Source organism: Chitinivorax sp. B (assembly GCF_005503445.1).
Classification (GTDB): domain Bacteria; phylum Pseudomonadota; class Gammaproteobacteria; order Burkholderiales; family SCOH01; genus Chitinivorax.
The window spans coordinates 1-93,865 of record NZ_SCOH01000022.1; the positions used below are offsets into that span (position 1 = coordinate 1).

Here is a 93,865-nt window from a genome sequence, read left to right on the forward strand (position 1 = left end):
GCGTTCAATCTGAGCCAGGATCAAACTCTTTCGTTCAATCCTAATCTCACGCAAGATTTCAGAATTATCTGATTTCTAAACGTGAGCACTTTATTTCTTTGATTAACCAGACCTGAAGGCCTGGCAACCAACCCATAAGCGCCCACGCTTATCGACTGTATTTTTTTGTTAAAGATCATTGCTGCGCTCTTCGCTGCAGCAGAGAGGGTGAATAATAAACACCTCCCCCCTCCTCGTCAACCACTAATTAAAGAAAAGTTTAAGAAATCTGGGTGACCTTCATGCGCAGCCAAAGCAACGTTATGATTTATATATTCTTTAATTGAAACCAAGAAAATCGGGTCTTACAATGGGTCAGCGGAAAGCTTAAAGCAGCCTTAGGACATGGTTTCCAGACCAATATCGATGCAATTCCGCCGATACCACATCGTACCGCATTCTCCGTCCTCTTCCCCAAACCCCAACACCGTCGGATCGAGCTGAATTTTAGCGCTGGTCACGACGTGACTCAGATGGTGGCTTGTTGTTGCTGCAACGGGTCTAAGGCATTGCCATGGGCTATGAGGATCTCAATAACCACGACAGCTTATGTCACAATCCGATATGGCAGACTGCGCACGGACAAATCAAACTCGGGGCTCCAACCTGACCCCGTGTTGCTTCGAGAACCGCACTGCCGTTGTCGCACGCGCGCTGGTCGAGCAATTCATTGCCACCTTTTCCAGCCCACCCGAGTCCTTGATCCTCGACTTCGACACCACCGACGACCCAGCAGATCCGGACTTACTCGTATTGGCAGGTGTCGCGGGGCTTATGTCTATGGTGCAAACTTAAGCGCAAAGCCTTAGCACCAGAGCGTATATCCTAAAGATTCCCTATGTATCTTAAAGTGAAACTACGCATATTAGGAACGCCAAGTTGTAGTGTTCAAAAGACAACCACGACTCGACTGTTTTGCCACAAGTCAGGAGTTGCACTCCCACTGTCAGCGCATCATCAGCCAGCTCATTGTGCGTATACCCAGCCATGTCAGTGCGAGTGATCCGAGCAAATGCGTACTAGCCGCGACCATGCCCCATGCAAATTGCCCCTTCAGTAACAACGTTATCACTTCTCCGGAGAAAGTGGAAAAGGTGGTCAGTCCGCCGAGAAAGCCGGTGACTACAAATAGACGATATTCAGGTGGCCAAGCACCAAACTGTCCAAACCAAGCAATAGCGAGTCCAATCAGGTATCCACCTAGCAAATTCGCAACCAATGTTCCCATGGGAACAGTCGGAAAGACTGGATTCAGCCATGTACCCAATAACCAACGCAGCCATGCCCCCAGAGCGGCGCCGGTACCAATTGCAATCCACGCGGTCCACCCCACTTAGCAACCTCTGTGACTGTTAAATGTTGTCGAGTATAGGGGTAGGAAAATCGCTGGGCAAATCGCGCAGAACCCATGCTCAGAGCCCAATACACCCCATTAGATACAGATATGTAAATCATGTATTCTGTATTCACAGCACTCCAAACCATTACCAAGTGAGTATTTAGACAGCTGCTGCAACCAAACACCAGTGTCATACAACCTGCTCAATAGCGATCGATTTTTACAACAGTATCAGCCAATCATCAAAAAACTCATTGCACACTGACCAACATAGACTGGCTTGAGTGACCACATCATGAATGCACCAACGTTACTTCCCCGATACGCTCAACTTGCTGACGAACTGACTGCATGTATTCGTGGGGGTAGTTTGCGTCCAGGTGACAAACTTCCCTCCGTTAGAACATTGTGCTCGTTACATGGTGTCAGCCCGGCAACCGTGACCCATGCGCTGCACCTATTAGAAGATGCGGGGCTAATTGAAGCGCGCCCACGTGCCGGGTTTTACGTTAAACGACAAATTCAGGTGCGCCCACTGCCACAACAGTTGAGTGGCGATTACCACTCTCAGCCACGGCTGGTGGAACTCTCAAGCAAGCGCCAACGACTACTTGAGTTTGTCCATCCAACCCACTGTGATTGGTTGGGGTTGGCTAATTTATCACCTAGCCTGTTCCCAAATCAGCTGGTTCAGAAGTTCATGACATACCAAGCTCGGCGCGACCCAACCCTGCTCTCACGCTATGTCTTTGATGCTGGGGATGAACAATTACGCCAGCAAATTGCACGGCGTGGTGTAGAAGCGGGATGTGTCTGGCAACCTGACGACATCATTATTACAAATGGAGTAGTCGACGCACTGGGCCTAAGTTTGCGCTTACTGACCAAGCCTGGGGATATTGTTGCCATCGCGGCGCCATCTTCCCTGCCATTACAGGAACAACTGGAAACCCTATCCCGTCGGGCATTGGAAATCCCCGCTCACCCATGTGATGGTATTTCGCTAGATGCATTAGCCACTGCACTTGAGCAACAAACCATTGCAGCCTGTGTGGTCAGTGCCAATTTCGCCAGCCCAACGGGTAGCCTGATGAGTGACGACAGCAAGCGTAGGTTGGTAGAGCTGTTGGAAAGCCATGGCGTACCACTTATCGAAGATGACACATATGGCGAGTTCTATAGTGGGGAACAGCGTCCTAAACCTTGTAAAGCATTTGATCGTAGTGGAAACGTCATTCTATGTTCCGAGCTGTCCATCACCTTGGCACCAGGGCTAGGACTAGGCTATATCGTGGCTGGACGCTATCGCTTGGGCTTACAGGCATTAAAGCCCGCAACCATGGATGGCGTACCGCTCTTAACGCAACGTACCTATGCAGCCTTTATGGAAAGCGGCCATTACGAGCCGCACCTGCGTCGTTTGCGTCGGCAACTGGCCGAGCAGTTAAATGCCTTGCGAGCCGCAGTGTGTGAATACTTTCCGGCGGAAACAGGTGTGTCCTGTGCTGCTGGCGGGTATCTGTTATGGGTGGAGCTACCCAAGCAGATTGATGCAGCAGAACTTAACCAGCAAGCTGCCAGATTGGGTAGTAGTTGTGCACCAGGGGCATTGTTTACCCTCGGTGACGGATTACATAATTGTCTGAGACTCAATGCGGGTCACGTTTTTTCACCCAAGATTGAAGAAGCTGTACGTACGTTAGGGCAATTGGCACAACAAGTGTTAGACACACAACGCCCCAACGATGAATAGAACCAATACACCGGTTGACTATGTACCTTGCCTGACAGCGTCCAACCCTGGATTCACATCTTCTCCATAGGCCTGCTTCCAACGGTCATTCAACGCTTGATAATCCGCAGCACATTCCTCTGGTAGTCCATCAGGAACATGCCAAGCAGCAACGCGGGTTTCCACGGCAAAGTGGCTGACTGGCTTGATCTGGTTGGGCTGATCAAAACTGCCAACTGACAAATCCATCCGTTCCGAATCCACAAATGCAAAACTGAGCGGTGTGCCACAAGAAGAGCAGAAACCACGTTTGGCAATGCGCGAGCTTTGATAATACTGCGGTTCACCATTCAACCAACTGACTTCACTTTTCTGCACATTCAGCCATGACGCGAACACGTTGCCAAAAGCCAGCTGACACATGCGGCAATGGCAGTAATACCCTTCGCGGTTGTCTGTGGCAACGCAATATCGGATACGTCCGCACAAGCATCCGCCTTCCAGCACCTCAATATCGCTCATGGCATCCTCACTTGAGTAATAACGTGACACAGCTTTGCGGGGAAAGGGTTAAAACTTCGCAACAACTCGTCACACAATCAGGTTCATATCCGTTTCAATGCGTCCCACATCAAGCAGCCATATCACGACAGAAATGGCACGCCTATTTTCCGATCACACAAACAGATTACGTTCCTTATAGAAGCGAAAGTGCGTGTGCGGCTCGAAAGGTGTATAGATCGCAACACCTTTCGCTGGTGCCTCCACCCACATGCAGCCACCACCCATTTTTACCTCGTTCGCCGGCGCCAGTTGGTTACGCAGTGGCACACTGTTATATAAATGAGGGTAGGGAATGAAAATAAGCTCTTTAAGTGGTGCATCACCCAAATTCAGCACCACAAGGGCCACTTGGCCAGGAATATCGGTATAGCGTAAATAGATCAGGGCATTACCGTTCTGCTTTTCACCCAACATCAACAACTTGCCGGATTGCAATGCCGGATTGGCATCACGTACAACCACCAACGATCGAATGAATTCACGCATCGGTAATTCCCATTGTGTCTCGTCCCACACCATCGGACGACGGCAATCAGGATCATTTCCCCCTTCCATGCCATTTTCGTCACCATAGTACACCAGCGGAATACCCGGAAGGGTGAACTGCGCCGCCACAGCCAACTGTCGCAACCGAATATCCGGAATAGCTGTCCGCAAACGCATGGTGTCGTGACTACCCAGCATCAGCCAACTGTTCAGGCTACCCTCATGGCCATAACCTTCGTAGTACTCCTTCATCGCCAGATTGGCCTGTAAGTGACTGATATTACCCGCCAACCAGGCCAACATTGCTTCACGGAAGTAATAGTTCATCATCCCGGTGTAGCCTTGGCCATTGACCCAACCACCGGCATAGCTCATTAGCTCACCCAGCAGTTGCGCTTGCGGGTAGCGTTGCTTGACCGCCGCACGAATACGTTGCGCAGTTTTCATGCCCAAATCCTGTGCGGTGTCAAAACGCCAGCCGGTAATGCCCATTCCCAGATAGTGCGCAAGAAAACTGTTCTCCCCAGAGAACAAGATGGCTTGCAGCTCCGTGTTCTCCAAGTTCAACTCCGCAAGGTAGGGATGACCCCACCAGCATTGGTGGTTATCTTCGGCATCGAATGTGAAAAAACTGCGATAAGGTTGCTCACCCCGCTTAGCGGCCAAAAACCAAGGGTGCTGATAATTCACATGGTTCAGTACCGCATCCAGAATCAAGCCCATACCTCGGCGATCCAGTTCGATAATCAGGCGCTTTAAAGCCGCTTCATCACCAAACATTGGATCAATGCGAAAGAAGTCCATCGCATCATACTTATGGTTCGACGGCGCATCGAAAATAGGCGTGAAATAAAGGGTGTTGAAGCCGCTTTGCTGAATGTAGTCCAACCGATCAATGATGCCTTGCAGGTCCCCACCATAAAATACCTGCCCACACTGCTTCATTTCTGCTTCATTTTCAGCAGGGTGGGTATGCCAATCCGGCTTCAGGATATTGCCAGGGCACCGGTAGGCCGATTGGGTAAGCTTTTGCTCACCTGTCAGGCCATGCCCAATGGCAAAGCGTTCTGGGAAAATCTGATAGACGATCTGACGTGTTGAAGCAACGGACATGGTCAAAACCTGCGAGTGAGACAACGGAATGGTTTGAGCATAACGTCAGCCCACAAGGCCTGCCTGACAATTTGTGCGAAAGCAGCCGGCCATTGGCAAGCAATATGTCTGACAGAATAAGGACAGGTTCAACCACACTTGAACGGTTGAACCCATTTATGCCATTTAGGCACTATTCCCCATATCAGGCTATGAAAAACGAACCACAACCAATAGCAATTAAACGCTGAAACGGCGCACCCCTTGATGCAATGCCAGTGTCAGCTCCTGCATACGGCGCGTTAACTCTGCAGCCTGTCTTGACGCCACCACATTGGTATCAGCCGCCGCAGAAATACGGTCAACTTGTTGACCTACCAGATCTGTTGCCTGTGATTGCTCCTTCAACGCTACCGAAATTTCACCAACCAGTCCCACCACTTGCTGTGTACTACTTTCAATCTGCTGTACCGCATCCCGCCCTTGGTTGGCCAGGCCCACACCTTGTTCAACCCGACGTACCGCTTCCTCCATATTGGCTTTTGACTCGCTCGAACTATTCTGGATATCAGAAATCATTTGTGCGATTTCCTTGGTTGCAGCCGAGGTTCGTTCAGCCAACTTGCGAACCTCGTCGGCCACCACAGCGAAACCACGCCCATGGTCCCCTGCTCGTGCAGCCTCAATGGCTGCATTCAATGCAAGTAGGTTGGTTTGATCGGCGACTTCGCCAATGACATTCATGATGCTAGAGATGGTTTCTGTCTTCCCGGCCAAAGCTTCAATGGTGACGGATGTCTGATTGACTGCGTCACTGATGCGCACCATTTCATCAGTGGCACGTTTGATCACGTCGCTACCGCTCCGCAACAGATTGCCGGATTCTCGCGAAATATCGTTGGCTTTTGCTGCCCCATCAGATATTTGATGAATGTTAGCCGTCATTTGAGTAACCGCACCGGCCATCGCAGAAGCAGAAGTACTCTGACAGGATGAATCATTGGCGACCTGCCGGCTTTGATCTGCGACGCTTTTTGCCATCGAATCGATCTCGTCAGCATTGGCACGAATTTGTCGGATCAATTGCGCCAGCTCTGCTTGCATTTGTTTGACTTGGCCAAGCAAGCTTTGCGAATCGCTGGCCTGCAGGATGATTTCAGTATCCAATTTGCCGTTGGCGATTTGCTTGACAACATCAACGGTATAAGTTGGCTCACCACCCAGCTGTTTGACTAGGCCCCGAACCAATCGCATGCTCACAAAAAGCATGACTGCAACAATTACAGCGATCACCAGCAACAGGATACTGCTACTCCGCCAAAAAGCACGGTCGACATCATCAATGTAAATGCCACTACCGATAATCCAGGCCCAAGGTGCAAAACCCTTCACATAGGAAAGCTTGGCAACAGGTCTATCTGCGCCAGGTTTTGGCCATAGATAGTCAACATAGCCAGCCCCTTTGTCATTCACAGTCTTCACAAATTCACGAAACAGGTATTTGCCATCTGGGTCTTTAGCGTCGTTCATTGACTTACCATCCAGCTCCGGCTTGATGGGATGCATTAACATGACGGCGTTCATGTCATTGATCCAGAAATATTCTGTGCCCTCATAACGTAATTGTTTCAGTGCAGCCATCGCCATGGATTGCGCTTGCTCGCGCGGCAATTTCCCCGCTGCCTCCTGCTTCTGGTACATCACCACGACATCGTGTGCTACTTCAACGAGATTGCGTGTCTTTTGTTGACGATCCTGCAACATGGTATTGTTAAGACCAGTCAACGCCGTCAATGCCACAATCAGCAATCCAGCCAAAGCAATCAAAACCAACATCCAAAGTTTCATCCGCACTGACATCACAACCTCCATCACGCTTACAGTTTTGCCCCTTGATTCCTGCCATCTTTTATGTGGCATTTGCGTTCTTTATAGTTGCGACATTCAATATGTGAAATATGCTTTGTTGACCCGCATCAAGTTCGCCAAGAAAAGGGCGACTGACAGCCATGTAAAGCAAATTTGATGTCACATCGGCGGCGTCAAATCTGGCAAGACCAACTTGCCTTTCAGCATCCGGATTTCGTCCCGGTGCAATGCAGCCAGCTTCGTCACCTGCCGGCGTCCTTGCTCGGTCAAATGGATTTCCACCTGGCGGCGATCTCGTGTGCCGGTACGACGCTCGATCAGACCCAATTCTTCGCATCGGCCAGCCAGCGCAACCACGCCGTGGTGGTGTGCCTGCAATCGTTCGGCAAGTTCACCGATGGTGGCCCAATCCCTACCCGGGTAGCCCTGAACGTGCAATAGCATTTGATACTGCAATGGTGTCAGGCCATGCTCGCGGCACACACCTTCACTGAAACGCAGAAATAGGCGTAATTGATAGCGAAATTCCGACAATTTCTCGAAATCAGCCTTACTTAGTTCCGTCATTGTCATCGAGGAATTGCTCCTTGATTTTATATCATGTCATGATATATTTTAAATATAGCTTGTCGCGGTCAACGCAATTGAGCCGCTAACCAGACACCCTACTCGGAGATAGCTCATGAAACTATCTGCCTATTCGAGAATGATCACCTCATTTCATGTTGGCTGGGACGAACTGCATCGTGATCCGCCGTCCATTATCAGCATGATGATCAATCTGGTACTGCCGTTTTCATTACTGCCTGCAGCCATGATTTTGTATGCAGGCCATGTCAATGGCCAACTCTACGTCCCCAATGCCAGCATCGACCGATGGAATACAATCGCGCTGCTGTTTTTAGTAGCAGAACTGGCCACCGTGCCACTGATGGCGTGGGTATTGAGGTTAATTGCCGAATCAAAACAGTTACAGGCAACCTACCGTGATGGTTTTGTTGTGGCAGCAGCAGCGGCCATTCCACTCTGGTTGTCCAGCTTGGTGTTGCTGATTCCTAACCCAGCCATCAACCTGATCGGTGTACTATTGGGCTTATTGGCGTCGTTTGCCATGCTATATCACGGTCTACCAGAGATGTTTGGCACCGATGAAGGCATTGAATCACTGGACTTGGCTTACAGCTCCATTTCTGCGGGCGGCGCAGCCTGGACGCTGCTGATGGCAATGGTACTGCTATTGCTGTTTGGGAATACCTGACTGGCCTGATCATTATTAGCACAATCATGCTCACCGTACCGATGTCATATCAGTGAGACGATGCTTGTTACCGTTATTACCCAAACAAGAAGTTACTATGGTGTCATTTTCAAATAGCGCAATAAAATAATTCAATATCAAGACCGATTATCAACCCTGATCCGTCACCCCAAAATGTGTCCCATACCTGCATTGTGCAGGGATACTTTTTATATGGGACCCAACATGTCACACCCTCGATCTGCTATACCATCCCGCACCTTCCTGATCGCCACGGTTCTGTTTGTATTGTTGGCCACACCTTTGAAGAACAATTACCTGTTCCGCAACACATTGCCGTAGCTAGCAGCAAAGCGGAAGCACAACCTATTATTCGAGCCGCTTTACGCTATGCAGACTTTTGGCATACCAGTGATGAGCGTTATGCCCAACTGGCCTTAGCCCCTGATTTTACCGACCACACCTTGCCCCACGCCGCGTCTAATCTGTCCCGGTGTTATTGATATCGAATTATGGGGTGATGCCAGCACCCCACAACGCATGTCAGCCATGGCCCATGTGGGTGCCAATCTACCGACAGGACGAGTCGGACAGCCTGAGGAAGTTGCTCAGGTCTATTAATTGGCCATGCAGAACGAATTCATGACAGGTGCCGTACTGGATATTGACGGTGGTGGCCAGTTACAAGCCAATCCATCTATCAGAAGGTAGTGAGGACAAGTGCTATGAGCTTGTCTGAGTAAAAACAACACAGGTGATATCGATGACACAATCCAAATTATTCACCCCTACAGTACTTGGCGACATTCATGTCAACCATCGTGTAGTCATGGCGCCCATGACCCGTGCCCGGAGTACCCAACCCGGCGACATCCCGAATGAAATGAACGCCCGCTATTACGTTCAGCGGGCTTCTGCAGCCTTCATCGTGACCGAGGCCACGCAAATCTCGCCACAAGGCAAAGGCTATTCCTTTACACCTGGGATACACAGCGCGGAACAAATCGCAGGTTGGCAGCTGGTGACCCGCGCGGTTCATCAAGCAGGTGGGCGTATCTTTCTTCAGCTCTGGCATGTAGGCCGCATGTCACACCCAGATTTTCATGATGGAGCCTTGCCAGTGGCCCCGTCAGCAGTGCCGTTCGAAGGCCAGATCTGGAAAGTGAACCCCACCACGGGCCAAGGGGAAATGGTGCCATGCCCCACGCCCCGTGCCTTGAGCAAAGAAGAAATTCACGCAATCGTGGCTGACTTTCGCCAAGCAGCAAAAAATGCCATGGCCGCTGGCTTTGATGGGGTAGAGATCCACGGTGCAAATGGTTATCTGATTGATCAGTTCCTGCGTACAACCGGCAATACCCGCACTGACGAATACGGCAGTACTCGTGAAAACCGACTGCGCTTTCTGAAAGAAGTGGTGAGTGCTGTCGCAGATGAAATCGGCCCCAATCGCACCGCGATTCGCTTGGCCCCATTCCTGACCGCCCGGGGCATGGCCTGCCCAGACATTCTGCCAACCATCCTGGAAGCAGCGGCATTTTTGCAGCAACAAGGCATTGCCTACCTGCATCTGGTGGAAGCCGATTGGGATGATGCCCCGCAATTTACCGAAGCATTCCGCCAGGCTATACGCACCAGCTTTGAACGGCCTATAGTCGTTGCCGGCCAATATGACCAGGCAAAAGCAGACTGGGTGCTGAACAAAGGTTATGCAGACTTGGTGGCATTTGGACGCCCCTTCGTCGCCAACCCAGACTTACCACGCCGCCTGGCAGAGGGTTTACCGTTAGCCGATTTTGACAGTAGCACCCTGTTTGGTGGTGGGGAAGCCGGCTATACCGATTACCCAGCTTGGTCTGTTTGCGAAATGGCGTAACGGGATGAGCATACTGACAAGCCCCTGGGAACCGCAAAGCAAACCTAGTGGGCTTGCCAGCAATCATGGCAGCAAACCCTGCTGACGTAGCTCACTGACAACCGTTTCAAACCGGGCCTGCAAAAACTCGATCAACAAACGAACCCGAGGAGGCTGAAAACGCCCCTGTTGGTATAAAGCATTCAATGGCGTACTTTCGATGAAATAGTCATCCAACACAGTCTGTAAACGCCCTTCGCGTAAATCGTCTGCCACATCCAGCAACGATTTACGCGCATACCCCGCACCTTGAATCGCCCATTTACGGATGATCTCGCCATCATTACTCTCCTGATAGCGCGTTAATCTCACGGACTGCAACACCCCATCCTGAGCATAACCCCAATCATTCATCGGCCCCGCTGCCGTCACCAACACCAGGCAAGGCAACTGAGCCAACGCTTGTGGCGTAGCAGGCCTACCCAGTCGCTCCACGGCATCAGGTGCAACGATCACCACCCGTCGATTCGGTGCCAACGGCCGTGCCACCAAAGTGCTATCCCGCGGTTGGCCATAGCGAATGGCCAGATCAATATCATCGCCAACCAAATTCGCTTGGCTATCGCTTAACTGCAATGCAAACCGGACATTCGGGTAAAGCTGGTGGAATTCATCCAGAAACCGCATCAACAGATTACGCCCCAAATCCGATGGCGCCGAGATACGCACCATCCCTTGTACCAACTGCTGCCCTGCCTGTAACTGCTGTTCCGCCTCCGTCAGCAAATCCAAAGCCTGTTGGCAGTAATCCCGATAAAGCTGTCCCTCTTCAGTCAACCGCAACTGCCGTGTCGTCCGCTCAAACAAACGCGCACCCAATGCAGCCTCCATACGCTGAATGCAAGCACTGGCCGCGGCCGGAGAAACCCCATGCTTACGGCCCGCAGCGGAGAAGCTGCCCAGGTTGGTAGCGTCTAGGAATAGACGGATATCGGTAAGGTTATCCACACAATGCAATTCAAGGTCGAGTAAATTCGGAGCTTACCAGCTAAGCCCATTAACCAGCATCCAACCTGCTCGTTTTAACTTAGCTTTCCTACTGATACGCGATCGGGCTTCGAGTAGCTGGGTCGACATGTTCTGCCAACAGATCGTCAGCTATATCGTATATGAACTGGATTGGTTTGCTGACGGCAGTCTTGATCGCAAAATGTCCTTGAGCGTTGTAGAAGAAGCCGCTGAAGCTTTACCCGTTTTTCAGGGTGACGCAGGGGTGGCCGGCGTTACAAACCACCAAGGCGATACTGGAGAGCTTGATTTTAACGCACACTGCCGACCGTTTCGATCAGCTGGCTGGCGGCTAAAAAAGTAAGCCCGGCTAGGCCGGGCAAGGGGCATGACTTTATCTCCAGTCCGCTAACGGGGCTGAACCAGCCTGATCGGTTCACCCTGAAGGACCAGGTCTGAACCGACCGCGACCAGCCGCGCAAGGCGGCTGGCGACAAATCAATCACTCTGACCCCGTTGATTGTTTGGACAGTCTTACCAGACGGTTCTTTTGTGCTTGAAGTTCTCGCTCAGTCCAGTTGTTATCTGGGGTTGGGACGATAAGCGTTTGAGCTGCAGATGCAAATGGCGCCCAAAAACTCCATGGAACTAGATCCAATCCAAGCCCCACTTTCTTTTGTTCCATTATTGCTACCATATTTGCTTGGTGTGCATAGGCATCCAATATCTGACCAGCTTGTTCAGCCTGTAACGAGCGTAAACCCTCTAATCCATGATAGGAGCTAATTACGATAGCATCTCGTCTTTCTACTGCTAGTAATGCCAAAAAGCATGTAATGAGAGAACCAATTAAAACTCCAAAAATCAGGCATATAAAATATTTTTGCATAAAGGTCTTTTGTTTCATGATATGCAATACCTATTGTTTCAAGCGACCAGAACATAGAGCGAAATCGGTCAAGCATTGTTGTTGTCCATTTTGATCATCAGGATCTTTCTCTCCCATGCACTTGTCTTTTCTAACGGCACAGCATGCCGGCCTTGCCATCGTGTCTTCGCATACATAGCGAACACATGCTTTGCATAATGGTTTCATCCACTTTCCGTATTCCTTTTCTGCAGCATCACAAACCGGCTCCCAGTATTTGCGTCCTTTAGGGGGAGGCCCTGGTGGCAAGGGAAAATGTGCCCTTGGGTCAGTCGAATAAGGCCCTTCCGGTCCCTCCGCAGTTTCTAAGCCCATTGGATCAATTTTCAAAAGAGGACTGCTTAATGCATAAGCATAAGTATTCAACCCACCCTGCAACCCAATCGGATCACTCTGAACATACCGCCCCGTCTCCGGATTATAGGTCCGATACCAGTTATGACTCAGCTTGATGCCGTTATCCCAATACTGCCCCGGGAAACGCAGGTGGTACACGAACTGGCTGCCGTTCTTGTCCGCATCCTGATCCGGCAGGGTGTTGCCGAAGGCTTCGCTTTCCCAACGCCAGGTCAGGCGTTTGTTGAACGCGTCGTAGATCGCGCGTGGCGTGTTGAGGTGGTCGGCATAGACGTGATAGATCAGCGGTTTGCTGGGGTCGCTGCTGTTGGGGCGCACCACCGCAATCGGCGTGTCGCCCAGCCAGAGGTGATCCTGGCTCGGGCTTTGCGTGGCCGGGTCGGCATGTTCCGCCAGCAGGTGGCCGGCTTCGTCGTAGACGAACTGGATCGGTTTGCTGTTGGCGGTCTTGATCGCCAGTTGCCTTTGCCTGTTATAGATGAACTGTTGCCACAACACGCCTTCGATGCTTGGTTGTTGATAGTAGTGAACAGTAAGCAAGTAGCAAAAAGCCGGTACGGATTGCTCTGGTACCGGCTTTGGTGCGAACACAGTAAACGTTAGCCCGCAGGTTCACTCATCATAAGACATCTTGTTGAATTGCAAGACGAGCAGAGCGCTCTCAAACAACAAGCCAAAAAAAACGCACTGCGTCTTGTAAGTCAAATCATACTTGGAAACTAACTTAAAGACGCCAGTACAAGATCCTAGCTGATCGCAAATTATTTCCAGCATATCCATCACTCTAAATGACAGATACTGCTTGCGATCAAGCACTGCCTCATTCGAAGGACTGTCAACGGAACCAAGGACATTGACGACCATATAGTCACAAAGCTCCGCTTCAAGATCGGCTTCTCCTTCCTGGAGCTGGATAACACTTGTAAAATCCAGTTGCGTCTGGCGTGCATAATGTGCAATTAGCAAATCAGCTACACTCATGCTTTGATCATCGCGCGATACCAAATATGCAGCGCCAAGGTGTTCTCTGATCTTACCGCTTAGCTCAGTAATGCCATGGATATACCCATCCAACCGAGCCACTTCAACTTCTAGCAATTGATTCATACATTGACTCCATGTTGAATTAAGCTTGGGGATCTGCCGGGAAATTACTGACAGACATCACGGTAAAACCTTTCAAGCTCTGCAAGTTTAGGATTTAACACATCGTAAATCCGCTCCTTGTGGCTCAGATAAGATGCCGATTTTGGATTCAAGTCTGTTTTCCGCCAAGCAATTTGGGCTTTAAGAACTTTAATCGCATTAGCAATTTCACCGCAATGGTTTTTCTTACCATTTCCACCCCCAATACAAGCAAAAATATCCGGCTTGACGTTCATTGCCTCTCTTTCCCCTGTATGCCCATATGGAGACTTAGTGGTGGCATTGCCTCCCGGCATTTGACTAGTTGGCTCTGGATTGGGACCAATAGAAGGGTAACACTTTCCGTAGCTCCATCCCCCACTGCATGCACTGGCGGCCCGTGGATCAGCTGTCGATGGCGCCCAGGGATTTACTGTCGGAGACAAACCGCCTGGAGATGCTCCCGGCGGTGTAATTGTACTGGGGTAGTATTGAGCAACTCGCCCCATAAATAACCCTTGTTCATCAACACCAATTAAAGGGTTTCCCTCTACATATCCATACGTATTCAACCCGCCGCCAAGCCCAATCGGATCACTCTGAACATACCTGCCAGTGTCCGGATTATAGGTCCGATACCAGTTATGACTCAGCTTGATGCCATTATCCCAATACTGCCCCGGGAAGCGCAGGTTATACACGAACTGGCTGCCGTTCTTGTCGGCATCCTGATCCGGCAGGGTGTTGCCGAAGGCTTCGCTTTCCCAGCGCCAGGTCAGGCGTTTGTTGAACGCGTCGTAGATGGCGCGTGGCGTGTTGAGGTGGTCGGCGTAGACGTGGTAGATCAGCGGTTTGCTGGGGTCGCTGCTGTTGGGGCGGACCACCGCGATCGGGGTATCGCCCAGCCAGAGGTGATCCTGGCTCGGGCTTTGGGTGGCCGGGTCGGCGTGTTCCGCCAGCAGGTGGCCGGCCTCGTCGTAGACGAACTGGATCGGTTTGCTGTTGGCGGTCTTGAGTGCCAGTTGCCCTTGGGCGTTGTAGAAGAAGCTGCTGACGCTTTGCCCGTTCTTGGTGGCATTGCGGGGGCGGCCGGCGTTGTCGTAGCTGAGGGTGATGGCGCCGTCACCGGTCTGGTTGCCGCTGGCGTCCAGGGTATAAATCTTGGCGTTGCTGCCGGTCTGACTCTTCAGGCGGTTGCTGGCCGGGTCGATGCTGTAGCGGGTGGTGGCGGTGTTGACCTGACTCTGGGTGCGGTTGCCGTTGGCGTCGTATTGGTATTGCTCGGTGACGGTGCCACGGGTGGTTTTGTTCAGGCGGTCCAGTGCGTCGTAGTCGTAGCTTTGGTTGAGTTGGCTCGCTTGGTTGTCGGTCTGCGCGGTCAGCTGGTTGGCGGCGTTCCAGCTGTAGCTCTTGCTGTACAGGCTGCCGTGTTGCAGCAGGTCCAGTTGCCCGTCCTGCGTGTAGTGGCGGTTGTGGGTGTTGCCACCGGCCCAGCTCCAGCTTTTGATACCGCCGAATGGTTGATATTGGATGTTGCTGATCAGGACTTGGTCATTCAGCAGCACGCTGCTGACCCGGCCGTTGCGGTCGTAGTTGTAGCTGACCTTGAGGCCGCTCGGGTAGGTGAGTTGGCTCAGTTGGCCCTGGTCGTTCCAGCTGTAGCCGACGTCGCGCTGGCCGGCGTCGCCGCCGACCCCGCCGATGGCGGTGAAGCTGACGGTTTTGCCGGCCAGCCGGCCCTGCGTGTCGTAGCGGTAGCGGGTGGTGCCGGCCGGGTCGGTGAGGCTGGCCAACCGGCCTTTGCCATTGGTGGCGCTGTCCCAAGTGAAGGTATGGGTCTGGTCGCCGAAGGCCAGGCTGGTGACGCGGCCCAGCGCATCATAGCTGCGGGTTTCGGTCTGGCTGCGGGCGTCGGTCTTGGTTTTGAGCTGGCCGGCAGCGTCATAGGTATAGCTAGTGGTGCCGGTATCCGGGCTGACCAACTTCAGTAGTTCGCCCAGGCCGTTGTAGCTGTAGCGGGTGGTATGGCCGAGTGGGTCTTTGACGCTGACCAGGTTGTCCTGGGCGTCGTAGCTGAATTCGGTGACCAGTACGCCACTGGGCTTGGCCGGGTCGGGGGTTTCCTGCTTGATCAGGCGGTTGAGGGCGTCGTAATAGTACTTGGTGGTGCGGTTCAGCGCATCGGTGACACTGGTGCGGTTGCCGATGGCGTCGTAGGTGTAGCTGGCGACCACTTGCTGCTGGGCGTTCTTGACCTTGGTCAGGCGGCCCAGGATGTCGTATTCGTAGGATTCGTCGAGCATTATGCCGGCGTGGCTGAGGCTGCCGAAGGTGGCCGCCAGCAGCAGCGGCAGCGCACTCAAGCGAGCGCGCAAAGTAGACGGTTGGGATGTCATCATGTCGTGTTTTACAAAAAGTATTGTTATTCAGGGCGGGACGGGGATCGGCCCAGGGGGCCATCCCGTCACGGGTCGGGGGCGGGTTGACGTCGCCGTTACCGGCTGGCGGTGTCCGCAGTGAGCGGCGACGGCGGCTGCCGGCCTTGCTCGGCCTCGCGCATCAGGCCGACCAGGCTGCCTTGCGGGTCGCTGACGGTTTCCTGGAGCTTGTTGCCCATCGCATCCAGCACATAGTGGATACGGTTGCCCAGGCTGTCCTGGATGTCGGTCAGGCGATGCGCGGCATCGTAGCGGTAGCTGACGGTGCGCTGATCGGGGAAGGTGACCTTGGTCAATTGACCGACGCCATCGTAGTCGTACTGGGTCCGTTCCTTACCGACGGTACGAGATGCCAGCCAGCCACGCGGGGTGTAGCTCAAGGTGGTGACCACGCCATTGGGGTCTTTCATTTCCAACAGACGGCCGGCGGCGTCGTATTGGGTGAAGGCGGTGACCTGTTTCAACGGATTGGTCAGCGTCTTGAGGTTACCCTGGCTGTCATAGTCATAACGGGTGACTTGGCCGTTCGGGTCGGTGGCGGTCTGCACCAGCCCGAAGTTACCGTAGCTCCATGCCCAGGCGCGGCTCTTGCCGTCGGCGGTCACGGTTTTTTTCAGCAGATTGCCGTTGGTGTCATAGTCAAACTGCGTCAACCGGCCGGATTCGGTGATCTTCACTGGCAGGCGCCAAATGGGGTTCCACTCGGTTTGGATCACGCGTTGTTCGGGTTTCCCTACGGCTTCGGTGCGGCTGGTTTCGAGGTTGCGGGCCACATCAAAACGATATTGGGTCTGATTCCCAGCCCAATCTTTTCTAGATGCTAATGACCCATCCGCATTAAAGCTCTGCTCACCATAGTTACCACACCAAGATGCAGCCTGACTTCTTGAGATGTTTCTAAACCGGCCCGCGACGGGCTTAAACGTAAAATCGACCCGTACATTTAACGGATCATATATAAACGTTCTGGGCTCACTGCCCAATCCGTAGTCGAATGTATATTTACTAATACCATTAGCTAGTTCAGATAATTTAACTTTACCGTATCTATATGCCAAATCCGAGTAATATTCATACTTTGAATACGTGCTGCCATTTTCGTCAATAACGGCGGTTAAAGCATTTACAAATACGCTGTCTTTATACTCATACTTTCTTGTCTTGCCATCTTGAAATTTGACCGCATTCAGATTTCCATTATTATTGTATTCATATTGAATACTCTGCTTTTGAGTGTCTAAAATACTTCTAAGAAGTCCAGACTCGTAGTAGGAAAACGCTATACTTCGGCCAAAGCTATCCACCACTTTCACCAATAATCCAGGCTGTGGGGCTATATTTACAGGGGTATTCGCATCACTGTAAATGAGATTGTAAACCACTTTTCCGTTATCGATATTTATCAACTTGCCTGTTGCAGAGTAAGTCTCGACTTGCCTACCTGGCGAAGTATACTGCCATTGGCCACTTGCCAATTTTGTCAGTCTTGCCCTTGGTAAATTGCCCGAAGCTCTTTCCCACCCATCTTTATTGAAATAAAGAACATCACCATCTTCTCTTACCATTACAGCAAGAATAGAAGGTAGCGAGCTAAAATAAATATTACGATCAAAAGTAGAGCGCCAGAAATTGCCAAACTGACCGTAGCTAGAGGCTTCTGAATCAATTGACCTGTAATATCCAGCACTACTGTAATGGCGAGCAAAACCAATTGCTCCCATTAAATCATCTTGCCGCAAGACTTTGACGCCGGTTCCCGGAATAACAGGGTGTGCAACACAAGTTTTCTCAGTAACTGGCATGGCACATATGTCTTTTTTACGAATACTGGAATATTCATGTGAATATCCAGCAGGGCATGAAATATTCCTTTCTCTATAAATCGTCAATCCATCACAAGCTTCATGTGGTTTTGGTACATCCGTCTTCCATGAATAGCAAATTTTATATGGAATTGTATTTATCTGCTCTATGCCCCATTGCAATTCCGGGTAATCTTTCGAGGACCTACAAGCGCCTTTAGTAGGCGACTGGGTACTACCCCAATCTCGCCTTGGCTCAATCGATTGGAACTCGACAGTACTATCATCTTTTTTATAGTTCCAAATAGCACCTTTTACAGCAGCATCTCGCTCTGAAACACCATCGGTACGTTCTGCGCATCGCTCGCTATAATATTTCCACGGCGTCACCAGTGGCTCTGAGCAAATCTTCGTACCATCGGGACTATCTTCAATACAATCTTCAGGGCTTGCATTTGCAAATGGTGCTATAAATAAAGGCAAAACAATTAATTGGATATGTCTCATGAATATATAATATTTTGAAAGGTTGCAATAATAAATAAAGCATTATACTTATATGTCATAACAATGTAAAATTCCATTTTTGATGAAAAACCCTGACGAAAACATTCACAGATTGCCCTATCTTGTATTTCGTTCTTGCTAGGACGAAAATGCAGGTATTTACGTCCGATTCTGCATGCTCTACCTCTACCAATCCAACCGCCTAGAAACTCTGCTGGAGCTGCTTTCCGCGGTAGTCACGTCCAGTCCGTTAGCGTCGCCGTTTGTGCCGGAGGTGGTGGTGGTCCAGTCAAAAGGGATGGGGCGGTGGATTGGATTTGAGCTGGCGAAGCGGCATGGGGTGTGTGCAAATATGCAGTTCCCTTTGCCGGCATCATTCATGTGGCAGTTGCTGACTAATGCATTGGGGGATTTGCCGCGGCGGTCGGCGTTTTCTCCGGAGGTGCTGACATGGCGGGTATTGGCATGGTTGAGTGAGCAGGCGAACCTGGCTGTGGCGCCACGCTTGGCGTCGTTCATTGCTCGTGGAGATGCGTTGCGGCGTTACCAGTTGGCACATCGGATTGCGGACATTTTTGACCAATATCTGGTTTACCGGGCTGATTGGATTGCAGCCTGGGAACAGGGGAGAACACTGGGGCTGGGGGATGATGAAGGCTGGCAGTCGCAGTTATGGCGCGACATGGTGCAAGGGCATGAGGTCAGCCACCGCGCACGATTGATGGAACGCTTGCTGGCAGCCCTGACCACGCAAGAGGTCAAGCAACGCTTGCCACAGCGATTGACGCTATTTGGCATGACCAGCCTGCCACCGGTGTATTTACAGGTTTTTGAGCAGCTGGCAGAACAGATCGACGTTTGCTTTTTTGCCTTGAACCCTTGTGCCGAAAGCTGGGGTGACATTGGCGGCAGCGCCAGCGGGGAAGAAAGCCCCAGCGATTTATACCTGGATGTAGGCAATCCGTTATTGGCATCTCTGGGCCGCCAGGGACGGGATTTCTTCGATCAGCTGGCCTCCATGCCTACGCTGAACGATCTGTTCCAACCCAATACCGATGCCACCGATACGTTGTTGGGCCATTTGCAGCAGGATGTGCTGACGCTCAACCTGCGGGATGAAAGCAACAAGCTGCCGATTGCTGCTACAGACCGGTCTTTGCAGATTCACGTTTGCCACAGTGCCATGCGAGAAGTAGAGGTGTTGCACGACCAGTTGTTGTCGCTGCTGCGCGACGACCCAAGCTTGCAACCGGCAGACATTGCCGTGTTGACGCCAGATATTGAGCAATACACGCCTTATATCGATGCAACCTTTGCTGCACGGGATGGTGTGCCGTATCTGCCCTATGCCATTGCCGACCGTGGTGCCCGCAGCGAGTCCCCCTTGCTGGAGCTATGGCTGAACCTGCTGAACCTACCGCAGTCCCGTTTTTCATTGGATGAAGTACTGGCTTGGTTGGAAGTACCAGCAATCCAAGCACGTTTTGGGATTGCCGAAGATGAACTGCCGCTGTTGCAGGATTGGTTGCAAGCCACCCGGGTCCGCTGGGGCAGGGATGGCGAACACAAAGATGCGTTGGATTTGCCCGCTCAGGAGCACAATACTTGGCGTGCCGGGCTGGATCGGCTATTGCTGGGTGCCGCACTGCCGATGGCAGCAGCGGATGGCTCGCCACCGTTGTGGCTAAAGACTTTGCCTTATGACGATCTGGAAGGCAGCCGGGCGGATTTGGCGGCACGCTTGGCGCATCTGGTCGAAACCATGTTTGCGTGGGCGGCACGCTTACAACAACCCACCACATTGCCGGAATGGGCAGATCGGTTGGGTCAATTATTGGATGCACTGTTTATACCCAGCCAGGATGATGAGCCAGTCATCCTGAGTATTCGAGCAGCATTGCAGTTACTGCGTGAGCTTGCCGATGACGCGGGATTTGCCGATGTCGTGCCCATGCGGGTGATACAGAATTGGCTGATCACTCAGTTTGACGGGACATCAGGTTCGTCTGGCTTTTTGACGGGTTCCGTCACCTTTTGCACCATGGTGCCCATGCGCAGCCTGCCATTTAGGGTGATTGCCTTATTGGGCCTGAATGACGGCGCCTTTCCACGAAGCCAGCCAGCGTTAGGGTTCGACATGATTGCCCGCCACCCGCGCCGGGGAGATCGTTCACGGCGAGCAGACGACCGCTGGCTGTTTCTGGAGACCCTGGTCTCTGCCAGACAAGTCCTGTACCTGAGCTATGTTGGCCGGGATCAGCGCGACAACAGCGAATTACCACCCTCCGTGCTACTGGCCGATCTGTTGGATACCGTTGGGACTGGCTTCCACCTAACAGATGAATCGCTACTGCCTGCGGAAGACCAGGCTGCGCATATTCGGCACCATGTGGTCATCGAGCACCCGTTGCAGCCATTCAATGCTGATTACTTCCAGCCTGGTGCCCGACAGCGTTCTTTCAATCAGCGCTGGTGTGAGGCGGCCCAGCATGCGGGGCAGGGTGAACAACACACCCAGCCACTGTTCCAAACGCCATTGACACCTGCTGGGGATGAATGGCGGCAGATCGACTTGAATGATCTGAATGCGTTTTACGCCAACCCTGCCCGTTACCTGCTACGGCAACGCCTGAAGCTAAGCCTGACGGAGCCGGATGACCGAATTGAAACCAGCGAACCCTTTGCCTTGGATTGGCGCAGCAAGCAGGAAATCCGCAAACTGGAACTGGGCTGGCAACAACGCAACCATGTAGAGGCCGGCCGGCAACTGGCACTGGCCAGTGGTTTGCTACCTGCAGGCGAATACGGCCTGCACCTTCAGCAACAAGAAGCCATCGTAGTACACGGGTTGGTGCAAAAACTGGCTCCTTGGCAGGATCTCCCCCATCTCCCCCCACAATTGCTAAGACTGGAACACAACGGCATGGTGCTGACCGGCTGGCTGCATGGCTTGACTGCGGCTGGCATCGTGCAACACACAACCGATCTGATCAAACCACGCGATCGCTTCTTGCTGTGGCTGAACCATTTGGCACTGTGTACCTGTGCCCCGACAGGTATCAGGCTGGAAAGCCGTCTGATCGGGCTGGATGGCGAACTGGTGTTGCCTCCCACCGACCATGCGGCTGAACTGCTGAGTGTATTGCTGGATCACTATTGGCAAGGGCTGCACGCACCGTTGCCATTCTTCATCAAATCCAGCTATGCCTATGCAGAAGCAATTCACCGCAACCAGCCGGAGGAAAGAGCGCTGGCGAATGCCCGCAAGGAATGGGATGCCCCGGAGATGCGCTTCAACCTGCATTTCGGTGAATCGGAAAATATCTGGTACCAAGCCGCATGGCGCGCTGCTGATCCGCTGGATGACACATTCGGCAAGCTGGCCGTCACCTTGTATACCCCCTTGCTGGATGCCATGAGCGGAGCGCGCGATGCCTGATTGCAGCCTGCCATTGGACGTATTCACCGTACCGCTGGACCGCGTTTCGCTGATCGAAGCCAGTGCCGGCACAGGCAAGACCTGGACCATTACTGGCCTGTATACCCGGTTGATTCTGGAACAGGGCCTGACGATCGATCAGATCTTGGTAGTGACCTATACCAAGGCAGCCACTGCTGAGCTACGAGAACGGATTCGTGCACGCTTGGTTGCAGTACTCAGGGCGTTCGAACACGGCGACAGCGATGACAGCTTTTGCCGCACCCTGGTCAACCATTACAACGGTGAGCTGAATACCGCCATACGCCGCCTGACCCGCGCCATCAGCGGATTTGACGATGCCGCCATCCACACCATCCATGGCTTTTGCCAACGTGTATTGCGTGATGCCGCTTTTGAAAGCGGAACGGATTTTGACGCTGAGCTGTTAACTGATGAGCATGGGCTATTGATCGAGGTGGTTGAGGATTTCTGGCGCCGTGAAGTAGGGCAAGCTACCGGTGCCTGGGCAGCATGGTTGGCCGATCAGAAACAGACACCGACCAACTGGCTGCATGACATCGCCCCCCATATTGGTAAGCAGGATTTCCTGCAGCTGATCGACATTGAAGATCCGGCCGACAACATAACCCTGCAACAACAACTGAAAACCGCGCTGAATGAGGCACACGAAGCCTGGTTTGAACAGCGGGATGAAGCTGTCGCGTTGTTGCTGGCGTTTGAAGAGCAGGATGGCTTCAACAGCAGCCACAAAGGCGAGCAGTTACAGAAGCTGATCGCCGCCCTGGATGCCTGGGTGGCCGAACCACCCATGACCGTGCCCATGGCGGCACTGGCACTGAGCGATAGCGGCCTGTATCAGGGGTTCAACAAACGTAAGAAGAAGCTAAGCCCACCCAGCCACGCGGTATTCAGCCTGTTCGAAACATTACATGAAGCGAACAACGCCATCCTCAGTGCCTTCGAAGTCCGCTTGGCCAAACTCAAGAACCAATTGCTTGCCCATTGCAATGCCGCATTGACCCAAAACAAACAGCAACGTCGTCAACTGTCATACCACGACCTGCTGAACCGCTTGGCAGAAGCATTGCGTGGCGAGAATGGTGGTTATCTTGCCGACCGCATCCGCGACACTTATCGTGCTGCATTGATCGACGAATTTCAGGATACCGACCCGGTACAGTACGAAATCTTCCGTCATTTGTATGTGGGCCAGACTTTGCCGGTGTTCTTTGTGGGCGACCCCAAGCAGGCGATCTACAGTTTTCGCGGTGCGGACATCTACACCTATCTGGAAGCCCGTAAGGCCACCGATGCCCAGTACACCTTAAGCACCAACCAGCGGTCGTTACCGGGGTTGGTCAGGGCGGTGAATGCCTTGTTCTCGCCCAAACAAAACCCGCTGCCATTTCTGGATGAAGGTATTGGTTTTCAGGGTGTACAGGCCGCAGAGAAATCCCGTGCTGAATTGATTGTGGACAATGATAGTGGTACTGCATTCCGCTTTCTGATGCTGTCGCAAGCCTTTTCCAGCAAGCAGGAACCCACCAAATGGGGCAAGGGTGAGGCTAACCAGCAGGCCGCAGACAGCACTGCCAGCGAGATTGTCCGATTGTTGAACCTAGCGGCCAATGGTCAGGCACGCCTGCAAGGAGAAGAACAAGGCCACTGGATCGATCGACCATTAGGGGGCGGCGATATTGCCGTGCTGGTGCCATCGCACCGACAAGCCGCGCTGATTCACGATGCACTGGGCGCACGAGGGGTGGCCAGTGTGCGGCAGGGGCAGGACAGTGTGTTTGCCGCAGCCGAGGCACGGCAATGGTTATGTGTGTTGCAGGCCATTCTCCAACCCGCACGTGAGGCCTCGTTGCGGGCTGCACTGGCCACAGAGCTGATGGGGTTGGATGCAGCCAGTATTGCACAATTACAAGAGCAGGAACGTGAATGGGAACAATGGCTGGCCGCCTTTGGCGAATGGCATCGCTTGTGGCGCGAACACGGATTCATGCACATGTTCCGCCACTGGCTGGATTATGTCGGCCCAGATAACCGTAATACTGCACAACGGGTTTTGGCGTACTTTGATGGTGAACGACGGTTGACCAATCTATTACATCTGGCCGAACTGACCCAGGTGGAAAGCCGTAGCCGTGCCGGGATGGACAGCGTGCTGGCTTGGTATGAACAGCAGTGTGCCGAACCAGACAAAAGCGAAGAGAAACTGATGCGGCTGGAAAGCGATGCGGACCGTGTCCGCATTGTCACCATCCACACCAGCAAGGGGCTGGAATACCCGGTGGTGTTTTGTCCGTTTCTTTGGGATGGCAAGCTGATGCACCCCAACGAAAATGCCGTCGCCTTTCATGATGAACAGGGGAGGGCACGCCTGAACTTTGGCCTGGGTGATATGGAAAGCCACCGCCGCATGGCCAGCCGTGAACGGCTCGCCGAAAAGCTGCGGCTGCTCTATGTGGCACTGACCCGCGCCAAGCATCGTTGCTATGTGGTGTGGGGGCAAATCGACACCCCATCGACCAGCAGCAAGGACGACAAACCCAGCGAAGGGTTACATACCTCCGCCCTGGCGTGGCTGTTACACCCACCGGCCGATATTGGTAAAGTCAACGGCCCGACGTTGCTGGCGCGCATTCGCGAACGGCTGACAGGTGTATCGCGCGACCAGATATTGGAAGATGTTCGCCGCTTTGCCGACAAAACCGATGGCGCAACCGACATCTTACCGGCAGAAATCAGCGATACCCGCTATCTGCCCCCCCCTGTGGTTCCAACCCAATTGCAAGCAGCTACCTTGAACCGCACCATGGCACCACGCTGGCGGGTATCCAGCTTTTCGGCCTTGGCCAGCCACGGGCCAGTGGCCGCACATGAATCGCCCGACCATGACGCAGTGAAGTCAACCAACGAACCACTGACCCGACCTGCCAGTGACCATCCAATGGCCGACTTTCCACGGGGTGCTGTACCGGGCACCTGCTTGCATGCCATTTTCGAACACTGGGAATTTACCCGTGACGATCCCACCGCCTTGCATGCTCAGGTGTGTATCGAACTGACAGCACATGGTTTCGATACTGCCTGGGCGGATGTGGTGAGGGATATGGTCCGTACTGTGCTGAATGCCAGCCTACCACCAGCCGACAGCCCCATGGATGGAACCGCCCCGCAACTGGCATTGGTGTTGGATACACCTGGTAGCATCCGCCTGAATACCGTCACCGCGGCACGGCGCATGGCGGAAATGGAATTCACCTACCACCTGCGCCGTTTTGATATGGCTGGGCTACGCAGCGTGCTGCGGGATAAAGCCTTCAAACTGCCCAAAGCATTTACTGATGCCGTCGGCAAACTCAGCTTCCAGCAAGTTGAAGGCTATATGAAGGGCTTTATGGATCTGGTGTTTGAGCACGAAGGCCGGTATTACATCCTGGACTGGAAATCCAACTGGTTGGGCCCACGACTGGCCGATTACACCGCCAATAACCTGATTCAAGGCATGGCCCAGCATCATTATTACCTGCAGTACCTGATCTACACTGTCGCCTTGCACCGCTTTCTGACTCAGCGGCTTACCCAGTACAGCTATGAACACCATTTTGGCGGGGTGTATTACCTGTTTCTACGCGGTGTCACACCCGATGGTCGATTGGGCGTGTTTCACGACAGACCGAGCGAAGCGCTGATCCTGGCGCTGGATACATGGATGCGAGGGGAATAGAACCATTGCACAACATATCGATGAAACCGATGATGGTCAGTAAACGCATCATCGCCTCCTTGAATCAGGGTGTAGCGGTAGTAGCCGACATTACCCCGGAAGGCGAGGCCAATCGTCGCTTTGTCCATATCCGCACCCGCCCCAAACCTGGCATACCACGAGAAGAACGCCGCTATTTGAATTCTCGATATTCGATGTGGGAATACTGGGATTACAAATTCCAACGCATTACACTTCGCCCTGGCTGGGAGGCCTACCAATGGGATTATGATCTCTACCTGCTTGAAAAGACGGTTGCTATCACGGTCACCGAAAATGATTTTTATGCACAACGGACAGCCTGGGTACCCGATTTTACTTTGCTGAAACATAACGCCGATTCAAATTGCCCGATTTGAACAAGTGATTTGCGACCCAGGAACTGTCTCGCCTAGAATTTCTGTTTAGCTTGCAAGTTATCCCCTTTCCTACTTGAGGCACACATGTCCAATACCCATCAGCCCGTACGCCATATCGTCATCTTCAAATACCGGCACGATGCAACTGCTGCAGACATCCAACAGGTCACTGATGGCTTTCGAACATTGAAAGAACGCATTCCTGGCATCACCGCCTTTGAGCATGGCAGTAACCACAGTCAGGAAGGACATGATCAGGGCTTCCACCATGTCTACACCGTGACCTTTACCGATGCAGCGGCTCGTGATGCCTATCTGCCACACCCGGCACACCAGGCATTTGTCAGCTGGTTATCTGGCAGTGGCATCTTGAAAGGGGTATTCGTGGTGGACTATCAGGCGCAGACGTGAAGCGAGCACTGTTCATTTGCAGCCGGAATCGCTTGCGCAGCCCAACGGCCGAGCAAGTGTTTGCAAGCTGGCCCAATGTGGAGACCGATTCGGCCGGACTGGGGCCTGATGCAGAGGTACAGCTGTCTACCGAACAATTGGCTTGGGCCACCCATGTGTTCGTGATGGAAAAAGCGCACCGCAATAAACTGGCGGCACGCTTCAAAGCCCATTTGAACGGCAAGCGGGTGATCTGCCTGGATATCCCTGACGACTACGAATACATGCAGCCAGAGCTGATCACCCTGCTGGAAGCCAGAGCAGGGCGCTTTCTCAAGTAGGCGATATTGGTCAGCCTTCCAAACTGCTCAATATTGCCCTCATCCGCCAAGGGAGTCAGTCATCCGTCAAACGGATGACCACTTTACCCATATGGCCGGCCTGGGCCAGGTAATCATAGGCAGCAGGCGCTTCGTCAAACTCGAACATGCGATCCAGCACGGGATGAATGCGGTGTTGTGTCAAAAAGCCATTCAACGCTGCATAGTGCGCCACAGAGCCCACGCAGATACCATTAATTGCAGCATTTTTAAACTGTATTGATAGCAAATCAGGTTTGGGACCAAAACCGGTAAGCACACCAATCTGGGCAATCCGCCCGCCCGCTGCTACGGCACCAATGCTGCGTTGATAGGTATCCGGCCCGCCTAGCTCCAGCACGTGATCCGCGCCAATACCATCTGTCAGTTCCAATACAGCGGCATCCCAATCCGGACGCTGACGATAGTTGATGGTTTGCCAGGCCCCCAGCTTACGGGCCTGTTCCAGCTTGGCGTCAGATGATGAAATGATTATCACCCTGGCCTTTTGTGCCACGGCCAATTGCAGCGCGAATTGCGCGACTCCACCGGTACCTTGTATCAACACCGTTTCGCCGGCTTGCAGCCCACCACGGGTGAACAATGCATGCCATGCAGTGACTGCGGCGCAAGGCAGGGTTGCAGCCTCTACCAGGGAGAGGTGGTCGGGTACCGCAACAATCGCCCATTCATTGGCTACCACTTCTTCACTCAGTACGCCATCCACCTGCCCGCCACCCAGCGCTGTCACCAAATGTGCGGTGCGATACGGCCCGCTTTGCCAGCCGTTGAAAAAGGCAGGGGAGACACGGTCACCGACACGCCAGTCGGTCACTGCGGAGCCAATTTCCACAATCGTGCCCGCACCATCGGACAAGGGGATCAAATTTGGTGCCAGTTCGCCCTGCAAACCTTGTCTGACCAGTAGATCCCGATAATTCAAACTGACTGCCGCCATGCGAATCCGAACCTCATGCGGGCCTAGCGCCGGGAGGATGCGTTTTGCAAGTTGCAATTGGTTGCCTTGCCCATTGGCAACCAGCTGATAGGCATTGAACGGTGTCTGCATTTTGTTTCCTTTGTTTTGTAGTGGTCACTACATAATAGGAGCACATGCAAAACGTCGTCAATCTATTTTGTAGTGATTGTTATAATAATTAATGACAGAATCGGAAATACCGGCCAAATCTCGCTACAATGCACCACCTGTTGTCTTTGCTTGCGACCACATCATGGAACCAAAATCCGAAAAACGTACGCCGGGCCGCCCACGCGTGTTTGATCGCGAGCGGGCGCTCGCCGCCGCCATGCGCTTGTTCTGGCAGCACGGGTTTGAAGGTACGTCAATGGCACAACTGACCGACGCGATGCAAATCAACCCGCCCAGTCTGTATGCTGCATTTGGCTCCAAGGACAATCTATATCGGGAAACGTTGAGCCACTATTTGGCGGAATACGGCCGATTGCTGGTAGAAACGTTGAATACCGAAGGCGACGGGCGGCAGGCCATGCACCATATGTTGCGGACGGCAGCGGCATTATTTACCGATACCAGCCACCCATCAGGCTGCATGGTGTCCAATGCGGCTGTTCATTGTGCTGCAGAAAACGCCCGCCTGGCCGAACTGCTGACCCAACACCGAACACACGCACGAAATCTGATCCAGGCCAGGTTGGCCCAAGCACAGCAGGCAGGTGAATTGTCCAGCACCGCCGATATCCCACACTTGGCGACCTACTTTGCAATGGTGATTCAGGGCATGGCCCTGCAAGCACGGGATGGCGCGGATCGCGCGACGCTGGAACAGCTTGGCGACCTGGCCTTGCGCGCTTGGCCAGCGCAAAGGTCATCGCCTTGACGGCATCGCCTTCACCGCTTGCGTCCGAATTCCTGAGGGTATTGACCCGCTTGGCTGGCCCGTTGCCGCCGGTATTGACACAAGTGGTGACGCAATTGATGCAGGCCACGGCGCAAGGCCATGTCTGCCTTGATTTGGCCGCAGTGGACCCGGATGGCCAGTTGTCTGAGCAGTTGCTGGACAGCCCCATCTGTGGACGGCCTGGGGGCTTTCAACCACTGGTGCTGGATCAAGGTCGCCTGTATCTGACAAGGTATTGGCTGTACGAATACCAACTGGCCACCCGGTTGCTAGACATGGTGCAAACCCGACCACATCTGGACAACCGGCAGGCTCATGACATTCTCGCCTCCTTGTTTCAAAACAGCCAACAGCAGCCGGATTGGCAGAAGACCGCAGCCGCAGCTGCTCTGATAAACCGGTTTACAGTGATCTCGGGGGGGCCAGGTACTGGCAAGACCTCGACAGTCGTAAAAATTCTGGGTGCACTGCAAGCACTGCATGATGGGCGGTTGATGATTCGTCTGGCTGCCCCAACTGGTAAAGCGGCAGCTCGAGTGGCGGAAGCCATTCGGGGACGCAAGGCCAGCCTGCCTTTACCCGCCCATATCATTACCAGCATTCCGGAACAGGCAGAAACCTTACATCGCTTGCTGGGCCCACGCCCAGAATCGGTCCAATTTCGCCATCATTCAGCCAATCCGGTCCCTTGTGATGTGCTAGTGGTAGATGAGGCCTCCATGATCGACTTGGCGTTGATGGCCAAGATGGTTGATGCACTACCACCCCACGCCCGGCTGATATTGTTGGGTGACAAGGACCAGCTCGCTTCAGTAGAAGCGGGGGCAGTATTTGGTGATATTTGCAGCTTGCGAACATATGACTCAATGACCTGCCAGCAACTGGCCGCATTGGCAGATGTCACCATTGAAGCCGATGTTGTGCCCGCCAGCCGAATCGGCAACAGCGTCATGCTGTTGCAACACAGCTACCGCTTTGATGGTAGCAGTGGCATAGGCGAATTGGCTCGACTGGCAAATCAGGGCGATGTTTTGGGTACCATCACCTTGTTGCAAAGTAACCGTTTCAGCGATATCAAGTGGCATGAAAGCAGCATTGCTCAGTTTGCCAGTCGCCTGGAAACCCGTATCCGTGAGGGCTATGCTGCCTATTGGCAGACCATCCAGACCGGGCAGGGCGCAGATGTCGTATTGGCTGCGTTTAACCGCTTCCGCCTACTGGCCGCCACTCGTGATGGGGAAGCCGGTGTCAATCAGCTCAATCGCATCACTGAGCAAGTACTGCGTGGCTCACCCGCCAACGGTTGGTATGCCGGCCGGCCCATCATGATCAACAGCAATGACTACAACCTCAAGCTGTTCAACGGCGATGTCGGTATCACCTTGGAATCCCCGACTGGCCTGCGGGTATGGTTTGAAGCAGAAGGCGGGTTCCGCTCGTTTACACCCGCCCGCTTGCCGCCACACGATACCGCTTTCTGCATGACGGTCCACAAATCCCAAGGTTCGGAGTTCGACCAAATTGCCCTGGTGCTTCCGGATGCCCCGTTACCCGTGCTCACACGGAACCTGATCTATACCGGCATTACCCGGGCCAAGCAGCATGCCGAGATTTGGGGGGTAGGCGCCAGTTTGCGGTCTGCTATTGAACATGCACCGATGCGGGCCAGTGGACTAACGGACAGATTGATGGCTGGCGGGAAATGACATGCTATCCCACGAGTTGCTGTCCGCCATCGCTACCGCCATTACCCAAGCAACTTGTTGCACGTTTCACGTGAAACATTACCAAGCGGTGCCAGGGGGGGAGTCAATCAGGTATGGCAGATCAGCAACGGCAAGCAATACTATTTCGTTAAGACCCACTTGCAGCAAAGCTTTTCGGCCGAGGTCGACGGGTTGATTGCACTTCAGGATGCTGCAGTCGTGCGCATTCCGACCATCGTCTGTCATGGCCATGCAGCCAAAACCTTTTACCTAGTGCTCGAATGGCTATCGATGCGGTGTCGTGGTAACGAAACACACTTAGGTACCCACCTGGCCACACTGCATCGTATCGTTGGCCCTCATTTTGGCTGGCACTGTGACAATCTGTTGGGGACCTTCCGCCAAACCAATGCCACCTGCGCAACCTGGTGTGATTTCTGGCGTGCTCACCGTCTGTTACCGCAATTGGAAATGGCTTCAACACAGCCTTGGGGCGCCACAATTGTGAAAAATGGCCAGCATCTGCTGGATCAGTTGGGTCCTTTTTTTGATGATCATCACCCCATACCATCCTTGTTACATGGCGACTTGTGGCATGGCAATGTAGGATGGCTGGACACCGATACACCAGTGCTATTCGATCCAGCAGTTCATTATGGTGATCGGGAGACGGATCTGGCCATGACCGAGTTGTTCGGCGGCTTCGGCCCCAGCTTCTACTCTGCCTACCAGACTCATTATCCGCTGCAGGCAGGCTATCCTCGTCGGCGTCCGCTATATCAGCTTTACCATGTGCTAAACCACGCCAATTTTTTTGGTGGCGGCTATATTGACCACGCTCATCACCTTTTGATGCTGCTGTTGAAGTCCATCGGTTGAACCAAATCAAAAACCAGTCAGACTAAACACGAATGACCCTGGCTTGCGAACGCTGGATTCATTAGCAGATCTTAATTTTTTCCGGCCATGTTGGGCTGCTATCATCGTTGGTCGCGGCAGGTGGCTATCCCGTTCAGATCAACATCGTTGACCCGGTTTTGTTTCAACTACCAGGTTCCCACACCTGCCATCCATGATTTGAGATCGCACCCGCATTGCTGATTGCTGGCAAGTTGACAGCGCCAGCTTGCTGTTTATCAATTTATCAATCACGGTCAAGGAGAGCCTATGGAGTCTATTCTCCGGCAACTTGTCGCTCAACCCGACACTACCGACATTGCGCCACTGGTAGAGCTGGTAGCTGCCATCCGCCCCAAACGGGCGCGCGACACAGAGATGGCCGTCAACAATCTGCGGGCTCTGACACTGCTACTTCAACAGCATGCCGAGTATCGCCATGCGTTGCGGCATTATCTACTGGTCAGCTTGGCATCGCGAAAGCAGCTCCATCTATATGCCGACGTAGGTATTCTGCCCAATGCGGGCTTCTTTTCCGAACTACGTAATAAATTGGCTGCCAAGTTGTTACCGCCCGCTGTCAACGGTGACTATTTGAAGGACATTTTCGGCCTCATCTTTCATCGGCGTGATGACCACATCTGGGTTCAGGCCGTGTCAAATAGTGTGTGGCACGCGCTGTTCGATGTATTGAGTGAGAATGGCATGAATGATGCGCAACGCCGTATCATCATTGGTGAATTGCTTGATGCAGCCCAGGTATTGTCCTACCGAATCTCAAGCATGGGGCTAGAGCCGGAACTGGTTCGCAACCATCCGGATGTCGAACGTTTCGAGTCGCCGTTCCTGATGCAAAATGCTGAGATCGTCGATTACATCGCCCGGCACCGCAATTGGCTGATCAATCCAGACAATCCGCGTGACGACAACAAACATGCCTTGGTCTTGCTGGATCAGTGCGAGCTAGTGATGGCCAAAATTCGCAAACAAGCGAGTGTCAGCGGCGTCAGTGTCAGCCTTACCTACTTGCTCGTACGCTTGCAGCAAAGTCTACAGCGCTTACGTACACTATTGCACCTGATTGAGCCGGGCGATACGACAGACAAGCGCGTACGAGCCCTGGCGCTGTTCAATGAATTGTTGTGGGCGGACAATCGCAAGCTGAATATCCGTGATTTCTTCAGGGACAACGTTGAGCTGATCGCCCGTCAGATTACCGAGCATGCCAGCCGCACGGGTGAGCACTATGTCACTCAAAGTCGGCGTGACTACTGGCAGATGCTGAAGTCCGCATCCGGGGCCGGACTGATTGTAGGCTTCATGGCCCTGATCAAGATTCTCACGGCTAAACTGCATGCACCACCGCTGATCGAGGCCTTTCTGTTCAGCATGAACTATGCACTGGGTTTCATGCTGGTGCACCGCTTACATTTCACCATTGCCACCAAGCAACCGGCCATGACCGCCGCCCACATTGCCGCCGCCATCCAGGATGAAGACGGCAAAACCGCCATGGATAACCTGACCGAGTTGGTAATACGCGTAATGCGCAGCCAGTTCGTTGCCATCATCGGTAACGTGCTATTGGCCATCCCCACGGCTTATGCCCTGGGCTGGCTATGGTTCGCCGGTACCGGTAGCCACTTGGCAGACCCAGCCAAGGTGCAACACCTGCTACATGACATCAATCCAATTACCAGCCTGGCTATCCCACATGCTGCGATTGCGGGCTGTTGCCTATTCCTGGCGGGTTTGATATCAGGCTACTACGACAACAAGGTTGTCTACGATCAAATTCCGGAACGACTGCAACAGCGACCATGGCTACAGCGTTTATTAGGTGAAGCGCGGTTGGCGCGGCTGGCCAATTACATTCGCAACAATCTGGGTGGTTTAGCCGGTAATTTCTACTTCGGATGCATGTTGGGTACCATCGGCACCATTGGTTTCCTGATTGGCTTGCCGATCGATATTCGCCACATCACATTCTCGGCAGCCAATTTTGCATATTCATTGGTTGGGCTGGAAAACCAGATACCATGGCAGACGCTATTGTGGTCGATAGCCGGCATCTGGCTGATCGGTATGACCAACCTCACTGTCAGTTTCAGCCTGGCACTGTGGGTAGCGCTGCGGTCCCGCCGTATCAGTTTCGATATGGCCCGCCCCTTGGGTAGAGCATTGATAAAGCGGTTCTTCAGTCGACCAAGCGAGTTCTTCTTCCCACCCAAAGCCGAAAAAATTGGTGAAACACCGGCTACCCATGAAGCTTCTTGAACACGTTGACTGAAAAATGGCGAGGGAATTCCTCGCCATTTTTCCTAACACAACACCATATCAATCATTCGAAAACCAAAATCCAACCTGCCATACTGAATGCATCCCGCCAGAGCGGGTGTATTCAGGAGTACCGCAATGCTGAAACAGATGGGTTACATACTGATCGCAATTGGGTGGCTGGTTTGTGCAACCACTTACGCGCGGGACATCGTGATCTCCACCGGAGAATACGCTCCATGGGCAACGGAAAGCTCTCCCAATCAGGGCTATGTGAATCGCGTGGTCAAAACAGCTTTTGAGCGGGTTGGCGTAAACGTGCAATTTCGCTACGCACCCTGGAAACGTGCACTGGAAGAAGTCCGGCAGGGCAATGTGCAAGCCAGTTCGTTCTGGTTTACCGATCCGGATCGTGCCAAGGAATTCCTTTATAGCAAACCTATCTCAGAGCACCGTGAGATGTTGTTCCATCTCAAAGCAACATCCGTCCCTACCTGGAAGCAGTTGAGCGATCTCGCCAAGCTACGCATTGGTGCCACCCGTGGCTATACCTATACCAAAGCATTTTGGGATGCCGCACAACACAAGACACTTACCATTGATGAAGCACCATCTGATGAACTCAACTTCAGAAAGCTGTTCGCTCGACGGATCGATGTGTTTCCAATGGATGAGTTTTCCGGCTGGCAGCTGTTGAGTAGCGGCGCCTTCCCACCTGGTGCGCGCGATTTGATGACCACCAACCCTAAGCCTTTTTCCTCTAGACATGGACATCTGATTGCGCGCAAAACCGAAGATGGCCGAATCTTGATCAAGCTATTCGATCAAGGTTTGGCACAGTTGCAGGCCGATGGCACGCTGGATCGCTTCAAAGACGAATTGTTTACCGGTAAGTCCGGTAGCGATGCCAACCCGCAATAGCGCCGTGCAGTGACAACATCCCTGATCATCAGGGACGTTGATTGCGACTGACAGGTTTACATACCCAGCTGTACTTTAAGGGCATCAATGGCCGTCTTGTTGAAATGCAACTGCGGGTCAATCAATTCGGTATCCTTGTCAAAGTAAGCACCCAGATAACCGGTCACGTTATCTTTAACCGAAATCGCCAGTTTCGACCCATGCTTCAGATAGGTCTGGTTATGGGATAACGCTTCTACTCGAAATGAATGAGGAAAATCGAACAAATAGTGCTGCTGGACATAGGAGCCTATAGTCTCATCCTGCATCACCTGGTAGCGCCCTTCGCCCAAAGCATCACCTGTTGGCGTACACTTTTCATGTCCACCCACAAATTTTGCACTGTATACACTGACGGTATTGGCTGTCCCTAACTTAAACAACAGCATGTCTTTGCCGATTTTGATGCAGAATTTCGCCATAGTAGGGTAATACATGGCAATGCCACTACTGCTGATCACCGTTTTGGCAGGTAGCGCCAAATGTGTTCGCAATCCAACCGCCCCCGCTGGAAATTTTGCTTCGCCGAGTTGGCTCCGCAATGTCGTGCCGGATTGGCTCAATCTCCCGTCCTTATCCTCACCCAGACTAGTTTTCAGATTATCTTTCATCAACTGATCGACAAGATCGATCGTTTCCAGCTTGAAACGATAAGTGACACGGGTTGGCGAAGTACCATGAGTCAACCACCCTGGCGTATCCGTTACCTGAAAGGCATTTCCCAACCGAGCTGTGTTCATTGATGGATCGAGGATCGCCGTCTGAATTTGCAGCTTGGGTGACGCAGTCAACAGTTGATGCAGGAAGGTAGGCGTCTTGATTCCCCCTTTTCCCGGCCGATCATCCAACAATATGCCATCTGACAACACTTTGGATGTCAGTACAGATAACGCTTGCGATTCCTCATCCACATACAGGCTGTAAACATCTCCAGCCAAGAGACGATCGACGGTAGGGTTGGATGGCAGGGTAAAAACAGGTTTATCAGGTGTTGTACTTGTTGTCGTGGGTGGAAGAGGTACAGAGGGAGGCACAGGTGTCGTTGGGGTAGGTGAGGGTACAGGTGCAGGTGCAGGACCAGGAGCCGGGGCTGGTGTCACACCTGTTACAGGGGGGGTTGGCGTTGGGCTAGGTGTACTTTCGCTTCCGCCACCACCACCACATGCAGTCAACCCCAGACACAATGAAATACCCGTAACGGTCAATACCGTTTTCTTCATAAACAACCTTTGATTTGATAGTGCACAGCCATAAGTCGCATACCAGTCCGCAAACGATGCTGGCAACAAATTCTGATGAAATAACGCGAGATGAAGGGGCCAACATGGCGAAGTCGTCGACTGACGCCATGTTGTTTCGTCAAAGGATTCTGACCGAAGGCGATTCGCCGGCCATGTCCTACAAGCCCAGCTGTACTTTCAGCGCATTGATGGCTGTCTTGTTGAAATGCAGTTGTGGATCAACCAAGGTAACCTCGTCGTCGAAGTAAACGGAAATAGTCTCGTCATCGGATATCAGGTTGGAAAGCTGGAAAGACAGCCGTGCATTGGCTTTCTGATAAGTAGGGCTCAATACCAAGCGCTCCACGTCACCCGATCCACCAAAATTCAACAGGTAGTCTGTTCTGACAATACCCAAGGTGCTTGTGTGCTCGATAGTCCGGAATGTACCACTCGCGAATTTTGATCCTGTTGCCTTGCAGTTGCCATCCACCTTGAAAGCATCCACCGTATTGGCGCCCAGCATCAGCCCAACCCCTTCAGTAGCCCCATCGAAGGTATAGATGCAACGTAAACCAGCGGCGGTATCTTTTTTCACATACAGATTGTCAACCTTCAATAACTTGTTTGCAGGCAATACCACGTGGGTACGCAAGCCGATTGATCCGACAGGGAATTTTCCATTGCCAAGGGTATCGACCAGCTTCGCGTTACTAACGGGTAGCAATCCATTTTTTGTTTCGCCGGTACTGAATTGCAGATTATTCTTCATGAGTTGGTCAGTCAGATCGACCTCCTCAAACTGAAAGCGATAAGTTGCCTGGTCCCCTGTGACAGAGTGCGTTAGCCAACCACGTTTCCCCCATGCATGGAATTCATTCTTCAACTTTTCCCCATCCAGAAAATCCATCGCCCCGATCGTATGATCGCCGTAGTCAGCCGCATAAAAAGGATGCGCCGACAGCAACTGATGCAGAAAAATGGGCGAACTGTAGACAGGACGTTTCGGCACATGATTATCTGTAATCACACCGCTACTGCTCATTTGTGTTTGCAGCACGGAAACCTTACCCAGCTTGCCTGCCCCGGGTACATCCACATGCAGGCTGTATACATCACCTTCAAGGAGACGCTGGCTGGTCACATTCTTACTAGCAGGCCCTGGTGAAGGCGTAGGCGCAGGATCTGGTGTCGGGTTTACCGGCGAAGGTACCGGGGCGGTTGGTGCCGGAGTGGCTGTTGGCTTGGGCGTACTGTCGCTATCGCCACCACCACCGCCACCGCCACCACAAGCTGTTAGTCCAAGACACAAGGAAAGGCTTGCTGCAAATACAACTGATTTATCCAAAATCTTTTCTTTCTATTACGGAATAAAGTACCGAGGCGTTCTGCCAAGCTAATTTGACGCCAACCCGCTACATCAGCAAAGCTGCGGTTTGTCATGAATTTGTGATGAAAGTGTAAAAATAAGTTAACACTGTTAGAATTTTTATATGCACTGTGGAAATCCTCAATTCCCATCCCAATCCCCATTAGCATCAATTAAATCCTTTCAAACCATCAGCTTAAAAATAAGTACTACTACGTAATAGCTTATCAACCAATGACCGATAGTCATTTAAATATTGATAACAATGTTTTTGTGTTCCTTGTTGATCGTTAATCTTCAATAAAGTTGATTGATATATTCGTAACATCATTAAAGATAGCGCTATCTTTAATGGAAAAATAAACCAATATCTTGTGAAATTCATATTTCACGTTCTATTTTTATAGAAAGAATACATTCAAAACTATTCAACAATAGTATCCTGTCCCGATCCATTGGAAAGTGCCTCGTCGTCCCTATATTCATTGCAGCAAGACCATTACCAACCTTGTCTACACACTTGCCTCAAGTTCGATCGATAACCACCTTATTTCTTTGCCTGAAAGAACTAGACTACCGCTACCTATTTGCACTAGGGACACTACCAAACAGGCGTTATATAATCGTGTATATAACGAATTTGTGTTCAATCTGGCCAAATACAGGACCTGGCAACGCAACTGGCCGCACTTATTGTTGGCACAGCCCAACTCAGTATGGAAACAAGCCATGGCTGAATCATTCAACCCAATGCTGCCCCAGATCTATCGCCAAGAGGTCACGACACATCAGGTACATCACGCCTTGTACTACTAGCTACAGACGATGCCACAACCTTGATCAAAGCCCTCCATGTGATATTGGGTGTATCGCCATGACCCGTACCGCCACTCGCTTTCCACTACCTGACGAAGACATCACCTCATGACCAAGACCTCTCGCCTGTTTGTACTGGCCTTGTTGGCCAGCACCAGCTTTACCTATGCAGATACGCTGACTGTCGCTGTTGCCGCCAACGTGCAATATGCTTTTGATGATCTGGCTCGCGCCTTCAAAACTGAAACCGGGCACAATGCCAAGGCCAGTTTCAACTCATCTGGCAAATTTGCGGCTCAGATCATGAATGGCGCCCCATTTGATGTGTTTGTATCAGCAGATATGGAATTTCCCGAAAAACTACATCAGCAAGGCTTTGCTGTGGCCGCACCCAAGCCCTATGCCTACGGGATACTGGTGGTATGGACCATACGCAGTGATCTTGATCCGACAGATTGGCAAGCGGCGTTCAAACACCGCTCCGTCAACAAAATCGCACTGGCCAATCCCAAAACAGCCCCTTATGGACGCGAGGCCATGAAGGTACTGGCTGCCACCAAACTGGATGAATCACTGCAAAACAAACTGGTGTTTGGTGAAAGCATCGCCCAAACCAACCAATATATTGTCAGCCAAGCTGCCGATATCGGAATTACTGCGAAATCCGTTGTGGTCTCGCCAGAAATGGCAGGTAAAGGGCGCTGGGCCGAACTGCCCAAATCAATGTATCAACCTATCGCCCAAGGCGCGGTGGTATTAAAGTACGGGCAGGCAAACCATGCCAAAGCGTCACAAGCCTGGCTGGATTTTCTCTATGGCCCAAAAGCCCGTGCCATTCTTGAACAATATGGCTACCTGCTACCATGAACCGGCTCCCTGCCATCCTATCCGCCATTGAACAGGAAGGAGCCATCACACTGCTTGAGGCACAGACATTTGGTCAAACGGTCAGCCTCACATTGTTGGCGGGAAGAACACAACCAGTGTGGCAAATTGGCCAGGCCATCACCTTGGTGTTCAAGGATACCGAGGTGTCACTTGCCAAAAATCTACAAGGCCAGCTCAGCCTGCGTAACCGTTTACCAGTAAACGTACTGGCACTGGCCCGGGGTAAAGTACTAACCCGGGTGACCATGGCTCTGGCAGGGCATACCTTATATGCAGTGATCACCACGCGTGCTGCCGACCATTTAGCACTGCAAATAGGGGATCAGGTTGAAGCACTGATCAAAGCCAATGAAATGGCCATTCTGGAAGACCCGACATGATTGATTGGCAACCGCTCTGGCTCACTGCCGAACTGGCCGCGCTGACTACAGCCATTCTTTTCGTGGTTGGCCTACCCCTGGCTTATTGGCTGGCCTTCAGCCATCGGCGTATCAAACCAGTAGTGGAAACACTAGTCAGCATGCCATTGGTGCTGCCACCTTCTGTGTTGGGTTTCTATCTGTTACTCGCATTCAACCCCAACGCGGCCTTTGGACAATGGCTGGCCAGCCAGTTTGATATCCGCCTTGCATTCAGCTTTGCTGGGCTGGTGATCGGCTCTGTACTGTTCAGCCTGCCATTCATGGTGCACCCATTGCAATCAGCCTTACAGACACTACCGGCAGATTTACGCGAAGCGTCGTATACCCTTGGTAAATCAACGCTGACAACCCTATTTAAAGTATTGTTGCCGAACATCAAACCGGCATTGTTGTCTGGTTGTGTGATGACATTTGCCCATACTGTTGGCGAGTTTGGGGTTGTTCTGATGATTGGCGGCAATATCCCCGGTGTGACCAAAGTGGCCTCCATTGCCATCTATGACGAAGTCGAAAGCCTCAACTACCCTGCTGCCCACACCTATGCCGCCATTCTGTTTGTGGTCAGCTTTGTCATCGTACTGATGGTGTACTGGTTGAACAGACACGCTTCCCGAGCCATCGCGACATGATCGATTTGCAATTGACCCGGCAACTGCATACCCAACAAGGGCTGCTCACTCTCTCTGTTTCTGGCCAGATCACCCACGGTGAATGTCTGGCTGTCTTTGGTCCATCAGGCGCGGGCAAGACTACCCTACTTCGGATGATGGCCGGACTGACACAGCCGGATAGTGGTCATCTGACCGTCGATGGCGAAGTCTGGATTGATGCCAGCCGAGGCTTTCACCTGCCACCACAAAAACGATCGATTGGTTATGTCTTCCAGGACTATGCGCTTTTCCCGAACATGACCGTTCGAGGCAATCTGGCTTATGCCGGGGCATCAGCCAGTCTACAGGCTGATCTGCTGGACATGACCGGATTGACTGCCTTTTCGGACCGCAAACCGGATACGCTTTCTGGCGGCCAGCGGCAACGGGTGGCCGTGGCCCGTGCACTGGCGCGTCGCCCTAAACTGCTGCTGCTGGATGAGCCACTGACTGCGTTGGATGGCACCACCCGGCACCAGTTACAACGAGATCTGGCGCAATGGCAGAAATCGCTAGGCATCACGACCATTTTGGTCAGCCATGATATTGGCGAAGTTGTGCGGCTAGCTCAGCAAGTGTGGCAGCTTGATCAAGGCAGAATCACTGCCCAAGGTACACCTCATGCTGTTCTGCTTGGGCCGCGCACGCGCGGCAAGTTCAATCTGGGGGCAGAGGTGTTGGCAGTACGGCAGGAGGACGTCGTTCAGGTTGTGACCTTATTGGTAGGCCAGGAAGTCGTGGATGTAATCGGTGATGGTGACGAACTGGCCGATCTGCAGATAGGGGATCGGGTTACCGTTGCCATCAAGGCATTCAGCCCGATCTTGATCAAGAATCGAGATGGCAGCACATGCTAAAATCCGTTCATTCCCAAGCGAGCATCCCTATCGTGTCTGCCAAATCCCGTCCAACCAAAGTCATCATCGCCTCTCGTGAGAGCTTGCTTGCCATGTGGCAAGCCGAACATATCCAGACTCGCTTGCGCACGTTGTATCCAGGGCTTGAAGTCGAAATACTGGGTATGACCACACAAGGCGATCGCATTCTGGACGTAACCCTCAACAAGATCGGCGGCAAGGGGCTATTTGTCAAAGAACTGGAAGTTGCCATGGAAGAAGGTCGGGCCGATATCGCCGTCCATTCCAGCAAAGACGTGCCAATGCAGTTACCCGATGGTTTTACGCTAGCGGCCATTGGTGAACGTGAAGATGCACGTGATGCCTTCGTTTCCAACCATTTTACCGACTTGGCCACTTTGCCACCGAACAGTGTAGTTGGTACTTCCAGCCTGCGCCGTGAAAGCCAGATCCGCAACCGTTTCCCGCACCTAACAGTGAAGCCGCTACGTGGTAACGTCCAGACGCGTCTGCGCAAACTGGATGAAGACCAATACGATGCCATTATTCTCGCTGCAGCTGGTTTGCGCCGCCTGGGCCTGACAGATCGCATTACCAGCCTGTTGTCAACGGAAGATAGCCTACCGGCGGTTGGCCAAGGTGCACTTGCAATCGAATGCCGGACGGATCGGGCTGATCTACTGAAGCTGCTGGCGCCACTGAATCACGCCGACACCGCGATCTGTGTTCGTGCGGAGCGCGCCATGAGCAGGGTATTGGGCGGCAGCTGTCAAGTTCCGTTAGGTGGCTTTGCGGAAGTAGTTGAAGGCAAACTAAAACTACGTGCTTTTATCGCGCTGCCAGACGGTAGTCGCCTGCTGCACACCACCCTGACCGGCTCCCGCGACAAACCTGAAGCCTTGGGACAAGCTGCGGCTGAAGCCTTGATGTTACAAGGTGCCGGTGACATCATGCAGCAACTGACACATCCCTGACCTGCCAACAGTCAACTGGATATCGTCAAATATCCACCCAAGCATGCACGGCATAAATGATCGATAATTGTGAAGGGACGCACCTGCCGCCCACACGGGCTGCGGCCTCAGGTGCGTCATTTCAATACCTGCCGAGGATCGAATGCCACGTCTTCCTGCCTATGCACGTGTTGTTGTTACCCGCCCGGTCGATCAAGCCGGTAAGTTGATCGACGCAATCCGCGAAGCTGGCGGGCAGGCCATCCCACTACCATTGTTGGCAATAGGTGAGCCCAGTAGCCCAGATGCGCTGGATGAAATCATCGCCCGACTTTGCGAGTTCGACTTCGCAGTCCTGATTAGCCCAACTGCCATTTCACGGGTGTTGCCCAAAGTGATGGAAGCAGGCGGCTGGCCTGCCGCAGTGACCCCTGTTGTCGTCGGTCAGAGTAGCGCCGACGCGTTGGCAACCTATGATACCCCTCCGCCACTGATACCGGCGGACCGGTTCGATAGCGAGGGACTACTGGCATTACCACGTCTGCAACACATGGTCGGCCAGCGGGTAGTGATCTTCCGTGGTGATGGCGGACGCGAACTGCTGGCAGATACGCTGATTCAGCGCGGTGCCCATGTCGAGTACATTGAGGCCTATCAACGACTCTGTATCAATCATACTATCGGCCCATTGTTATCAGGCGATCCGTTGCCGGTTTGGACCATTAGTAGCACCGAGGCATTGGAACATCTGCATACCTTGGCTGGAGAAAGCCACATCAAGCAGTTACAATCATCAGCGCTATTCGTTTCCCATCAACGCATTGCGGCCCGCGCAGCAGAATTGGGATTTTCCCGCATCATTGTGACAAGCCCCGGCGATAACGGTATGCTCGTGGGCCTTTGCGACTGGTTCAACCACCGAATGGAAGACAAGATGGATACGGCGCCAAACAACACTGCGCCCCCGGCCGCCACGGCACCGAAGGACACCACCTCTCAGAGCCACACAGCCGCACCGACACCACCTCCCGCTTATGTTCCCGCATCGGCTACCTCCGGTTTTCGTTTCAATTGGGGCCTTGCCTTGGGTGCTGCTGCATTGATATTGGTCACGGCTCATTGGCTGACCAATAACCACAAGATGCAGAAGCTGCAGCTGGAGGCCGGTAGTTTCAACCAGACCAGTCGTCAGCTGGCTGAAAAAAGCACCGAACAGGTCACTCAGATGCAGACGCGTCTGGCAATACTGGAAAGCAAGCTCAGCGATTCACAGAATCAGCAAGTCGCGCTGGAGGCCATGTATCAGGAACTGTCGCGCAGCCGTGACGAAGCCTCACTGGCAGACATTGAGCAAGCACTGATGCTGGCCAACCAGCATCTGCAATTGGCCGGTAATGTGCGCTTGGCGCTGATTTCATTACAGAACATCGACCAACGCCTGCAAGGCCAGAACGAGCCACAGTGGCTGGCAGTACGTACAGCATTGGCCAAAGATATGGAAGTACTGAAGAAGTTTCCGTTCATCGATACAGTTGGCATTGCCGTCAAAATCGACGGGTTGCTGACTGCAATCGACAGCATGCCATTGGTGGTGGAACAACCACAACCCCGAACTCCTGCAGCTCCAGCTCAAGCTGACGCCAATGTCTTTCAGCGACTATGGGGTGAACTGTGGACGGAGCTCAAGGATCTGATTCGCGTACGCCGGCTGGACAACCAGGAACCCTTGTTGCTGTCGCCGGAGCAGGCTTTTTTCCTGCGTGAAAACCTGAAACTGAGGCTGCTGGACGCCCGCATGGCCAATCTGCAGCGCGATGGCGTCACCTTTCAGAGTGATCTGCAATTGGCACGTCAGTATGTCGAACGCTATTTCGACGCCACCTCACCACAAAGCAAAGGTTTTCTACAAGGATTGATGCAGTTGACACAATTGGAGATTGGCAGCGAACCGCCTAGCCTGGAAGCCAGTCTGAACGCAATACGAGATGCCAAACTTAGACCTGTCGGGAGTGTCGAGTGAAGCTGCTGCTCTGGCTGATCGCCATTTTCACGGCGGCTGTTGCCGTTACTATGTTGGCGGGTGTCAATGACGGATATGCGCTGTTCGTGGTACCGCCTTACCGGCTCGATATCTCGCTGAATGCATTGATTATTCTGATCATTGCTGCGTTCATCGTGGTCTATGGTCTATTCCGCCTCACGTTCAATGCACTGGAATTACCCAAGCACGTCAAGGCCTATCACCGTAAACGCAACCAGGAAACGGCTCGCACTGCCTTATTTGATGCGCTGGAAGCTTTCTTTGAGGGTCGTTACAACCGTGCAGAACGAGATGCCAACAAAGTAGCCGAGTTGGAGGACGATCCACGTGGCAAAGCACTGGCCTCACTGTTGGCAGCACGCTCTGCACATATCGTGCGTGATTTCGACAAGCGTGATGGGTACCTGTCCCAGGCAGGGCTGGCTGACCAACATGCCAAACTTGCGCGTTATATCACTCAAGCGGAGCTACTGGCTGATCAACGTGAATCCACCGCCGCATTGGATGCGCTGGAAGAAGCCAAGTCCATCGCACCTAAGCTTACCAACGCACTACGCCTGGAATTGAAGATCCGCCAGCAACGTGGTGAACCGGATGCCGTATTGCGCATTCTGGAACAGCTGCAAAAAAGCGATGCAATCGACTCAGCCACAGCACAAACCATTCGGCTGGCCTCGTATCTGCATATTCTCAAGCATGAGCCCATGAATGTCCGTAGCCTGCGGGAATGGTGGGGCCGGCTCGACAAGACCGACCGCCTGCAACCGAGACTAGCAGCAGCGGCAGCACGTAAACTGTTGCAATTGGGTGATGCCGAGCTGGCAACCGATATTCTGATCAACGCACTCGAACACGATTGGGATACCGAACTGATCGAAATATTCGGCAACCTGCATCACTCAGGCACTCACAGCAACGACAATTTGCTGAAACTGATCCAGCAAGCTGAATCCTGGCTGCCACAACACCCGAAGGATGCAGCATTGCTGCTGACGCTTGGCCGGTTATGCCATGCCCAACAACTATGGGGCAAAGCGCAAAGCTATCTGGAGGCAAGTCTGGCGGTTTCGCCTTCCGTTGTTGCCCATATCGAACTGGCACAATTGCTGGAGCATATTGGTAAGCATGAGCAGGCAGCCCAACATTTCAAGAAAAGCCTTTCCCACGCAATGGTCGACATCGTCGAGTAAATCATCTCAATTCGAACGGGGCCTCGCCGACGCTGTCGTCCCCGTTCGCTGTTGCAATCCCACCCGCACCCCATTCAACGCCAACGCCACTGGCACCAAGCACACGCCAGCCCAAATCGGGTGGCCATCGCGTATCAGTAAAACAACCAACACCAACCAAATTGGCCCTGTTGCCAGCAGACACAAAACCAACGGCCATAACACTACCTGAGGTGATGGTGCCTTACCTGGCCTAACTGGTGTGAATGCCGCCACCATCAGTACCACGCCACCGGCACCAAACATCAGGGCACCCAACATAGCGAATCCGACTTCATTCCAACGAATCGCTCGAATCACTACCGCCTCATCTGGTGCATTTGGGTTGATCCACGCGGTGATGGTATTGCCAACAGGGCCAATCTCACCCATGACTGCTTCACGCCAACCATCGTCCAAATCATCACGAACCAAGCTGAAGGTCAGCCGATGGCTGATCCGTTCCTGTTGCTGCCAGCGGTAACGAAAAGCACCTTCAATGCGATAAGTCGTCGACTCGCCAATTTTTTGTACGGCCGAGTTTCGTTCCGATACCGACAGTACCGTTGCAGGTACAGGTTGCCAAGCTAGTGACCGTAAGTGCTGCACCACCGGGTATAACGCTGCTATCAAGGCTGCCAATCCCAACATCACGAACGGTAGAGCAAACAGAACACCCGGCCAGTAATACCGACTGCTACGCTGCTTACCCATCATCAATCACCCTTCCACAATACTTGTTCAGCATAGCTTAGGCTGAGCGCCTTTCAATATGCAACAAGGTTGCATTTATGACGTATTGATTGGCATAATGCAACATAGTTGCAAATAAGAGGCACCTCATGTCATCTCCATCACGCTTGCCAGTTACGGTGTTATCCGGCTTTTTAGGCGCGGGCAAGACCACATTACTGAATCATGTGCTCAATAATCGGGAAGGCTTGCGAGTCGCAGTCATCGTCAATGACATGTCAGAGGTCAATATCGATGCTGCCCTTGTTCGCTCAGGTGGTGCGCAGTTGTCACGCACTGACGAACGTATGGTGGAAATGAGCAATGGCTGTATCTGCTGCACACTGCGGGAAGATCTGCTACTGGAGGTTCGCCAACTGGCCGAAGCAGGCTGTTTCGACTATCTATTGATCGAATCCACCGGCATTGCCGAGCCCATGCCCATAGCCGAAACATTTACCTTTCGCGACGAACGGAATATCAGCCTGTCAGACATTGCCAGACTTGACACCATGGTAACCGTAGTGGATGGCTGTCACTTTCTGCGCGATTACACCAGCCATGAGATGCTCACCGAACGGGGAGAAACATTGGATGACGGTGACGAGCGCAGTATCGTCGAACTGCTGATTGAGCAGGTGGAGTTCTGTGATGTACTGGTCGTCAACAAAACCGACCTCATCAATGACAACGAACGTGAACAGCTGACCGGCATCCTCCGCGCATTGAATCCCGACGCACGCATTGTACTCAGCCAATTCGGTCAGGTACCACTCGCTTCCATCCTGAATACCGGCAGTTTCGATTTCGATCGGGCAGCGCAGGCCCCGGGTTGGCTGAAGGAGCTGCACGGCGAACATGTACCAGAGACCGCAACCTATGGTATTCGCAGCTTTACCTTTAACAGCTGGCGACCATTTCATCCACAACGTTTTTGGCAAATGTTGCACCAGGAATGGGATGGACTGCTGCGCTCGAAGGGTTTCTTCTGGCTGGCTACCCGACCTGACATTGCCGGCAGCTGGTCACAGGCTGGTGGGGCAATGCGTTATGGTGCTGCTGGCCTTTGGTGGGCTGCCGTTGACCAAACCGACTGGCCCGACGATCCGGAGTATCTGTCGATGATTCAAGCCAGATGGCAAGCACCGTTTGGTGATCGCCGTCAGGAACTGGTATTCATCGGAATGGGTCTCAATGAATCAGCGATTCGCGCGCAACTGAACGCCTGTTTGTTGACTGATGGCGAAATGTCGCTTGGGGTCAACGGCTGGTCAGCTTTTCATGATCCGTTTCCAGTCTGGACAACCACCCCAAACGAAACTGAAATGGAAGCACGATAGACTGTAGCGTGCTGGTATTTATTCGCATGGATAAAACGGACATGTCTCAGTCTGGAAAACGACGATTGGGGCAGTTGCTTTGACCACACGTGACATCCTGTGCAATATCGCCAAACCAAATAACAGGTTTGATGAGGAGAAATACATTTTGCTCAGCATTCAACAACTCGAATTCACCTATTCAGGTGGGCATCCCATTCGTTTTCCCGATTGGCAGCTACAACAGGGTGAAATGGCACTCCTGCTTGGTCCTTCCGGTAGCGGAAAAAGCACATTGGTCGCAATGCTGGCTGGATTGCTGACCCCAACGGCTGGCTGCATCAGTATCGCAGGGCACATGCTGCAACAACTTCAGGGACACGCACTGGATCATTTTCGTGGACGCCATATCGGCTTCGTTCCACAACAGTTGCATCTACTCCCACTACTTTCTGTGAAGGAAAACCTTCGCTTGGCACAAACACTGGCGGGGCAGCCACGTGACGATAAGCGGATTGATCATGTGTTGGGTTCACTTGGCATTCAAAACCTGTCAGATCGCCGTCCGGGCGCACTCAGCCAAGGCCAGAAACAGCGTGCCGCCATCGCACGGGCAACAGTCAACACCCCCAAACTGCTACTTGCCGACGAGCCCACTGCCAACCTCGACGATATCGCCGCCGAAGCTGCATTGGAAGTACTGACCGTCGCGGCCCGTGATTGTCATGCCACCTTGATCATCGCCACCCATGATAGCCGAGTCAAACACCGTATCACCCAACAGCTGACTCTGGGAGGGATGCAATGAGCTTGCTTCATCTTGCTTGGCGCAATCTGATTGGACGACCGCTCACTACTATTCTCAATCTGTTGCTATTGGCGCTGGGCATCGGCACCATCAGTGCCATGCTATTGTTTGCCAGCCAGCTGGAACAACGTCTGCAAGCCGATGCATCGGGTATCGATCTGGTCGTGGGGGCTAAAGGTAGCCCGCTGCAGCTGATTCTGTCGAGCGTCTACCATGCAGATGTTCCCAGTGGCAACATTCCATTACGTGACGCCAGCCAGCTACGCAAGAATCCAATGGTCGCGAAAGCCATTCCGCTTGCGCTGGGCGATAGCTATCAAGGTATTCGTATTGTCGGTACTGAACCCGACTACCTTGACCTCTATGGTGCCAAGCTCGCACAAGGACGTGTCTGGAAAACGGCCATGGAAGTAGTGATTGGTGCAGATATCGCGGCCGAAACCGGACTAAAACTAGATCAGGAATTTGCCAGCTCCCATGGTTTATCGCCTGGCGGGGACTTGCACGATGACAACCCATTCCAGGTTGTGGGCGTCCTGCAAAAAACCGGAACAGTCATCGACAAGCTGATCCTTACCCCGGTGCAAAGTGTTTGGGATACTCACGAAGGTAGTAGCAGTCATACAACGGACAGCGATACCGATGACGAAGATGCAGGTAAAGAGATCACCTCACTACTGATTAAATACAAGAGCCCGATGGCAGCAGCCATGTTGCCCCGCATCGTCAACAGCCAAAGCAGCATGCAGGCTGCTGCACCTGCTATGGAATCTGCCCGCCTGTGGAGCTTGGTCGGTTTCGGACTGGATGCCTATCGTGCAAACGCTATTGTGCTCATCGTCGCCGCAACGTTGTCCGTATTTGTGGCGTTCTACAACACCTTGCGCGAGCGCAGTTATGACCTCGCAGTCATGCGCATGCTAGGGGCCGGGCGTCTTAGTCTGTTATGGGTCGTTTTACTGGAAGGCCTGTTGCTGGCAGGCCTGGCAGCCTTTGTAGGTCTAGGCTTAGGCCATGGCCTGACGGAAGGGCTGGCTAACTGGTTAGGCCCAGCCCACAGTCTGGGCTTAACTGGTCGAATTTGGCTGCCTGCAGAATGGCTGCTGATTGCTGGTGCTTTGAGTATTGGAGCCATTGCCGCAATTATCCCTGCTATTGCAGCTTACAGAACCGATGTTGCCAAGACCTTGACCGGCAGCTGATTGTTTACTTGTTGAAATGGTCTGTCAGATCAAAACATACCATTTCAACTTTTCCTTATTACCTTCATTTTCAACTCATTAGAGGAACCAATCATGAAAAAATGCATAATTGCTTTACTGCTCTCCACTCCAATACAATTGACTATAGCTGCCGACCACGACCACAGCCCCTGCACCAAAGAACCAGAGAAAAAATGGCAGCCTTTTTCAGTCGCCGCCAAAAAAGTAGAGGACATGGGCCATACCATCAAGGCCGCAGAAGTACATCACAAGTGTTACGAATTCCGTGGCAAATCCAAAGATGGCAAACGTTTTGAACTCTCTATCAATCCCGTCTCGCTGGAACCACACAAGTAATTCCATATGCATACCAGTCTTGTCCGCTTAAGGCCGAAGGCGTACTCTTGCACCAGCATTCACTTTGTCGAGGGGATCATGAAATCAACTGTCAAACCCATATTGGCCTCATTCTCATTGCTCACATCGATTGCCATGGCAGCACAACCTACGCCAGCATCTAGTCCAAGCACTGCGGGCGGCCATGCACCATTACCAGGTCAACCAACCAATCTTCAGCAGTTAAAGGAAATGGATGGCGTAATCAGCTGGAAAACGCTAGCCAAGATTGAGCAAAAACAGCAAGGTGACAAAGTGATCCCAGTTTTCGACAAACAGATCACCGATCTCAATAACAAGGTTGTGAAACTACAAGGATTCATGTTGCCACTTGACATGAATGAAAAACAATCCCACTTTATTCTCAGCTCCACACCACCAACCTGCGCTTACCACTTGCCTGGCGGACCGGATTCGATCATCGAAGTCAAAGCAACCAAACCCGTCAAGTTCACTTACGAGCCGATCATCATCACCGGTAAATTGACACTACTCAAAGATGACCCGATGGGAATGTTCTATCGTGTAGTAGAGGCATCCGCTAGCAGTAAATGACCAATGTCTGACACCGTGGTATACCAGAAGCGTGGCATGACAATTGTCACGAAATCTGCGTAATACTTGTTTCACATAGCGGGGCGATGGCCTGTTTTATGTTTTGTGGAAACAGAAAATGGCAAGCTAACATTGTTCAATCATGCATGATGCAAAAACAAAGCAACATGCAGGGCTGGGCGGCGCTGGCTTGATCGCGTACAATTCCGAATGAATAATCCGTTTATCTGATTAAATCGACAGTTGATCGGTGTGACGGAGTTGGGCTATATCTTGATAAGCGCATTCCGCGTACATCATGTTATCGCTGACGTAAAACCAACTTTTTGAGCGTCGCCACGTGGTATTTTCTTTCTTCAAGAAAAAAGACCAATCTGAAGAGCTGCCACAGCAGCCCACCTACAAACAACCAGCGGGCACTCAGCCGGCAGGTGAGAAGCCTATTGCCGACCCAGGCCCGGATACAATGGATGGCCATACGCTGGGTTCTGCCGTCATTGAGGTCAATGACAGTGGCGCAGATATCCAGCCAGAAGTGGAAGAAGCCGCCATTCTGTATGCCAACGAACAAACAGATACAGCCGTCGAGCTACTGTCGGACTATATCGAGACTCACCCGCAAGACCATAATGAGGAGCCTTGGCTGTTGTTGTTCGAGCTCTATCAGCAATGTGGTCTGCATACCGAATTTGACGAACTGGCCATCAAATATGTAGTTCGGTTCGAACGTAGTGCGCCAATCTGGCGTGAAGCTCAGGCCCCAACACCCATCAAGCCGGAAGCCAGTACACGCAGCAACTATGTGCCATTTTCAGGGCATACCGAAACGGGCAGTAATCGTATTACAGAGCTGCAAGGTCTGATTGGCAAAGGTGAGAAGATTCGTCTGGATTTCGGCAAGTTTGAATCCCTGGAAGCAGGTTCAGCCCAGGAACTCTTGCAAGCCCTTTTAGCCTGTCGCAAAGCCAAAATACTGGTACAAATGATAGGTGGCAACAAATTGACTGATTGGTTGCAAAACCAAATCGAGATGATGCGCAAAGTGGATGCAGAAATCCCTTATTGGTTGCTGTTGCTGGAAATGTATCTGGCACAGGGTCAACAGGAAACCTTCGAAAATCTGGCCGTTGATTACGCCGTCACCTACGAGGTCTCCCCACCGTCGTGGGAAAGTTCTGCACAACCCGCCATGACACTGGAAGAAGCTGAAGAAGAAGCTACTCTGGAACCAGTACAACAGCAAGCGGCCGACATTTTCTACATGCATGGTGCACTAACAGACCGGAATTCAGGTCAACTGCGTGAACTGACAGATTTTGCTGCCAATCACGCTCAAGTCTTGATTGATGCCACCAGCCTGTCTCGTGTGGATTTCATTTCGGCAGGCAATCTACTGAACACTCTGATGCCGATGGTGACCATTGGTAAGCCCGTCGTATTTGATCATGTCAATGCGCTGATATATGCACTATTCCGCATTATGGGTATCAACGATCTAGTAATGGTCCGCCGTCGCAAATAGTCTAGCCGGGGGCACGCGTGCCTCTGGTACCGCATTGATTGCGACTTTCCCCAGTTATTCGATACTTGGGGCTTGTAAAGCTCAAAACCCCCCCCATTTCCTGTTTATTCGCCCATCTTTTCAGGGCCTGAGTACAAGGAAAGCACCATGCAACAATTTGACGGCACCACGATCGTATCGGTACGCCGTGGCAATCAAGTCGCACTAGGGGGCGATGGCCAGGTCACCTTAGGCAACATTGTGATTAAAGCCACTGCACGCAAAGTACGCCGCCTGTATCAAGACAAAGTATTGGCAGGTTTTGCTGGCGGCACCGCTGATGCCTTCACGCTGTTCGAGCGTTTCGAAGCCAAACTGGAAAAACATCAAGGGCATTTAGTACGAAGTGCCGTCGAACTTGCCAAAGATTGGCGTACTGATCGCATGTTACGCCGACTTGAAGCAATGTTAATCGTTGCCGACCTGCAAAGCACACTCGTCATTACCGGTAATGGTGACGTATTGGAACCTGAGCACGGCATTGCTGCTATTGGCAGTGGCGGTGCATTTGCCCAAGCAGCTGCATTGGCATTGCACCAGAATACGGAATTGGCACCAGCCGATATCGTCAAAAAGTCGCTAACTATCGCAGGTGATATCTGCATCTACACCAATCACAATCACCTGATCGAAACGCTGGGTTAATTCCAACGCCAACAGTACAAGCGCCAATAATTGCACGGGAAATGCAGCATGACCCAAATGACTCCGCACGAAATCGTTCACGAACTTGATAAACACATCATTGGCCAGCAGGAAGCAAAAAAAGCCGTAGCAATTGCCTTGCGTAACCGCTGGCGCCGCCAGCAAGTGGCCGACCCACTACGTCAGGAAATCACGCCTAAGAACATTTTGATGATTGGGCCGACAGGTGTCGGTAAAACCGAGATTGCTCGTCGTTTGGCCAAGCTGGCCGATGCACCGTTCATCAAGGTGGAGGCCACCAAATTCACGGAAGTTGGTTATGTTGGCCGTGACGTAGACTCGATCGTCCGTGATCTGGTCGAAATTTCAATAAAACAGGCCCGTGAATCTGAGGCAAAGAAAGTTCGCCACCGTGCTGAAGACCTGGCTGAAGAACGTGTGTTGGACACTCTGCTCCCCCCGGCCAGACCATTTGGTTTTGGTGGTGAACAAGCAAGCGAGCCCACGGAAGATTCCACAACTCGCCAGAAATTCCGAAAGATGTTGCGTGAAGGCAAGTTGGACGATAAGGAAATCGAAATCGAAGTCGCGCAATCAGCCGCCAGCATGGAAATCTTTGCCCCTCCTGGCATGGAGGAGCTGACAAGCCAGATTCAAGGCATGTTCCAGAATATGGGCAACCAGCGCAAAAAAGCACGCAAATTGAAGATCCCCGAAGCTATGAAACTGTTGACCGACGAGGAAGCCCTGAAGTTGGTCAATGAAGAGGAAATCAAAACCCGCGCTGTGCAGAGTGTTGAGCAAAATGGCATCGTGTTCCTTGATGAAATCGATAAAATCACCAGCCGCAGCGAAGGGCAGGGCGGGGAAGTATCTCGTCAAGGTGTCCAACGTGACCTGCTGCCATTGGTAGAAGGCACCACCATCTCAACCAAATATGGCATGATCAAAACAGACCACATTTTATTCATAGCCAGTGGCGCGTTTCATCTGTCCAAGCCATCTGACCTTATTCCGGAATTGCAAGGTCGCTTCCCGATCCGGGTAGAACTCAATTCATTATCGGTCGACGATTTCAAACAGATCTTGACCAGTACCGATGCATGCCTGACCAAGCAGTACGAAGCATTACTGGCCACGGAAGGCGTGCAACTCAGCTTCACCGATGATGCGATTCACCGGCTGGCTGAAATCGCCTTCACCGTCAATGAAAAGACTGAAAACATTGGTGCACGACGCTTGTATACCGTCATTGAGAAGCTGCTGGAGCTAGTATCGTTCGAAGCAGGTAATCATATCAATGGCACTGTCAACATCGATGCCAAGTATGTAAACGAACGCTTGGGGGCACTCTCGCAAAGCGAAGATCTAGCGCGTTACGTATTGTAATTCCAGATTGATCTTCTGATTCCAAAAGGACAGCCAATGTCCTTTTGGCATTTTTGCCCAGTCAGAATGCGATTCTGCCTGTCAACATTTGCCAATACATTACCCAATCCCCCATGAAGCTGTATAACGGATGACCAAACGTTACCGGGCGATTCTTTTCAAATACAAAGTGGCCAATCCAGGCACAACCATAACCAGCAAACGGCGCTAGTAGCAGGCTCCACCAATCATTGTAAATGATGGCATAAAGCACGATCCCCAACACTAGGCTACTTCCAATGAAATGTAGCCGGCGACAAGCTGGGGTTTGATGTGCTTGCAGATAAACTGGGTAAAACTCGTTGAAATCACGAAACGAGGTCATAACACCCCCCCATCCCCAAATAGAGCTTTGCCAGAGATTGACAAAGATTGTCCGTTGCCAGCGCTATTTCACCCAGTTTGGTCTTGCTTCAACGACAGCTTGGGTATCGAAATCCCGCCAACCCACTATTGTTATAAGTAAAGCCGCAAATCGATTGAGTCGAGGAGTCCCAATGTCATCCGCGTTCAAGTACAATCGATGCCTATTGCATTTTACGGCTCGCGCGGTGTGAGCCACTTGCGCAGGTTAGAGCACCCAATGTCTTATAAGATTACCACGGCCTTAGTCCTGACAGTCGCGTTGCTGTCCGCATGTAGCACACCCGTTCCGCCAGCTTCCGTCACCATTGAGGAAAAACCACCGGAACCCATTCAACAAACGGCACCTCCAGCCAATGTGGGCCCGGGTAACATTCCAGTCGTCACCGCACGGGCAGTGAAGGCGCCACCAGCAACCGTGATGAAACAGTTACTGGGAAATCTGAGCGGAAATGCTACCTACAAGAACGTCAAACAAACCGCAGCAAACCGAATTTCTTTATCAGTACCGTTCCCTGATCCTTCCATCTATATCAATTGTGGCTTGATCGAGGTACCCGGTGCTGACGGCAATATCTTACGTTTTCCTGGAGCCAGTGCATCTCGCCAATATCAGCTGAATGTAAAAGGCCGGACTTATGATGTCACACGTAAACTGGCAGCCCGAGGCGATGCAATTGTCAGCCTGACGCCACGTGGCAATTCCACCACCACCGTATCGGTGAGAGTGACCTACCGTCTATCCCGTGAACAAGTCGCCACAGCACCGGATAGCGACCCAATCAAGGTTCGTGATTCATTGATCTTCAGATCAGGCCGCGGCGCCGCCTTTGTACGAGCACCCACACGCTGTGTGTCATCTGGCATGCTGGAAAAAGAGTTGCTTGATCTGACCAAACCAGGTTAAGCCTCCATTGCTCGTGTTATACGCAAGTTGCATGACATTCAGCGGGCTAATGTATGTTTAAAACTTTGTCCAGGTCATCTGGTTGTCATTTTGTGTTGGTAAATTTCGCGCCACGCTAAACACTGAACCTATCCCCATGCGCAATTGACCGTATGGGGATAGGTTCCAAACCCATGCGTGACCTTGGCCCGGGTAGGTCCGATACCCGGGCACCATCGCTCCCTTCTTCCTCCAATTCCAAAATTAATCAACACACCGTCTGCTGAAATATGGGTGTCAAAGTATACGTTGGCCCGATCAGGGGCAAATCAAATGCATATTCGGGTTGTTACTGATACAAGCCCTGAAAGGGGCTCTATAAAGTACGTAGTTAAACAATAAAATGCCGGAAAAACCGGCATATCTTTTCGAAAATTCCAAACAAAGGCCACCGGTTGTGCCACCCATTACAGTGGGGCAACACCAGCACGCGGCCAATTCACGATTAGGAGAGCGTGGTGCAACAAGTAGTACAGGACAATTCACAGGAAAAAGACGAGCCGCTACGGGACGATCTACGCTTATTGGGCCGCTTGTTAGGCGAAGTGTTGAAAGAACAAGAAGGTGATACCACTTTCGAGCGCATTGAAACTATCCGCCAAACTGCTGTCCGCTTTGTACACGAAGCAGATTCTCACGCCCGCGAACAACTGGAAACCACGCTCAACGACCTCAGTCACGAGAACACCATTGCACTGGTACGAGCCTTCAGCTATTTCTCACATCTATTCAACATTGCTGAAGACTTGCATCACAGTCGCCGTCGCCGCGCCCATCGACGTGCAGGGGCCGCGCCACAGGCAGGTTCTGTTATTGCAGCGTTGCAACGCTTGAAAGACCATGCTGTCACTGGTGCACAGTTGCAGGAACTGTTCAGCTACGCCTTGTTGTCACCGGTACTGACAGCCCATCCAACCGAGGTACAACGCAAATCAATTCTGGATTGCCACCGCGCCATCGCCAACTTGATGAATCGCCGTGCTCGCGCCGATTTCACACAAGAAGAACTGGCCGATGTCGAGAAAGGCCTTAAGCGTATCATCCTGACTTTGTGGCAATCGAGTGAAATCCGTTCATTCAAACTAACCGTCAAAGACGAAATCGAAAATGGACTCGCCTACTATCGATATACGTTTTTGCGGCAATTACCACGACTATATAACGATCTGGAAGATTGGATCAGCCGAGATTTCAATGACGGTAAACCATTTGAGCTACCTTCATTTTTCAGGATTGGATCGTGGATTGGCGGTGATCGAGATGGCAACCCATTTGTCGATGCTGACATGATGCTTCATGCGATGCGCCGTCACTCCGCCATCGTCATTGGCTTTTATCTGGAGCAACTTGGCAAACTCAACCACGAACTGAGCCAATCGTCCCGCTGGATCAATGCATCACCGGCTTTACTGGCTCTTGCGGCACAATCGCCAGAAAATGCCATCAGTCGTGCTGAAGAACCCTATCGTCGTGCATTGACCTACATCGAAGCACGGCTACACGCAACATCAGGCAAACTTTGCTTATTCCTGACATCGCCACCAGTCGCCACCCAACTATTGCCTTATACCAACAAAGACGAACTGGCTACAGATTTGGCAATCGTCGCCGAATCGCTGATCAGCCATGGTAGCAAATTGGTGGCTGATGGCCGCTTACGCCGTTTACATAGAGCCGTGGATGTTTTTGGCTTTCACTTGGCACCTCTGGATATGCGCCAACATTCTGGTATCCACGAAAGCGTCGTAGCAGAACTATTCGAACGTGCAGAGCTGGAAAACTATCATGATCTCGACGAAAACAGCCGGATTACGGCCCTATTGCGAGAATTAGCCAATCCACGCCTACTGCGTTCGCCATTTCAACCCTACAGCGAAGAAACCGCCAAAGAGCTGGCGATTGCCAGTATGGCCGCCCGTATTCATCAAGACTATGGTGCCGCAGCCATCCCCAATTATATTATCTCAAACTGCAGTGATGTCAGCGATATGCTCGAAGTGGCGTTGCTGTTGAAAGAGGTTGGCCTACTAGGCCATAACGACAAACTCGCCGTCAATATCATCCCGTTATTTGAAACCATTGGAGACCTACGTGCTTGTGGTAACGTCATGCAGCGCCTGTTTGCCATTCCGCAATGGAAGCAGTGGTTGGCATCGCGGCAAAATATTCAAGAAGTTATGTTGGGCTATTCAGACAGCAATAAGGATGGCGGCTATCTGACCTCCAACTGGGAACTGTATAAAGCTGAAATCACGCTCGTCGAACTGTTCAAAAAGGCAAATGTTCGTTTGCGCCTGTTTCACGGCCGCGGCGGATCAGTTGGCCGAGGTGGCGGCCCGAGCTACGAGGCCATCATTGCTCAGCCATTCGGCTCTGTCGCCGGTCAAATCCGTATTACTGAACAAGGTGAGGTCATCGCCTCCAAGTACACCAATCCGGAAATTGGTCGCCGCAATTTGGAAACGCTGGCAGCTGCCATGCTGGAAGCCAGCTTTGTTGATCACAACGATATCGGCAACGAAGCAGCCGCTTACTATCAGTTGATGGAACAGCTCTCACAATCCGCGTTCGAGACCTATCGCAGGCTGGTATATGGCAACCCGGAATTCATTACTTACTTTCAGGAGGCCACGGTCATCAATGAAATTGCCAAACTCAATATCGGCAGCCGCCCCGCCAAGCGGAAGGCTGGTGGCTCCATTGCCGATCTGCGAGCAATCCCCTGGGTATTCTCGTGGTCACAATGTCGCGTCATGCTGCCGGGCTGGTATGGCTTTGGCAGCGCAGTCAAAGCCTACCTTGATCAAGCCGGGGAGACCGGTTTAATCAAACTGCAGGCTATGCACAGCAATTGGCCCTTCCTGCAGACGGTACTTTCAAACATGGAAATGGTCCTAGCAAAAACCGATCTTGGTATTGCCTCCCGTTATGCTGAGCTTGTGGATGATCCGGCACTGGCCCAACGTATTTTTGGGCAAATCCGGGATGAATGGCAGCGATCGGTAGATATGGTGCTGGCAATCACCGGTAGTGGCGTATTGCTTGGTAACAACCATGTATTGGCTCGTAGTCTGAAAAATCGCCTTCCATACCTGGATCCACTCAATCATTTGCAGGTTGAACTATTGCGTCGTTTCCGGGCAGGTGAAGGCGGTGAAGACGTACAACATGGCATCCACCTTACCATTAATGGTATTGCGGCCGGCTTGCGAAACAGTGGCTGACAATCCGCTTGGATTCACTCATACCTTATACCGGTATGGGTCATATAATTACCCTGATTAGGCCCGCTTCATGCGGGCTTTTTTGCAGGACTACAAATACAGGGCTTCATGCAAAGGCTTGGTATGTCAGCTATGCTGAAACTCGATACCCTTTCAGCCACGAGGAATACATGGCGGTGCCCTCGCAAGCGCAGCCTGATGGCGCAACTGTCCATGCCCGTCCAGAGTCGGAAAAGGACAGCTCAGTCCCGCTACTTACCCTGGATGCCAGTGGCTTGGCATTGCTTGCGCTTATGGCAGAGCACCTGCCTTGTGGTTTGACCATTATCGATGCCAACATGCAAGTAGCAATTTGTAATCAGCGATGCAGACAGTTACTTGGCCTACCCAATTATCTATTTGACGGTGATATCCCTCCACATTTTGAGCAACTGATCCGTTTCAACGCTGAACGCGGTGAGTATGGCGACGGAGACCCAAACAAAATCGTTTCCGACTGGTTAACACTTGCCAATGAACAACGTGCTCATATTTTTGAGCGAAGTCGTCCCAATGGCATAAGACTTGAAATACGTGGTCTACCCTTGGCTGGAGGTGGATTTGTTTCAATCTACAATGATGTGACCCAGCACAATCTGGCCATTGAAGAATCCAAACGTTACGCTGCCTATTTACGCTCCGTGATTGAATCACTGCCTCAAGGAATCAGCGTCATTGATGAGCATCTCAATATGGTTCTGTGGAACAAAGCTTTTTTTGATGTATTGGCACTACCAGAAAGCTTGTCACACCCGGGTGTTACCTTTGAAGAGTTGCTCTGGATCAATGCCCAGCGTGGTGAATATGGCCCAGGAGACCCCGCTGTGCAGGTAGCGCAACGCATTAACTTGGCAATGCAGTTTCAACCCCACAAATTCAACCGAACTCGGCCAGATGGCACTGAGCTTGAAATTGTCGGCAAACCTATGGATGTCGATGGCCAAGTCGTAGGATTCATCAGTACTTACACAGATATCACCCCTTATAAACGCGCCGAAGCCGCTGTCAGACATGCCAATGCCTTGATGGAGGATGCCATTAGTTATTCCCCGACCTATATCTGGGAAATTGATGCAGACGGCTGCTTTGTGTTTATAAAGGGGGCAGAGAAGATACTGGGTTACCACGCCGAGGAAATGATTGGCAACAGGCTGGTTGATTTTCTAGCACCGGAACAGGGCGTGGAAAGTAATGCAGTACTGTCTGACATGAAGCGCAAAAAGGCTTACAAAAATGGCGAGTTACGCTACTTTCGTAAAGATGGCGGAACCGTCTGGGTCTCATCCAGTGCTCACCCTCTTTATGATGATATTGATCGATTCATCGGCTTTCGGGGAGTCGATGTTGATATTACAGAATTAACCCAAGCTCGATCAGAACTAGAACGCATGGCTTGGGAAGACCCTTTAACTCGGCTGGCAAATCGCTACCGTCTGCTGGATCGGTTTGAACTGGAAGTTGATCGTGCACATCGCCATCGCTCCAGTCTGAGTCTTCTGGTGGCAGACATAGATCATTTCAAATCCATCAACGATCAATTTGGTCATCTATTTGGCGATTATTGCCTGCGATTAGTTGCTGAGCGACTACAGCATAGCGTTCGTTCCGTTGATCTGGTTTCACGTTTTGGTGGCGAAGAATTTGTAATCTTACTGCCAGACACCGACCTGGCAGGCGCCACCAAACTGGCCGAACACCTTCGTCAAGTTGTCGAATTAACCCCTATAAAGCACGCCCAACTATCCCAAAGCACCGAAAACCTACGTATCACGATCAGCGTTGGCGTTGCCACAGCCTCATCTGATCAGGCAATTGAATTTGATGACCTGATGGGAGAGGCTGACGAAGGACTCTATCTGGCCAAGCGCCAGGGCCGCAATCGAGTCGAAAGTCGTGTGACTGGATCCCACTCCAATTCGAATCAAACCCCCACAATATAGTTAAATCCGTATATATAATAATAAAACCACGAGAAGATTACCGCTTTTTAGGGTATGATTCTTTGCTTCATTCTCCAAAATGTAGGCTTCGCCCGGTGCCATGCACTCAAGCGGAAAGTGTGTTGTGAATGCGCAAGACTGATAGAATCAATCGTTTTTTACCTTTGCCACTAGGCAAAGGTGATCGAGTATCCAAATTCTCGAAAAAATGCATGCATTGTGGCCACCTTGTAACAGCAGAGCACATGCATGGCATTGCCACTTCCGTCAAAACGCAAATTGCTTTGGCGGCTCAGGCAGAATGTCCGGCATGTCGTCGTCAATTCCAAGTTACATGCATCATTACTGAAGACAAACGCGTATTGCGGGTGATGCTGCCATTGTGGTTGTTCCGCGCATACTTACAATTGATTGCAAAGCCAGGTCAAACACTCCCCCCAATTCCGGATGAACCGGAAAGACCTAGCAGCTTGTCACTGGATACCATCGAAGATAAAGCCGTCGATACGCTACTAGGAACTTATCAAGGAAAACCGATCTATGCCTGGATAAAAAATGGTAACGACTACTATGACTTTGAACGGGTCTTTGCTGGTATTGGTCAGGAAAAAATCGATGGTAATGAACTATTAGTGGAAACCTGCCTGATCTATCGTCGCCGATTGAACATGCCCACCCAGTAACTCGCCTACGCACCAAAAAGTGAACCATACGGTCCGCATTTTGGTGTAGTTCGTTACCTACTCACAGGTAAAATCGTGATCGAACTACCACGTAGATCGATCCCCTTAATTTCAATGCTCCCCATACTTGGCCCGGTCGAACCAGCAACCCGGATATGGTTAAAGCTTAACTCGCCAATCGTACTGGGTAGTTTTAGCGTTAGCGACCCATCTTTATTCAAGGTTGCTCTAGCACCATCCACATCATAGACCACATCTTTCAATCGTGTTTCCACATCAAGATATTGGAGTGCTGGATTCATGAGTTTTGCTAATTCTTTAGCAACTTCTAGACCATCTCCACTCTCAACTTTCAATGCCAATTGCCTCAAGCGGTCGTCAGCAAAACCCTGACCAATGACTTCACGTAGTGCTTGTTCATCAAGCGGTTTCATTCCTGACTGTTGGCGTGATGATGTAGCACTAACAGGACCTTGTATCGGTGAATACGACACCGCCATTGCTTGTAATGGGCCGAGGAGAGTGGTTGCCACAGCTACGGCTAGTCGCAAATTGCGTTGTCGACGTAGCGCCCCCTGAAGTTGCCGCTGACTGACCAAATTCCATTCTTGCAGAATCTCGCCCAGCTTTTTACCCGTTGACCGTTGATGATCTATTGCAAGTGATAACTGAGTTTCGGAAACCAAACCCTTGTTGATCAGTACCTGGCCCAACATCGACCGTTGATGACTTCGAGAATGGGGATTCATATGATGGATTATTGATCTTTAATATTCTCTGAATATAGCGAAGGACTTACCAGCGACAAGATAAAAATTATTTATTAAACAATATGTTATGATAGAAATTCATTTTCCATGTTGGAAGTAGTCCCATTATTTTATGGGAAATATAAGAAATCTATTGACGTACCATTTCCCATACTATAATATGCACTTCTTCAGACGCGGGATGGAGCAGTCTGGCAGCTCGTCGGGCTCATAACCCGAAGGTCGCAGGTTCAAATCCTGCTCCCGCAACCAAGTTTCAACACAAAGGCCGACAAGTTCGGCCTTTGTCGTTTTCAGCTCATAATCCAATACGAAAACTTCGTTCTCGTTCAGCTTATGTTATGTTTTGCTCGTGTATTGTCTTCCATTTCGGACAATGACATTATCCTCAATGTCATTGAAATCACACCTCTATGCTGTTTCTAGGTTCAAACTATACCTTGTAAATAACAGCACGGCATTACACAACAATAATGGAACGCCTTCGGAGTTATCATGACCAAACCCCTAGCCATTACAATCACCTCACTTGCTTGTGCCTTGGTATTTGCTATTTCGTTTAATCCATCTGCCGAACGTCATCGCTTCCGTATCAAAGAATCCGTGGCTGACCGGAATCAGCTGGCAGGTCTATTGGGCTTGGGGGCATTGACTGCTGCAGTATCCACGTACCATTCACTAGGAGTAGGGTCATATATGGTAATTCAAGACAAAACCGTATCAGTCGGAGCCTTCGGACTGGTCTATGTCATACAATAAAAAACAGGGGTATGACATTTACCCCTGTTTGTAGACGAAGCTGCGGGTTACCTACAGCTCAAGAGCCAGTCTCTCCTGACAATAAATAAGGCTTCATAGTTGCCAGCAACTCGCCTTCAATGGCAATGGCTTTGTCTTGCTTGCCATCATAAAGCACAAACGTTACTTCTGCATCAGACACCACAGTTGCGTCATCTTTCAAACGGATGACTTGCGAGACAACACCATTGCGACGATTCAAGGCTTTGATACCCGTTTCAATCTCAAGCGTCTCATTCAATAAAGCAGAACGGCGATAGTTGATATTGATGTTGACGATAACAAATGCCAAATCATGTTCCATCAACTTGGCTAGTGCGCCATTCTCTTCAAAATAGCCCCAACGGGCTTCTTCCAAAAATTCCAGGTAACGGGCATTGTTAACATGGCCATATACATCGAGATGGTAGCCTCGTACTCGAATGTGAGTGAAATGTGGATTAGTCATAACAACGAAAAGTTAAACTTTAATTGAAATAGTCTCAGCGTAGTCGCTGCGGCGGCGTCCACCTTTGCGACGCTCCAAGTTAGATCGTGTACTGAACAATCCCCCTTCTTGTGAATTTCGTCGATCCCTGCCTTGACGACGATCCACATTGGCACGACGTTCATTCAGTGGCCACGTTGTATCCTTGGGTTTGGCAGGGACCGGGCCAAAATTGTAGTGAGACGTTGCCTGTGGCAGTTGTTCATCCAGGCTCCCAACACTATTGACAGATTGGGGCTTGCCTGGAGAAGTGAGCAATCTATTGAATAGAACTCTTTCCGTACGCATGTTGCAGTGTCATAAAATCACATAAGTCATTGCAATAATTATCGGAAAATCGATCAAAAACTTTAATAAATACGGAGAAAGGCATAGATTTGGCTGTATAGCAACAGCCATGACCATGCCAAAGCCATATCAAATTACCATTTGCTGAAAACAGTTTTCGCAGCAAGGATGGTTTGTTTGATGTCCTGTTCGGTATGTGCAGCAGAAACAAAACCAGCTTCAAATGCAGAAGGGGCAAAATAGATGCCCTGATCAAGCATGGCGTGGAAGAAACGGTTGAAAGCAGATTTATCGCACTGCATGATTTCTGCATAGCTGCTCGGACAACGTGTTGAGAAATACACGCCAAACATCCCACCAACTGCTTGGGCAGACAATGTAATACCGGCAGTATTTGCTTCTGCAAGTAAACCATTCACCAATATCTGCGTTGATTTGTTCAACTGTTCAAAAAATCCTGGCGCTGTCACTTTCTTGAGTGTGGTAAGACCTGCTGCAACCGCAATTGGATTACCAGATAATGTACCTGCTTGATAAACCGGCCCTAATGGTGCAATTTTACTCATGATGTCAGCCCGACCACCAAACGCAGCCAACGGCATACCACCACCAACAACCTTACCCAAGGTTGTCAGATCCGGCTGAATACCGAACAAACCCTGTGCACATTGCGGGCCCACTCGAAAGCCTGTCATGACCTCATCGAAGATCAACACACTTCCATAATCGCTACAAAGACGCCGTAAAGTACTCAGAAACGCTTCGCTAGGCTTGATGAGGTTCATGTTACCAGCCACAGGCTCCAGAATCACCGCGGCGATTTCTGAGCCAATTTCAGCGAACATGCATTCCAGTTGCTCAACATCGTTGTAGCCTAGTACCAGTGTGTCTGCAGCCACGGCTGCGGGTACACCGGCGGAACTTGGATTACCAAATGTCAACAGCCCAGATCCTGCCTTGACCAAAAGGGAATCTGCGTGGCCATGATAACAACCTTCAAATTTGATAAATTTGTCACGCCCTGTAAACCCACGTGCCAAACGAATAGCACTCATCGTGGCCTCAGTACCAGAACTTACTAGGCGTACCTGTTCCATACTGGGTAATAGTTTACATAGAAGGTCAGCCATCTCAACTTCGGCTTCGGTGGGTGCTCCGAATGAAAGGCCATGGTCTGCAGCTTGTTTAACCGCGGCAATCACATCAGAATCAGCATGGCCCAATATCGCAGGTCCCCAAGACCCTACATAATCGATATATCGTTTTCCATCTGCATCCCATAGATACGCACCTTTGCCTTCCCGGAAAAACCGTGGTGTTCCGCCAACAGAACCAAAAGCACGGACGGGTGAATTCACCCCACCCGGAATATGTGCTTGTGCACGTTGAAACAGTACTTCGTTATTTGATGTCATGGTATTTACCTTGATGACAGCTTCACTGTCAGAACGGTTTGACGACGACTAGAAATACAACAACAAACATCGTCAACGTTGGAATTTCATTGAAAAGTCGATACCACTTGTGGCTACGTGAATTGATGCCTGTAGCAAAATCTTTGACCAGTTTGCCGCAATAGCCATGAAACACAACCAAGCCCAGCACTAGCAGCAATTTGGCATGTAACCATCCTCCAGTTACCCCATATCCCAGCCATAGCCAAATACCAAACCCTATTGCAAGTACACCAAGCAAGGTCATGAAACGGTAGAGTTTCCGTTCCATCAGACTTAATTGAGTCTGTGTAGTGGCATCAGTCACCATCGCATGGTTGACAAAGAGTCTAGGTAAATAGAACAACCCGGCAAACCAGCTTATGACGAAAATAATGTGGAGGGTTTTCAGGTAAAGGTAACCCATTACTCAAGGTTTCCTAGCTGATTCATACAATGGCATAACCAGTGGGATTTTGTCTTCAAGATCATGAATACGCGAACCATGTGATGGGTGAGTTGACATCCATTGAGGTGGTTGGCCTTCGCTGGCCGCAGTCATTTTCTTCCATACAGATATTGCTGCATTTGGATCATAACCGGCTCTGGCAGCTAGTTCCAGACCGATTCGATCTGCTTCTGTTTCATTTTCACGACTATTTGGCAATTGCCATGCCACTGTAACAGCAGAGTTAGCAAGGCGCAGGGCCTGATCGCTTACTTTGCCAGTCAACGCAACTACGCTCAAACCCAATTGTTGAGCATAAACACGAGACATGGCTTCACGGCCATGTTCACGTAATGCATGTGCCATTTCGTGACCCATGATGGCGGCAATCTCATCGTTGGTCAGTTTCAGTCGATTTATCAATCCGCTGTAGAACATGATCTTACCGCCAGGTGCACAGTAGGCATTGAGTTCATCTGAGTTTTCCAGATTAACCTCCCAATCCCACTTTATGGCATCTGGTCGAAATTCACCTGTTTGTGGAATCAACCGGTTAGCAATGGTACGTAGTCGTTCAAGCGCTTTAGGATCGACGTTGAGTTTGCCTTTTTGTCTGGCTGCATTGACTTCGGCAGCATATTGCTTAGCCGCCATCTGGTTGGCTTGGCTCTGGCTGATCGCCATGAACATACTTTGTTTACGTTCCACACCTACCACACCACCCCGTGTGGTTTGTACGGTTTCGCACCCACTGATGAACAACAGACCTGCCATCACGGCAACATTCAATAACTGTCGCATCGATCACATCCTGATTATCAATCCCGGCTGGCAATTGGAACCATTTTGGTCCATTGCAGTTCCCGTTTACAGTTGTACCATTTCGAAATCTTCTTTTCTTGCACCGCAATCCGGACAGGTCCAGTTCATTGGAACATCATTCCAACATGTTCCGGGAGCAATTCCGTCCTCTGGGCGGCCTTCAGTTTCGTCATAAATAAATCCACAAATCAGACACATATAGCGTTTCATGCGAGTTTCCATGATTCGGTTACAATGAAATCATGTGCTGCCGCCACTTTCCGGCGCACGTTCGAAAAAATCCTATTCTAACGCAATTCAGAAAGCCTCTCTTTTCATGCATGCAAATCCGCTTCCCATCGTCTTGACCTTTGCAGCTACAGATCCTTCCAGTGGCGCAGGTTTACAAGCTGACATACTGACGTTGGCCAGCCTGGGCTGCCATCCCCTGTCTGTCGTAACAGGTATTACGGTGCAAGACAGTGCTGGTGTTGATGACCTTCAGGCAATGGATCCCGAATTGGTTGTTGATCAAGCTCGGTTTATTCTTGAAGACATGCAAGTCGCCGCTTTTAAGGTAGGTGTGATCGGTAGTACTGAGAACGTTGCAGCTATTGCAGAAATTGCTGCCGACTATCCTGATATTCCGTTAATTCTGGACCCAGTCTTGGCTTCAGGAGCAGGAGATGAGTTTGCTACCGACGATCTGATTGCGGCAATGCGTGAGTTGTTGATTCCACATACGATGTTGATTACGCCAAATAGTATTGAAGCCCGTCGTTTGGCTGAAGATGAAGCCGATGAGGAATTATTGCTTGAGGAATGTGCCAAGCGTATTCGCAGTATGGGGTGTGAGTATGTATTGATTACAGGTACTCATGAAAATCTACCTAACGTTATCAACACCTTATATAACCGTGGTGGTAAGGTTCGTGCTGATAGCTGGGCTCGTTTACCAGGTAGTTATCACGGTTCTGGTTGTACTTTAGCATCAGCAATTGCGGGATTGATCGCAACAGGATTGGATGTGCCTGAGGCAGTGAAAGAAGCGCAGGAATATACTTGGCAAACGTTAAAGAATGCCATTCGACCTGGTATGGGTCAGTACATTCCTGATCGTTTGTTTTGGGCACGAGCAGGTGAGCGTAGTGATGAAAGCTAGTATTAATGGGCTTTATGCCATTACACCGGATACATCTGATACAGAAATGTTGTTGATGAAGTGTCGTCAAGCTTTATCCGGTGGTACTTCTGTTCTTCAATATCGTAACAAGCTTGTTGATGTTGACTTGCGCCTGATCCAGGCAAGAGCTTTGCAAACGATGTGCCAAGATTACAATATCCCTTTGATTATTAATGATGATATTGAACTTGCGTATGAAGTAGGTGCGGCCGGGGTACATCTTGGTAAAGATGATGCCACGATTGTCGTAGCAAGAGTGAAGTTGGGTACAGCCGCAATTATTGGTGTGTCTTGCTATGATCAATTGAAACTTGCTGAATCTGCCGTCAAGCAGGGAGCGGACTATGTAGCGTTTGGTTCGCTTTTTCCATCAAGTACCAAACCCAATACCGTTTGTGCATCATTAGCGTTGTTTGAGGCGACTGCCAAGTTAGGCATACCTAGGGTTGCCATAGGCGGAATTGATTTGAACAATGGTCGGCAAGTTGTTACAGCGGGTACAGATGCAATTGCCGTCATTTCTGCTTTGTTTGACGCAGCTGATATCAGATCAGCTGCGATGTCTTTTTCTGCTTTATTTTCTAAATCTTAGGATTTAATCAAGGATGCTGATGGTATTCACGATACCATTTGACAAACCTTTCCAACCCTACCTTTAACTCGGTGTTTGGTGAAAAACCGACTGCTTGTTGCAAGCGGTCGGTATTTGCATAAGTTGCATATACATCTCCGTCTTGCATTGGTAGTAGGTTTCGAATTGCTTTTTTCCCTAGTGCTTGTTCTAAAGTGGCTATAAATACTTCCAGTGCTACTGGTTGATGATTACCGATGTTGAAAAGTCGATAAGGCGCAAAACTGCTTGCAGGGTCAGGCTGCTGTTTGTCAAAAACGGGATTTGCTTTAGGTACATGATCCAATACACGGACAACCCCTTCTACGATGTCGTCAATGTAAGTGAAATCTCGTTTCAAATCCCCATTGTTGAATACGTTTATCGGTTTTCCTTTAAGTATTGCTTCCGTGAACAACCAAGTCGCCATATCAGGGCGCCCCCATGGGCCATACACAGTAAAGAAACGTAGGCCGGTGCAAGGAATCCCAAACAGATGAGCATAGCTGTGTGCCATTACTTCATTGGCTTTTTTGGTGGCAGCATACAAGCTGATTGGGTGATCAACATTGTCACTTTCTTCAAATGGAATTTTGACATTTGATCCGTAAACACTTGAGCTACTTGCAAAAACCAAGTGTTCAATCTGATATTGTCTGCTGGTTTCCAGAATGTTAGTAAAACCAATCAGATTGCTGTTGCCGTAAGCATGTGGATTTTTTAGTGAGTATCTTACACCTGCTTGAGCAGCAAGGTGTACAACCTGTTTAATGGCATGTTTTTTAAAAACAGTGTTTAGTAATTCGTAATCTGCGATATCAACCGTGTCAAATGCGAATGATGGGTGATTGACCAACGTACTGACGCGGTCTTGTTTCAACTTTGGTGAATAGTAATCATTGAAGTTATCGATACCGATAACTTTCAATCCCTTATTGAGCAAGGCATGGCAAACATGCATGCCGATGAAGCCGGCAGCACCGGTTACAAGAATAGTCATGGTCGTTTATGCAATCGATGGAGTTCTATCAGTTTGGCATATTTGCTGAAACTATTGAAACAGCCGATCAGGATGTGTACTAAACCTGGTACACCATCGAGAAATCCACGTTTGAACAGATAGAAACGGACAAAACGGAAAATCGGGCTTAGGAGTAGTTGAGTAACACCGCTTTTCTTACCATGTTCAAAAAGTGTTTGAGCTTGGAGCGTAGTGTAACGGTTTTGTTTGTCAAAGTAATGCGTAATGTCTTCACTGGACTCGTGTAGCAGATCTCCAGCTAGGGTTCCAACGCGACCTGTATGCATGACTCGTTCATGTACAACATCGTCAGACCATTGGGCAAACTGGCGATTGAATAATCGTATATTCCAATCAGGATAACCTTCTCCGTGTTTGAGAAAGCGTCCCATAAAGCAGTTGCTGCGTGGCATTCGATAAGCCATGTGCAATGGTGATCTCAGTATTGCTTGAATACTGTCTCGTAGGGTAGGAGTAATCCGTTCATCACTGTCGATGCAAAGTACCCAATCATGTGATGAGTGGTTAACTGCAAGTTGTTTTTGTTTTCCAAATCCTAGCCATGTCTGATGAATGACTTTCGCACCGTGCTGAATCGCAATTTCGACAGTGTTGTCGGTACTACCACTGTCAACCACGATGATTTCGTCAGTGAATTGAAGAGATGACAAGCAAGCAGGTAGCTGATGCGCTGCGTTTTTCGTAATGAGAATCGCAGAGAGTTTGTTGGGCATGTGACATTGGTGTTCATTTGTATCCTGTATAGGATAACAGAGCCTCTGGTGTGTTTCTGATGTTCTGTTCTCTATAGATTATGTGAATAAGATAAAGAAGATAGATAAGAAAATAATAGAGTAAGAGTGTTTTTGTGGATAAGTCTTATTCTTTATTTTTAATCATATAGTTGCTGAGTTTTTTTGTATAGGGGTAACTTCCTTGGCAGTTGTGTGACGAATGTGTGACGAAATTGGGGTTTTCGGAAAATGGGTTGAAATGCACATTTTGTCCCCTCGATTTCATGTCACAAAAATTGGCTGGCTGAGCGTTGTGTGACGGGCCATGCAGTGGATTTGGTCACGATTTGTCTGATTTTTATCCACACTTTGTATGATATGTGTTGGAGTGATTGGTGTTTCGGTTACTTTGCCACTAGCTGTGTACAACTATAGATTTATTTTGTATATCAGTTACTTGAGTAATTTTCGTGCTTGTTCAAACTTTGGATTTAACCTGTGAGTGGTTGCCTTGTACGGTTTTGGTCGAAGGTCACTGATACAATTTCGTTATGCCAAAATTGTTGATCGTCAAAACGTCTTCTATGGGGGACGTTATTCATGCATTGCCTGTATTACAGGATTTGAAGCGTCATGATCCGTCGTGGTCAGTTGATTGGATGGTAGAGGCCCCGTTTTCGGGGGTGCTGTCTATGCATTCGGTTGTTGATGAGGTATGGAATGTTGCTGTTCGTCGTTGGCGTAAGCGTTGGTGGACTACTCAAGTTCAGACTGAGTGGAGAACATTCCGTGATGGTTTGCAGAAACGGCATTACGACTTAGTGCTGGATCTGCAGGGGCTATTAAAAAGTGCTTGGTTGGCAAGTAAGGCCCAGGGTCTGTTGGTGGGGTATGACCGTCATAGTATTCGTGAACCTTTAGCTAGCTGTTTTTATGAACGTTGTTATTCAGTACCAAAGCAGTTGCATGCAGTAGAGCGTAATCGTCGTTTGGCTGCTGCAGCATTAGGTTATGTATTGAATGAGCCTATAGATTATGGGTTGGCGATTGAACCATTGATTGATGCATGGTTACCGGAACGTCCTTATGTTGTCATGTTGCATGCCACCAGCCGGGAAGATAAGCAATGGCAGTTTGATGCATGGCTTGCTTTGGCAAAACGTTTGGATGGGGTTGGTATGGACTGTGTTTTGCCGTGGGGAAGTGAGGCTGAACAAAAGATGGCACAACAACTGGCACAAGCAATGCCAAATGCGATAGTGGCGCCGCGTTTGAGTTTAGCTGTTGCTGCCGCATTACTACGTGGTGCGCGGTTAACTGTAGGTGTAGATACCGGTTTGAGTCATCTGGCAGCAGCTGTTGGTTGTCCAACTATTGCATTGTTCTGTGCATCTGAACCAAGGCTAACAGGTGTGATGGCTGATACACCTTGCTGGAATTTGGGAGGAAATGGTAAGCCACCATCTGTGGGTGAGGTTTGGATGCAGGCGCAGCAGGTATTACTGTGATGAGAAAGCTGTACACACTGGTTTTCTATTTGTTGTTGCCAGTAGTGCTGTTTCGTTTATGGTGGCGTGGGCGTCGCCAGCCAGGCTATCGCCATCATTGGCGAGAGCGGTTAGGTTATTACACTAGTAAGCCTGGGCATCGGATCATATGGTTGCATGCGGTATCAGTTGGCGAAACAAGGGCAGCTCAGCCTTTAGTGGCGGCATTGAGTGCGCGTTATCCGGGATATCAGATTGTATTGACGCAGATGACGCCGACTGGTCGAGAAACCGCTTTGGCCGTGTATGGAGATCAGATTGAAGCTGTGTACTTGGCATATGATTTGCCAGGCGCCGTATCTCGTTTCCTGTCCCACTTTCGACCAGCATTCGGTTTACTGATGGAAACAGAGTTGTGGCCAAATCTGATTCATGCTGCACACCAATCGAATGTACCGTTGTTTTTGGTGAATGCCAGACTGTCGGAACGATCTGCACTAGGTTATGCAAAAATCAGGCGGTTGATTCAGCCCGCGTTAAGACAATTGACTCACATTGCAGCTCAAAGCATTGAGGATGCTAATCGTTTCAGGCACTTAGGGGCTGAGCGAATTACAGTATGTGGCAATATCAAGTTTGATGTGGCTTTACCACCTGAGCAAATAATGCTTGGCCAACGGTGGCGGCAATTGTTGAATGGCCGACCAGTTATCGTCGTCGGTAGTAGCCGTGATGGTGAAGAGGCCATGTTGGTGCGGGCATGGGCTGAAATGGCGCCCGTTCAGGCCTTGTTGGTGATTGTGCCTCGCCATCCACAGCGCTTCGATGAGGTCGCTGCGGAGGTTGCTCGTTCCGGCATGAGTTGGGCTCGTCGTAGCCAAACAACGGAAATCGGTCACTCTTGCCAAGTCTGGCTGGGGGATAGTATGGGTGAACTTTATGCGTACTATGCAATGGCTGATCTTGCGATCATCGGTGGAGGGTTCGCCGAATTAGGTGGACAGAATCTGATCGAGCCTTGTGCAACTGGCTGCCCGGTCATTGTTGGGCCACATATGTACAATTTTGCCGAAACAACCAGATTGGCATTGGCTGCAGGTGCTGCAAAACAAGTTGAAACAGCGGAAGATGCTATCATGGCTTGCAAAAACCTGTTTACTGATCCTGCTTCGTTACAAGACTTTCAGACCCGCGCTCGGCAATTTGCAGCAGCTCACACTGGGGCAACATGGCGGACGCTCGCCCTGTTGCCTGATCCAGTTGCATGATTGCCATTGGCATTTTATTGCTATGTCATGAATCGATGCTGTTCTATAATGATATGGTTTAAGCGATATAGAACAGAATTTCTCCAGTGCTTGGCCAATACACTATATTGACAAAGTCAAATGTTGATGTTGTCTTGCCCAGTATGCGGCCCGTTTCTTCTGGTCATTTCGATGTTGCGGGCCATGTGCTGACTTACGTGGTCGGACTGCTGTATGTCTTTATGATTTTGTTGGCTAGTCCGGCAGCAGCAGATATCGTTTTGCGAAACCCAGTGCAGTCTTATCCGCTGAGTCGGCACCTTGGACAGCTTCCTGAAACTGGCTCTCCGTTATCCATCGAACAGATTATATCGACTGACATGTCAAAGCGTTTTACTCCAGTCAGAGGAGAAAACGTATTGGCCAGTCGAGTGGTCTGGTACCGTTTTGTGATCAATAATCAGTCTGATACATCGCGTTGGTTGCTGAATCTTCCATTGACAGGCATGGTTGAAGGCTACATACAACGTAATGGCCAAGCGATTGAACGTTGGGTGAATGTATCACCGCATTGGTTGTCTGCAGCGAATCTGTTCCGTGTTGAACGTAACATGGCGTTGACGATTCCGGCTAATCATCGAACCACATTCTATTTGCGGGCTGTGGATACCTATCAGGATGTATCAACCCTGCGTTTGCGTACCTATCAGGCGGGCTTGGATCAAGTTCGATACCATTATTTGTTGATGGGTTTGTTTTTTGGTGGTCTGCTGGCGATAGCCCTTTATAACTTGTTGATTTATGTTTCGATCCGAGATACCAGCTATTTGCATTTCACATCATATTTGGCTGGATTGGGAGTCAGTCAGTTGGCGGCCAGTGGAGCGGCAGCTACACTGACTGGTGTCGAGAGCGACCAGTGGGAGCGGGTTGTCGTGCCTGCTTTACTAGGGTTGGCGATGACCGGCGGAGTGAATTTCATTCGACGTTTTTTGCTTTTGGATGAACGTCAACCATTGCTGGATCAATGGGCAAGAGTTGTATGGTGGGGCGCTGCGGCACTGGCATTCATTGCAATGACCGGTGAGCATGCCATAACGCTACCAATAAGCCTGGTACTTGGTTTGGCTACAGCTGCCTTGGCGGTGGTTGCTGCTGTGCATGCTCGATTTCAGATTCCCTATCCTGCACGTTTTTTCCTGATTGCCTGGCTAACGTTGTTGGTTGCCATTGTACTGCATGGGGTACAGCAAACTGGTTGGTTACCGCGTTCTGTGGCTGTATTGCCAGTGCTGCAGATTGGGTTGGCACTGCAGGGCATCTTACTGTCGTTCGCGTTGGCGCATCGTTACAAGTGGTTGAGTGAGGATTACAGGCGCAGTAGCCTAGAACAGAATACCTTGTTGGAGATGCGAGTTCAGGAGCGTACTAAAGCACTAGACGACGCTATGCGTAAGTTATCCGAGGCCAATCACCAGTTGAAAGCACTGAACTTTACCGATGGCTTGACAGGAGTACGCAATCGAAAATTTTTCGATACACGGGTTCTGAAGGAATGGTCACGTGCTCGGCGAGGTGCATATAACCTGACCTTGGCAATTCTGGATATTGACCATTTCAAGCGTATCAACGATACCTTGGGTCATCAGGCAGGGGATCAGGTGTTGAAGGAGGTGGCAGCGATCATCCAGTCCTGTCTGAAACGGCCTTGTGATTTTCTGGCACGCTATGGTGGCGAAGAGTTTGTGATGATTCTGCCGTTGACTGAAGCGCATGGTGCTCAGCAATTATGCGAAGTAATTCGGAAGCGGATTGCTGATAAGCAGATTCGTTATCAGCAGCAAGTAATTTCCGTCACTATCAGCATTGGCCTGTGTACAGCGGTACCGATGGAGACGCAACGTTACGAGAGCATGTTGCATGCAGCAGATGAGGCACTTTACCGCGCAAAACGGGCAGGAAGAAATCGAGTAGAAGTTGGTCAGATGGCTGCCACTACAAAAGGTGGGCCAACTACGACAACACGTCGTTGAGCGCGTGTGAATAGTAAAAAACGCTTGCCTGATGCAAGCGTTTTTTATCGGTTACGATTGGGCTTAGTAGGTTGCCATGGTTGGGTCAACCTCACGTGCCCAAGCATCGACCCCCCCTTGAAGATTGATGACCTGATTGAATCCAGAACGTTGCAGGTAGAGGCTGACCTGCATTGAACGCATACCGTGATGACAAATCACTACGGTTTGCACGTCGTCCTCAATTTCGTTCAAGCGGGTTGGAATCTCATGCATCGGAATGTGAACAGCCCCAGGAATGTGGCAGAGCTTGAATTCCCAGCCTTCGCGTACATCCAGCAGCACTGGTGCTGGCCGGGTGGAATCAGCCAGCCATTCGGCCAAGGCTTGTGCGGTAATCTGTTGCATGATCAGAAAGTGAAGCGCTCAGGTTGTAATGCATTGTTCAACGGGGCAACGACTGTTTCGAACAGCTTGGTAGTATTGTATGCGGCACTGCTTGTCCGAGTGACCAAAGTGCCAGACATGACTGGTGCATCGCCTAGAATGGCAAACATACGGCCGCCAACCGCCAATTGCTGTTTGAATTCGTCCGGGAGGACAGGCATCGATCCTGTGATCACGATCACATCGTAGGGAGCATGTTTCGTCCAGCCGCGTGATCCATCACCGGTTTCGATGGTGACGTTGCCCAAGCCGGCTTTCAATAGATTGGATTTGGCTGTGGTTGTTTGCTCAGCATCCATTTCCACGCTGTATACATGTTGCGCGCGCTTGGCCAGCAATGCGGTCAAGTAGCCGCTACCACTGCCGATTTCCAAGACCTTGTCGGTGGGCTTAATAGCCAGATCCTGTACTACACGTGCTTCCAGCTTGGGTTGCCACATTTTACAGCCGTTGGGCAGTGGCAGCTCCATGTCAACAAAGGCCAAGTTGTGCATGGATACCGGCACGAACTCTTCGCGTTTCACTTCGAACAGCAGGCTCAAGATTTCCTGATCCAACACATCCCATGGGCGGATCTGCTGCTCGACCATATTGAAACGCGCTTCTTCCCAATTCATTGCTCTTGCTCCAGAAAATGATTGAGCCCTCGGTGGGCACCGGATTTTGTCTAACTTGCAATTATCCCATAATTACTTTAGCTTCACACAATTAGTCCCGATACCCGGTTGGTTATCGGGCCGCTAGGGGTCTGTTGCCACATCCTGTTTACATAGGGTTGCCAGCTGCAACGTTAGCTGGTTCAGTGGTATCAGTGAGACATACCCTTCGAACCTGTACGGATCATGCCGGCGTAGGGAAGCGGACTGCCATTCCAGCGTTCTTCTTTCTCCTACCCGCTTTTATTGCACTGGAGAACTCCCTGATGAACGCTCCCCAATTCCTGCGCGAAACGGCCCATGTGGACGAGGCCGCGATTCAACCTTTCCCTGCCTCGCGCAAGGTGTATGTCGAGGGTAGCCGGCCTGACATTCAGGTGCCGATGCGTGAAATCAGCCAGACTGATACGCCAACGGCGTTTGGTGGCGAAAACAACCCGCCGATCTATGTTTATGACACATCCGGCATCTATAGCGACCCGAATGTGCGTATCGATATCCGTTCTGGTCTGCCGGTCATTCGTGCCAAGTGGATTGAAGAACGTAACGATACTGAATTGTTGAGCGAGTTGAGCTCGGAGTACGGCCGTGGTCGTGAAGCAGATGCCAAGTTGGATCATCTGCGTTTCAATCTGAAACGTAAGCCGCGTCGCGCCGCTGTGGGCAAGAATGTGTCGCAGATGCATTATGCACGCCAAGGCATCATCACGCCCGAGATGGAATACATTGCCATTCGCGAAAGCCTACGTCGTCAGGAATACATTGCATCATTGCAAGCGATGGGTGACAAAGGTAAACGTATGGCAGAGCTGATGTTGCGTCAGCATCGTGGCCAATCCTTTGGTGCGGCGATTCCTGAAGAAATTACGCCAGAATTCGTGCGTCAGGAAGTTGCTCGTGGCCGTGCCATCATTCCTGCCAACATCAACCATCCCGAGCTGGAACCGATGATCATCGGCCGTAATTTCCTGGTGAAGATCAACGGCAATATTGGCAACAGCGCGGTGACATCATCCATCAGCGAAGAGGTTGACAAAATGACCTGGGGTATTCGTTGGGGTGCGGATACCATCATGGACTTGTCCACTGGTAAAAACATCCACGAAACCCGTGAATGGATCCTGCGTAATAGCCCGGTACCCATTGGTACGGTGCCTATCTACCAAGCGCTGGAAAAAGTGGATGGCAAAGCAGAAGAGCTGACTTGGGAAATCTTTAAAGACACCTTGATTGAACAAGCCGAGCAGGGTGTGGATTACTTTACCATCCATGCGGGTGTACTGCTGCGCTACGTTCCGCTGACAGCCAAGCGTATGACCGGGATTGTGTCTCGCGGTGGTTCGATCATGGCTAAGTGGTGCTTGGCACATCACAAGGAAAACTTCCTGTACACCCATTTCGACGAGATCTGCGAGATCATGAAGGCTTACGATGTGAGCTTCAGTCTGGGTGATGGTTTGCGACCTGGTTCAGTGTGGGATGCAAATGACGATGCACAGTTTGGTGAATTGCGGACGCTGGGCGAACTGACCCAGATTGCCTGGAAGCATGATGTACAGACCATGATTGAAGGTCCAGGTCATGTACCGATGCAAATGATCAAAGAGAACATGGATGAACAGCTGCATCATTGCAGCGAAGCACCGTTCTACACCTTGGGGCCGTTGACGACAGATATTGCTCCTGGCTATGACCACCTGACCAGTGCCATCGGGGCAGCGCAGATCGGTTGGTATGGCTGTGCCATGCTATGTTATGTCACACCGAAGGAACACTTGGGCTTGCCAAATAAAGATGATGTGAAAGAAGGCATCATGGCCTATAAGATTGCGGCGCATGCAGCCGATCTGGCCAAGGGGCATCCAGGCGCGCAGATTCGCGATAATGCTTTATCCAAAGCACGGTTCGAGTTCCGTTGGGAAGACCAGTTTAACCTGGGGTTGGATCCGGATCGGGCTCGTGAATACCACGACGAAACCTTGCCACAACAAGGTGCCAAGATTGCGCACTTCTGCTCGATGTGTGGTCCGCATTTCTGCTCGATGAAAATCACTCAGGACGTCCGAGATTTTGCCGAGAAACAAGGTATCAGCGAGCAAGATGCGCTGCAGAAAGGGATGGAAGTAAAATCCATCGAGTTTGTGAAGCAAGGCGCGCAGGTTTATCACAAAGTCTAAATCGGTAAACTATTACTGATGACATAAGGGCGACCAGGATTGGTCGCCCTTATCTTTATCACTTTCAGGTTGTCTATGTCCTTTTTGCTCTCCGATTCTAGTGTCCTCGGTGATGTGCTGCAGTCAGCGAATCTCCCTGTTCCCGTATTGATACTGGATTCGGTGGCTGTGTCTGCCATCTATGCGCATCGTGGTTATAAAACGGTGTTCGAGAAAGGGCGGGGGCGCGGGCTGGTCTATGACTATGCACAACTGCGTTTTGACTATGGTGGGCAATTACTGGCATTGAATGATGAGCCTTTATTTGCAGCACCAACAGCGCCAAGGGAACAGGCTTTTGAAAAAGCTGCAAAGGCCTTATTGGTGGATGTTGGCTTGAAACCGCTGCTGGGTTTTCCGGTAACACCCAAACAGGGCGCCTTGATGGGTGATGCGTTGGGTTTATCTGAAGCAGCAGCTTGGCCGGATTTCATGTCAAATGTGATACCTGGGCTGATAAAGGCTGGGTGGCAAGTTCGTCATCAACCCTCGTTTCGTCATCATGTTCCAAATGTGTCTGAATGGCATGCCCAACTAACACCATTGCAACCGGGTTGGTTTTCATTGTCGATGCAGATTGAAGTTGCAGGAATGCGTGTCGACCTGGCACCAATCTTAGCGGATCTGTTCAGGCGTAAACCGAATTGGCTGGATACCGCGGCACGAAACAAGATACAGGATGAAACGCTGGTCGACTTGAAGCTGCCTGACGGGAGTGTGGTGAATGCGGCTGCTGGGCGAATCAAACATTTGGCCAGCATGTTGTTCGACTTGTTGGATAGCCAAGGCGGTACCGGATTAGCGGTTTCCGTTTGGGATGCCCCGCGTGTTGTCGATGCCCTGAAAGGGTGGCGTGGCAATGGTGAATCTGTGGCCAAAGCAATGGCAGAGCGATTGCGGCTGATAGATGATTCAACTCAGATCACATCGCCCACAAGCCTATCTCAACCTTTGCGCGAATATCAAGTGGCTGGCCTGCGTTGGTTGCAGTGTCTGCGTGAACAAAATTTACCTGGCATTCTTGCAGATGAGATGGGGCTGGGTAAAACCATTCAAACCCTGGCTCACCTGCTGCTGGAAAAGCAAGCAGGGCGCCTGAACCAACCTGCATTGATTGTTCTGCCAACCTCACTGATCCATAACTGGTGTGCAGAAGCCCAACGTTTTGCGCCTGTGTTACGGGTACTGGTTCTTCATGGCTCGGCCCGTCAGTCGTTGTTCGAGCAGATCAGCCATTGCGATATGGTGTTAACCACCTATTCGTTGCTGTGGCGTGATATCGATACCCTGGCAAAGCAGGAATTTCACATGCTGGTGCTGGATGAAGCGCAGACGGTGAAAAATGCCGGTAGTCGAACTGCGGATGCAATCCGACGTATTCACGCACGGCATCGTCTCTGTATTACCGGCACGCCGTTGGAAAATCACATGGGTGAACTATGGGCATTGTTTGATTTCCTGATGCCACATTTTCTTGGGGACAGCAAGACATTTAACCGACTGTGGCGTACGCCGATTGAAAAGCGTGGTGACAGTGCGCGACGCAAGTTGTTAGCACAACGTATCAAACCTTTCATTCTGCGTCGTACCAAAGATCAGGTTGTCCAAGACTTGCCACCCAAAACAGTAATTGTGCGCCGGGTGGAATTACACGGTAAGCAACGCGACTTGTATGAAACGGTGCGTATTGCCATGGATGACCGGATTCGTGAACAAGTTGCCTGCAAGGGCTTAGCCCGAAGCCGTATTGTGATTCTGGATGCCATGCTCAAATTGCGACAGGTGTGTTGTGACCCGCGTTTGGTACGGCTTGATGCTGCCAGACAGGTAACTGAAAGCGTCAAGCTGACCCTGTTAATGCAAATGTTGTCAGATAGGGTCGAAGCTGGACGCCGCATATTGGTATTTTCTCAGTTCACGACCATGTTGGGTCTGATTGAGTCTGCATTGCAAGCAGCCCAGCTGAGCCATGTTGTATTGACAGGGAATACGGTTGATCGTGAAACACCTGTTCATCGCTTTCAGACTGGTGATGTGCCAATTTTTTTGATTAGCCTGAAAGCCGGGGGTGTGGGCCTGAACCTGACTGCAGCCGATACCGTGATTCACTTCGACCCATGGTGGAATCCGGCAGTGGAAAATCAGGCCACGGATCGGGCGCATCGTATCGGTCAGGACAAGCCAGTGTTTGTCTATAAGCTGATTGTTGAAGGCAGTATTGAAGACAAGATATTGACCTTGCAGGAAAAGAAGGCTGATCTGATTGCGGGAATCTTGTCGGATGCAGACACGGCAAGTGCAAAGTTCTCGGATGAGGACATTGCGGCGTTGCTGGCCCCCTTGCCTACGCGGTAACAAGATACCAACCGATAACGGGGCAAATTTCGGTAAAATACTGTTTTTTCTGTGGGTTGGCTTGGCCAACCCAATTTTGCCGAATACCGAGAGATCCGCATGAGCCTGTTGCCCCATCAGCTAGAACTATTATCCCCCGCCAAGACGGTTGAGATTGGACGGGAAGCAATTCTGCATGGGGCCGATGCGGTCTATATCGGTGGGCCTTCGTTCGGGGCGCGCCACAATGCCTGTAATGAGGTGAGCGACATTGCCGACTTGGTATCGTTTGCTCACCGTTTTCATGCCCGAATCTTTGTTGCCCTGAATACCATTCTGCACGACAACGAGTTGGAGCCTGCACGCAAGCTGATCCATCAGCTGTACGACGCGGGTGTCGATGCATTGATCGTGCAGGACATGGGCGTGTTGGAGCTGGATATCCCACCGATCCAATTGCACGCGTCGACCCAATGTGACATCCGTAGCGTCGCCAAGGCGAAGTTCATGGCTGATGCAGGGTTCTCGCAGATCGTATTGGCGCGAGAATTGACCATTCAGCAAATCCGTGCCATCCATGAAGCGGTGGAAGATAGCGCGACGATTGAGCACTTCATCCATGGTGCATTATGCGTGGCGTATTCCGGGCAGTGTTATATCAGCCATGCCCAGACCGGCCGCAGCGCCAATCGTGGTGATTGTTCCCAGGCCTGTCGGCTGCCCTATACCCTGACTGATGTGCAGGGCCGCGTGGTTGCATTTGAAAAGCATCTGTTGTCAATGAAGGACAATGATCAGAGTGCAAATATGGAGGCCCTGATCGATGCTGGTGTACGGTCGTTCAAGATTGAAGGCCGCTACAAGGAAATGGGCTATGTGAAGAACATCACAGCGCATTATCGCTTGTTGTTGGATGAAATCCTGAACCGTCGACCGGAATTGGCGACGGCCTCCAGCGGTCGTAGCGAGATCCTGTTTACACCTAATCCAGATAAAAGCTTCCACCGGGGGCATACGGATTATTTTGCCAATGGTCGGCTTGACAATATTGGCGCATTTGATTCACCCACCTTTATTGGAGTAGGGCTGGGTACGGTAACCAAGTTGGGGCCAGATTGGTTCGACCTAGAAGCAAATGAGCCAATGGCCAACGGTGATGGGTTGAACTTTATGCGCAAGCGTGAGGTGATTGGTCTGCAAGCCAATGTGGCCAAGAAAATGGGTGCAGGTGAAAACGGCGACATCTGGCGTGTATTTCCCAACGAGCCGATGAACAATCTTCAGGGCTTGAAAGTAGGGACGGAAGTTAGCCGTAACCGTGATCACGGTTGGGAACAAGCACTGCTCAAGAAATCGGCTGAGCGCAAAATTGATGTGTGGATGCAACTGGATGAAACCAAAAAAGGTTTGGCGCTGACGTTAACAGATGCTGATGGCTGTACTGCAACCGCTGCAGCAGTCTTGACTTTGGAGCCTGCACAACAAGCAGAACGTGCTGAAGCCGCTTTGAAGGAAGGCTTGGGTAAGCTGGGCAATACAATTTTCCAGGCCCATGAGATTCGTTTGAATCTCAGCCAACCCTGGTTTGTACCTGCCGGAACACTCAATCAGTTACGTCGTGATGCGGTTGTCCAGCTGGAGGCGGTTCGTCAGCAAGCGTGGCAACGGCCACTGCGTAAGGAAGTGCAAGCACCCTTGCCAGCTTATCCGGAGGAGTCGCTGACATACCTGGCCAATGTCTACAATGAAAAGGCCCGGACATTTTACGCCAAGCATGGTGTGAAGCTGATTGATGCAGCTTACGAATCACATGAAGAGGCCGATGATGTCAGCTTAATGATTACCAAACATTGCCTTCGGTTCTCATTCAATCTGTGTCCTAAACAGGCCAAGGGTGTGAAGGGGGTACAGGGTCAGGTGAAGGCGGAGCCGATGACGTTGATCAATGGTAACGAACGCCTGACACTACGGTTTGATTGCAAACCCTGTGAGATGCATGTGGTTGGCAAGATGAAAAAGCACATTCTGAATTCTCCCCCACCATCCTCTATTCCGGCAGTCCCGATGACATTTTATCGTAAGCGGCCCACAGCAACTTAAATGTTGAGCTTGTGAGTGTTTCACGTGAAACCTCATCTGCAGGAATCAGATTGGTAACAAAATCGGAGTCAAGGTGACCCTTGAACAGATACTTGAACAGAGCCACGCTTGGGCTGAACTGAATGGTTGGCAATGGGCATTCCTGGCGTTTTTGCTGTTGCTTGCCATGCCCTTGCCTGAGAGACGTTGGAAAGGAACCAGAAAGCTAGCGATTGGGCTGGTGATTTTGGGTTGTACCAGTTCAATCTGGCCGGATCTGATCGGTGTATTGATATTGGTCCAGCGCTGGCTTGATGTGATATTCCTGGTGGGTTGCGCACTAGTCGTATTCCTTGCGTGGCAAACCATTAAACAGCCCGAACCGGACTCACAACGTAGGACGTTGCCTATGGTCAAGCCAGAGAAGCCGGATATGTCGGTCAATGCTGAAACGGCCAGAGCCGAGGCAGTAAGTGATGCTATGAACCGGCCGGATGCAGAAGACGGCAGTGACAAGTACACCCGAGAATGATCGACACCGAACTATATAGATTAGATCGTTTTCCTGTTCTCAGTGAAGTGGGCAGGGCCATGTTGGCTAGGCTGCGTTTTCACACACATGCACCGATTTATCGAAATTACAGCGGACATCGATTGCTCCCGGAAGAACTGCCAGGACTGCATCAACATTCCTTGAAGGTGGCCAAGGCCATTATTCCATTCTGTGAGGAAGAAGCTGATTGGTTGCTGGCCTGGCTTGCAAAGGTGCTACGAACAGTACCGGCGTATCGCAAGTATGATGTGGTAGATCCAGCGATATTGAACTCGATTCCTACCATTTCACGGCAGGATTTGAGTGAGTGTATTACGCAATATGTGCCAGATGACCAACCTTTGGCTCGGCTGATTTGTTTCACCACCAGCGGTACTTCCGGACACCCTCTCCGTGTACCTTCTCACCCAGTCGTCACAGCTCGTTACCTGGCTTACCATCAACGGGCCTTGCACCGTATTGGCGTGTCCCTACAGGCGGGGGCCGGTCAGGTAGGCGTGGTGCTGGCGGGCTATCAGCAGCGTTGTTTTACCTATGTGTCGGTGAATCCATTGATGCAAGAGTGTGGCCTGACAAAAATCAATTTATGGCCGGATGAGTGGCATGAGCCCTCACATCGCAAAACCTATCTGGATGATTTGGCGCCCGAGTTGGTCACGGGTGACCCGATATCATTGTCCGAGTTGGCAAGATTAGGGCTGACGCATGCACCGAAAGCTGTGCTGTCGACTTCCATGACGTTGTTACCTGGAATGCGGGTGGCGTTGGAAAGCGCATTGCGCGCACCTGTGCTGGATATCTATTCAATGAACGAGGTGGGTCCGATTGCAGTATTCGATCCGGCGCTGAATGGGCATGTGCTGTTGCAGCCTGAGCTGTTAGTGGAAATTCTGGATAAAGAGGGGCGACATTGTGCTGCTGGTGAGATTGGAGAGATTACAGTGACGGGGGGATTCAACCCTTATTTGCCGTTATTACGTTATCGTACAGGTGACTATGCTGCGCTGGACCAAGTGGATGGCATTCCTGTTTTACGTGATTTGCAAGGGCGTCCCCCGGTACGTTTTCGTCACCCTGATGGGCATTGGTTGAACAACATTGAAGTAACGCACGCATTGAAAGCCTGTCGGTTGCGGCAGTATGCATTACATCAAACAGCGGACGGTGCTTTGCAACTACGTATTCGCATGCCCGCAGATGACCCGCAACCCCCACTGGAGGCATTGCGACAGTTGTTTGGGGTGTCGGCACAGATTTCCATCTGGCCATTACTAGCGGCAGACAAAGTTGTGCAATATACCAGCGATTTGCCGGGCCATGACGGTCGCAACTGCAATTGAGTATTTAAAGCCCAGCCCATGAAAATGGGGCTAAGCACTGGCGAATCAAATGAAATAAGGAAGTGGATCAAGATGGAATTGAAGTTGGATGCGCTGGAAACGTTTATTCGTGATGCAGTGGCTCGAATTCTGCGGCAGCCCGAACCCCAAGCATTGATGGAATGGGTGGTATCGCAAGGGCAATCACAGCTGAATCAAATCTTCAATCGGGAAGGGGCTGAACCTATTGACCCGCGTTTGTGCATAGTGCTGGCACGGCAGATCTGGAATGCGACGCCGTTACCGGAACATGATTACCGCCCGAGTAAACTAATCAAACCGGAACGAAATACAGTGTGTTTTTGCGGCTCAGGCAACAAATACAAACAATGCTGTGCATTGGTTGAAAGCCAGTTGCCTAAGCAACTGATCCCGGACCTGATGCCATATGTGTTGGAACAAGTGCCAAAAACACATCTTCAGAGATTACCGTTTGCCCGCATGGACTTGGAGGTGCTGGCTGGTGTGGCTGCGAAGTGGGCCGAAGTGGGTAATCACGGACGCGTACTCACCCTGTTGGAACCATTGTTTAAGCAGGAAGTACTGCTGGACGAGCGGGCCGAATGGGCATTTGAAGTACTGATGGATAGCTACCTGGTGCTGAACAAGCCCAAGAAGCGTACTCAGTTGCTAGTGCAAATGCAGAACAGTAGTAACAAATTTTTGCGGGCTGTGGCTTGGCAACGCCTTGCTACCATTCATGCCGACAATGGGGACCATGAGCAGGCCATGATGGCATTTGGCCAAGCCAAGCAATTGACACCAGATCACCCAGCCCTGGGGCCGTTGGAGGTGACATTGTGGCTGGCACAACGCAATCTGGAACGCGCAGTTGAACGGGCGACATTCTGGCGTAATCGCTATCGTAAGCTAGATATGCATCTCTACGAACAGCCTTTGGTATTCCTGGAGCAGGTGATCGCTGACCCACAAGCAGTACAGCAGGAAATGGGTATGCCCAGTGACGACGACAACACCTGGCTCCAGCCACTGAGCGAATGGCTGGGGCAGCTGCCCCAGCCGACCATGCGCTATACGTTGAAAAGTTTGGCTGAAGGTGGAGTGATGTTGCAGCCTTCGATGGAAATGGCCCAACTGGAGGCTGACTGGGAGGCATTATTGTTGGACATCCAGGATAAGACCACTGATCAGGAACAGGCGCTGTGGGATGTCCTGGCGCAACGCAATCGTTGGCTGGCGTGGCTGCAGGTCAACCTCTCCGCGTTGGACAGCTTCGTTGTATTGGATCAGCTCTATTTCTTGGCAACGGTGTTGGATGAAGAAGGTGACGAATCAGCACAGGTAGTCATTGCACAGCTGATTCAGCGTATTGATGTACTGGCTTCAATCATGCTGGAACAGCTACACAGCAAGCAATGCAACCTGCCTTGGCAATCACTGCAAAATCGCCCATTGCTGCGCATGCTGGGGGTGTTGGCGTTATGGCATGCTGGTACACAGCAGATCGAGCGGCTGGAGCGGTTGGTATTTGAGCTGAATCCTACTGACGAACAAGTATTACGGTTGCATTTGAGCCATGCCTACCTATTGCAACAGCAGCCGGCGCAGGCGTTGTCTCTGGCCGAGCATTTTGCAGATGATGTGGCTGAAATGCGTTATAACCATGCACTGGCTTTGTATCAGCTTGATCGGCAGGTTGCCGCTGCTGCGCAATTGGCCGTTGCGATACAACTTGGCCCTGATATTGCGGCCAATCTGGTACGAACTCAAGTAAGACGCCTGCCAATCGATTGTGCAACAGATAGTGCTGAATATGATGCTTGGCAATACCGCGACCGTTATCTTGCAATGTGGAAAGTGAGTGGCGCTTTGTCCTGGTTGAAACAACGGGTAAAGGTTTCGTGAAGCCTGCAACGCAAATGGAAACGGTTTGCAGGCCTGGCTGTGGCGCTTGCTGTATCGCACCGTCTATTTCCAGTGTGATTCCTGGGATGTCTGGCGGAAAGCCGGCGGGGGCGCGCTGTGTGCAATTGACAGTGGATAATCGTTGCCAGCTGTTTGAAAGCCCGTGCCGACCAGCAGTATGTGGGGGATTAAAACCTTCACTGGAAATGTGTGGAAATGATCGAGAACATGCGATGAGATGGTTGCTCAAGCTTGAGCAGGATACGACATCAACCTAAACAGGATTGCCGTGTTTGGATGTTTCATGGGATAGGTGCCGGAAAACCCATGCAGGCTGGGGGAGTCTTATTTCGATCAGCCGCATGGGCACGACAACAAAAAACGGGCCCGATGAGGTGCCCGTTTTTTTCTACCGGTTTGTGGGGTTAAACATGTTCAACCCGACTCAAGGCAGATTACTGCGCGCGCTTGCGGCGAACGGCAAAGCCGATCACGCCCAGGCCAGCCAGCATCATCAGGTATTCGGAAGGTTCCGGTACCGGATTTGCATTCAGGCTGAGGCCATAACCGCCACCAAACAGGCCGCTGAGGATGCCGCTAACATTCAAACGGTATTGACCCGCTTCCAGAACGCCGGAAGAGAATGAACCGGACAGAACGCCGGAACCGGACAGGGAAGTGCCCAGGTTCATGGCGGTCCAGCTACCGTTAACCAGCTTGTACAGGTTGCCGCTCAGTGCATCCAGATTCAGGATGGTGGGCAGGCCAGCTGCACTGATTTCGGACAGCGTTGCGTTCAGTTTGAACTTGTCGCCAACCGAAAACTTGAAGGTGTCGGCGAAAGTGTCATCACCACCGATACCAGGCTTGACAACTACATCGGTAAACTTGGTCAGCTCGCCTACGTTGTAGGTGGCCGCGCTAGCTACGCCAGATACGAGCACCAAGCTGGTAGCCAGGGCTGCACCGGTCAGGGTTTTTTTCAACAGTTGCATTGGGAAACTCCTTTCTAATTGGGTATGACTCCCAATGCGAATTATGCACATGGATTTGTGCTTTGCGTCAATAACATGACATTGCGGTAATATTTAAAAATTTATTAAATTTTGAATTTCCTTAATGATATCGGGTAGATGTATCAATTAATACCATTCGTCATGCCGTTCGTCGGCTGTTTAAACAAATGGTCGCTTGCTAGGCTGACAGGAACCTGGACGGGTCTATCCCCCATTTGCCAGGGTTTTCATGACTAACGATTTTATCTGCCCCACCTTTACCCATTACCTTAGACAGATCAACCTCTTGAGGTGGGATATATGTATTCGACTTTGAGCTGAAAAACACTTTTACTTTGGGCGATACCAGATCGCCTTCATTTTGTTCGGTGACGACACCAAGACGACCGCTTGCCAGTAATACCAGTGTGCCGACCGGATAGATACCGACACATCGCATGAAGGCCTGTACTAACTGCGGTTCGAAATGATGTTTGCTCCATTCGTAAAGTTTGCGTAGCGCGTCGGTGGCTGTCATGCCTTTGTGATAACAACGGTCAGCAGTAATTGCGTCATAGACATCAACAATTGCCGCCATTTTAGCCAATGTACTGATATTGTCCTTAGCCAGCTTGTCGGGATAACCACTCCCATCCACTCGTTCATGATGATGAAGCGTAATGTCGAGCGGAATGTTCCCCACGCCAGGTGTTTTGCTCAGGATGTCAAAACCATCTTTGGGATGGCGTTTGATGATCTCGAATTCCTGATCTGTAAGTCTGCCAGGTTTGTTCAGAACATGATCCGGGACCAGTGCCTTGCCAGTGTCATGTAGCAGGCCACCTAAACCTGCTTGGCGCGTCTGTTCGGCATCCATGCCTGTTGAGCGGCAAAAAGCCACCATCAGCGTGCAAACACTGACGGAATGCAAAAAGGTGTAATCGTCTTTGTTCTTGATATGCATCAGACCGATCAATGCCCCGGCATTACGCAGAATGGATTCGGTGATGTTGGTCACCATGGGCTCGACCTGTTCGAGCTGGATTGCTTTTCCAAGCCGAGCATCCTGCATTACGTTGCGTACCAGCGAGGTCGCCTGATCCTTGATTTGTTTGGCGCGCTTCAGTTCTTCATTGATACCAACCTTGATCACAACGGGTTCCGAGCGGGTGGCAATTTCTATCATTTCCTGTTGCAGGGTAGATTCGACCTCTTTCTGGGTTGGGGCATCGCTGACATCAAGGCCACGATCGGTGTCGATGTAAACATCGTGAATCCCGGCAGTAATGATCTTTTCAATCTCGTCATCTGTACTGAGTTTGAAGCGGCTGCGTACAAACGGATGGGACATCCAGTCACAACTTAGATCGTGAATATACATGCCAACCTTGAGCTGACTGGCATCAATTTTCTTGATCATGGGATACCTCATGCGGTTTGCTTTTGGGCTGCTTCCTGAATGTAACTATAAGTTAAGACTTGGGCCGCCTGCTGCAAGTCGAGCCTTGTATACGTTCTGACGAACTTGTGCAGGTTTTCGCCGCCAACTAAAACGATAGGGTGTCGCACTGCAACAATCCGATTTGAATTTCACGTCCTGACTTCGCAGGTTCGTCAAGCTAATTGGCAAGGGAGGAGATGTGGCTCTCAAGCACCGTTTTTGGCTGATTGCCGCTGTGTTTGCATCCTTGGCCGCTACATTGGGTGGATGGCTTGGGGGGTGGGGCATTCTGATGGCGGTTCCGTTGATAACGGCACTGGCCTATCTCTCCACCCGGTGGGTGGTGGCGGCCCCAATTGCCGCAGATGCCATACAACGTGCGTCCTATACCTCTAGATCAACAGGTATGGATGAATTAGCCCAGAAGCTGGGCCTGTTAGGTCAGAACTGCGTACGCCAGGGGGAAATGGCAGAACAGCATCTGGAAAGGCTGGCATCCTTGATCAATGATGCAGGCAGTCAATTGATCGCGCTATTCAACCAGATGAACCTGGTATCAAATCAACAGCAGCAACTGACAACTGATCTGTTGGCTACGAATGATCGAACCAGAGTACTCAGGTCAAATTCGGAAGAAGGAGAGCCCATCAATTTCTCGGCATTTTTGACCGAAGTATCAGAGACCTTGCAGGCCTTTGTGAAACAGATCACCGAGACCGCCAAAATGGCCGTCAATCTGGTGGACCAGATGGATGATATCTGGCGAATGGTGGATCAAGTTGGCGGCATTCTTGGTGAAATCGAAGGGATTGCGAAGCAGACCAACTTTCTTGCTTTGAATGCAGCCATCGAGGCTGCCCGGGCTGGTGAAGCAGGGCGTGGTTTTGTGGTGGTGGCCGATGAGGTCCGGAACCTTTCGCTGCGCACTGCTGAATTCAGCCGACAGATTCGCGAACAAATGGACAATATGCACGGTGCAGTCAGCAAAGCTCAAACCTCCATGACGACTATTGCATCCAGCGATATGACTGGGTCGTTACGTTCGCAGCAGCGCGTGGTTTACATGATGGAGGTTATCCGCAGCATCAATGAGCAAAATGATGTGATGGCACGTGAGCTGTCGGCGACGACAGCACAGTTTGACCAGTTGGTGGGCCGTGCAGTAACCAATTTACAGTTCCAGGACCTGGCAGGCCAGTTGTTAGGCCATGTTCAGGTACATGTCGAGCACCTGATTGAGCCTGTTAGGCAACTGCAGTCCGTACCTGGCATGTCAGCAGATGAGGCTATTACATGCGTAGAACAAGCAGCTCAGTTGGCAGCCGATAAACATGTTGAACTCAGTACCACAAAGAAATCGCCGGTAACCCAGTCCAGTATGGATACCGGCAGTGTGGAGTTGTTTTGAACCCCGTTGATTGACGAGATACAGCCTGATCATGAACAAACGCATACTGACCGTTGATGATTCTGCCTCGATCCGACAAATGGTGATCTTTTCACTGAAATCGGTAGGTTATGACGTGGTGGATGCCGTAGATGGAACCGATGGGTTGAGCAAGGCGAAAGGTAGCCATTTCGATCTGGTATTGACCGATCAGAATATGCCGAAAATGGATGGTTTGACGTTGATTAAAACCCTACGCGGCTTGCCAGAGTATCGGACCACACCGATTTTGATGCTGACGACGGAATCCAGTGATCACATCAAAGCGCAAGGCCGTGCTGCGGGTGCAACCGGTTGGATAGTCAAACCATTCGACCCGCAGAAGTTGATTGATATTGTCAAACGTGTGATTGGTTAGCCGTTGGTCGAATCATGAGCATCGATCTCAGCCAGTTTCATCAGGTTTTTTTCGAGGAATCGGCAGAACATCTGGACACGATGGAACAGTTACTGGTGGCCATCAATCCGATGGAACCGATACCTGATGACTTGCACTCCATTTTTCGAGCGGCACACTCTATCAAAGGGGGAAGCGGTACCTTTGGTTTTACCGATTTGGCGGATGTAACCCATATTCTGGAAAATCAGCTGGATCGTCTTCGCCATGGCAAGGCCAAGTTGTCTGCTCATTTGGTGGATGTGTTCCTGCGTGCAGTGGATGTATTGCGACAAATGCTGGATTGTCATAAAGCCGGTGATGAGCCTGATGTAACTCAGCAGCAGGCCATTTGTGGCGAATTGCATGCACTGGACGTGGGAGCGCAGGATGTGCGGGCGACGTCGTCACCAACTGAACCGCTCTTACAGGACGATGCGCTTTCTGCGCATACCTACCGGATCACGCTGCAGAATCTCCCTGAAGCGGGCTTTGTTCTGTTGGCCAAACAATGGCCTGAACATGGCACTTTGGTGACATCCGGATTTTCATTGGAAGCATCCCAATTTGAATTGACCAGTCATCTGTCGCGTGACGAGTTGTATGACTTGCTGGAATTTCTGAGCGATCCCAGTCAGATCAGCGTTGAAGATATCACCGACGACATCGACGGCAAGCCTGGTACGTTGGATGCGGATGGCTTCGGCCTGTTTCTGAATAGCCCGGGTATGTTGCAGCCCAACGAACCTGAGCCAGGCATGGTGGAGGAGGGCGATGGTTTTGGCTTGTTCGTGGATGTAAGTGAAAAACCTGCCTCAGACCTTGCTGGTGTAGTGGCGCATGAGGAGGACGGTTTTGGCTTGTTCGTACCACAATTGAACCCAGCTCCCGCGGCTGTTAGCTCGGTGGTACACGAGGAGAATGGTTTTGGCCTATTTGCGCCGCTTGAGACCGCTGTCGCTGTCACGGCAGTTGGTACCACATCGGTGACAGGCAAGCCCAGAACGGCTGCTCCGGCAGCAAAAAGCGCAAGCGGTGGTGGCGATGCATCAATCCGTGTCAGTGTGGAGAAAGTCGACCAATTGATCGATTTGACGGGGGAGCTGGTGATTACACAAGCCATGCTGGCTCAGACTGCCAATACCTGTGGCCTGACTATGTCGGAGACGATGCAGGAAGCACTGGTCTTGTTGGAACGCAATCTGCGTGATCTACAAGAAGCGGTGATGTCCATCCGTATGCTACCAATGAGTTTCGTATTCAGCCGCTTTCCGCGCATGGTTCGGGACGTGGCTTCCAAGTTGGGTAAACAGGTTGAATTGAAACTGGTTGGAGAAAGCACGGAGCTTGACAAAGGATTGATTGAGCGTGTTGCCGATCCCTTGACGCACTTGGTGCGTAACAGCGTAGACCATGGCATTGAAACGCCACAGGTTCGCAGCGCGCAGGGCAAACCTGAAAAAGGCGTGATTACATTATCCGCCGCCCATCAAGGCGGCAATGTGGTGATTTCCGTGGCGGACGATGGCCAGGGATTACGTCGTGACAAGATTCTGGCCAAGGCCAAGGAAAAGAATCTAGCCGTACACGATGGCATGAGTGATACCGACGTATGGCAACTGATTTTTGCGCCGGGTTTTTCGACAGCTGACCAAGTGACTGATATTTCCGGCCGTGGCGTGGGCATGGACGTGGTCAAGCGCAATGTGGAGGGAATGGGGGGGCGAATCGACATTGTATCCACGGCCGGCAAAGGGTCTGTCATTACCATCCGTCTACCGTTGACGTTGGCCATCCTGGATGGAATGTCGGTCGCAGTAGGCGACGAGGTGTATATCTTGCCGATTGGCTTCATTATCGAATCACTACAACCGAAAGCAGACGACGTTCGTACCATGGTAGGCAAAGGGCGGGTACTGAATGTGCGGAATGAATATCTGCCGCTGGTATGCTTGCATGAAGTGTTTCACGTGGAACCAAAGTTCCCTGAACCGCAAGATGCTCTGTTGATCGTGGTGGAAGCTGATGGCGTCAAGATCACCTTACAGGTGGATGCATTGCTGGGTCAGCACCAAGTAGTCATTAAGAGTCTGGAAACCAACTATCGTCGGGTGCCTGGGGTGTCGGGTGCCACCATTATGGGAGATGGTCGTGTTGCGTTGATCCTTGATGTGGCTGCAATCGTGCGCTTGTCCCAAAGCTGACGAACCAAATGGAGGACTGCTGTGGACGATGATTTGCGAGCAACCAGTACCGCCAACGAATTCCTGACTTTCAGTCTGGGCAACGAAGAATATGCTGTCGATATTCTTAAGGTTCAGGAAATTCGTGGCTATGACAAAGTCACTCAAATTGCCAACAGCCCAGCGTTCATCAAAGGGGTCATCAACCTGCGTGGTTCCATCGTCCCTATTGTGGATCTGCGAATCAAATTTGGCATCAGCGAGCCCATCTACGACCAGTTCACGGTCGTCATCATCTTGAATATTGCCCAGCGAGTTGTGGGCGTGGTGGTGGATTCCGTATCGGATGTGGTGTCACTGCAAAATGACCAGATACGTTCCGCACCAGACTTTGGGGCAGTGCTGGATACGCGTTATATCGTTGGTCTGTGCACAATTGAAGATCGCATGATCATCGTGACGGATATTGAACAATTGATGTCCAGCGAAGACATGGGGCTAATCGAGTCGGTAGCGGTCTGAGACACCTTCTGAATTCAACCCCATTCACGACAACCCGTAGTTCAACCTGACCAACGTTGCAGTCTGACCAAATGATGTCCCCTTGGGAAGGTGGTAGACATGTCATTCCTCCGCAGATTTTTTGCAGGTGAACCGCAGCAAGTAAGACCGGATGATGAAGATTTTGTCCTGGAGTTGAAGGGGCAAATCGCTGCCATCAACAAGTCGCAAGCGGTCATCGAATACTCGCTTGATGGTCACATTCTGACTGCCAATGATAACTTTTTGCGATTGATGGGATATAGCCTGGATGAGATCCGCGGACAGCATCACAGTATCTTTGTCGATCCAGCCTATCGCAATAGCCCAGAGTACCGTTCCCTTTGGGATAAACTGGGTCATGGAAATGTCGATTCTGGACAGTACAAGCGCGTAGCCAAGGGGGGACGAGAGATCTGGATTCAGGCTTCCTACAACCCGATTTTCGATGCTCACGGCCGTCCCAGCAAAGTGGTGAAGTTTGCAACGGATATCACCAAAGAGAAAATGCAAGCGGCTGATTTTGCGGGCCAATTGTCAGCTATCAGTAAATCACAGGCGATTGTCGAATTCACACTCGATGGTCGCATCCTGCATGCCAACGATAACTTCCTGAACGTACTTGGCTATACGTTGAATGAAGTAAAAGGACAGCATCACAGTATTTTTGTCGACTCAGGTTATCGCAACAGCAAGGAATATCGAGCGTTTTGGGAAAAGCTGGGGCGCGGCGAATATGATGCCGGCCAATATAGGCGCCTTGCCAAAGGTGGTCGAGAGATCTGGATCCAAGCTTCTTACAACCCTATTTTTGATGTAGGTGGTAAGCCGTTCAAGGTAGTCAAATATGCAACGGATGTTACCGCTCAGGTACAGGCCAGCAAGAAATTGCAGGAAGCGGTCGACGAAACCCTGGAAGTTGTTTCAATGGTGGCGGCAGGGGATCTTACCCAGCATATTTCACCGACAGGTAAGGACGGTGCTATTGCAAAGCTTTGCGAGGGAATTAACAGCTTGGTTGACCAGCTTCGCGAGACAGTTTCACGTATCAAGCAAACGGTAGACGCCATCAATGTGGCATCCGGTGAGATTGCATCCGGTAACACCGACCTGTCCCAACGCACGGAAGAACAAGCGGCCAGCCTGGAAGAAACCGCGGCCAGCATGGAGCAATTGACCGGGACCGTGAAACAGAACGCAGAAAATGCCCGTCAGGCCAGTCAACTGGCCAAGGGAGCAGCAGAGATTGCAGAAAAAGGCGGTCGAGTAGTGGCAGGGGTTGTCACGACCATGGGCAACATCGCGGACAGCTCGAAAAAGATAGC

Annotated in this window: 80 protein-coding genes and 1 tRNA gene; 53 read left to right on the forward strand and 28 right to left on the reverse strand. The window is 51.1% G+C overall.

Translation table 11 applies throughout. The features are described 5' to 3' along the window. Nucleotides 1-588: 588 nt before the first annotated feature. Nucleotides 589-834: a hypothetical protein gene (locus FFS57_RS14095; RefSeq protein ID WP_137938450.1), complete on the forward strand. Its 246-nt coding sequence runs from the start codon at nucleotides 589-591 to the stop codon at nucleotides 832-834. Nucleotides 835-985: 151 nt separating this feature from the next. On the opposite strand, the gene crcB is transcribed toward FFS57_RS14095, so the two are convergent. Continuing rightward, complete coding sequence (gene crcB / locus FFS57_RS14100) at nucleotides 986-1,372, reverse strand: fluoride efflux transporter CrcB (RefSeq protein ID WP_137938451.1); 387 nt, start codon at nucleotides 1,370-1,372, stop codon at nucleotides 986-988. A gap of 301 nt (nucleotides 1,373-1,673) precedes the next feature. On the opposite strand from crcB, the gene FFS57_RS14105 reads away from it, so the two are divergent. Next, nucleotides 1,674-3,131: an aminotransferase-like domain-containing protein gene (locus FFS57_RS14105; protein WP_137938452.1), complete on the forward strand. Its 1,458-nt coding sequence runs from the start codon at nucleotides 1,674-1,676 to the stop codon at nucleotides 3,129-3,131. Between the two features lie 18 nt (nucleotides 3,132-3,149). On the opposite strand, the gene FFS57_RS14110 is transcribed toward FFS57_RS14105, so the two are convergent. From FFS57_RS14110 to FFS57_RS14125, 4 genes are all read right to left on the reverse strand, one after another. After that, nucleotides 3,150-3,632, reverse strand: coding sequence for a GFA family protein (locus tag FFS57_RS14110; protein WP_137938453.1), 483 nt, complete (start codon nucleotides 3,630-3,632; stop codon nucleotides 3,150-3,152). A gap of 153 nt (nucleotides 3,633-3,785) precedes the next feature. Next, the gene (locus FFS57_RS14115; protein WP_137938454.1) at nucleotides 3,786-5,273 is read right to left on the reverse strand and encodes a glycoside hydrolase family 13 protein; all 1,488 of its coding nucleotides are present in this window, start codon (nucleotides 5,271-5,273) and stop codon (nucleotides 3,786-3,788) included. A gap of 219 nt (nucleotides 5,274-5,492) precedes the next feature. Then, nucleotides 5,493-7,088: a methyl-accepting chemotaxis protein gene (locus FFS57_RS14120; RefSeq protein ID WP_171013940.1), complete on the reverse strand. Its 1,596-nt coding sequence runs from the start codon at nucleotides 7,086-7,088 to the stop codon at nucleotides 5,493-5,495. Between the two features lie 192 nt (nucleotides 7,089-7,280). After that, nucleotides 7,281-7,694 (reverse strand): MarR family winged helix-turn-helix transcriptional regulator, encoded by a 414-nt coding sequence (locus tag FFS57_RS14125; RefSeq protein ID WP_137938456.1) that lies wholly within the window; start codon nucleotides 7,692-7,694, stop codon nucleotides 7,281-7,283. Nucleotides 7,695-7,803: 109 nt separating this feature from the next. On the opposite strand from FFS57_RS14125, the gene FFS57_RS14130 reads away from it, so the two are divergent. Beyond that, nucleotides 7,804-8,379 carry a Yip1 family protein gene (locus FFS57_RS14130; protein WP_137938457.1) on the forward strand — a complete coding sequence of 192 codons (576 nt, stop codon included), beginning with the start codon at nucleotides 7,804-7,806 and terminating at the stop codon, nucleotides 8,377-8,379. 763 nt (nucleotides 8,380-9,142) lie between these two features. Then, nucleotides 9,143-10,255, forward strand: coding sequence for an alkene reductase (locus tag FFS57_RS14140; RefSeq protein WP_137938458.1), 1,113 nt, complete (start codon nucleotides 9,143-9,145; stop codon nucleotides 10,253-10,255). A gap of 63 nt (nucleotides 10,256-10,318) precedes the next feature. On the opposite strand, the gene FFS57_RS14145 is transcribed toward FFS57_RS14140, so the two are convergent. Continuing rightward, the gene (locus FFS57_RS14145) at nucleotides 10,319-11,242 is read right to left on the reverse strand and encodes a LysR family transcriptional regulator (protein WP_137938459.1); all 924 of its coding nucleotides are present in this window, start codon (nucleotides 11,240-11,242) and stop codon (nucleotides 10,319-10,321) included. A 127-nt stretch (nucleotides 11,243-11,369) separates the two neighbouring features. Between FFS57_RS14145 and FFS57_RS14150 the strand changes: the two genes are divergently transcribed. After that, the gene (locus FFS57_RS14150) at nucleotides 11,370-11,606 is read left to right on the forward strand and encodes a hypothetical protein (protein WP_137938460.1); all 237 of its coding nucleotides are present in this window, start codon (nucleotides 11,370-11,372) and stop codon (nucleotides 11,604-11,606) included. 138 nt (nucleotides 11,607-11,744) lie between these two features. Here the strand turns inward: FFS57_RS14150 and FFS57_RS14155 are convergent, their stop codons facing one another. From FFS57_RS14155 to FFS57_RS14175, 5 genes are all read right to left on the reverse strand, one after another. Then, entirely contained in the window at nucleotides 11,745-12,149 is a 405-nt protein-coding gene (locus tag FFS57_RS14155; RefSeq protein ID WP_137938461.1) for a hypothetical protein, read from the reverse strand. A gap of 12 nt (nucleotides 12,150-12,161) precedes the next feature. Then, nucleotides 12,162-13,025: an RHS repeat domain-containing protein gene (locus FFS57_RS14160; protein ID WP_171013942.1), complete on the reverse strand. Its 864-nt coding sequence runs from the start codon at nucleotides 13,023-13,025 to the stop codon at nucleotides 12,162-12,164. A gap of 114 nt (nucleotides 13,026-13,139) precedes the next feature. After that, entirely contained in the window at nucleotides 13,140-13,634 is a 495-nt protein-coding gene (locus FFS57_RS14165; RefSeq protein WP_137938463.1) for a hypothetical protein, read from the reverse strand. Nucleotides 13,635-13,678: 44 nt separating this feature from the next. Then, nucleotides 13,679-16,051 (reverse strand): RHS repeat domain-containing protein, encoded by a 2,373-nt coding sequence (locus FFS57_RS14170; RefSeq protein ID WP_137938464.1) that lies wholly within the window; start codon nucleotides 16,049-16,051, stop codon nucleotides 13,679-13,681. 95 nt (nucleotides 16,052-16,146) lie between these two features. Continuing rightward, nucleotides 16,147-18,399, reverse strand: coding sequence for a DUF6531 domain-containing protein (locus FFS57_RS14175; protein ID WP_137938465.1), 2,253 nt, complete (start codon nucleotides 18,397-18,399; stop codon nucleotides 16,147-16,149). 175 nt (nucleotides 18,400-18,574) lie between these two features. Here FFS57_RS14175 and recC point away from each other — a divergent pair, with 175 nt between their 5' ends. From recC to FFS57_RS14200, 5 genes are all read left to right on the forward strand, one after another. Beyond that, nucleotides 18,575-21,838 carry an exodeoxyribonuclease V subunit gamma gene (recC, locus tag FFS57_RS14180; RefSeq protein WP_137938466.1) on the forward strand — a complete coding sequence of 1,088 codons (3,264 nt, stop codon included), beginning with the start codon at nucleotides 18,575-18,577 and terminating at the stop codon, nucleotides 21,836-21,838. Next, nucleotides 21,831-25,577 carry an exodeoxyribonuclease V subunit beta gene (recB, locus tag FFS57_RS14185; protein WP_137938467.1) on the forward strand — a complete coding sequence of 1,249 codons (3,747 nt, stop codon included), beginning with the start codon at nucleotides 21,831-21,833 and terminating at the stop codon, nucleotides 25,575-25,577. Before recC ends, recB begins: the two co-directional genes overlap by 8 nt. Nucleotides 25,578-25,597: 20 nt before the next feature. After that, nucleotides 25,598-25,975, forward strand: a complete 378-nt coding sequence (locus FFS57_RS14190) for a hypothetical protein (RefSeq protein ID WP_171013944.1) — start codon at nucleotides 25,598-25,600, stop codon at nucleotides 25,973-25,975. Nucleotides 25,976-26,059: 84 nt separating this feature from the next. Further along, nucleotides 26,060-26,386, forward strand: coding sequence for a Dabb family protein (locus tag FFS57_RS14195; protein ID WP_137938469.1), 327 nt, complete (start codon nucleotides 26,060-26,062; stop codon nucleotides 26,384-26,386). Continuing rightward, nucleotides 26,383-26,706 carry a low molecular weight protein tyrosine phosphatase family protein gene (locus FFS57_RS14200; protein ID WP_137938470.1) on the forward strand — a complete coding sequence of 108 codons (324 nt, stop codon included), beginning with the start codon at nucleotides 26,383-26,385 and terminating at the stop codon, nucleotides 26,704-26,706. Before FFS57_RS14195 ends, FFS57_RS14200 begins: the two co-directional genes overlap by 4 nt. A gap of 55 nt (nucleotides 26,707-26,761) precedes the next feature. Here the strand turns inward: FFS57_RS14200 and FFS57_RS14205 are convergent, their stop codons facing one another. Beyond that, nucleotides 26,762-27,793 (reverse strand): zinc-dependent alcohol dehydrogenase family protein, encoded by a 1,032-nt coding sequence (locus FFS57_RS14205; RefSeq protein WP_137938471.1) that lies wholly within the window; start codon nucleotides 27,791-27,793, stop codon nucleotides 26,762-26,764. A gap of 163 nt (nucleotides 27,794-27,956) precedes the next feature. On the opposite strand from FFS57_RS14205, the gene FFS57_RS14210 reads away from it, so the two are divergent. The 5 genes from FFS57_RS14210 (at nucleotide 27,957) to FFS57_RS14230 (ending at nucleotide 34,405) form a co-directional block, all read left to right on the forward strand. Further along, nucleotides 27,957-28,583, forward strand: coding sequence for a TetR/AcrR family transcriptional regulator (locus FFS57_RS14210; protein ID WP_171013946.1), 627 nt, complete (start codon nucleotides 27,957-27,959; stop codon nucleotides 28,581-28,583). Beyond that, on the forward strand, nucleotides 28,580-30,310 hold the full coding sequence (gene recD, locus FFS57_RS14215; protein WP_137938473.1) for an exodeoxyribonuclease V subunit alpha: 1,731 nt from the start codon (nucleotides 28,580-28,582) through the stop codon (nucleotides 30,308-30,310). The genes FFS57_RS14210 and recD overlap by 4 nt, the downstream gene beginning before the upstream one ends. Before the next feature lie 57 nt (nucleotides 30,311-30,367). Then, entirely contained in the window at nucleotides 30,368-31,189 is an 822-nt protein-coding gene (locus FFS57_RS14220) for a fructosamine kinase family protein (protein WP_171013948.1), read from the forward strand. 288 nt (nucleotides 31,190-31,477) lie between these two features. Beyond that, nucleotides 31,478-33,484: a site-specific recombinase gene (locus FFS57_RS14225; protein WP_137938475.1), complete on the forward strand. Its 2,007-nt coding sequence runs from the start codon at nucleotides 31,478-31,480 to the stop codon at nucleotides 33,482-33,484. A gap of 138 nt (nucleotides 33,485-33,622) precedes the next feature. Beyond that, a complete protein-coding gene (locus FFS57_RS14230; RefSeq protein WP_171013950.1) occupies nucleotides 33,623-34,405 on the forward strand; it encodes a substrate-binding periplasmic protein in 783 nt (260 codons plus the stop codon). Between the two features lie 56 nt (nucleotides 34,406-34,461). Here the strand turns inward: FFS57_RS14230 and FFS57_RS26105 are convergent, their stop codons facing one another. Further along, nucleotides 34,462-35,664 carry a hypothetical protein gene (locus FFS57_RS26105; RefSeq protein ID WP_137938477.1) on the reverse strand — a complete coding sequence of 401 codons (1,203 nt, stop codon included), beginning with the start codon at nucleotides 35,662-35,664 and terminating at the stop codon, nucleotides 34,462-34,464. 178 nt (nucleotides 35,665-35,842) lie between these two features. Next, the gene (locus tag FFS57_RS26110) at nucleotides 35,843-37,012 is read right to left on the reverse strand and encodes a hypothetical protein (protein WP_137938478.1); all 1,170 of its coding nucleotides are present in this window, start codon (nucleotides 37,010-37,012) and stop codon (nucleotides 35,843-35,845) included. 945 nt (nucleotides 37,013-37,957) lie between these two features. Between FFS57_RS26110 and modA the strand changes: the two genes are divergently transcribed. The 7 genes from modA to FFS57_RS14275 all read left to right on the forward strand — a co-directional run bounded on the left by modA (nucleotide 37,958) and on the right by FFS57_RS14275 (nucleotide 44,850). After that, the gene (modA, locus tag FFS57_RS14245) at nucleotides 37,958-38,716 is read left to right on the forward strand and encodes a molybdate ABC transporter substrate-binding protein (protein ID WP_137938479.1); all 759 of its coding nucleotides are present in this window, start codon (nucleotides 37,958-37,960) and stop codon (nucleotides 38,714-38,716) included. Continuing rightward, entirely contained in the window at nucleotides 38,713-39,117 is a 405-nt protein-coding gene (locus FFS57_RS14250) for a TOBE domain-containing protein (protein ID WP_137938480.1), read from the forward strand. The genes modA and FFS57_RS14250 overlap by 4 nt, the downstream gene beginning before the upstream one ends. Next, complete coding sequence (gene modB, locus FFS57_RS14255; protein ID WP_137938481.1) at nucleotides 39,114-39,788, forward strand: molybdate ABC transporter permease subunit; 675 nt, start codon at nucleotides 39,114-39,116, stop codon at nucleotides 39,786-39,788. Before FFS57_RS14250 ends, modB begins: the two co-directional genes overlap by 4 nt. Next, nucleotides 39,785-40,666, forward strand: coding sequence for an ABC transporter ATP-binding protein (locus tag FFS57_RS14260; RefSeq protein WP_137938482.1), 882 nt, complete (start codon nucleotides 39,785-39,787; stop codon nucleotides 40,664-40,666). Before modB ends, FFS57_RS14260 begins: the two co-directional genes overlap by 4 nt. After that, a complete protein-coding gene (gene hemC, locus FFS57_RS14265; RefSeq protein ID WP_137938483.1) occupies nucleotides 40,660-41,640 on the forward strand; it encodes a hydroxymethylbilane synthase in 981 nt (326 codons plus the stop codon). The genes FFS57_RS14260 and hemC overlap by 7 nt, the downstream gene beginning before the upstream one ends. Nucleotides 41,641-41,782: 142 nt before the next feature. Continuing rightward, entirely contained in the window at nucleotides 41,783-43,639 is a 1,857-nt protein-coding gene (gene hemDX / locus FFS57_RS14270) for a fused uroporphyrinogen-III synthase HemD/membrane protein HemX (protein ID WP_137938484.1), read from the forward strand. Next, complete coding sequence (locus FFS57_RS14275) at nucleotides 43,636-44,850, forward strand: heme biosynthesis HemY N-terminal domain-containing protein (protein ID WP_137938485.1); 1,215 nt, start codon at nucleotides 43,636-43,638, stop codon at nucleotides 44,848-44,850. The genes hemDX and FFS57_RS14275 overlap by 4 nt, the downstream gene beginning before the upstream one ends. Nucleotides 44,851-44,856: 6 nt before the next feature. Here the strand turns inward: FFS57_RS14275 and FFS57_RS14280 are convergent, their stop codons facing one another. After that, nucleotides 44,857-45,585, reverse strand: a complete 729-nt coding sequence (locus FFS57_RS14280) for a DUF3592 domain-containing protein (protein WP_137938486.1) — start codon at nucleotides 45,583-45,585, stop codon at nucleotides 44,857-44,859. A gap of 125 nt (nucleotides 45,586-45,710) precedes the next feature. Here FFS57_RS14280 and zigA point away from each other — a divergent pair, with 125 nt between their 5' ends. The 8 genes from zigA to hslU all read left to right on the forward strand — a co-directional run bounded on the left by zigA (nucleotide 45,711) and on the right by hslU (nucleotide 53,475). Continuing rightward, nucleotides 45,711-46,940, forward strand: a complete 1,230-nt coding sequence (zigA, locus tag FFS57_RS14285) for a zinc metallochaperone GTPase ZigA (RefSeq protein ID WP_137938487.1) — start codon at nucleotides 45,711-45,713, stop codon at nucleotides 46,938-46,940. Nucleotides 46,941-47,088: 148 nt separating this feature from the next. Continuing rightward, nucleotides 47,089-47,727, forward strand: a complete 639-nt coding sequence (locus tag FFS57_RS14290) for an ABC transporter ATP-binding protein (protein ID WP_137938488.1) — start codon at nucleotides 47,089-47,091, stop codon at nucleotides 47,725-47,727. After that, on the forward strand, nucleotides 47,724-48,929 hold the full coding sequence (locus FFS57_RS14295; protein ID WP_137938489.1) for an ABC transporter permease: 1,206 nt from the start codon (nucleotides 47,724-47,726) through the stop codon (nucleotides 48,927-48,929). The genes FFS57_RS14290 and FFS57_RS14295 overlap by 4 nt, the downstream gene beginning before the upstream one ends. Nucleotides 48,930-49,022: 93 nt before the next feature. Continuing rightward, the gene (locus tag FFS57_RS14300; protein ID WP_137938490.1) at nucleotides 49,023-49,286 is read left to right on the forward strand and encodes a PepSY domain-containing protein; all 264 of its coding nucleotides are present in this window, start codon (nucleotides 49,023-49,025) and stop codon (nucleotides 49,284-49,286) included. A 78-nt stretch (nucleotides 49,287-49,364) separates the two neighbouring features. Then, entirely contained in the window at nucleotides 49,365-49,880 is a 516-nt protein-coding gene (locus tag FFS57_RS14305; protein ID WP_171013952.1) for a DUF3299 domain-containing protein, read from the forward strand. Between the two features lie 340 nt (nucleotides 49,881-50,220). Then, nucleotides 50,221-51,402 (forward strand): STAS domain-containing protein, encoded by a 1,182-nt coding sequence (locus FFS57_RS14310; RefSeq protein WP_137938492.1) that lies wholly within the window; start codon nucleotides 50,221-50,223, stop codon nucleotides 51,400-51,402. Nucleotides 51,403-51,549: 147 nt separating this feature from the next. After that, complete coding sequence (hslV, locus tag FFS57_RS14315) at nucleotides 51,550-52,086, forward strand: ATP-dependent protease subunit HslV (protein WP_137938493.1); 537 nt, start codon at nucleotides 51,550-51,552, stop codon at nucleotides 52,084-52,086. Between the two features lie 48 nt (nucleotides 52,087-52,134). After that, nucleotides 52,135-53,475 carry an ATP-dependent protease ATPase subunit HslU gene (hslU, locus tag FFS57_RS14320; RefSeq protein WP_137938494.1) on the forward strand — a complete coding sequence of 447 codons (1,341 nt, stop codon included), beginning with the start codon at nucleotides 52,135-52,137 and terminating at the stop codon, nucleotides 53,473-53,475. Between the two features lie 61 nt (nucleotides 53,476-53,536). Here hslU and FFS57_RS14325 read toward each other — a convergent pair whose 3' ends face one another. Continuing rightward, entirely contained in the window at nucleotides 53,537-53,839 is a 303-nt protein-coding gene (locus tag FFS57_RS14325) for an Mpo1-like protein (protein ID WP_137938495.1), read from the reverse strand. 258 nt (nucleotides 53,840-54,097) lie between these two features. On the opposite strand from FFS57_RS14325, the gene FFS57_RS14330 reads away from it, so the two are divergent. The 4 genes from FFS57_RS14330 (at nucleotide 54,098) to FFS57_RS14345 (ending at nucleotide 60,709) form a co-directional block, all read left to right on the forward strand. Beyond that, nucleotides 54,098-54,784, forward strand: coding sequence for a hypothetical protein (locus tag FFS57_RS14330; protein ID WP_137938496.1), 687 nt, complete (start codon nucleotides 54,098-54,100; stop codon nucleotides 54,782-54,784). A 497-nt stretch (nucleotides 54,785-55,281) separates the two neighbouring features. After that, the gene (gene ppc / locus FFS57_RS14335) at nucleotides 55,282-58,047 is read left to right on the forward strand and encodes a phosphoenolpyruvate carboxylase (protein WP_502705918.1); all 2,766 of its coding nucleotides are present in this window, start codon (nucleotides 55,282-55,284) and stop codon (nucleotides 58,045-58,047) included. A 170-nt stretch (nucleotides 58,048-58,217) separates the two neighbouring features. Continuing rightward, the gene (locus tag FFS57_RS14340) at nucleotides 58,218-60,026 is read left to right on the forward strand and encodes a PAS-domain containing protein (protein ID WP_171013954.1); all 1,809 of its coding nucleotides are present in this window, start codon (nucleotides 58,218-58,220) and stop codon (nucleotides 60,024-60,026) included. A gap of 245 nt (nucleotides 60,027-60,271) precedes the next feature. Next, on the forward strand, nucleotides 60,272-60,709 hold the full coding sequence (locus FFS57_RS14345) for a hypothetical protein (RefSeq protein ID WP_137938499.1): 438 nt from the start codon (nucleotides 60,272-60,274) through the stop codon (nucleotides 60,707-60,709). Between the two features lie 53 nt (nucleotides 60,710-60,762). Here FFS57_RS14345 and FFS57_RS14350 read toward each other — a convergent pair whose 3' ends face one another. Beyond that, a complete protein-coding gene (locus FFS57_RS14350; protein WP_249384002.1) occupies nucleotides 60,763-61,425 on the reverse strand; it encodes a cyclic di-GMP-binding domain-containing protein, MshE-related in 663 nt (220 codons plus the stop codon). 229 nt (nucleotides 61,426-61,654) lie between these two features. Between FFS57_RS14350 and FFS57_RS14355 the strand changes: the two genes are divergently transcribed. Then, nucleotides 61,655-61,731, forward strand: a tRNA-Met gene (locus FFS57_RS14355). Between the two features lie 243 nt (nucleotides 61,732-61,974). After that, the gene (locus FFS57_RS14360; RefSeq protein ID WP_137938501.1) at nucleotides 61,975-62,238 is read left to right on the forward strand and encodes a hypothetical protein; all 264 of its coding nucleotides are present in this window, start codon (nucleotides 61,975-61,977) and stop codon (nucleotides 62,236-62,238) included. A 58-nt stretch (nucleotides 62,239-62,296) separates the two neighbouring features. Here FFS57_RS14360 and FFS57_RS14365 read toward each other — a convergent pair whose 3' ends face one another. From FFS57_RS14365 to FFS57_RS14385, 5 genes are all read right to left on the reverse strand, one after another. After that, nucleotides 62,297-62,725 (reverse strand): acyl-CoA thioesterase, encoded by a 429-nt coding sequence (locus FFS57_RS14365; RefSeq protein ID WP_137938502.1) that lies wholly within the window; start codon nucleotides 62,723-62,725, stop codon nucleotides 62,297-62,299. 461 nt (nucleotides 62,726-63,186) lie between these two features. Further along, complete coding sequence (hemL, locus tag FFS57_RS14370; RefSeq protein ID WP_137938503.1) at nucleotides 63,187-64,467, reverse strand: glutamate-1-semialdehyde 2,1-aminomutase; 1,281 nt, start codon at nucleotides 64,465-64,467, stop codon at nucleotides 63,187-63,189. A 28-nt stretch (nucleotides 64,468-64,495) separates the two neighbouring features. Continuing rightward, nucleotides 64,496-64,912 carry a CopD family protein gene (locus FFS57_RS14375; RefSeq protein WP_137938504.1) on the reverse strand — a complete coding sequence of 139 codons (417 nt, stop codon included), beginning with the start codon at nucleotides 64,910-64,912 and terminating at the stop codon, nucleotides 64,496-64,498. 3 nt (nucleotides 64,913-64,915) lie between these two features. Beyond that, entirely contained in the window at nucleotides 64,916-65,734 is an 819-nt protein-coding gene (locus FFS57_RS14380) for a M48 family metallopeptidase (RefSeq protein ID WP_137938505.1), read from the reverse strand. 66 nt (nucleotides 65,735-65,800) lie between these two features. Next, nucleotides 65,801-65,965: a rubredoxin gene (locus tag FFS57_RS14385; RefSeq protein WP_137938506.1), complete on the reverse strand. Its 165-nt coding sequence runs from the start codon at nucleotides 65,963-65,965 to the stop codon at nucleotides 65,801-65,803. A 106-nt stretch (nucleotides 65,966-66,071) separates the two neighbouring features. Here FFS57_RS14385 and thiD point away from each other — a divergent pair, with 106 nt between their 5' ends. Both thiD and thiE read left to right on the forward strand, forming a co-directional pair. Further along, complete coding sequence (thiD, locus tag FFS57_RS14390; RefSeq protein ID WP_137938528.1) at nucleotides 66,072-66,896, forward strand: bifunctional hydroxymethylpyrimidine kinase/phosphomethylpyrimidine kinase; 825 nt, start codon at nucleotides 66,072-66,074, stop codon at nucleotides 66,894-66,896. Beyond that, entirely contained in the window at nucleotides 66,886-67,509 is a 624-nt protein-coding gene (gene thiE / locus FFS57_RS14395) for a thiamine phosphate synthase (RefSeq protein ID WP_137938507.1), read from the forward strand. Before thiD ends, thiE begins: the two co-directional genes overlap by 11 nt. A 7-nt stretch (nucleotides 67,510-67,516) precedes the next feature. Here the strand turns inward: thiE and FFS57_RS14400 are convergent, their stop codons facing one another. Both FFS57_RS14400 and FFS57_RS14405 read right to left on the reverse strand, forming a co-directional pair. Next, a complete protein-coding gene (locus FFS57_RS14400; protein ID WP_137938508.1) occupies nucleotides 67,517-68,527 on the reverse strand; it encodes an NAD-dependent epimerase in 1,011 nt (336 codons plus the stop codon). Next, complete coding sequence (locus FFS57_RS14405; protein ID WP_137938509.1) at nucleotides 68,524-69,282, reverse strand: glycosyltransferase family 2 protein; 759 nt, start codon at nucleotides 69,280-69,282, stop codon at nucleotides 68,524-68,526. The genes FFS57_RS14400 and FFS57_RS14405 overlap by 4 nt, the downstream gene beginning before the upstream one ends. Nucleotides 69,283-69,833: 551 nt before the next feature. Here FFS57_RS14405 and waaC point away from each other — a divergent pair. From waaC to FFS57_RS14420, 3 genes are all read left to right on the forward strand, one after another. Continuing rightward, nucleotides 69,834-70,790, forward strand: a complete 957-nt coding sequence (gene waaC, locus FFS57_RS14410) for a lipopolysaccharide heptosyltransferase I (protein ID WP_137938510.1) — start codon at nucleotides 69,834-69,836, stop codon at nucleotides 70,788-70,790. Further along, nucleotides 70,790-72,037: a lipid IV(A) 3-deoxy-D-manno-octulosonic acid transferase gene (waaA, locus tag FFS57_RS14415; protein ID WP_137938511.1), complete on the forward strand. Its 1,248-nt coding sequence runs from the start codon at nucleotides 70,790-70,792 to the stop codon at nucleotides 72,035-72,037. The genes waaC and waaA overlap by 1 nt, the downstream gene beginning before the upstream one ends. 221 nt (nucleotides 72,038-72,258) lie before the next feature. Then, nucleotides 72,259-74,049, forward strand: a complete 1,791-nt coding sequence (locus FFS57_RS14420) for a sensor domain-containing diguanylate cyclase (RefSeq protein WP_249384005.1) — start codon at nucleotides 72,259-72,261, stop codon at nucleotides 74,047-74,049. Between the two features lie 63 nt (nucleotides 74,050-74,112). Here the strand turns inward: FFS57_RS14420 and FFS57_RS14425 are convergent, their stop codons facing one another. Next, a complete protein-coding gene (locus tag FFS57_RS14425; RefSeq protein WP_137938513.1) occupies nucleotides 74,113-74,436 on the reverse strand; it encodes a rhodanese-like domain-containing protein in 324 nt (107 codons plus the stop codon). Between the two features lie 2 nt (nucleotides 74,437-74,438). Further along, nucleotides 74,439-75,092 carry a protein-L-isoaspartate O-methyltransferase family protein gene (locus FFS57_RS14430; protein ID WP_137938514.1) on the reverse strand — a complete coding sequence of 218 codons (654 nt, stop codon included), beginning with the start codon at nucleotides 75,090-75,092 and terminating at the stop codon, nucleotides 74,439-74,441. A 305-nt stretch (nucleotides 75,093-75,397) separates the two neighbouring features. Here FFS57_RS14430 and thiC point away from each other — a divergent pair, with 305 nt between their 5' ends. The 7 genes from thiC (at nucleotide 75,398) to FFS57_RS25830 (ending at nucleotide 85,836) form a co-directional block, all read left to right on the forward strand. Beyond that, complete coding sequence (gene thiC / locus FFS57_RS14435) at nucleotides 75,398-77,308, forward strand: phosphomethylpyrimidine synthase ThiC (protein ID WP_137938515.1); 1,911 nt, start codon at nucleotides 75,398-75,400, stop codon at nucleotides 77,306-77,308. A 75-nt stretch (nucleotides 77,309-77,383) separates the two neighbouring features. Further along, nucleotides 77,384-79,702 carry a DEAD/DEAH box helicase gene (locus tag FFS57_RS14440; RefSeq protein ID WP_137938516.1) on the forward strand — a complete coding sequence of 773 codons (2,319 nt, stop codon included), beginning with the start codon at nucleotides 77,384-77,386 and terminating at the stop codon, nucleotides 79,700-79,702. A gap of 99 nt (nucleotides 79,703-79,801) precedes the next feature. Continuing rightward, nucleotides 79,802-81,781 (forward strand): peptidase U32 family protein, encoded by a 1,980-nt coding sequence (locus FFS57_RS14445; RefSeq protein ID WP_137938517.1) that lies wholly within the window; start codon nucleotides 79,802-79,804, stop codon nucleotides 81,779-81,781. 73 nt (nucleotides 81,782-81,854) lie between these two features. After that, the gene (locus FFS57_RS14450; protein WP_137938518.1) at nucleotides 81,855-82,292 is read left to right on the forward strand and encodes a hypothetical protein; all 438 of its coding nucleotides are present in this window, start codon (nucleotides 81,855-81,857) and stop codon (nucleotides 82,290-82,292) included. Between the two features lie 59 nt (nucleotides 82,293-82,351). After that, entirely contained in the window at nucleotides 82,352-83,653 is a 1,302-nt protein-coding gene (locus FFS57_RS14455; protein ID WP_249384003.1) for a phenylacetate--CoA ligase family protein, read from the forward strand. Nucleotides 83,654-83,725: 72 nt separating this feature from the next. Next, a complete protein-coding gene (locus FFS57_RS14460; RefSeq protein WP_171013956.1) occupies nucleotides 83,726-85,558 on the forward strand; it encodes a YecA family protein in 1,833 nt (610 codons plus the stop codon). Between the two features lie 14 nt (nucleotides 85,559-85,572). Further along, nucleotides 85,573-85,836, forward strand: a complete 264-nt coding sequence (locus FFS57_RS25830; RefSeq protein WP_137938521.1) for a YkgJ family cysteine cluster protein — start codon at nucleotides 85,573-85,575, stop codon at nucleotides 85,834-85,836. A 177-nt stretch (nucleotides 85,837-86,013) separates the two neighbouring features. Here the strand turns inward: FFS57_RS25830 and FFS57_RS14470 are convergent, their stop codons facing one another. After that, nucleotides 86,014-86,553, reverse strand: a complete 540-nt coding sequence (locus FFS57_RS14470) for an FxDxF family PEP-CTERM protein (protein WP_171013957.1) — start codon at nucleotides 86,551-86,553, stop codon at nucleotides 86,014-86,016. A 199-nt stretch (nucleotides 86,554-86,752) separates the two neighbouring features. Continuing rightward, nucleotides 86,753-87,973, reverse strand: a complete 1,221-nt coding sequence (locus tag FFS57_RS14475; RefSeq protein WP_137938523.1) for an HD-GYP domain-containing protein — start codon at nucleotides 87,971-87,973, stop codon at nucleotides 86,753-86,755. A gap of 220 nt (nucleotides 87,974-88,193) precedes the next feature. Here FFS57_RS14475 and FFS57_RS14480 point away from each other — a divergent pair, with 220 nt between their 5' ends. The 5 genes from FFS57_RS14480 to FFS57_RS14500 all read left to right on the forward strand — a co-directional run. After that, the gene (locus FFS57_RS14480) at nucleotides 88,194-89,402 is read left to right on the forward strand and encodes a methyl-accepting chemotaxis protein (RefSeq protein ID WP_171013958.1); all 1,209 of its coding nucleotides are present in this window, start codon (nucleotides 88,194-88,196) and stop codon (nucleotides 89,400-89,402) included. Nucleotides 89,403-89,433: 31 nt separating this feature from the next. Next, nucleotides 89,434-89,799: a response regulator gene (locus tag FFS57_RS14485; protein WP_137938524.1), complete on the forward strand. Its 366-nt coding sequence runs from the start codon at nucleotides 89,434-89,436 to the stop codon at nucleotides 89,797-89,799. Between the two features lie 14 nt (nucleotides 89,800-89,813). Further along, nucleotides 89,814-92,021, forward strand: a complete 2,208-nt coding sequence (locus tag FFS57_RS14490) for a chemotaxis protein CheW (RefSeq protein WP_137938525.1) — start codon at nucleotides 89,814-89,816, stop codon at nucleotides 92,019-92,021. Between the two features lie 21 nt (nucleotides 92,022-92,042). Continuing rightward, entirely contained in the window at nucleotides 92,043-92,522 is a 480-nt protein-coding gene (locus tag FFS57_RS14495; protein ID WP_137938526.1) for a chemotaxis protein CheW, read from the forward strand. Nucleotides 92,523-92,621: 99 nt separating this feature from the next. Continuing rightward, on the forward strand, nucleotides 92,622-93,865 hold a 1,244-nt coding region (locus FFS57_RS14500), incomplete at its 3' end, for a PAS domain S-box protein (protein WP_137938527.1).

What these genes read in the sequence shown, in the direction of transcription:
- FFS57_RS14095 (WP_137938450.1), top strand. Translation starts at nt 589, where the DNA reads ATGTCACAATCCGATATGGCAGACTGCGCACGGACAAATCAAACTCGG.
- FFS57_RS14105 (WP_137938452.1), top strand. Translation starts at nt 1,674, where the DNA reads ATGAATGCACCAACGTTACTTCCCCGATACGCTCAACTTGCTGACGAA.
- FFS57_RS14110 (WP_137938453.1), bottom strand. Translation starts at nt 3,632, where the DNA reads ATGAGCGATATTGAGGTGCTGGAAGGCGGATGCTTGTGCGGACGTATC.
- FFS57_RS14115 (WP_137938454.1), bottom strand. Translation starts at nt 5,273, where the DNA reads ATGTCCGTTGCTTCAACACGTCAGATCGTCTATCAGATTTTCCCAGAA.
- FFS57_RS14120 (WP_171013940.1), bottom strand. Translation starts at nt 7,088, where the DNA reads ATGTTGGTTTTGATTGCTTTGGCTGGATTGCTGATTGTGGCATTGACG.
- FFS57_RS14125 (WP_137938456.1), bottom strand. Translation starts at nt 7,694, where the DNA reads ATGACAATGACGGAACTAAGTAAGGCTGATTTCGAGAAATTGTCGGAA.
- FFS57_RS14130 (WP_137938457.1), top strand. Translation starts at nt 7,804, where the DNA reads ATGAAACTATCTGCCTATTCGAGAATGATCACCTCATTTCATGTTGGC.
- FFS57_RS14140 (WP_137938458.1), top strand. Translation starts at nt 9,143, where the DNA reads ATGACACAATCCAAATTATTCACCCCTACAGTACTTGGCGACATTCAT.
- FFS57_RS14150 (WP_137938460.1), top strand. Translation starts at nt 11,370, where the DNA reads ATGTTCTGCCAACAGATCGTCAGCTATATCGTATATGAACTGGATTGG.
- FFS57_RS14155 (WP_137938461.1), bottom strand. Translation starts at nt 12,149, where the DNA reads ATGAAACAAAAGACCTTTATGCAAAAATATTTTATATGCCTGATTTTT.
- FFS57_RS14165 (WP_137938463.1), bottom strand. Translation starts at nt 13,634, where the DNA reads ATGAATCAATTGCTAGAAGTTGAAGTGGCTCGGTTGGATGGGTATATC.
- FFS57_RS14170 (WP_137938464.1), bottom strand. Translation starts at nt 16,051, where the DNA reads ATGATGACATCCCAACCGTCTACTTTGCGCGCTCGCTTGAGTGCGCTG.
- FFS57_RS14175 (WP_137938465.1), bottom strand. Translation starts at nt 18,399, where the DNA reads ATGAGACATATCCAATTAATTGTTTTGCCTTTATTTATAGCACCATTT.
- recC (WP_137938466.1), top strand. Translation starts at nt 18,575, where the DNA reads ATGCTCTACCTCTACCAATCCAACCGCCTAGAAACTCTGCTGGAGCTG.
- recB (WP_137938467.1), top strand. Translation starts at nt 21,831, where the DNA reads ATGCCTGATTGCAGCCTGCCATTGGACGTATTCACCGTACCGCTGGAC.
- FFS57_RS14190 (WP_171013944.1), top strand. Translation starts at nt 25,598, where the DNA reads ATGAAACCGATGATGGTCAGTAAACGCATCATCGCCTCCTTGAATCAG.
- FFS57_RS14195 (WP_137938469.1), top strand. Translation starts at nt 26,060, where the DNA reads ATGTCCAATACCCATCAGCCCGTACGCCATATCGTCATCTTCAAATAC.
- FFS57_RS14205 (WP_137938471.1), bottom strand. Translation starts at nt 27,793, where the DNA reads ATGCAGACACCGTTCAATGCCTATCAGCTGGTTGCCAATGGGCAAGGC.
- FFS57_RS14210 (WP_171013946.1), top strand. Translation starts at nt 27,957, where the DNA reads ATGGAACCAAAATCCGAAAAACGTACGCCGGGCCGCCCACGCGTGTTT.
- FFS57_RS14225 (WP_137938475.1), top strand. Translation starts at nt 31,478, where the DNA reads ATGGAGTCTATTCTCCGGCAACTTGTCGCTCAACCCGACACTACCGAC.
- FFS57_RS14230 (WP_171013950.1), top strand. Translation starts at nt 33,623, where the DNA reads ATGCTGAAACAGATGGGTTACATACTGATCGCAATTGGGTGGCTGGTT.
- FFS57_RS26105 (WP_137938477.1), bottom strand. Translation starts at nt 35,664, where the DNA reads ATGAAGAAAACGGTATTGACCGTTACGGGTATTTCATTGTGTCTGGGG.
- modA (WP_137938479.1), top strand. Translation starts at nt 37,958, where the DNA reads ATGACCAAGACCTCTCGCCTGTTTGTACTGGCCTTGTTGGCCAGCACC.
- FFS57_RS14250 (WP_137938480.1), top strand. Translation starts at nt 38,713, where the DNA reads ATGAACCGGCTCCCTGCCATCCTATCCGCCATTGAACAGGAAGGAGCC.
- modB (WP_137938481.1), top strand. Translation starts at nt 39,114, where the DNA reads ATGATTGATTGGCAACCGCTCTGGCTCACTGCCGAACTGGCCGCGCTG.
- FFS57_RS14260 (WP_137938482.1), top strand. Translation starts at nt 39,785, where the DNA reads ATGATCGATTTGCAATTGACCCGGCAACTGCATACCCAACAAGGGCTG.
- hemC (WP_137938483.1), top strand. Translation starts at nt 40,660, where the DNA reads ATGCTAAAATCCGTTCATTCCCAAGCGAGCATCCCTATCGTGTCTGCC.
- hemDX (WP_137938484.1), top strand. Translation starts at nt 41,783, where the DNA reads ATGCCACGTCTTCCTGCCTATGCACGTGTTGTTGTTACCCGCCCGGTC.
- FFS57_RS14280 (WP_137938486.1), bottom strand. Translation starts at nt 45,585, where the DNA reads ATGATGGGTAAGCAGCGTAGCAGTCGGTATTACTGGCCGGGTGTTCTG.
- zigA (WP_137938487.1), top strand. Translation starts at nt 45,711, where the DNA reads ATGTCATCTCCATCACGCTTGCCAGTTACGGTGTTATCCGGCTTTTTA.
- FFS57_RS14295 (WP_137938489.1), top strand. Translation starts at nt 47,724, where the DNA reads ATGAGCTTGCTTCATCTTGCTTGGCGCAATCTGATTGGACGACCGCTC.
- FFS57_RS14300 (WP_137938490.1), top strand. Translation starts at nt 49,023, where the DNA reads ATGAAAAAATGCATAATTGCTTTACTGCTCTCCACTCCAATACAATTG.
- FFS57_RS14305 (WP_171013952.1), top strand. Translation starts at nt 49,365, where the DNA reads ATGAAATCAACTGTCAAACCCATATTGGCCTCATTCTCATTGCTCACA.
- hslV (WP_137938493.1), top strand. Translation starts at nt 51,550, where the DNA reads ATGCAACAATTTGACGGCACCACGATCGTATCGGTACGCCGTGGCAAT.
- hslU (WP_137938494.1), top strand. Translation starts at nt 52,135, where the DNA reads ATGACCCAAATGACTCCGCACGAAATCGTTCACGAACTTGATAAACAC.
- FFS57_RS14325 (WP_137938495.1), bottom strand. Translation starts at nt 53,839, where the DNA reads ATGACCTCGTTTCGTGATTTCAACGAGTTTTACCCAGTTTATCTGCAA.
- FFS57_RS14330 (WP_137938496.1), top strand. Translation starts at nt 54,098, where the DNA reads ATGTCTTATAAGATTACCACGGCCTTAGTCCTGACAGTCGCGTTGCTG.
- FFS57_RS14340 (WP_171013954.1), top strand. Translation starts at nt 58,218, where the DNA reads ATGGCGGTGCCCTCGCAAGCGCAGCCTGATGGCGCAACTGTCCATGCC.
- FFS57_RS14345 (WP_137938499.1), top strand. Translation starts at nt 60,272, where the DNA reads ATGCATGGCATTGCCACTTCCGTCAAAACGCAAATTGCTTTGGCGGCT.
- FFS57_RS14350 (WP_249384002.1), bottom strand. Translation starts at nt 61,425, where the DNA reads ATGTTGGGCCAGGTACTGATCAACAAGGGTTTGGTTTCCGAAACTCAG.
- FFS57_RS14360 (WP_137938501.1), top strand. Translation starts at nt 61,975, where the DNA reads ATGACCAAACCCCTAGCCATTACAATCACCTCACTTGCTTGTGCCTTG.
- FFS57_RS14365 (WP_137938502.1), bottom strand. Translation starts at nt 62,725, where the DNA reads ATGACTAATCCACATTTCACTCACATTCGAGTACGAGGCTACCATCTC.
- hemL (WP_137938503.1), bottom strand. Translation starts at nt 64,467, where the DNA reads ATGACATCAAATAACGAAGTACTGTTTCAACGTGCACAAGCACATATT.
- FFS57_RS14375 (WP_137938504.1), bottom strand. Translation starts at nt 64,912, where the DNA reads ATGGGTTACCTTTACCTGAAAACCCTCCACATTATTTTCGTCATAAGC.
- FFS57_RS14380 (WP_137938505.1), bottom strand. Translation starts at nt 65,734, where the DNA reads ATGCGACAGTTATTGAATGTTGCCGTGATGGCAGGTCTGTTGTTCATC.
- FFS57_RS14385 (WP_137938506.1), bottom strand. Translation starts at nt 65,965, where the DNA reads ATGAAACGCTATATGTGTCTGATTTGTGGATTTATTTATGACGAAACT.
- thiD (WP_137938528.1), top strand. Translation starts at nt 66,072, where the DNA reads ATGCATGCAAATCCGCTTCCCATCGTCTTGACCTTTGCAGCTACAGAT.
- thiE (WP_137938507.1), top strand. Translation starts at nt 66,886, where the DNA reads ATGAAAGCTAGTATTAATGGGCTTTATGCCATTACACCGGATACATCT.
- FFS57_RS14400 (WP_137938508.1), bottom strand. Translation starts at nt 68,527, where the DNA reads ATGACTATTCTTGTAACCGGTGCTGCCGGCTTCATCGGCATGCATGTT.
- FFS57_RS14405 (WP_137938509.1), bottom strand. Translation starts at nt 69,282, where the DNA reads ATGCCCAACAAACTCTCTGCGATTCTCATTACGAAAAACGCAGCGCAT.
- waaC (WP_137938510.1), top strand. Translation starts at nt 69,834, where the DNA reads ATGCCAAAATTGTTGATCGTCAAAACGTCTTCTATGGGGGACGTTATT.
- waaA (WP_137938511.1), top strand. Translation starts at nt 70,790, where the DNA reads ATGAGAAAGCTGTACACACTGGTTTTCTATTTGTTGTTGCCAGTAGTG.
- FFS57_RS14420 (WP_249384005.1), top strand. Translation starts at nt 72,259, where the DNA reads ATGATTTTGTTGGCTAGTCCGGCAGCAGCAGATATCGTTTTGCGAAAC.
- FFS57_RS14425 (WP_137938513.1), bottom strand. Translation starts at nt 74,436, where the DNA reads ATGCAACAGATTACCGCACAAGCCTTGGCCGAATGGCTGGCTGATTCC.
- FFS57_RS14430 (WP_137938514.1), bottom strand. Translation starts at nt 75,092, where the DNA reads ATGAATTGGGAAGAAGCGCGTTTCAATATGGTCGAGCAGCAGATCCGC.
- thiC (WP_137938515.1), top strand. Translation starts at nt 75,398, where the DNA reads ATGAACGCTCCCCAATTCCTGCGCGAAACGGCCCATGTGGACGAGGCC.
- FFS57_RS14440 (WP_137938516.1), top strand. Translation starts at nt 77,384, where the DNA reads ATGTCCTTTTTGCTCTCCGATTCTAGTGTCCTCGGTGATGTGCTGCAG.
- FFS57_RS14445 (WP_137938517.1), top strand. Translation starts at nt 79,802, where the DNA reads ATGAGCCTGTTGCCCCATCAGCTAGAACTATTATCCCCCGCCAAGACG.
- FFS57_RS14455 (WP_249384003.1), top strand. Translation starts at nt 82,352, where the DNA reads ATGTTGGCTAGGCTGCGTTTTCACACACATGCACCGATTTATCGAAAT.
- FFS57_RS14460 (WP_171013956.1), top strand. Translation starts at nt 83,726, where the DNA reads ATGGAATTGAAGTTGGATGCGCTGGAAACGTTTATTCGTGATGCAGTG.
- FFS57_RS25830 (WP_137938521.1), top strand. Translation starts at nt 85,573, where the DNA reads ATGGAAACGGTTTGCAGGCCTGGCTGTGGCGCTTGCTGTATCGCACCG.
- FFS57_RS14470 (WP_171013957.1), bottom strand. Translation starts at nt 86,553, where the DNA reads ATGCAACTGTTGAAAAAAACCCTGACCGGTGCAGCCCTGGCTACCAGC.
- FFS57_RS14475 (WP_137938523.1), bottom strand. Translation starts at nt 87,973, where the DNA reads ATGATCAAGAAAATTGATGCCAGTCAGCTCAAGGTTGGCATGTATATT.
- FFS57_RS14485 (WP_137938524.1), top strand. Translation starts at nt 89,434, where the DNA reads ATGAACAAACGCATACTGACCGTTGATGATTCTGCCTCGATCCGACAA.
- FFS57_RS14490 (WP_137938525.1), top strand. Translation starts at nt 89,814, where the DNA reads ATGAGCATCGATCTCAGCCAGTTTCATCAGGTTTTTTTCGAGGAATCG.